Here is a 115,343-nt window from a genome sequence, read left to right on the forward strand (position 1 = left end):
AAATAACACCTGTTGCAACGTGGTTGCTTACTATTTTCTCATTCCTCAGATTGTGGGCTGTGAAAATGTGGTCATCTGCCATCATTATGATATCAGCACCCTGAGAAACTGCTTCATAGTAACCTGTGACATCAGGGTGTTCTGTTATGAAACCTTCAAAGCCGAAATACCGGACTATGAACAGGAGTGACGATGTGAAATTGCTGATAATACCATTGCCGGCAGTTATAGGAATGATCGCAACTTTTTCAGTACCGGGCTGTGTGCTGTAAAGTGCCTCGCATATACCTTTGATATCAAGACCAGTAACCCTTTTTGCGATCTCATCGTTCTCTTCAAGTTGCATTGAAAGATTCTCAAGGTCTTCCGGTGTTAAAAGTGCCATTTTCATTCCTCCTGTTCTCTGTTCATGAAATGACCGATGATCATTTCCATTCCATTCTGTCTTATCTTTTCAGTCTCTTCTCTGTCAGTTCCGTAACTTATGAGGGTGAAAACACTGTTCTTGTTCTCTCCTCTGGACTCGAATATTTCAAGTCCTTCTGAATTATGGAACTGCACGTATTCGTCTCCCTGTGAGAGCACATGCTCACCAACAGGTTTCAATTCTCCATTTTCAAGTAAAAGGTGCTCGTAAATGCAGTAGTTAGTCTCAGGAACCATGTCAGATTCCTGAACTTCTCCCAGAAACGCCTGCATGAGCATCTCAACAAGGTTGACCCCGGTAGAGTGATAAACGGCTGTGGGCGTCTGGCTCGGGAACCTTGCATCTATTTCCAGTACCTTAAGTCCCCTGGGGCTGTCTATTGCTTCAACGTCCATTATTCCCCGGAGATCGAGGTTCTTAGCAAGTTCATATGTGATCTTCCTGAACTCAGGATAATTATCAATAGGAGTAACCATGTGGCAGTCGTAGGTGCCATCGATATGAATCTTCGTTTCCTTTACAACTGCAAAGTTAGTTCCATCACCTATCACTTCAAGAGAAATAACATCACCCTCAACATATTCCTCAATGAGCATTGAAGGGTCAAGTCCTTCAAGATTCTTGTCATCATATATTATAGATGTCCCGATACTGCTGCTCTCACACGGAGGCTTCACAAAATATGGCGGGCTGGTGGGCTTGTCCGCAGGAGTCGGAATATTGATTGACTTGAAATAGTCCTTGGAACGCTTCTTGTCCATGCTGATGTGATAGGCATCAAAATCAAAGAGTACAGGACAAGCAAGCTCGTCCTTTATGCTCCTGAGAAATTCTATTGTTTCAAGGTTCTCGTTCACAGGGATTATAGCATCCACATTTTCTGAGAGTTGGATGAGCTTTTCAGGTTCTCTGACAACATCAAAGCAGTGAAAAATGTCAACAACCCTGCGTATGAGAGGCTTTTCCCTGCGGTCCACAAGCACTACATTCATGCCTGCCTTGTGTGCAAGGTAAGTGACCTCAAAACCCTGGAGCTTGCCACCAATTATACATATTGTTGTCATAGTGCAGCCACCGGGATTCTTACAGGAGTTACCTGCTGCTTTTCGATGATCCTGTTAAACTCATCCTGGCTTGCAGGTTCCATGCCCATGGACCTCAGGCGCTTGATGACGCTCTTTGAGTCCCTGTCCCTTTCCTCAAGTTCCCTGTCATAGTTGACAACGCCTTCAAGTGAGGAATCTGCGGATATGATGGATGTTACAACATTTGCACCTGCATTCAGGCGGTGGACCATGCCATCGATTCCTTCAAGGTCAAGGGATGCTGGTATGAGTTTATCAGGGAACATCAGTCTGAGTACTGAGATTATCTTCAGTTCGGAAAGGCTGGACTGCTGTGACACAAGTTCAAGAGGAGTTCCTTCCTGTGGAACAAAGGTCATGACACGGACCATGTCAGGCTGCCCCTTTTGCATTCCGCGAAGTGAGATTATGGTTGATTCAATATCATTTCCAACGCCGGTGAGGATTCCATCTTCAACGCAGTAACCTTTGGTTCTGGCAAATTCCCTGGCATGATTCCTTTCATCAAATGATTGTCCGACCCTCAGTTTCCGGTAGAGTTCTTCATCGTGTGTTTCCTGGTAAAGTGCAAGGAAATCGGCTCCACTTTCATGCAGCCTGCTGAGAGTCCTGTCATCCATGACTCCGGGAGAGATCATAATTGGAAGTCCTGTTTCTTCCTTTACTGCCCTTACGACATCAACGAACTTTTCAGGATTATTGTGGAAATAAGGATCCTCTCCCATGGTAAGATCTACCATGTGAATCTTCTCGTTCCTGATGGCTCTTGCTATGCTGCGTATCTCCTCAAGATCAAGGCGATAGCGCTGTATGTTGTTACACTTATTGTAATAGCAGAAGGCACAATTGTTCTTGCAGTGGGTTGAGAAGTAAACGAAGCTGTAGAGGAAGACCTTGTTCCCGAAATAATGATCTCTCACTTTTCTTGCAACGTATTGCAGCTTCTCTATGTCTTCTTCTTCTGTCAGGGAAAGGAGCTCTCTGAGGTTGTCGTCGGTGAGCTTCTTTCCGTTTATTATATTTTCAGCGATAATGTCAAGATCCCAGTAATTAATGTCCTTTATCATGGTTCCACCTCACAGGTTGATGCTTATTCCGTTGTAGTATGATTCTGATCTGGCTGCACGTTTGATGTTCTTGAAATCATGTTTTACTTTAAGCAGCCTTTCAAGACCAAAACCGGCTCCGATCCAGGGTTTGTCTACTCCCCAGTCCATGTCCATTGGGACCGGGCCTACGACGGCGGATGAGAGTTCCATATTCTTGTGCATCACATCGATGGTGTCACCATAGACCATGCAGCTGTCTGCAACGATCTCGAATTCAATTCCCAGGAAATCCAGGAGTTCCTTTATCAGGTACTCAAGCTCGTCCCTTGTGCAGTTGGATCCCATCTGGCAGAAATTGAGCATTGTGAATTCTTCAAGGTGGCTGTTTCCGTCAGATTCCTTACGGTAGCAGGGGCCAATCTCAAAAATCCTGACAGGATCAGGAAGCACATTATCGAACTTTCTCAGGTGGTTGTAGAGTCCGGGAGCAAGCATTGGTCGCAGGCACATGTTGTCTCCAACCCTGAATATCTGCTCTGAGAGCTTCTTGTCCTCACCAACTCCCATCCTTTCCATGTATTCGAATGGAATGAGAATTGGAGATTTTACTTCGAGGAAGCCCATATCCACGAAAAACTCTGTTATTGTTCTCTCAAGTTTTCCAAGCAGATTTTCACGGCTGTCTTCGTACATCTCCCTGATATCCTTCTTACGCTGGAGGGTCAGGGTGGATTCAAGTTCTGCAAAGGACCTTTTTTCCTTTGAGAATGATATCATTTCTCCGGGACCTAAAAGTGAGAGTATCCTGTTCTTTTGCAGAGGTGTGAACTCAGTTTTCTTTGACTTAGGTTGTGGTTGGGAAGATGTTTTCTTAGCCTTGGAATTATTACCAGGATTTGAAGGGCTGGAATCTCTTCTACTTGATTCGGGAAGTGATTTAGGGTTATTAGCACTAGTAGAATTAGTTCCAGCCTTTGGTTGATTATGAATGTTAGAAGGAGATACTTTTGCGATCCTGGCAACCTCTGCAACATCTAGATCAGTTTTATGATTCGTATTTTCAGGTTTCAGTCTGAAAGAGTGAACAATTTTTATCTCGTTTTCATCTTTTCTTGAGATATTCTTTGAGAATTCATTAATTCTGTCTTCTGACAGGCGACAGCGCTTGCAGGGTTTGTGGAACTTGTGAGTTCTAAGGGCTCTTGCAGAACTGCTGTTTCTGGAATTGCGTACAGTAATAATATCTCCACAATCCATTTCTATTCTAATGTACTTCTGTGATGTTTCGCACTTCTTCACTCCGTGAAGGCGTCCATTGCGTGACACCCATAATCCGCTTTTACCAATAAGTGTATCAAGTGGCTTTCTTTCCATGCTACCAGCTCCTGGAGTCTAAGCTTTTTTCCAATCAATTCCTAAAATCCCAGATATTCGAGTATCCAATTGTGGTTTTTGTTGGTGAGATGCATTGATTCACTTCCTTTAGGATCGCGTATTTGCTATTATCAATAATTTAAAAAGGAGTTAGGTTCGTAGAATTTCAAACTCTCTTGCCTAGGGCAAAGGAGTTGTGGAGGTGAAATTCTACAGGTGTTGTTTGCTTCATCAAGATGGATGTAGACCCTTTACATCAAAGGGAAGAAATCTTTTTTGCTGATTTCTGACTTAGCAATATTGAAGGAGGTATACCATTCGAACCTAACATTGTGTAGATATAATTCTCCAGGCAAAAATTTCACTACCCATATGAAGGATTCAACCTGGAGGAATTACCATTAATACGTGTGGTTTTTTGCCATCTCTATCATTGCCTGCAAGTTTTCAGTTGGGGTCTTGCTGACAGTACCACATCCTGGTGCAAGGAGACCTATTCCTGCATCAAGAATCTTCTTTGACTCTTCCTTGATAGCCTCAGGTGTCTTATTCCAAAGCATATTTACAGGATCAAGGTTTCCTACAATGACAGCCTTCTCAACTTTTGAAACTGCAGCAGCAGCATCAACATTTTGGTCAACACTAATAGCATCGACACCACATGTTTCCATGAGTGAAAGTCCCTTGGTGGTATCACCGCATACATGCAACACTACTGGAACGTCCATTTCATGCATTGCATCAACAATTCTTCTGTGGAATGGGACCACGAACTTCTCGTAAAATTCTGCACCTATCAACTGGTAACTTGCTGTAGGGTCAATGATGACCATTGTGTCAGCACCATTTTCGACCATCTTCTGTGCATATGCAACATTGAAATCTGTAACAAAGTCCATAAGAGCAAGGCCAAATTTCTCATTTGTCATGATAGCCATGAACCAATCATCACCATTGATATGCTGTGCAAGTGAGAATGGACCAATCATACTGCCCATGATAGGTAGATCACTGGCGTATTTATCCGCAAGCAGTTTTATTGCATCACACACTACGTTTATTCTGCCTTCGCTCATGTCGTAGTCTTTGAGTTTTTCGATGTCTTCAATGGTTTTTACTACATGTCCAACAACGGATGGCTGCTGTTCTTTTGTACCTTCTTTTATCTCACAGCCAAAAAACTCAGCTTCGGCAGTGATGTCAAAAGGTACACGTACAGCCTCAAATCCAACTACGGTGTGACCTGCTTCGGCTAGTGCAGCCATTTTTTCTGCATCACTGTTAGCCTCTGGCCAGAAAGCACCACAAGCTTCCATCTGCTCTACAGTGCCTGTTTGAGTTACACAAATAGCAGGCATCCGGTCTACAGGTTGACCTGTTAATGCACGAGCCAATCTTTCTTTAGGATTATATTCTGTCATGTATGATTTTCCTTTATTTTAATCGTAACTATTTTATGCAAATAGCAGCCCAGTAAGCTACAATTTATCGAAGTATCTAATAGTATAAAGGAAAAAGGATAATCACAATGAATAGAGAATATGCTTGTTTACATCTTAAAAGCAGGTACATATTACTTACATGATTATATGTCATCCATACGGTTGCAGACGATTCATCCTTTTACAGTAGGTCAATGCTAACTAAAAATCTAAATTTTTGTTGTTGTCTGATGAATGGCTTCGATACCTTCGCCATCAAAAAGTTCGAATTTAAATCTATTTGACATTTTTTTTACCTCCACAATTACAAAAATACATAGTTAACACTATACGGAAAATCAATGGTATAGTGCCACGTAATTGTACGAAACGCATTCTTGTAAGCTACTAATTAAACGAGATACCTAATGGTATATAGGAAAAAGGATTGTTAAAAAAACAGAAGATGACTTTGTTAATGAATATATTCATGATTTAGACTATATACGTAATTTCATGTTGTAACTTCTACTACATCAGATTCATGCTTTTACATATGGTCTGTGCTGCTTAGAATAAATATAATACAAAAGTTACTGACTTTGTGTTGAAAAATATGCTAAGTTGCTTTGGAATATGAATCAGAAATCTAGTTATAGTAAAATGAAAGGAAGTTAATAATGTAAAGACATGATTTAAGATTTAATAAAAGTAGCGAATATGAAAATTTGATTAAAACATCAAACCAAAATTGACAAGTTATGTATCTTTCCTGATAACCATCTTTCCAGTTTTAGATACTTATATCAAATATGGGGTGTTTTTACACCCCACAAAAAATCTAGTACTTTTGCTTTTAATTATTGTCTCTATATTTTTAATCGTGCTTCAGTTCATTAAGAGCAGGTTTGCAGTCACGAGTACACTCTAAAAGAGAATCTCCACTTTCCCAATACATTACAAAGGTACCAAGAACTGCAATCATCGCACCAAGAACAAGCCACCATGCAATTGGCGCTCCCATAAAGACATAAAGGCTCACCATGGCAAATGGAACATAGAGAGTTGAGACACTCAATCCACGACCTACTCCTATCAGAGGAAAGGACTTGTACAGTGCAATATAGCATAGTCCCAGTGACAAACCGGTAATTACAATCCAAATAAGGAAAGATGGACTGGATAATGTTGCTACTATGACCGTGGCCATTGTATCTATTCCAAAGACAAGCATTGAGATCGGCCAGAGTACAAAGATCCATAGGAGTGCTTCGGAGATAAAACGAACAACTAAACCGGTATCTGCATCTGTAATATCAAGTGCACGAGCTGCAACAGCTCCTTCCATACCCCATCCAATAGCTGACATTACTCCACCTACATAACCTATCCAAATGCCATCAGGAGCTGCTGGATTCATTATTTCAGCTAGCATCTGGGATGGGTTCCATATGAATATACCTCCAATAATAATCATACAGATTCCAGCCCATGCTCTTCTGGTAATATTTTCACCATACCACAATTTAGCTACTATTGCGCCTACCACACTGCAAAGAAGAGCAGCCGATGCAGCGAATGCAGCACCGATATATCCTACTGCTATAGTTGAACCAAATATTGCGATAGGTCCACCAAAAGCAGCAGCAAGCGCATACCATTTTGACACCTTAAAGAATAAAATAGTTCTTGGGAGGTCCGCAAGTTTACTTTGTCCACCTACCCATACAAATGTTAATACTACTGAGAATGTTATGGCCGTACAAGCCGTCATTATGATAGTTGCTACAAGATAACCTGAAGCTCCTTCTGGAAATATCATCCAGTCTCCAAATGGTGGAACTATCCATAACATTGAGAGAGACACATATCCAAGACCCCAGAGAACGGCACAGGTAAATGCCCATATAAAGCCCCATCTTACACGGCTTTTATTCTCATTTCTCATAACTTTTTCTAAGTCATCAACCATACCAACCATAATTTCTATCTCCTTCGATTAATAACGGATGACTAATTTAATCATCCAGATTTACTCATATTTTTCTGGTAAAAGTCCGTCCTATGTAGAGTGCCAGCAGATCAAGTAACAAGACCAAAGCAAGATATACATAGTCTGCACCTGCAAATGCCCATACACCATCTATATGAAACATATTAAGCCCCCAGAAGTTCATTGACACGTGCCTGTCCAAAATCAGTCAGACTGTACCTGTACAAAACTTTTCCTTTTGCAAAACGTTTCCCATCATCATCAGCAACATCTACAATACTGAATATGCCACCACATGAGAGCTCTGCCATCCAGAAACGAGCCATCCATTTCCAGTAATCGCCGGATTTCCCATATTCTGCAAGAAGCTTTGTGATTAGTTCATAATCCCAGGCTTCCTTTTGTTCTGAAAGAATCTGAACAAGTCTTGATTTCATAGGTAATTTTGCCATGCTCTGCCTCCATGCCTACAAAAACAAATTATTAACACTACACGGAAATTGAGGGTATAATGCTACTTTATTCTACAAATCGCATTCTTGTAAGCTACTAATTTAACGAGATACCTAATAGTATATAGGAAAAAGGATTGCTAAAAATGATTTTGTTAATGCATATGGTAGACCATGTCTGTACTTGCAGTTTATTCCTTCAAATACAATTGATTCATGCTTTTACAAGTAATATCTGCTGTCAAAAAATAAATATGAATAACAAAAAGCTGTTTTTATTATGAAAATTGGTTAAAACATTTATAGCAGGTTTTCTTGAAGCTTTAATAATATTTAAGCAATGCTGTGATGCTATGAAATTAAAGGAATATTTTCAAAATTATGATTTCAAAAATCAGAGTAAATATTTCAAAAAATAAGGAATTTCAACTTGAAAAGTAAAATTTCTGCTGTTTTTCAGTATATGTACACTTTACCATTCACATCTCTGTATAAAGTTCCTTAGTTTGGATCTTGATTACAATTTAACTTCCAAATATAAGCAGCTCTGCCCAGTATCAGGAATATTATAATCTTATTTGTTAAAAGTGGAGTGTGTTTTGTCAGACTCCACGATAACTCTCGTCCTTAATCGCAAATCAAGTATATTTCCTGCGAATCTATTTTTGCATTTGAATTATCATAAATAATAGAGGATGAGCCAACTTCATCCTCCAACTCCATTCATATTTTTCTGGTAAAAGTCCGTCCTATGTAGAGTGCCAGCAGATCAAGTAACAAGACCAAAGCAAGATACACATAGTCTGCACCTGCAAATGCCCATACACCATCTATATGAAACATTTTAAGCCCCCAGAAGTTCATTGACACGTGCCTGTCCAAAATCAGTCAGACTGTACCTGTACAAAACTTTTCCTTTTGCAAAACGTTTCCCATCATCAGCAGCAACATCCACAATACTGAATATGCCACCACATGAGAGCTCTGCCATCCAGAAACGAGCCATCCATTTCCAGTAATCACCGGATTTACCATATTCTGCAAGAAGCTTTGTGATTAGTTCATAATCCCATGCTTCCTTTTGTTCGGATAGAATCTGTACAAGTCTTGATTTCATAGGTAATTTTGTCATTTTGTTGTCACCTCTTAGAGTACATTTCAATCTGAACGGGTAGATTCCAGTAGTGAATCACCGCTGTCCCAATACATGACAAAAATCCCTGCAACTGCAATAACAGCACCAAGAATAACCCACCATGCAGTTGGAATTCCCATAAACACATACAGAGCAATTATTGCAAAGAGTACATAAAGTGTAGAAACACTCATTCCACGACCGACACCTATCAGTGGATAACTCTTCCACATGAATACATATGAGAAATTACCTGAAAGAACTGCAAGTGATGTCCATATAAGGAACGAAGGGCTCGCAAGAGCAGCACTCAGAGCGGTATATACAGCACCAGGTCCTATAAGAAGAATATAAACAGGCCAGATAATTACCAACCAGATTCCAAGTTCTGCTAAGAACCGTGTCTGTAGACCTGTGTCAGAATCAGTCAGATCGATAACACGCCCTGCTATAGCACCTTCAATACCCCATCCGATAAATGATGCAATTGCACCGAGATATCCCAGCCAAAGACCATCGGGAGCAGCAGGGTTTGTTATTTCTGCAATCGTTTGTGGTGGGTTTAATATAAAGACACCACCGACAACCATGATAGCAATGCCTGTCCATGCTCTTTTAGTAATATTCTCGCCATACCAGAACTTAGCTGCAAAAGCACCTATTACTGAACTGAGAAGTGCAGCTGATGCTGCAAATGCTGCTCCAATATATCCAATTGCCAGAGTTGTACCATAGATTGCAATCGGGCCACCAAGGACTGCTGCAAAAGCATACCATTTAGATATCTTAAATGCAGAAGCTGTTCTTGGGAAATCTGCAAATTTTCCCGTTCCACCCAGATAAAAGATACTCAAAATAATAACTGTAAGGGCTATCTGGAATGTAAGAATTGTAGCTGTTGCTACCAGCATACCCATTGCACCTTCAGGGAATGCGGACATGTCACCGAAAGGAGGAACGATCCACTGCATTGTGAATGCTACATATGCAATTCCCCATAATACTGAACAGAGGAATGCAATGATGAAACCCCATGTGATTCTATTTTTATTTTCTTTTTTGATAATTGCTTCCAAATTTGAATCCATTCTTTCACCTACCTTAAATATTATTCAAATGTGATCTTCAGGAAGTGTATGCATTCAGACCTAAGGAGGTAGGTGTGTTAGGGAAGTGTGGTAAAGAAGTAACACACCTCCTTAGATCACATCATTAATTTTCTACTCAAAAAATACTGCCTATGCTTACCTCATCAAGTCTACACAAGGAATCTTGATGTCAAGCAGCTCAGCGATCTTTGCCTTTGCCTTCAGACCTTTGGGTTGACCAGGAACAGCATTGATAGTTCCAATACCCAATTCTTCTCTGATCTCTTTCATTGCATATTCATCAGAGAGCGTGTATACGTCAGTTCCCAGCTTCTTGGCAACATATTCCTTTGCTTCGTTCAGTCTCATCTTCTTGGAGATCTGCATTCTCAATACAAGATCACCAGCAGTTCTTATTCCGTGCATGCCAACAGACATTTCATTGCTTATGAGGAACCCAACGGGATCCCCAAGTCCGCACTAAAAACCATCGACACGGCCAACTTCTACTAGAGCCTTTGCTGCTCTTGAAACCGCATCAATAGGAGGAATCTCCGCCATAGGTGCTCCACATACACCCATACCAAGGTTGGGATGTATAGGAAGATTTGACTGTTTACCACATTCTTTCATAACTGCTGCCGCTTTTGCAACGTTCCATGCTACAGATTTCTTGGTGTTGGTGTTGACTACAGGACCGTAGACGGATGCCCCGGATTCTTCAACAACTTTTGCCTGATCATGTGGCATCATTCCGGCAAGTCTCTTACCATTATATTCTACCTCTCCATGCATACCCATGACGAAATGGTTTGACATGTTGATAAGGACAGGAAGACCAAGTTCTTTTGTAATCTTTTCAGTAGCTTCAAGTACTGCTTGGAATTCTGCATCTCCAGCGGCGGCGGCAGTATCAAGGTTTATACAGTCTGCACCGATACTGGTTACCATCTCAGAGATGTACATTGCATCTTTTACAATAGATGGAACAATAGCTTCGTAGGTCTCCTGGCCTTCCTTGATCTTACCGGCAGCCATGAGGTCTCCACAGTTATCGAAAGGACCATCAGGTTTGAAGTAAGCTCCCATGTTTGGCATGGTGGTGTATATTATAGGAGCAATTGTGTTCATAGCAAGAGCTTCAATATCCTGCCTTACCTGCATAATAGAAACACTTGTACCTTTGAGATTTCCACCTCTGAAAGCATTCTGAACACAGTCTGAACCACATACTCTCTCAGCGATCATTTGTGCAGTGACAGTATCAGTAGGAACTCCCACACCACCATATTCACTGTAGTTCATGAAGATAGTATCAGGTGCTACATCTGTACTCATGACGACAAGATCTTCTGGATTTACGCTGACAAACCTTTCAGGTGTGGTAAAAATATCCACAAGATGATCAAGTTCATCATCCGTAAGACTTGGGACTTTACCTTTAGTTGCAGCGTTGTTGTTACCGTCCTCAATCTCAGCTTTTATTTCTTCACGTGTCATTTCAACACGTCTTCCATCACCCATACGGGTGTGAATCTTTGACATTAAAATCCTCCTTCTGACTTTAGTTGGTTAGTGCTTCACGGACTTTCTGAACAGCGTCACTGGCATTTGATGCATAAACATCAGCACCAATCTTCTCTCTCCAGTGTTCGGTACAAGGTGCCCCACCGACCATGGTCTTTACCCTGTCACGGATACCAGCTTCTTTAAGCATATTTTCGATGTCAGCCTGGAATGCCATTGTACCTGTCATCAATGCAGAAGATGCAACTACATCTGCATCAACTTCCTTGGCTTTCTCAATGAATGAGGTAAGAGGAGCGTCTCTACCCAGATCAAAGACTTCATAACCATTTGCCTGAAGAAGCACTTTTACGATATTCTTTCCAATATCGTGTACATCTCCCTCTACTGTACCAAGAACAATTTTTCCATTACTTGCAGCTTTTTCTCCTGCAGGGATATGCTCTTGCACCTTTGCCACAAGCTTAGTCATCAAAGCTGCTGCCATCATTACCTGTGGAAGGAAAATTTCACCATCTTCAAAACGGTTTCCAACCTCCAACATTCCTGCGGACAGACCCTTCTCAATGATTTCAACAGGATTTACACCATCTGCTATTGCCTGTCCTATTAAACCAGCACCTGTGTCTTCATCATTCTCGACGACACATTCAGCTAATTTTTCAAACACATCTTCATTTGACATTTTTTAACCTCCATACTTACAGAATTACATAGCTACCACTATTCGATAAACTAAGACACTACAAAATTACTGAAAATTTGCAGTCGTTGCAAATCGCATTCTATAAGCTTGTAATTAAACGAATTAGCTTATTGTATATAGGAAAATGGACTATGCTCTTGTCAATAACCTACGGATATCGACTTCAGATAGTAATAGTTTCATACTTTCCCCCGAATACATGGAATACATACTTTTGCATGTGGTTCGTGCCTTATACATCAAGCGAATTTATAACTGAAATAATGAAGAGAAAAGAAGAGAAAAAATGTTCTCTTGAAAAAAGTCCACTAAGTATATTGATATGTGGATTGAAAATATATTAACAAATATGCTCACTCCGTCTTATACATGAATTATGATAAGTTCAATTTGGACCATAATGTTTATATAACTATTTTCTGCAATATTAATATTTCTGTAACTAAAACGTTTCTTTTTCAATTTGAGCTATTATTTCAATTGATAAATCTGAGATAACAATATACAGCAGTTACTCCAGAAAATCTGATACAAAAACAATGGAAATTATATAATAGAAACACTTATATAGTACATACATGTGCACTATTAAATGTAGAACACTCTGAAAGTATAATGAAAATTAGAATGTCAATTCACTACATAACAAAAGGATTATTCGATTAAAATGCAATCTTCGGAAATCAACTATATATGGCTCTCAGAAAAGAGATTGAATCTATTACATTATTTGCAAGATGGATCGAAAGACATCGACCAAATTAAGTCACATTTTAATATCAACTCCAGATTGATAGTCCCGGAGATAAAGAAACTAATTAAAGCTGGCATAATAATTGAAGCCGACGGTTTGTACAAATTATCTGGTATAGGGGAATTAAATCTTGAAAACCTGCAATCTTTTATTGACACTGCCGAATTAATTGAAATTGATCCTGATTATTGGGAAAATAATGATCTGACCCAAATTCCTGAAAAATTATATCGCAGGATTGGTGAACTTAAAAACAGTGAATTACATGTTTATGACCTTGATGACATCTTTGATTGCCCTGATCCACTCAGGAAAACCATTTCAACTGCAAAAGAATTCCTCATATACATGCCTTTTTTACCACCGACATTACCAAGCAATTTTTTAGAGCCAATAAAAAATGGAAAAAAAGTATGTATGATATTAACGAGATCAATCCTGGAAAAAATGGAAAAGGAATTTCCTCATGAATATGAATTACATTTGAACTCACCAAATTGCCAGTTATTCGTTTGCGAAGATGGCATTCTGAGACCAATGATAGTGGCACAAGATAACTTTTTGTTGCTGGGATTTTTTAAAAATGATGGGATATATGGTAATAAAGAATTGATGAGTAATGATAAAAAAGCCATAGAATGGGGTCAAGAACTATGCCGATGTTACATGAACATTGCAGAGCCTGTTACTAAAAATTAAAATAATGGAATAAAAAAATGAGATCATCCATCATTGATACTATAATGTTATCCGAAAAAAGAAGAGATCTTATGCTTTATCTATCCAAAGGTTCAAAAACCCGTGAGGAAATTGTTGAAGCTCTTGAAGCAAACTGGAACTTATTGAAGCAACCTGTGAAAGAGCTAAAAGATGCTGGATTGATTTTTCAAAAAGATAATGATTATCGATTATCAAATAACGGGCAGCTGATGATAACTTCTCTAATGCCTCTATTGAAAATGGTGAATACTTTTTCGTCTGAAAGTGATTACTGGGTTACCCGGAATTTACAGGCCGTACCTCATCATCTGGCAAAAAGGATGGGCGAGCTTGAATATTCGAGTGTTCTTACCCTTTCACTTGATTCCATGTTTGAACCTCTTAAGCATTTTCTTGAAAATACTGCCGTGAAAAGACGTTTAAAAATTGTTATTTCATTGTTTGATCCGGAAGCTCCCAGAATCCTCAAAGATTTTGCCGAGAAAAATATTGAGATATTGCTGATTTTTGAAAAACACACTTATGAGAAGATGAACGAGAGTTTCGGAGATGAACTTAAAAGTCTAAATTATTATGAAAATGTTTATTTTTTCATGATAGAAGAAGAAATAAATCCTCCCGAAATTGTTCTCGGTGATGAAGAGATGACAATTATTTTCTTCAATTTAAATGGAAAATACGATTATAGGGAATTACTAAGTTCTGATAACGCCTCTTTAGATTGGGGAAACGAACTTTTTGATTATTACAAAGGAATCTCAAAACCTTTAGTTGAGAAATAGCTTATTTAAAATGATACTAGTTAGGCTTTGTAGAACTCCTCATTTTGACAAACAGAGAACATCATTTCAACCAGATTTCTGTTATGATACAATTCTCTGTTAAATTCACATTCCATTTTTCTACGTTACTCTCATTTGATCTTTTTCCTCTTTCTTTGTCTCAAAGTTATTTCATTTTATTATCAACAGAGATACATGTTTTCATGAAAGATCTTTGTTTCATTTCATCCATTAATCCTACGATTTCAACCATACCCGATAATCTTCATCAAGATAGTCTTTCAGCAAAATAATTATCAAGAGCTGATGTTGGATATATTTTCGAGAATATTTACAGCTATATATCTATTATGAATTCGAATCTGCTACTACAAAGAATAGCCTTTTATATCTAAATGTTTGATATGAAAATAGTCAGTAGATAATCTGGCACATTTCAATAAAATTAAGATCAGAAACATTCGGTATATACCGGTAATTCTCTGATAAACATTGTGGATAAACCCATTGTTTATGTTGTTAATTTGAAAGATTCTTTATTCTCATTTTTTAGGAGATCATAATATCATTTGTGCTTCTTTTCAAAAAGAATCTCCTATAATAGTTTAATACGATTGTATATAAGTATCATCCTAATTATTGTAATCTATTAGAAAAACATATATAATTCAATACTATACTGAACCTGTTACTTTTGAATAGGAGTACTAACATGAGTGGAAGCAAAAAAATTCCAGTAACTTTTTTAATCGCACTAATTATGGTTTCAGCCTTTGTTTCAGGATGTGTGGATGATGATACAGCGTCCCAAAGCATTCAGGCACAGGAAGAAGCCATAACGGAATCAAAAACAATTACTGTAACAGATTCAGTAGGGAGAACGGTTGATGTGCCAAAAAATCCTGAGGCTGTAATTTGTTCAGGCGGTGGTGCACTTAGATACCTTACATACCTTGAAGCACAGGGCAAGATTGTCGCAGTTGACAGCATGGAATACAAAGTATCTGTGGGCAAAGCATACGCTGTTGCAAACAACTATTTTGAGGACTATCCAACCTTTGGTAAATACGGAGGCGAGAACCTTGAAGCTATTCTGACCCTTGACCCACAACCGGAAGTCATTTTCCAGATATATGCAGCAGACGGATACGACCCTGATGAATTACAGGATAAAACAGGTATTCCTGTGGTTGCACTCGCAGAGGGGGACATGGTAGAAGAAAGAGAAGACATGTACCAGGTACTTCGCATAATGGGTGAGGTAATGGATAAAGAGGAAAGAGCTGAAGAGGTAATATCTTTTATGGATGCAGGGATAGCAGACCTCAATGAACGTACAGTAGATGTGCCCGATGAAGAGAAGATATCATGTTATGCCGGTGGTGTAGGTAGTTCCGGTTCATACGATTTCCTGAATACCGACTCACATCATCCTTCACTCTATTTCATCAACGCAAAGAACGTAGCATATAATCCTGACAATATGAGCGTGGAGAAAGTCTCAAAAGAAAGCATACTTGTATGGGACCCTGAAATCATATTTTTAGAACTGCGACCCAGCATGTTCTATGGAGAGAATTACGCCCCTTACCAGCTTGAACATGATGAAACCTACCACCAGCTTTCAGCATTCCAGAATGGAAATGTTTACGGAGTGCTGCCTTACAAGTTCTACTCACACAACCCTGATACTGCACTTGTAGATGCATACTTTGCAGGAACTATTCTCTTCCCGGAACAGTTTGAGGATGTTACAGTAGAGGATAAAGCTGCAGAGATCTATGGTTTCCTTGTATGTGAAGGTGATGAGAATAAAGGAAAGTCAGTTTATGAAACAATGTTGACTATTTCCGAGACTCCTGCATACGTAAGCATGGAATTTGAGTAAACTTGATCTTGGTGAGAAAATGAACTATGTGCAAGGGGACATAGCCAGTCAATACAAAGAGCACACCGGCAGGAAAGCAACCTGCATAATAGCAGGGATTGCGCTTGTCATGGCAATTGCAGTAATTTCAATAGCAACGGGAACTGTAGCTATTCCAGTTACAGATGTAGTAAGGACGCTTACAGGTTATACGGTTTCAACCACCTTTGACAGTATAGTCTGGAACATACGCCTTCCTCAAATACTCACAGCTATTGTAGCAGGTGCCGGATTGGCTATTACCGGAGTGGTTATGCAATCTATTTTACGTAATCCTCTTGGTTCCCCTTTCACATTAGGTATTTCAAACGCTTCCGCCTTTGGAGCAGCATTTTCTATTATGCTCCTGGGCACAGGAAGCACCAGCAGTAGTGATATAATCATAAATAACCCCTACATAACAACTATCGCTGCATTCTCATCTGCGATGCTTGTTACTTTTGTCATCCTCATGTTTGCAAAATTAAGAGGAAATACCTCTGAAACAATGATACTCGTAGGAGTGGCAATGGGCTCTCTTTTTTCAGCAGGAACAATGTTCCTTCAGTACTTTGCGGATGAAACTCAGCTATCATCTATAGTGTTCTGGGCCTTTGGGGACACAGCAAGAGCAAGCTGGAGTGAACTTGGACTTATTTCTGCTGTTGTTATTGTAGCAAGCATATATTTTGCATTGAACCGCTGGAAATACAATGCCATCGATGCAGGCGATGATACTGCAAAAGGCCTTGGAGTGGACGTGGATAAAGTAAGAATCAGGGGGATGATGTGTGCTTCCCTTGTAACAGCCACAACCGTGGCATTCCTTGGAGTCATCGGTTTTGTGGGACTAATTTGTCCTCACATGGCACGGCGGCTTATTGGTGACGACCACAGATTTCTTTTAACAGGCAGTATCGTAGCTGGCTCACTACTACTGCTTAGCGCTGACACCATAGCCAGAGTCATAATACAGCCATATCAGCTTCCGGTTGCTGTTCTTACATCTTTTTTGGGAGCACCTGCATTTATTTATCTTATACTGAAAGGAAAACGAATTAGGTGAAAATTTAAGCAAAAAACTTGCTTATTTGCAAAAGTAACTTTCCTATAACTTATTCAAGCAATCTGCTAATGGAAATTGAAGCAAGGATTACAAGAACGAAAGTGATTACAGACAGAAATGCTATGTCATCAGGAATATTTGAATAATCTCCGGTCAGAAGCAGGGCTCTAAGTGCATCAACCACATAGGTTAAAGGATTAAGTTTAGACACAGACTGAAGCCATGGTGGCATCAGGGTTATGGGATAGATTGCATTGCTACCAAAAAACAATGGCATAGTTATCATCTGGCCTATTCCCATCATCTTTTCCCTTGTTTTCAGCAATGATGCAAGGCACATGGAGAAACTTGAAAAACACATTGCAAGTAGGATAATCACTACAAAAACACCCACCATATTCAAAAGATTGTGTCGCAGGTTTACCCCCATAAATACTGCCAGTGTAAAGACCATAATTGCCTGAAACACTCCTCTTACACCTGCCGCCAGAGCTTTCCCAACTACTATTGAAGATCGGGGAGAGGGAGTTGAAAGTAATTTGGCCAATAATCCTACATCCCGTTCCCATACAAGGGTTATTCCATAGAATATCGCAATGAAGAGGACAGACTGTGCAAGCACTCCCGGAGTTAGGAATTGGATATAATCATAACCCGGAATTGACAGATCACGGACTCTGTTGAAAACTTCTCCAAAGAGAACAAGCCATAATGCAGGTTGAACACCTCTGGTCCACAGTTCAGTTGAATCATGACGTATCTTCCTTATTTCCATTTCAACTATTGCAAGTGCACTATATGCAAAATTATAGATGTCATTTGTGCAGGTCATCTTCCACGCCTCACAAAACTCCTGCGTACAGAGTGATTATCCTTCATGGAACCCTGGGGATGAAGGCTTGATCTTGCATATTTCATAAAAACATCGTCCAGTGTTTGTTTATTAACAGTTACAGAACTGACAAGGGTTCCATTACCCTCAAAATGCCTGATTATCTTAGGAATAGCAGTTTCAGAATTGTCTGTAGATATCAATATACGATTATCATCATCGCTACCTATTATCAATCCCAGATCATGCGGAAGTGATACATTCTGGCCACTTTCCATTAAGTTAAGGGATATAATATCTCCTCCGATTGATTTCTTTAACAGGAAAGGTGTATCTATTACTGCTATTTTCCCGGAGTTCATTATAGCTATCCTGTGACAGAGTTCGTCAGCTTCGAGCATATCATGGGTTGTAATAACTACAGTCATTCCGAATTCTTCATTCAGCCTTTTAATGTATTTCCAGACCTGTCTTTTAGAGGAAGGATCCAGTCCTATGCTTGGTTCATCAAGAAAAAGTACTTTAGGTCTGTTTACCAGGGCCTGAGCAATCTCAAGTCTTCTCATCATCCCGCCGGAATAGTGTTTTACGAGATCCTGGCTTCTGTCAGAAAGACCCATGTACTCAAGAGCATTGTTTATTCTTTTTTCACGCTCATTCTTATTTACGTAGAATAATTTAGCAAATATGAGAAGGTTCTCATAACCTGTAAGGTCACCATCTGCAGACACTGCCTGTGGAACATATCCAAACATCTGCCTGGCTTTTTTTGGGAACTTTACAACATCTACTCCAAATGATTTGATAGAACCGGTACTTGGCTTTCCTAAAGTTGTTATTGCTTTGAGAGTTGTAGTTTTACCAGCACCATTTGGCCCCAGAAGGCCAAAGATTTCACCATCATCAATAGAAAAAGTGATATTATCAACCGCATGAATATCCGGTGGATATAATTTGCTTAGTTCTTTGACTTCTATAGCTTTCATAATACCTCGTTGAAAATATCCCGCTGTTTTTGGAATATTTATTAGACTGCGTAATTTTTCATTTCATATACAACACATATGTAACAGGAAAACCTTTCGCACTCTTATAATTTATATATATAAATCTTTTCATTAAGCTGTTTTATGTTAGCAAATAGAAATACATTTATACAAGCTATGCTAACGATATTTCGTTTCAAATTTCGGAGAATAATTATGAATAAAAATAGAACATTGCTTTTTGCTTTAATATTGGTAGTTATTTCATCCTTTGTGTCGGGCTGTACAGATAGTTCCTCTACTTCACAAAGTATTCAGACATATGAAGAACAGGAATTAGCAACTATAGAAGTTAGAGATATGGCTGGAAGAACTGTTGAAGTACCAGAGAACGTTGAAAGGGTAGTTGCTATTGGTGCCGGTACACTCAGGCAAATAGCATATCTTGGAGCCATGGATATGGTAGTCGGAGTTGAATCCAGTTCTGAAGTAACATAATAAGTTCCTCCCGTTACCTTAAGATCATCTTTACTACTAATTCCGTTTTCAGACGAAACTATTTCTAAAGAGCCGACACCATTGAAAACCAAATCATCCTTTGAAAATATGACTGCATCGAGATTTGTCTCGCCGTCACTAACAAAAGACCCTGATGTTTCCATATAATTTACGGTATCCGTAGTAGTAATGAACACTTTGTCTGCTGACTTGACGTAAATGACTGGCATATCTTCATTAACGATATTTACACCACCTAAGACAATCTGGACTTTGCTTTCATCTTCTACATCTACATATATAGTAACTTCAGTAGCATCTCCGCTTATTACATAAACACCTTCTTCAGATATTGTAATATCAGTGTCTGACTTCGCTTCTATATATGTTGCATCTTCTAAATCTGCTTCTTGTTCTAAATCCCTGTCAGTAAATTCTGAACTTGCTACATATATGGAACTATCATCATTACTTTCTTCGGTAATTGTAGAGACAGTACTTCCTTCACCACTTAAATTGTTATTACTTTCTCCTGTAATTGTGGAGACAATACTTCCTTCTGCACTTAAAAAAATAAGTAATAAGGCTAGTAAGGCTCCTACAATCAAAATGTACTTTTTCATTTTCTTTACCTCATACTATTTTACAGGTCTCTCACAATTTCATAGGTCTGTGGTGTTGTAACCGGTTACCAGGAATACTTTCTGGTTTCCGTTCAGATTTTTTATGGATTGGATAAACTCATGCCTGTTGATTTTTTTCTTGGGTATTACGCTATAGACGAGTTCAGTCACTGTTCCTGAACGGACTGAATCTATCCCTATCAGGTCTGCTGATTGTGTGTATTTGACGAATACCTTGTCAAACAGTTCTTCGAAATCAACATCTCTGTCAAGCTGTATTTTCAATATCTGGCTCATTGCAGGTCTTGCAAACCAGTCAAATTCATACATTATGAAGATAAGACTTCCGATTACTCCGGTTGCGATGATTGCCAGCATGTAGAATCTTGTACCCATTGCCATACCTATCGCCATAGCGAAGAATATGAAACCAATGTCACGGATTTCTTTCACTGCATTTCTGAAACGTATGATGGACAGTGCACCGACAAGTGAGAACGCACGTGCGATGTTTGAGCCCACAATGAGCATGATTACGTCTACTATCAGTCCCATCATGATGAGAGTGTGGACGTAACTCTGGGTGTAAGATGTTCCTTTATGCGTTCGTTTGTACAGCCATCCGATGCCTGCCAGTAATATGAAACCTAAGACCAGGCCCACAAAAACGTCGGTGGCCGTGAAGGTTCCACTCAGGTCTTCAAAATCGAATAGACTTTCAATATCTATTGTCATTTTAGTAAACCTCTATTCTTTGGGGGAATTCGCTTGCTACATCCAGTCCTGTGCAGTACTTGCTGATTCTGATGAGTCTGTAATTGTTCTGGGCGATCAGTTCTGTAAGCCAGTAAGGAACTCTCTCATTGACTTTTATCTCAAGTATCACCCGGTCCGGGGATACTATATATCTTCCAAGTTGCTTGGAGGCCAGGTCCAGGTCATTGACTCTGTATCTTATGTTCGAGTCAAAAGTCACCCTCAGGCCGTTGTCAAATTCAGCTCCCGTGTACGCATGTCTGAAATAACTTGTTATGAGTGTTGGCTGGAGATTTCTTTCCTCGATCATTCCGAGGACCTCTTCCATGACAGGTCTGTCCCTTTCATCATACTCATCAGGAAGACGATGTTCGTCACAGAGTGCCATAGCATCCCTGTAAGGTATCGCAATCCTGCGTTTCTGTATTGTTTTGTCGTAACGCTGTTTGATCTCGACGAATACTATGGAATCTTCTGTTATGCTCTCTTCAGTTTCGTATATGCGAACCCTGAGTTTTTTTCTAAATTTCAGTCCGTCAATCTTTTCCCAATAACATTGAAGATCCGGGCTGTCATAGTACAGACTTGAGATTACGTAGTCTCCTGAATTCCAGGCATACTGGTCAGGAAACATATACGCCTCGAGCTGCTGTTTGAATTCGCGTGTTTGCTCCATTGTTAGCAGATACTTCAATTCAAACCGATTGAACTTTCGTATTGGTTCCATTGCAATCCTCCTTGTGATTTTGACCGTCTTCAATAATCTCCTGATTTTTTCAAGATGATTTTTTGTGGTAGACGATATGAATTTGTGATTGTAAGAAAGATCACATGTTATCTGGTGTACGATATGTATGGTGGTACATTGTTGTTTGGTGATGATGGTGGTTGGTGTTACGCTAACATGCGATCTTACAATTCGAGAATTCTCAAATGCAAATATAAAGATACTTATAATAAAAAAGATGGAATAAAGCTTTAATTTATGATTAAAAGAGAATAAAGGTTTGAAATATGAATAAAGCTATAATGGCTGATATTTAGTTGATTAAATGTGTTATAAAGTTTTATTTTACATTATAACCCCAGAAATTAAATTTTGTAGTCTGTTTAAAAACCATAATTAATTATGATACATTATAGATAATTCCGTATGGACTGCAATATTCAGATTAAATTTAAAGTAGTTTTGACAGAGTCAAATATATCATATTTTGATATCGACAATGATTTATTCCAGCATTCAGAATCTTAATTATGGGCTCAGAAGACAGCTATTTTAGGGAATGCATTAACTGTGGGTATCAGCGTGGTTTCCATGTATATTTTAAGGAAATAAAAGATGGTAAAGCAAGACTTGGACTGATATGCCCAAGTTGCGGGCAGAGTTATGATATCGGGTGGCTTACAGCCGACATTGGTGAGTTTGAGCCGAAAAAAGAAAAAGTATATGAAGACCATTAGGTCTTTTTCATATTCTCCATTTCTCTCTTTATCTTAGATGCATTCTCACTGTGTTTTTTATTAAGTTTTTCAAACTCTTCCTGACTGAGTTTATTATTTTTCCTGTCCTTCTTTATTTGTGAAAGTACAGTCATTTCTGCATCATAGAGGTCTTGCAGTTCATTAATGTCCTTTGAATTTTGTGGGGCATATTTTCTTGTATAATAAAATGCGGCTGGTGCTACAATTATAATCACGATCAGAATTGGTATTGTCAGATTAGTATCTGAGGCTGCAGTGTTTTGTACAGGTTCCTTTTCTTCCCGAAAAATTGTAAATTCATTGAATTCCGGTGTGCTCCAGGTGTATGTACTATAATTCGCTTCCATTACAGTATCATCTGCTATGAGCAAAACTCCATTCTCAGAACTAAGACTGATACCTGTGTTTTCATCATGGTATACTGTAAGAATGAGCCTGGATATTGGCTGCTCAAGTTCTCCATTTTTGTAAATGACCTTCCGGAGAACTTCATCTCCGGTATCAGGTAATACATATCTTATGCCGTAAAGGAGTGGCATTTCGCTGGAAGCTTCATTATCATCTGAATAAAAATACAGGTAATTATCATCCCTTGTAAAATTAACAGGTACAGCAGAACTAGTACTACTCATATCCACAACCTGGAATTGCATAATTTCAGCATTTTCAGGTAGCCAGAGTTTTATTTCAGTTTGATTAAAATCCTCATCTTCAATTGAATCTATAAGATACACCATTGATTCACTAACGACAATGTATCCGGTGTTCAGAAGACTTACTTCTATCAGGTGACTGTATTCGGAAACATTTCCCTGTTCAGTCATCATAGATTCAGTAGCTAATGTCTCATTACCAGAAGTAAGTGCAATGGCAGATGTGGTCATTGACATTATGAAAAGTACCAGTGCAAGACAAACTAAGAATGATGGTTTGACTTTACCTGGAAATGACCTGATATAAAAGAAATAGGAAGATGAGTTTTGTTTCATAGTATCTCCTGAGTAATTGAATAAGGAATAATAAAAATCATTATATTTCTCTATTCCTGTCATTATCATCTGATTCTTTGCAACAATATTGCCGGCAGTTGTCACTTGCATATAAATGTTATGTTGTAATAATTACTTCATTTATTTTATAATTTCAATGCTACGGCTATTACCAATAATTCTTCATAAATAATAATTCACATTAAAAAACATTATATATAGGAACTTAAATGTAAGGTGTCATGGATTCGTTTACAGCAATTACTATAGCGGTTTTTTTGCCATTTATTTTGGCCGGTATATTGCCTGCCGTTGAAAAACTTCTAAAGGAAAAAGTAGGATGGTACGCTTCCGCCACTGCATTGCTGAGTTTACTGTTGATTGCTCAGGTTGCACCGGAAATTATACACGGGGAGACTATTCAGGGAACTATCGAATGGCTTCCTTCAATGGGAGTTAATCTCTCTTTCTATGCCGATGGTCTGAGTGTCATGTTCGGTTTCATCGTATCTGGCATTGGTGTTATTATCATGTCATACTCCAATGGGTACATGTCAAAGAAAGAAGATCTTCCAAGATATTATCAGCAGCTCCTTTTCTTCATGGGATCAATGCTCGGTATGGTGTTCTCTGCTAATACTATTCAACTTTTCATATTCTGGGAACTTACCAGCATAACTTCATTCATGCTTATCGGTTACTGGCGTAACAGGCCAATGTCTGTGTACGGAGCAACCAAATCAATGCTTATCACCGCTTCAGGCGGTTTATTCATGCTTGCAGGATTCTTGGTGTTACACGCTATCACCGGAACATTTGACATTCCCACAATATTACATAATGAATCCATAAGGGAAGCCCTGCAAAGTCATAATTTTTTCATTTATGCACTTATTCTCATATTCATCGGTGCTGCTTCAAAGTCAGCACAGGGTCCGTTTTACATATGGCTCCCAAATGCAATGGAAGCACCAACTCCGGTCAGTGCATTCCTGCACTCAGCCACAATGGTAAAGGCCGGTATTTATCTCGTAGCAAGGATACACCCGATGTTCTCAGGTACGGAAGCCTGGTTCATCCTGGTAAGTGGTGTAGGAATATTCACAATGCTTCTTGCAGGTTTCCTTGCATTCAGGCAGACTGACATCAAAGGAATTCTGGCATATTCAACAATCAGTCAGCTTGCTTATCTTATGACAATGTACGGCTACACAACACACGAGGAACCAGGAATTGGTGTGGCTGCTGCAACATTCCATCTTCTCAACCACGCAACATTCAAGGCATGTCTTTTCCTTGTAGCAGGTATAGTAGCACATGAAACGGCGACAAGGGATATTACGAAAATGGGTGGTTTGCGTAAGGAAATGCCAATAACATTCATAGTGGCGACAATCGGAGCATTATCCATGGCGGGTATTCCACCTCTTAACGGTTTCCTGAGTAAGGAAATGTTCTACGAGGCATCCGTTGAAATGGGTCATCTCCTTGGCGGACCATACACAGTACTCATCCCGGCACTTGCGGTACTTGGTGGTGTATTCACATTCGCTTATTCAATCAAACTTATAGATGGCATTTTCCTTGGTAAAAGACCAGCAAAGGGACTGCCTGAACACATACATGATCCTTCAATGATAATGCTTGCACCGGCTATTTTCCTTGCAGGTCTTATTATACTGTTCGGACTCGTACCTTCAATTCCGATACACAATTTCATTGAGCCTACAGTTTCAGGAATTACTCTTGAGGAAGCTCACCTTCATGTTAAGCTCTGGCATGGCTTCACAACATCACTGATGATGACCATAGCAACATTCATTCTGGGTATCCTTATCTACACTCAGTATGACAGGATCGCAGAATGGCAGAACAGGTTCAATGCAAGGTTCCCATGGGTAAGTGTCAATTATTACTATGATGGTGCAGTGAACAATGCAAAAAGTGTTACATCCAAATTCTCAAACAGGATGCAGCCTGGTCCGATAAAGACCTATGTTCTGGCACTTCTGCTTTTGACACTTGCAATGTTTGCAATTCCTGCAATTATGCTTGCAACAAGTCTTGTACCGCAGAACCTTAATTTCGATGTCCCGCTTTACGAAGCTCTGATATTCCTGTTCATGATAGTTGCAGCTCTTGGAGCAGCATTACTTCCAAGATACATACCTGCCATAATATCGCTTTCAGGTCTTGGCTATCTGGTTGCTTTATTGTTCATATACCTGCAGGCACCTGACCTGGCTCTAACACAGGTTCTTGTAGAAACCCTTTCAACTATTATCTTCCTGCTGGCAATTGTAAAGATTCCGCAGAAATTCAAGGAACATATCCCTTCGACAACACTTGCACGGGATCTTGTAATATCTGTGGCTGTATCAGCAATGATCTTCATTATGCTGATTAACGCAACACAAGGAATAGTTGCACCATTTGAGTCTCTCTCCTATTATTTCATAGAGAAGAGTCTTACACTTGCAGGCGGTCACAACATTGTGAACGTTATTATCGTGGACTTCAGAGGATACGATACTCTTGGTGAAATCTCTGTGCTCTGTCTTGCAGCACTTGGTGTTTATAATCTTATACACAGCAGGGGTGAGGACGAATGACAACCCTGATTACAAAAACAATAACAAAGATATGCTTACCTTTGGTTATCCTCTTCTCGATATCCCTCTTACTTGCGGGACACAACAATCCAGGGGGAGGATTCATTGGCGGTGTCATGTTCGCTTCAGTTATTGCACTGACTTACGTGGCATTCGGTCTTAAATACATAAAATCATTCTTTAACCCGGACTGGGGTAACTGGTTTGGATTTGGCTTATTGCTGGCTGCACTTACAGCTTTCTCAGCAATTGCCTTTTCACACAACTTCTTCAGGAGTGCTGTGGAATTTGTCCACCTGCCATTCTTCGGAGAAATCGAACTGGTATCAGCCGGTCTTTTTGATATAGGAGTTTATTTCGTGGTAATCGGTGGATTGCTTTCCATCTTCAAAAACGTAGGTGATGACGAATGAACAATACATTGCTCTCTCTTACAATAGCAATTCTGTTCGGTATCGGTACTTTCCTTATACTGCGCCGTGATATTGTAAGGGTTATTATCGGACTTGGTGTTCTATCACATGCAGTTAACCTTCTGATAGTTTCAGCAGGAGTTTTCTCCGGAACAAAAGTGCCAATAATTACAGATGATGGTGGACATGGTGCAACAGAAGCAACAGGAACTATCTTTACAGATTCTCTTTCACAGGGAATACTTGCGCCTATTATAGAAGCAGGTCATCACGTAGATTATGTTGACCCTCTGGTGCAGGCTCTTGTACTCACAGCCATTGTTATCAGTCTGGCTACAACAGCATTCATCCTGATCCTTGCATACCGCATTTACGAGGAATATGGAACAACTGACATTAAGGAACTTAGGAGGCTCTGGGGATGAACCTGTCAACTCATATTCCTATCATACTGATAGCTACTCCTATTCTTGTAGCTGCTCTTATGATACTTCTCAGAAAGCAGCCTGGCATACAGAAAGCAATAAGTGTTGCTGTTTCATTTGCAATGCTGATTCTTAGTGTAATTCTGCTTTCTCAGGTATGGTCTGGTGGAATTCAGGCCTATGAAGTAGGAGAATGGGGAAAATACGGAATCATACTGGTAGCTGACCTTCTAAGTTCAGGAATGGTCGTGCTCACATCATTCGTATCATTCCTTGCGCTGATATACTCACTTGATTACATTGAGAAAAAGTCACTGAGTGCATCATATTATCCGCTTTTCAGTTTGCTTGTGGCAGGACTGAACGGTTCATTTCTTACAGGTGATATCTTTAACCTTTTCGTATTCTTTGAGATACTACTACTCTCATCATGCGGACTTGTAATAGCAAATGAGCAGGGTGGCGTGACAAAGAGTTCCGATAAAATGGAAGCTACTTTCAAGTACCTCGTGCTCAATATGGTAAGTTCGATTGTGATGCTCATTGCAGTATCTTCACTTTACGCAACAACGGGAACACTGAACATGGCTGATATTTCAGTCAAACTCAGTGCAATGAGTGCGGCAGGAACGCTTCCATGGCATGTTTTTGCCATTGCTCTGATGTTTGTTGTGGTTTTTGGTAATAAAGCTGCAATATTCCCGCTTCACTACTGGCTTCCGGATGTGCACCCTACAGCACCATCACCAATAAGCGCAATGCTTAGTGGTGTGCTTATCAAGGTGGGAGCATACGGAATGCTCAGGGTATTCTTCCTTATATTCATTGATACTCTTGATATTTTCAAGCCTGTCATCATGTATCTTGCGCTGGCAACCATTGTTGTCGGAGCAATTTCAGCAGTGGCACAGACAGATGTAAAACGCCTGCTTGCATACTCAAGTGTAAGCCAGATAGGATATGTTTTCCTTGGTATCAGTTTTGGAAGCATTTACGGAATAACGGCAGCACTTGTCTATCTTGTAAACCATGCAATAGCAAAGTCAATGTTGTTCCTTACCTCAGGCGGAATTATTCATCACGCAGGAACCAGAGATATGAGAAAAATGGGCGGCATGGTCGATAGTGCACCGCTAATGTCACTTATGTTCCTGGTAGGGGCAATGTCAATTGCAGGAATGCCACCACTTGGAGGTTTCATTGCCAAGCTCAGTCTTTTTGATGCAGGTATTGGTGAACAGTACTATTTTGCAATAGGAATTGCACTTTTCTTTGCAATATTCACTCTCTTCTATATGTTCAGGGCAATGTTACTAATGTTCTGGGGAGAGAAAAGAGATGTTGAAAAGTATGGGGAATATTCTCATCACGGAACATCATTTCTGATGGCACTTCCAATAGTTGTGTTAGCACTGACTGTCGTAGCATTCGGAGTGTATGCAGAACCATTGATAGCACTTGCAAACGCAACAGCCCATCAGATACTTGATCCGCAACCGTATATTGATGCTGTAATGACGAGGGTGGTAAGATGAAAAGATATATTGCTTACTCAGCTATACTTGCTCTTGTATGGTGTTTTGTCCACGGTACTGTAAGTGTTAACAACTTCATACTGGGACTTATTATTGCGCCATTCATTATCAGGCCGTTCAAGGTCTTGTTCCCATTTGATCAGGAATTCTCTTTCGGTAACGCAATAAAAAAGATACCTGCCCAGATAAAGTTCCTTTATGTGCTTATGGTGGAGATCATAAAGGCGAATATCATGGTTGCAAAGATAGTACTTCAGCCAAAGATTAATATTAAACCGGGTATCATCGCAGTACCAATTGATTCAAAGACAGACATTGGTATCACTGCCATTGCAAATACCATTACTCTTACACCTGGTACACTGACCATCGATGTATCAGAGGATAAATCCATCCTTTATGTACATGCTATAGATGCAACTGATCCGGAAGGGGTAGCCCAGTCCATAAGAGAGGACCTGGAAAAATATACAATGGAGGCATTCGAATGAACCTGCTTGAATATTCACTAATCTTCATGGTAATATCCTTCATACCCTGTCTTTACAGGGTTATCAAAGGACCAACCATTCCTGACAGGGTGGTAGCCCTGGACGCAATGACAACTGTTATTGTTGTCATGCTTGGTATCTACTCATATGTAAAGGAGTCCGTTTTCTTCATGGATGTTGCACTTGTACTTGCTGTAATATCCTTTGTAGGAACGGTCACGATTGCAAAATATCTCGATGAAGGGGTGGTATTTTGAGTACTTTATCCATGGCTCTGGAACTGGTGAGTAATATAGTCCTTATAATAGGACTTTTCTTCGTATTCCTTGCAATGCTCGGGCTTGCACGTCTTCCTGATGTTTATAATAGGTTGCATACAACTACGAAGATTGGAACGCTTGGTGCTTTTGGCGTAATGTTAAGTATATTGCTTAAAGTAGGCTTTTCACCAATGGGTGTTAAGGCGATAACAGTAGCACTTTTCATTCTGGTAACCTCTCCGGTTGCAGCTCACATGATAAGTCGTGCAGCTCACAGGCACGGTGTTGGTCTGTGCAAGGAATCAGTTATTGATGAGTATGGAAAGGCTTGCGAGGCAGCCTGCCCGCCTCCAGAAGAAGACTAGTTATATTAATGAACAGGTAACGAAAGATTAAATGAAAGAGCTGGTGCATCAGTTTTGCACCAGCACATCTTTTTTATTTCTAAATCCATTTTAGAGGATTATTTATATGATAATTCCTTAGCTATCAACTTTTACCAGATACTTTCAGGTTGAATTTTAAAATCATTAACAACAAGGATTATATTGGTTTCAAAGCCTCAACACTAAAGTTCAATCTGTATATACTAAATATTTCATACTAATTAATATTTAACAGTGTGAATCTAACTCCCTGTTTTATCTGTGAGCGGGTTGGGGAGTGGGGGTTAGTGTGGGAGTGGGGTTAAAAACAGACCCGCTCACAGCGCGAGTAAACGAAATAATACTATATAAGTATTCCCTCTAATGTTGGATACAGAATTAATTAATGCCTAAAAGGGATAATCAACATATAACAGTGGCATAAATGTCTTTCTTATTTTATCGATATTTTCGTGCAAATGAACAATAAAGCTTATGAGTATTCTGGTTCATTAGAGTTCATTTTGTTCTTAATGATTATCCCTAACTTATTAAAAACCATGGCGATTGCTATAATATGATGAAAGATACAAAGGTCTTCTACGTAAGTGAAAAGCTTGAACCCGAAGCTCTTGATGAAGCAGCGAAAATACTTTCACATGGTGGAACTGTTGCTTTTCCAACAGAGACTGTATATGGGCTTGGAGCTAATGCTCTGGACGAAAAAGCTGTGATGCAGATATTTGAAGCTAAAGGCAGACCTGCTGATAACCCGCTTATAGTTCACATTGCTTCCAGGGAAGACTGTAAATCTCTTGTTCTTGAAATCCCGGAAAAAGCATCATTGCTGATGGATAGCTTCTGGCCTGGTCCTCTTACTATTATAATGCAAAGGAAAAAGATAGTTCCCGATGTGACTACTGGTGGACTTGATACAGTTGCAATAAGGGTTCCTGAAAACAAAATTGCAATTGAGCTTATCAAAAGATCAGGCAAACCACTGGCTGCTCCAAGTGCAAATCTGTCCGGAAAACCAAGCCCTACGTCGGCAGAGCATGTTATTGCAGACCTTTCAGGCAGAATAGATGCTGTTGTTGATGGAGGCGATGTGATAATAGGTCTTGAATCAACTGTTGTTGACGTAACTTCTGAGGTACCTGCAATCCTCAGGCCGGGGAAGATAAGTAAAGAAGAGGTTGAAAACTGTATAGGGAATGTGAATATTGCATATGATGACAAGGTCCATCCTGAAAGTGAAACCGTTCGTTCCCCGGGGATGAAATATACTCATTATTCTCCTAAAGCCGGGGTAATTTTGGTAGAAGGCGAAAATGATGCAGTTGTCAGAAAGATAAAAGAACTTGTTGAAGATCTAAGCATGAGGGATGCAAAAACCGGACTGATGCTAACAGAAGAATCCGGGAAGCATTTTTCTGAAACAGAATCATTCTCAATTGGTGGAAAGGATAAACCAGAACAGGCTGCAAAAAATCTATTTTACGGCTTACGTTTTCTTGATCTTAAAAATGTCGATATTATTATAGTAGATGGTTCATTTGATTCCAGAGGAATTGGTGCAGCCGTGTTTAATAGAGTTCGTAAGGCAGCAGATATGATAATCAAGGTCAAGTGATAGCATGAATCAGGAAAAGAAGAGTTATATGAAAAACAGGCAGAGAAATATTGCAATTCTTAAAAGAAACCGGAGCTTGCTAAAAGTAACCATAGTTATACTTGCCGCAGGTCTCTCTTTAAGTTATCTTGACAGGACGAACATAGGAGAACCTCTTATCTGGCTTGGTGTTATTATATTTGTGTACGCATTTTTTACAGGAATGATAGCCAGACTACAGTTAAAATCAGAAAAATAAATCTTTATTATGTGTATTTTTTACTAATATCTGGTACTAAACATTCTTCCTCATTTTAGTTTCTTTAAACTTTATTAGATTTGAAAACTATGAAAGAAATGGTGGTCGAAAATTTGTCTCCGTCATCCCCAACTTTTTAGGGGACATAATCCTTAGTACCACTATACTATCAGGTACCACCAACAAGCAAGCAAAGAGAAGAAGAGATAAAGGAGAGGTTTATGAATTTGACCTGCTCCTTTCATCTCGGATATATTTCAGTAGATATATTTCTTTAAAACTTTATAATTTTATAATTTCATTCTTTTCTCTAATCCTATTATTATGTTTCACAAGTAATGTGTTAGCAATGTGTTATATTTATGCACATTTATCATGTTTGTTTGTTCAGTGATGTATGATATTTATCTTCTTTAAGTTGTGATAAATCTAGTATTTAGTATGGTATTTACTTATGTAGTATTTGTCATAAATGGACTAATATCATACAATTCACAAATTTGTCAATGTTAATAATGAGGCAAATAGAATTTTTTTGCTATTTTTTCTTCCATTTGCAGGACTCTTTTTCTGTATTTTTGGTAACTTTGTTCTTTAACAATAGTACTTAACAAAACTACCAATAATACTTCTGAATTTTTTCTTCTTATGAGTATATATCATTAAATCTCATAGTATTTCATGGGGTTGTCAATGGGTTATTGTCCAGGGCAACTTAATCTGGTGCCTTAAACAAACCTCGTTTAGACGTAGTCTCGTTTAAATGTGGGAATTGTTAGTGGTACCCTCTTAATATCTATATAAGAAGGAGGATAGGAAAATATGGAGTTTAAAAGCCAGCAGAGGCTCTTAGCTATTGCTCTAGTCATCCTGACTAGTATGGCAATGGTTCAGACTGCTTTTGCTGCAGATGTAAATACAATCAGGCTCTATGGTGAAGACGGAATGGCAACTCCAAACTTCCCATACGAAACGCCTGAAGGACCATTCGATCCACTAAGTCCTGAAGCACCTTACAAGGACTTCATGACATTCAACCCGGCACTTTTCGAGGATGGAATTGTGGTTAACCATGCAAATGCCTACGAAAAAGTGTTCGCAAGACAATATTTCGTTCCAAACTATGAGGAACCAACAGGTTTCGTCTGGCTTGACGAAGGTGACTATGTCAGAACTTCAAATGACATTGTAACCGAATATACCTATATGATGGTCAGTAAAGTTGACTACCAGCCAATAGAAGGAACCGCAATGGATCCACAGACCGATTCATACTGGACCAAGTTCTGGTTCCCAATTGCTGACAATGATGATGCTCAGATAGGTCTTGACGGTATGGATGCTGACGGAGACGGTACAGATGACATGGTACACCTTGAAGTAGCAGGAGACCTCAATCAGGATGGATATAAGGATGCAATGATCGCCACAGATTCAATGCAGCTTAAGGTCGGTGATGAACTACAGTTCCTTGATCACAAAGTCTTAGTTAAGGACGTAGCTATCAGCGGTCTCAATTCAAATCCACTTATAACCCTTACTCTTGATGTATACTACACTGGTAATGATGAACCTCAGCTCATTGAGAAGAATTATCAGGCAAGCATTGTTCCTGGTGACTATCTGGTCGCAAGCAGACACACAGTTGCTGACGCAACACCTAACAGTGACTACTCATGGTTCCTCAGAGCAGATGCAGTAAGCATGAACTACGCATATGTAACAGTAGGACGTGTACTCTATCAGGGAGAGAGCTTCTTTGTAGACGGCGCAGAATATGACGTTGCAGCTATTTTCGGCAGTGAATGCTATGGTGACTATGAATATGACAATACTGTAAAATACATCACTATCAGAAATCCTGTTCCTGAAGACTATGATGTAGACCTTGGTGACCTCTCTGTAATTAAGGAAAGCGTAAGTGCAAATGAAATGATTCCACTTCTGCCACCTTTCAACAGGGAACACATAATGATCGATGATATCGATCTTCCAGCACCACAGTACACAGGCATCATTGATCACACATACACATGCTATTATGATGATGGCACAAATGCTGGTGACCGAAAGCTGACAGCTGATGCTCTTGAGATCTACTTCGTTGATGAAGATACTGAAGCAAGGTTTGATACAAACCTCTTTGAGATTCTTGATGAAGGCCAGACTGAAGAGTGGCAGTGGCTTGACATTATGACAATGCCAGATCAGTACAAGGAATTTGTCTATCCGGCTCTTCCTGATGTAAGCGGCAGCTATGCAGACTTCATCTTTACAAGCTCATTTGAGGCACCATACACAAGATTCTGCTATGAGAATTACGGATGCCTTTCAATGGAGGAACTTGACAAGAGAATGATGTTCGAATATGATCAGGAAACTGGAATCGAAGACATCTATGTCAATGAGATAGATGCAGACACCAACGGTGTCAGACTCTATGGCGGTTCTGCAGATGTAGCTGATATGATGGATGCAACATTCCCATACTCAGAAGACAATCCTGAAGGACCATTTGATCCACTCAACGATGAGGCTCCGGACATGGACTTTGTCACAATGAACCCTGCAGTATACACTCACTCTGCATCAGTTGAAGGAGTTCTGGTAAAGAATGTAGATTCTACTGAAAAGGTATTCATCAGACAGTGGTTCGATCCAGATTATCATGAACCTGCTGGTGATGTATGGCTTGATGAATCATATGATTACCAGAGAGTAACTGATGATGTAGTTGTTGAGTACACTTACATGCTTACAGACCTGGCTTACGAGCCAACTGAAGGTACAGCTCTTGATCCACTCGATGCAGAATGTCCACTTGATCATGTTGCAAGCGGTTCACACTGGACTAAATTCTGGTTCCCAATTGCTGACAATGACGATTCACAGATCGGTCTTGACGGCATGGATATCGATGGTGATGGAGACGATGAAATGGTTGATCTGAGAGCAGTCACCGATTTCAACGATGATGGACGTACTGACATTGCAATCGCTTCAGCAGATTCAATCCAGCTCCAGACAGGCGTACAGAATGCAGCAGGTGTCAACTCCGAAATACAGTTCCTTGACCACAAGGTTGTCGTAAAGGATGTTGCCCTTTCAGGTCTAAATTCCAACCCATTGATCACATTGACAATGGACATTTACTACACTGGTAATGATGAGCCACAGCTCATTGAGCAGAACTACCAGGCAAGCATTGTCCCAGGCGGAGCAATTTGTGCTGGCAGGCACGTTGCTATTGTCAACCATCCGGGAATCTTTGAATACCCATGGTTCCTGACTGCAGATTCAGTAAGTGAGGACTATGTGTATGTGACAGTTGGACGTGTACTTTACACTGGTGAATCATTCTTTGTTGACGGTGCAGAATATGATGTTGCTATGATTTATGGTAGCACCTTTGAAGAGGGAGACGACGAATGTTGTACTAACTCCACACTTGTGAACACTTTCAAGTATATCACAATAAGGAACCCACTTCCAGAAGAGTATGAAGTTGACCTTGGTGACCTTTCAATTATTAAGGAACCTGTCCAGCCAATGGAAACTCTCCCACTGCTGCCACCATTCAATGGTGACTTCAAGATGATCGATGACATTGATCTTGAACCATTCAACGTGAATGATTACACATGCTACTATGATGACGATACCAATATAGGATCCCGTGTATCTCCAGTCCAGCCAGCACTTGACATCTATTACACAAGTGCACCAGAGACTGAAGAGAGATTCCACAGCAACCTCTTTGAGATACTCTGTGAATGCAGTGTCGATTACACAGTACCAGCAGAGAGCGCCGTCAGTCTTGTAAATGGCTGCGATGAATCATGGAAGTGGCTGCACATCCGCACAATGCCAGATGAATACAAGGAATTCGTCTATCCGGATGTATGGAACTACAATGGAATTGGAGACTATCTGGTAACCAGTTCATTCACTGCTCCAAACTCTGATCTCTGTGAGGAAGAATTCGATGAAGAATACCGCAGTGCAGATGTCCAGAGGCTCATGTTCTACCACGACCCATCAAACGGTGTTGGTCTTTACATGAACCAGGCAGAAGGTGCAGTATTCTCTGGCGAGAATGGTATGAAGGGTGACTACAATGAAGATGGTCATGTGACTATCATTGACTTTGCAATGTTCGCTCAGGCATACAACAATGCTGAGAATTATGATGAGGTTTTCGACTTCAATAACGATGGCGAGATTAACATCATTGACTTTGCACAGTTCGCACAGGCATATGAATTCGACTAACCCGAGGTGAAATCATGACAAATGAAAAGATGAAGGGCTTTGTAGTTTCTGCTACTTCCCTTTTGATATTCTTAGCATGTTTCATGGTAGGCATTGGTCTTGCAGCAGCAGCTCCCTCTTTGTCTGTTGATCCAGCACTTACAGACGATCTATCTCCATCAGACACCTTTGCGGTTGAAGTGGTTGTAGACTCCGCTGGTTCTCCAGTTGAAGCACTGGAATTCGATCTGGACTATGATACAAGTGTTCTTACTATGACAGGAGCTACATACTCAGGTCTTATGGGCACCGATGGTTCAGATGTCCTTTTAGTAGGGGATTTGGCAACAGATGATGGAAGCTTGTCCTTTGTAGCAGCAGCTACATCAAGTACTCCTTCAGCACTGGCAGGTACTGTCCTTACTGTCAACTTTGAAGTAAAGGCTGGTGCGGCTGATGGACTCTATGATCTGGACCTTTCTGACATCTCATTAGTAAGTGGTGGCTCTGCTCTTGGTGGAGTGGCTGAAAATGACGGAGAGGCACAGATAGGTGAGGTAGTTGTTGAGGATGAACCATCAATAGAAGTAGTTGCTGATGCAGGTACTTTTGCTGAAGGTGAGACATTCCAGGCAACTGTAATGATAAACTCACAGTCCTACACTGTCTCTGCAGTAGAATTTAATCTTGCATATGATAGCAGTACTCTAAGTCTTACAGGAGCCAGTTACTCCGGTCTCATGGGTGCTGAAAGTTCAGATGTCATCCTCATCAAGGATATGACAGATGATGGTGAGATTTCTTTCTCAGCAGCAGATAAAACTCCGGCAACACAGTCAGGTGCTCTATTGACTCTTGACTTTGTAGTTAAAACAGGAGCTACAGATGGAACTTATGCACTTGACCTTATGGACTCTACTATGGTAGATGGCTCAACAGCTATTGATGATCTGACAGAAGTAGACGGTTCAGTCGAGGTAAAGATCGTACCTGCAATTCCACCAATAGCTGACATCACATCACACACATCCGGTGAAACACTTTCACAGGTAGAGATTATCTCAGTTGAAGATGACTCTGGTGACGATGATGTTGTAAGTGCTACATTTGAGATCTTTGCAGATCTTGATGGTGACTGCAACGCTGATGATGTCGGTGAAGACTGGAGTGTACTTGGAGTAGATACTGACGGAACAGATGGATGGAGTGTTGTATTCGATTCAACTACCGTTCCTGATGGGACCTACCTCATAAAGGCTACAATCGATGATGGTCAGGACACATCATTTGAGATCATATGTGTCACTGTCTACAACCCGGCAGGAATTCTCTTGAAGCCAGGATGGAATTTCATTTCAGTACCTGAAGCACTTGAGAACCCAGCTGTTGCTGACGTACTTACTGACTTTGACAGCACTGTGATTGATGCAGTATTCTACGATGACCTTTCAAGTGGAGTAAACACAATGGTAATTCCAACTGAGTTTGAACCACTTAAGGGATACTGGATCCACAATGCTATGGATGAAGATGTCATAATTCTTGAGACATATATCCAGAAGTCAACAACAGTTCCAGCAACACCGGCAACACTTCAGCTCTATCCAGGATGGAATGCTATTGGACACACCGCTCTTGAAGCACAGTCTGCAGATATTGCTCTCATGGCAATTGGCGATGACTGTCTCAAGGTAATGGGTCCATGGGTACCTTCTGCAAACAACTATGCATACATAGGTTTGAACATTGAGGACGGTTCATCATTGACCGGAAACTTTGTGACGATCTATGATTTCCAGATGGATGCATACGAAGGATTCTATGTCCTGGTACAGGAGGAGTGTCTGCTCGGTTAACGAGACAAACAAAGGAGACAATTCAATGTGAGATACAATTTGTATCTCACTTTTTATTTCTTAGGTGGTAACATGAATAAAATTCGGATCTTTGCTTTAACAACTAAAATCATTCTAATTTGCATATTATTAGCAGGTGTGGCCTCGGCCAATCCGCCTATTGTCCTTGAGGGAACTGTTACTATTGATGGTAATCCTGCTCCTGCAGGAACAGTTATCAAGGCAATGTGTGGTGAAGAAGTGGTAGGTACTACCACAGTTGATAATGCAGGCTATTACAGTGATACAAGGGATAATAAGTTGGGAATTTCCTCTGTATTAGAAGAATGTAGTAGTGTGACATTGTATGTGAACAATATAAAAACAGAAGATGTGGATATTTCCAGTATGAATGCTGGTGACATAGTCACTGTCAATCTTCAGGCAACAACAAGTACAAGCAGCAGTTCTTCAGAATCCACAAAGACTACCTCTGGTGGTGGTGGTTTTTCATCAGCTTCTGTAGAGGAAGAAACTCCTGTTGGGGAGGTCGCTGAAGAAATTCCTGAGGAAGAAGCTATGAGTAGTGTTGAGGATACCCTTGCCGAAGAAGAAGTTGCTGAAGAGGAAGAATCTGTTCCGGTGGAAGAAACAGAAGCACAAAGCGCTGATTTCCCTACAGTTGTTGGTATAGGTTCAATGCTTGTAGTTGCAGGGATATTGATTCGCAAAAAAAATGAATAACTTAACTGAAAAATAGTCTGGAAAGCCGGTAACAAATATCGGCTAATCCATTATTTAATACCTTAAAAAAGTTCACCTCAAAAACAAGGGCAAATACTAATGATAATATAATGATATTTTTGTAGTGGATGTGGTTATTATAAGAAGGAGCAGAACGGCCATAAGTGTTGAGATCTTACGGGCTGCGCTAGAGGGGGCAAAAAAAACACATATAGTATACCGTGCAAATCTGAATTTCGAAGTTGTGAACAGGTATCTTTCCCTTTTACAGGAGAATGGTCTCATAGAGCAGAAAGGCAATATGTATGTCACAACGGATAAAGGTAAGGAATTTCAGGAAATTGCTAAGGAACTGGGCTTGTAAACTTATTTCATTACAGGTCTTTGTAGGTAACTATCAAAAGTATATCTCTGGCTGGGTATCGAATTATTTCATAATTTCAGGGTGTTATTATCCCAAATTTCAATAGGTTTTTAACCGATAACCCGTATAATAAAGCAGGATTCCCGTGAAAGCTGCTTTCATGGGTATATTGTCACAAAAAAGGAGGCCATATTATGCTGGAGATCAATAATCTAACAGTTGAAATCGGCGGCCGAAGGATATTAAAAGGCGTTGACCTTAATGTTGAAGCCGGTTACACTAACGTTCTTTTCGGGCCAAACGGAGCAGGCAAATCCGCTCTACTCATGACACTGATGGGATTCAGTGGCTATAATGTTGTAGAAGGAGAAATAATCTTCAAAGGAGAGGATATCACCCATATGTCGGTCTATGAAAGAGCGCAGATGGGTATGGGTATCATGACCCAGAGACCTCCTAATATGAGTGGAGTTAAACTTTATGATCTTTTGAATGTCATTTCCAAGGATATGAAAGATACCGAAGAGCTCGCCGAAACCATTGATATGGTTCGTTTCTATGAAAGAGATGTTAATGTAGGTTTCTCAGGTGGAGAGATTAAAAGATCTGAGCTTCTTCAGCTTTCTGCACAAAATCCTGATTTCGTATTACTTGATGAACCGGAGTCAGGTGTAGATCTCGTAAGTATCGAACAGCTTGGAAAAACCATCAATAATCTTCTTCAGAAAGATTGCAAATGTGCTGGTGACAGGTGCAAACACGGAAAATCCGCACTTGTGATTACACACACCGGTCAGGTACTTGATTATATTGAACCTGACAGAGGTTACATACTGTGCAATGGAACAGTTATGTGCTCAGGAAACCCACGTGAAATGCTCACTGAAATAAAAGAACAGGGATATGAGGAGTGTATAAAATGCAAGCTGATGAAGATATGAGAAAGAAGGCAGAAGCAGCCCTCAAGAAAAATGCAGCATACGGTGAGGATTTTGACCTTAATGACTATGGGCTTGCATCAGATAAGGAAGAAAGTGCTGATGACCTCGAAGAGCTGAGTGAAGAGGATCAGAGAACTCTTCTTAATGTAGGATTCACACCTTCAGAGGATAATAGATCAGGTAGTTTCCTGATGCTTAACAATGCTGTAACGCATTCATCTCTCCGTGACGATGATGTTGTCGAGCTAATGTCATTGCGTGATGCAATGAAGGTTCATGATTGGGTAAAAGACTACTCATGGAAGCTTGTAGAACCTGATAAGGACAAGTATACCGCAATGAGTTATCTTCAGGATGCAAACGGATACTTCATTAGGGCCCCTGCAGGCAAGAAATCAAAAATGCCTGTGCAGACATGTCTTCTCATCGGTTCCAAACAGGTATCTCAGACAGTTCACAATATTGTTATTGTTGAAGAGGGAGCAGAACTTGATGTTATTACAGGATGTTCCACAAAGCATGGAATTGAGAAAGGTCTTCATCTTGGAATCTCTGAAATGTATGTGAAAAAGGGAGCTACCCTTAATTTCACAATGATACATAACTGGGGTGAAGAGATAGGTGTCAGGCCAAGGACTGTTGTTCACGTTGAAGAAGGCGGGTCATATATCAGTAATTATGTAACCTTGAAGCCTGTAAAATCAGTACAGTCATATCCTACGGTAATTCTTGAAGGCAAGGGTGCTTTTGCAAGGCTGAATACTATTGCTGTTGCACATCCGGGTTCGGAACTTGACCTTGGAAGCAAAGTAATATTCAATGCGGAGGATACAAAAGCTGAGCTTATTTCAAGGACAATTACCACAGGTGGTGCTGCTATTGCCCGTGGTGAGATGATAGGTAATGCAAATAATGCAAAAGGTCATCTTGAATGTCACGGACTTGTTCTTGGTGGAGGAATGCAGAGGGCTATTCCTATACTTGAGGCAAATGTTGAGGATATTGAACTGTCACACGAGGCTGCTGTGGGAAGAATTGCGCGGGAGCAGATAGAATATCTGATGGCAAGAGGTCTTACCGAAGAAGATGCAGTGGGTATGATCGTCAGAGGTTTCCTTGATGTTGGTATCCAGGGTATTCCGGATGAGCTTAAGGCTGATATTGATGCCACTATTGCAAAGATCGGAGAAAATGCAATCTGATCTTTCCTATTTTTATTTATACTTTGAATAAGGTTTATTTAATCCAGTTAATCAATTATTTGAGGAGAATGAATGAATCAAAAATACGGAGCAATTTTTTTAGCTGCTATAATGGTTATGTCCATTTTTTCATACTTCGTTGCAAGCTTTATAGGAGATTCCAACGATGTTGAAGATACAGTTACAGATGTGCAGGATGCACCAGGCTTTGAAGTTATCGATGGAACACATTTTAGTGCAGATTTGAATTCAATTTCAGACGGACTGGCAATAACTCCGGAGGGAGTAACGAATATAGCTTATGTGGATTATGCGAGAGTGTATAACACCCCTCTTCAGGTCTTTGCTCCTAATATCACTGATCTGTATTCAGTTTATAATACTTTGATAGTCAAGCGATATTCAGCTTCTAACAGTGATGATTTTGCTTTTGAGGCACATGTGTTGAATCCAGAAACGGTTGGTTTCGAGTACATGGTAGCTGATTCATATAACGGATATGAGATACTTTCCAGAGGTGGAGATCTTTATAATGTTATTGGAACTCCAACTCTCCTGGGCTCAGCAAGCAGTCTTACAAAAGTGATAGATGTTTCATCAGGTACAGCCAATGTTTCCACTGAATACTCAGAAATCATGTCTTATGTGGATTCGGGTGCGGAATACCAGATGCTGAGTTCTGAAGATTTGATAGCTGATCAGCACTATGTTGAGTTCAGGAATATGGGAGATGGAAATTATTCCAAGACTGAGGTTTTCCTGAATCCTCTTGATACTACGCTTGATAAAATAACATCGCTTGAAGATAATAGTACTGAAAGAAACCTTATGTATGATGTGGAAATTGTCGATGAAGGAAGGATAGCAAAGGTAGTTGTTACAGCCAATACTTCTAACTTCTATAGTCTTGCAATGGAACAGTATTATTGATATTATTATAGTAAAATTGGTCAGTAAAGATATGCTATTATCTTTTCTGATCTGACTTCCTTTTTTGTTTTCCTGCCACAAGGTTTATACCTGAACAGGTTATTTTATGACTCCAATTGCGCATTCTATAAAAACAATAGTTTAAGAATGCAGTAATTCACAGCCATTACTTTGGCATATAACTTTGTGTCAGTTTACTTATTGATTAACATTGTTACAATCGTAATTGGCCAATTAGTCGCATTGGCGGCACACAATGAATAATGAAAAACCATGAGTATACAGCATGGTTTCGAAGGAGAAAATAATATGGCAGCAAAATTTGACGTTCCAGAAGAACTCGCTAACAAGGCGCTCGAGAGTGTAGAACTTGCAAGAGATACAGGCAAATTAAAGAAAGGAATAAATGAAGTGACAAAAGCTATTGAGAGAGGCATTACAAAGCTCGCAGTAATTGCTGAGGATGTCGATCCTGCTGAAGTCATTGCACATATTGCACCTCTCTGTGAAGAGAAGAACACTGCATACATTTATGTAAAAGAGCAGAAAGAGCTCGGTGCAGCCTGTGGAATCGGTGTCGCTTGCTCTGCAGTCGCTATTGTAGATGCTGGCAAGGGTAGCGAAACAGTTGAAGATGTCGCACAGAAAGTAAGTGCACTTAAATAAACCTGATACGTGAGGTATCGTTATGGCAGACGAAGATACAGGCTATGCGGCTGAAGTCATCGATGTAATCGGAAACACCGGTATGCATGGTGAAGCCAGCCAGATCCAGTGTCGCGTACTCGAAGGACGTGACAAGGGCCGTATAATCACCCGTAATTGCGTTGGTCCTGTAAGAATCGGTGACATTCTGATGTTGATCGAAACTTCCAGAGAAGCCAAGAAACTGACTACCAGATGAGGTGACTGATATGGAACAGAGAAAATGTTCATTTTGCGGTGAACTTCTTGAACCAGGTACAGGTAAGCTCTTTGTGAAAAAGGATGGCTCATCATATTATTTCTGCACATCCAAATGCGAAAGCAATTTTGAACTTGGAAGATTACCAAGACGTACCGTCTGGACCGAACAGGGCAGAATATACTTGAAGAAAGCATAATCGGGTGTTCTAAATGGAACAGACATATATTATGATCAAACCGGACGCAGTACAGCGCGGACTTATGGGCGAGATCATTTCAAGAATTGAGAAACGTGGTCTTAAGATCGCAGCTATGAGACTTGGTGTCATGAGTGAGGAAAGTGCAAAGGAGCACTACAAGGAACATGTTGAAAGACCTTTCTTTGCTTCACTTATAGAATACGTAACATCGGGGCCATCCGTCTCATTGGTTGTTGAAGGTAAGAATGCTATTGCAATCATGCGTGCAGTAAATGGTGCAACAAACCCTGTAGAAGCACTTCCTGGTACAATCAGGGGAGACTTTGCAGTAGAGACCGGCAGAAATGTCGTTCATGCATCGGATTCAACAGAATCCGCACAGCGTGAGATAGCTATCCATTTCAAGGATTCAGAGATAGTTAATTATACCAAGATCGATGAGGTCTGTCTCTACGAGTAAAAAGGTTAGAGCCAGGGTGTTTGCTTGTTGCAAATATCCTGAAAATTCTTTCCTTTAAATTCATTTCCAACTATCCGGATAATCTTTGAAGGGGTTTGCACATGGCTGTAAATGAAAATCTACGTACACCAATCGTTTCTGTAATGGGACATGTCGACCACGGCAAAACCAGCTTACTTGACAGGATTAGAGGTAGCGCTGTTGCTGATGGTGAAGCAGGTGCTATTACCCAGCATATAGGTGCAACTGAGGTTCCCATAGATAATATTGTAAACAAGTGTGGGGATCCTTCACTAAAAGACAAGTTCATAGTACCGGGTCTTCTTTTTATTGATACTCCCGGGCATCATGCATTCACATCTCTTCGAAGCAGAGGTGGTGCTCTTGCAGATCTTGCTATTGTCATTGTTGATGTCAATGAAGGTTTCATGCCACAGACAATAGAGAGTCTCCATATCCTCAAGAGATTCAAGACTCCTTTTGTGGTTGTTGCTAATAAAATAGACAGGATCCATGGCTGGGAAGCTAACAAGAATCTTCCTTTCCTTGCTACATATAACAAACAGAGTGAACGTGTAAAGTCTGATCTTGATAACAAGCTTTATGAGCTTATAGGAGAACTTTACAATATTGGTTTTAACTCTGAAAGGTATGACAGGGTGAATGATTTCCAGCGTAATATCGGTGTCATTCCAATAAGTGCAGCAACAGGCGAAGGCATTGCTGATGTACTTATGATTCTTCTCGGACTTGCACAGAGATTCCTTGAGGGCAACCTGCACTATGATGCAACAGCTCCGGGAACAGGTACAGTCCTTGAAGTAAAGGAAGAAAAAGGTCTTGGAACTACACTTGACATAATTCTTTATGATGGAACCATCAAAAAAGGTGACACTATTGTTGTGGGAAGTCTTGGAGACCCTATCCAGACAAAGATAAGGGCATTGCTTAAACCACGCCCTCTTTCAGAGATCAAGGCTGAGGAAAAATTCCAGCAGGTTTCTGAAGTCACGGCAGCAGTTGGTGTCAAGATATCCGCTCCTAACCTTGAAGGTGCTCTTGCAGGCTCTCCTGTGAGGGTTGTAAGTACGGATACCATTGATGCAATCACAGAAGAGATTAAGAGCGAGATCGCAGATGTCCAGATAGATACAGATACAATAGGAATCACTATCAAGGCGGATACCATTGGTTCACTTGAAGCACTTGTTAACGAGCTGAAGAAAGAAGACATTCCAATAAGAAAAGCAAACGTAGGCGATGTCAGTAACAGGGATATTGTCGAAGTAACTGCAATTGAGGATCCGTTCTTCTCAGTAATCGTAGGTTTCAATGTGAAAATCCTTCCTGATGCAAAGGAAAAGCTTCAGTCAACAGATGTAAAACTTTTCTTAAACGATGTAATATATCGTTTGATAGATGACTACAAAGACTGGGTTAAGAAGCAGAAGGAACTGGCTGAGAAAGAGATATCCGATACTATCACAAAACCCGGAAGATTCCAGATTATGCCTGACTGTACATTCCGCCAGAGCAAGCCTGCAGTTGTAGGTGTTAAGATTATTGCCGGCGTAGTAAAAACTGGTGTGGACATTACCAATGCAGACGGAGAAGTTGTTGGTAAGGTAAAAGGCCTTCAGATGCGCGGAGAAAATATTTCCGAAGCTAAAATTGGTATGGAAGTTGCAATGGGTATTGAAGGACCTACAGTTGGAAGGCAGATTAAGGAAGAGGATACACTCTTTGTAAATGTCCCTGAAAGACATGCAAAGAAAATGGAACATGAAATTTACGACTCAATGACGGCAGATGAATTAGAAGCACTTGATGCATTCCTTGCAATAAAAAGAAGGGGTAATCCTTTCTGGGCAAAGTAAAAGATGGGATGCACAATTCATTTAGAAAGATCATAACAAACACAGGAAAAATAAAACCATAAGGAGGAAAAAATATGGCAGATTTTAAAGTAGTGGTTGCAGACCCTAAGACAAAGTCATACCAGTTTGATGTCACAGGCGCTGAAGCCAATAAATTCGTTGGAAAATCAATCGGAGAAACAGTTGAGGGATCACTTGTCGGTCTTCCGGGATATACATTGAAAATAACAGGTGGAAGCGACAAAAGTGGAATGGTTATGAGACCAGACCTTCCTGGACCAAAAAGACAGAAGGTTCTTGTTGCAAACGGAACAGGATACTCTCCTGTATCAAAGGGTGTACGCCGCAGAAAGATGATGCGCGGAAAAGAAGTTGCACCGGACATTGTCCAGATCAACACAGTCGTTGCAGAATATGGCAGTGACACAATAGAAAAGATTCTCGGCGGCGATGAAGAGCCAGCAGACGAAGTTGAAGCAGCAACAGAAGAGTGAGCTTTTCACTCTTTATTTATCTTTTTTATAAACAGACTTTACATTTCTTTCTTATACTACTTTGTGTACCCCAAGATCAAAGGGTTCCTGACGGCAGATTATTTCATTAACTTCAAATGAGAAATTAAGATTTCCAAAATCAATTTTTCCAGGATTTATCGGTTTTACTACAAGAGATGTAAAACCAGATGAATGAGCTTGTATTTCTCCTATGCAGGCATTTGGATCATGACACTCTATAAATGATGAGAAACAGCTATTGAAGCATACATTATGCAGAATATCATCTGATTTATTGTCAACATATATACCAATGGAATTGCCAACTTCGCTATACAATGATTCCGGTATTTTGATCCTGACATTAACCTCGGGGGTCTGGATATAGTATTTTCCAAATGACACTGGTTCTACTTTGCAGTTGTTTCCCCCGATCTTAAAAAAAACTTCATATTTTCCAAAGTCAACTTCTCCACCTTTTGCAGGAGTTATGCGGTATTCAGTATTGAAAACCGATCCTGGTGAGAGGTTTTTTGTTTCGGAAAAAGCACTATCATAGTTAATGTGTTCAGGGAATGAACACTTGACATGCAATTCCCCAAGTTCGATATTTGATTTGTTAATAAGATTGAATGTAATTTTGCTATCGTGCCCAAATCTGAATTTGTTTCCAATATCAACATTTAGTGGAAGATAACTGTGGTTAATTTTTATGTTCTCGTAAAAGTATGGTGGTTTCTGGTGTTTGTGTCCATCGACCTCAAAGTATAGGTCATAATATCCCATGGAAAGATTACCTGCTACCAGAGGGACAAATGAAATATTTGCACAGATTGATGATCCGGGTTCAAGTGAGCCAAGGCAGAGGACTGGTTTACTGCAAAGAACTGTTGCCGGAAAAACAGTTCTCATCCAGATATTCTCGATTTTCTTGTCAGTAGGATTATTTACCCTGAGGTAAAGTGGGTTTTTAAATCCCAGTTCAACAGAATCTGCAAACTTATAGTCAACAGTAACAGAATCCACTACCTGCATTTCCCTGATTCTTCGTCTTTCAATGCCTATTTTTTTTTCATAAATCCAGAAGGCATAGATAGGCAGGTATAGAATGATAATATACATTGGTGCACTGGCAAGATATATCGGATCAGGTCTGCTGGTAACTGAAAGTATGCGGGTCACTGTTAAGAATGTAGTAAACATGACCCAGAGGAATACGTAAAACTGAAAAAATATTCCAGTTCTTCCACCTGCTTCATTTTGAAGTGTATAGGTGAGGGATCTTGTAATATCATTAAGAGGTCCCAGCTTCAGTTGAACCACCTTTCTACCTTGATGCCAATTATCTTGTAAATTGTTACTTATAAATATATTAGTGAGTCAATAGCTCTTATACGTTTTGCATTCACTTCTTAAAGTAAGATTAATGATGAGTTCATCATTTACCGTCAGTTATATATTTGATAATTAGGAAATAGCATTCCTATTCAACTAGGATTCGTAGCTGCTGATAGTTATATACTGAATTAATTCACAATGTCCTGATGAGGAGGCTAATGATGAGACTGGAACTTATGGAGAAGAGATCAAGATTTGATGATTTTGAAAAGGAGTATCGTGACTCCAAAGCATACCTTCGCAGGGCTAAACTATTTCTGGAACAGGGACAGGATCACACTGTAGTTTTCAATGTAGCTTCACTGGCTCTTGAACGTTATCTTGTGGCACTCTGTTACCTTTATGATATGGAACCCTACAACCACAATTATACATGTCTGATGGATACTGTTGAGATGTTAATGAAAGTACCGGAAGAACTCAATGAAGAGATAAGGTCAATGGATAAGATATTCGATATCTGTTCTCTTGATGATTATTTCCACGGTGATCCGGAGGTTTCCGATATGGAGCGCATTCTGGTAATGTGTGAAGAAGTGGAAGGACTTTTTGACCAGAAAAAAATAGAATCATTCAGAGAATCTTTGTTGACTGATTCTGAATAATCTTGTTTAAAAGATTATTTATTATTATTATTATTATTATTATTATTATCTATTTTTGAAAATTATTTAACTTTATTTTATTTTTTAGTATTACTATAGTTGGAACTATAGGCCATAATTCTTAAATATAAATCTTCCATCCAAAACATGTAAAATTTTAATTTTATATAAAAATTATAATTATGTTGTTGGCATATCTGAAATGCCAGTAATTTTAATTATGGGTGGATGAATGAAAATGAGATTTAAAATACTATTTGTATTACTTTTAGTAAGCACAGTACTTTTTAATTCAGGTTGTATAGGTGAGGATTTCACTGCTGATCAGATAGCTGAGAAAATGCAGGAAAAGCAGGCAGGCATTGAGGATATGTCTGCTACAGTTCATATGACAATGACAAATGAAGCTGGAACTCAGGAGATGGAGTATGAGACACTCCAGAAGATGCCTGATAAGACTAAAAGTGTTGTTGTCTATCCAGAAGAGATGGCAGGTCAGGTAACAGTCTCCGATGGAGAGAAAATGTGGATATATTACCCAGACGCTAACAAGGTTACAATTATGACAATGCCGGAAGTTTTTGATGACCTTGAGATGGATTACTCATTAATTATTGGGGATATTTTAAACGAAACCGATGTCTCACTTGTAGGTACTGAAAATGTTGATGGCAGAGACACTTTTATATTAATGCTGGTCCCAAAAGATGAAGAAGACAGCCTGTATGCATCAGATATGAAAGTCTGGGTAGATGATGAAACATGGACTCCATTAAAAATAGAAATGGGTACAGAAGATACCTATCAGATTACTGTAGAATACAGAAATTTTGAAATAAATACTGGCATATCTGATGATGAATTCGAATTCGAGATACCTGAAGGTGCAGAGGTCACAGAGATTGATAATTTTGATGACATGCTTCCTGTTTCAATGACACTTGAAGAGGCACAGAATTTATCGGACTATGAAATTACCACTCCTTCTTATTTACCTGTAGGTTACGAATTAAATAACGTAATGTTTAGTAATACTTCTATTTCAGCAGACATTGATGAATCAGTTACGCTGATGTATTCTTATGATGACAATGGTATCATAATAACTGAAATATTCTATAGTGGAGAAATAGATCAGAATTCAATAATTCTGGAAAGTGAAACAGTCTCTGTCAATGGGGAGGAAGCTGATCTCTATTCCATGTATGATAATTCTTTAATGCTTCAATGGAAACACGATAATGCTATGCTTACTCTCAGTGCTTCTCTTGACCGGAATGAAATTATTCAGATAGCTGAATCGATGGAATAATAAAAACTGTAATTTTAACGGATGTATGTAGTTCTTCCGGACTACATATTTTCTCGTTTTTACTCAACTGGTTTTTGTCCTCTTTAGAACGACAGTGTACTTAATAGTACTTCGTAGTCATCTACAAAACCCTGCATTTTCTTTTCAGTATTTCTGTACAATTCTTTGTATAAAAGCAATAACCTTTGTAATTGTATTCTGTACAGCAGCATCGGAATATGCCGCCTTTGGCGGATGGTTGCATTGTTCTTTGTTTTCCAATTATTTGTCAGGCTTAACATATTCAGATAATATGAGTGGCTGAAGCCTTGAAAGTAAGATGAACCCATGATCCCGGGTAAAGACCCATATCATCATAGGCTCTTTTTGTAAGCACAACTCTTAAAGGAATTCCTGTGTCAATCACAAGATTGACAGTTGACTTCATTCTGGTAATTTCAGTCAGAACACCACTGAATGAATTCTGGGCACTTGAATCAATAGGGTCTTTTGACAGCAGGATATCCTCCGGTCTGATAGAAACACTCACATCACCTGATTTGAGTGTGCTTGAAATAATGGTTAGTCCATTAACCCCTATCTCTGCCAGTTCATCCCTGATAACTGATGTTCCGTGGAAAATGTTCTCAACACCTACAAAATCAGCAACAAAAGCCGAATTCGGCTTTCTGAAAACTTCATCTGGCGTACCTATCTGATGAATTTTACCGTCATGCATGATGGCTATTCTGTCGGCAAGGGCGAAGGCCTCTTCAAAACTATGAGTCACATGGATGGTAGTTGTTTTCTTTAACTGGTGTATCCGCAGGAGTTCCTGCCTCAGACGAGCCTTTGTTCCTGAATCAAGAGCAGACAGAGGTTCATCTAACAGAAGAAGATCAGGTTCCGTTATAATTGCCCGTGCTATTGCCGTTCTTTGCTTTTCCCCGCCGCTCAATGTTGAAGGATGACGGTCAAGCAGGTATGCTATTCCAAGAAGCTCTGCTATTCTTTCAACCTTTTCCTCAATTTCAGATTTATCAAAACCCTTGTACTGAAGTCCGAATCCTATATTTCCCCTGATATCCATATTGGGAAACAGCATGAAATCCTGATAGACCATACTTATATTCCTGTCTTTTGGAAGAAGACAGGTTACATCATAATTGTTGATCAATATAGAACCCAGATCCGGATAATATATACCTGCAATCGATTCCAGAAGTATTGTCTTACCGGATCCTGTGGGACCAAGTATGCAGAAATATTCCCCTTCTTTTACACAAAGGTTTATGCTTTCAAGTTCAAACTCGCCAAGTTTAATTGAAAGATCACTTACTTCTATCATATTAACCGTTCAGCAAACCTAATTAACTATAATGCCTAGTAGAGCTTTGCCAATCCTCCCTTGCGTTCGAATAGATAGAGAGTTACCCCTGAAATTAGTATCAATATGGTTGCAGCAGCAATTGCAAGGTCAAGTTCACCTGAAGACATGTTCAGGTAAAGAGCTATTGGAAGCGTCTCAGTCTTCATTCTGGTAGCTCCTGCAAGCATTAGCACCGCACCGAATTCCCCCATTCCTCTTGACCATGTTATGACCGAACCTGCGATCATTCCATTCTTTGAAAGAGGAAGTGTTGTCCTGATAAAAGCCTGGAAAGGCGTGCAACCAAGTGTCTGTGCCACATGTTCGTATCTTGGATTAATACCTTCAAAAGTTGAACGCATTATCCTGAGCATCAGGGAAATATTCACTGCAAACTGCGCCATGATTATCCCGGGAACTGTGAATACGAACTTAAGTCCCACATCCGCCAGAAAGCTCCCAACACTGGTTGTACCGAATATAAGCAGCAAGCCAAGTCCTGCAACAATTGGAGGTAGTGCCATTGGCAGATCGAGAACCGTATTGATAATAGCCTTTCCACGGAAATGATATCTTGCAAGTGAATATGAAACCGGAACTGCTATCAGTATGCACATTAAAGTTGAAATTGCAGATGTCAGCAAGCTGAGACGAATTGCAAATTGAATTTCCAGGGAAATTATATTTGTGATAAGACTTACCGGATCTGTGTGAGTGATTATCTGAAATATCAGAGTGGAAACGAAAAGAGTAAGCAGGAGCATGAGAATAAGATTTGCATGCTTAAATCCGGTTCTTTGCATTAATGCACCTGCTTCGTTTTTATTGTTTTTAATTTTATTTTTTAGATTTATCTCAAATTTGTTCATCAGATTCAGTTAGCATCCAAATAGGCATACTTTTCATCTGGATAAAGTGTGAATCCATATTCTTCAAAAATACTGTGACCTTCATCTGAAACCACAAAGTCTACAAATTCAGCAGCAATTTCCAGATTCTCAGATGTTGTCAGGGTTGCTATTGGAACTATCTTTATGATGTTATCGTCCTCTGCAATTTCTATTACATTTACAGCATCATTATTCCTGACAAGGTCTTCCCATACTATTGAAGCATCTGCCTGGCCAAGTGTGATGTATGTTACAAGTTCATTGACTGTTGCCCCTCTTGCAACAACGTTATCTTCAGTCTGGTTATAGATACCTTTCTTTGTCAACATCTTATCACATAATACACCGATGGCTGCTGCTTGTGGATCTCCAAGCACAACACTGACATCATCATTTGCGAGATCATCAAGACTATCGATGTTTGCAGGGTTATCCAGCGGAGTGATAATTACAGGGACATGATATGCAACATTGCTGGAGTTGTCAACAAATCCTTTTTCGGCTGCTACTTCAAAGTAATAGGTTGCACCTGGCATGTAAACATCACCTTCACCTGTAAGTTCAATCTGAGTCAGAAGTGTGTTGGACCCGGCATAATTGTACTGTACAGGAACATCATATTCTTCTTCGAATAAAACTCCAATTTCATCCATTGGCTTACGCATTCCGGCACCACAGTACACCAGAAGTGGTTCTTCACTTACCTGTTCACCTAAATTACCTGAGTCTGAAACTGATTCATCCTGATCGCTTACGGAATCACTTGTTGAATCAACACAACCCAGAAACAGGATACAGGAAATCAATAATAAGAAAACTATAATGTGTTTTTTATTTACCATCCAATCCTCTCCTTAAAATCAATCTTGAATGTATGTTATGCCCTTTCGAGCACAACATCATTCCAAGTAGCAATGTTCGGAGTGTTATGTTTGACATAACATAACGACACTTCCTTGGCATGTTTACTATAAATAACTTCCTACTAAGGGAGCCTGTAGAAATCCTATTTATATGAGTGATACAGAAATTTCTCTTTTTCATTTCCACAAAAACAACCGGCAATCTAAAAGCAAAGTAACCATCCGCCAAAGGCGGCATATTCCGATGCTGCTGTACAGAATACGATTGAAATATCTCAGTTATTAAAAATTGTTGAGTCCAAAACGAGTAGCAGTATCTCCTACGGGGCAGTAGAAATAGAGTTAAAAAGAAGTAATGGAAGTTACTTAGAGTAACTTCTTTCCGGCATCAGGGCCGCTCTTACATTCAAAGACGTCTGTGATCTTCATCTTGACAAGGAATTTAGCAGGGAAACGGTCGCTCTTTGCTTTTACCATCTTGCGCATTTCATCATATTCCTCTCCACGGTCAATGATCTTTACGTCTCCTTTGACCTGGAAGCAACCATTGATCTCCGGTCCCCATACATATATTGCACATTTTGGATTTGCCCTGAGGTTCTCCATTGTCTTGAGGAAGAAGTTGTCCACGATCCAGATTGTCTCTAAATCTTCCTGAAGGAAGCACATTCCAATAGGAATTACGTTTGGAACACCGTCTTTTGATGCGGTTGCCAGTGGGAAGATCTTCATCTTTTCAAACTCTGTTTTCATCTCATCTGTTAATTTAACCATCGATATTACCTCTACGTTTCAAAATAAAAAGTACAGTAATTGTACTCTTTAATCAAGCTTAAGCTTTTTCATCAAGTATCACTTGAAAAATAAACAAAGAATAATAAGACCTGCTTCATTAAATCTTAAAATACCCAATTCTTGTGAATGGATTTTCATGATTTGATTTTCTAGAGATTATTATAATTCATCTTACATTTTCAGAAAAGAATCCTTGTGGAATTACTCGGTGAGTATTACCTTATTGGTATTTCCATAAGGTCTTCTTACCAGAAGTGACTTTCGTTCCAGTTTCTGCAATAACCTGCTCACCTTTACTTTCGAAAGACCAGACTCAAGCACAAGTTCACTTTGCAGTATCTCTTTTTTCTCACAGACTATTAAATATAGTTCTTTCTCGTCACCCTGGAGTACATCTGTAATAACTTTCTTTTTATGCTCTGTTTCGTTGAATGGTAATGCATTTACCTGATCTTCATTTAAATCCAGCTTTTGCGATGGCTCTATTTTTTTGTGGACACCATCATTGCTAAAAAGTCTCCCCTTTTCCTCTTCTTCGTAGGCAGTCTGGTATTTTATTTCATTCCTTGCTTCAATTAGCACTGGATTTGATGACTCCTGGATTTGTTCAAGGCGTGAAGTGAGCATAGTAAGGCTATGGGCTCCAATTGAGGCTAGCACAATCATTATGAGCACTTTATTCATCGTGAACATCGTTGGGATAATGACGGCAAAAGGCTTTTCATCACTCAGAGAAACAGAAAGACTGGTAGTTCCCTGGGAAAAAAGAACCAATGAAAGAGAGAACAATGATACGGCAAGAATTATTGCATATACCAGTTCCTTTCTGTCCATTGTTATTCTCCAGATGAGTTAATTGTGACGAAGGCTACACTGTTTTTTCCATTTGATGCATTATAGGCATCACAAACAATGATGGTAGTTACGTTTTCATCAGGATTTAATATGTCAGATTGGCTGTTATTTAACAAGTCTCTATAATACGAAACTGTATCATTGTCTCCGTTTAGTAATTTGTCCAGTTCATCATAGGATATGGTTATTGAATTGTATACTGGGGAAAACTCGATATTAGATATCACTGCGCCGCTATCAAGATTGTAAAATGAATAAACAGAATCCAGATCGAAGTCAACCTCGTTCTCATCTATGGATTGCTTGAATTTGTTAATCGCATCGTAATCAACCAATGTTACTTCGTAGTCAGAATATATAACACTACCAGGGTATTCCTGATCAATCTCAAGCAATATATTTTCCACTTCACTGGTAATCATATATTGGGGAATGACCATTCCGGCAGAACTTATTTTTATATTGACAGTTGTAGCACTCTCTGCAGGAATGTTCTTGCTACCAGCATAACCAAGTGCAATAGCAATTATGCAGAGTGTCAGCACAAGAATTATCACACTAAATTTATATTGTTTCATATTTTTCCCGTTAATATAAATTTTTAATCATGTGTTGTTTATATTTATCATTTTTGTATATGGGTAAGTTTGTGAAAATAAGAAATGAGTACATTTTTATACATATGTACTCAGACACAGAGTAATTCATTATCCCATTTTTTGATGGGAATATGTGATTTTTTAATAACCCAAAAGCTCCCATTGATTATGTTTTAACCTATCTTATATCCTGTCTCATAAAAGCCATATATGTTGCCACAAGTGAAACTATCAGCCATACAAGCATTGCAATAATATTGCTTATCTTGCCCATCAGGATCTCATACATGCTGGCTTCGCTTTGTGAGGAAACAGATGAAAGCATAATATTGCTCATATCATTTCCAACAATGGCGCTAGTTATCTGTTCATAGTTCTGGGTCGGCGATATGAAAGATTCTATCATATTCTGAATTTTCCATCTTCTTTGAAATCTATCGTACATGCTTTCTCCTTGATCTCCATTTGCAGATACAAAGTCATCACCAACAGTAGTAACAACAACAGTATCCATGGCATTTACTGCATAGTATGTTGTTTCCTCCACTGGAACCACTGCATCCGCAACTGCACCTGAAAAAGAAGTAATTATCATTGTACTTATTATCCAGAACATGAATGTGTTGAGCATTGAGCTTGCTCCGTTTTTAGAGATGGTGGAAAAAAAGATGCTTATTCCCAGGAATGTGACCAGATACATAATTGAAATTACCATGAATACTGTAATGGCAACAAGATCGGAACCCGTTAAATTCATTCCCATAACCAGTGCCACGGCAACTGACAATATTGATGTGATTACGAGTGTTAACACCAGTACTCCAATCTTTCCAAGAAGTTTACCATTGATTACATCTTCTCTGTACAGGGGATATGACAGTAGAAGCTTCAGGTTTCCCCTTTCTCTTTCTCCTGAAATGGTATTATATCCAAGGATTATAGCCAGTATTGAACCTATTATTCCTATATGTGTCACCATTTGCTGAAATAGTATTGATGTCAGTTCAGGCTCTGGGAAGTATGTAAAAATGTTTTCTTCTTCCGCTCCCTGATTTTCAGCCTGCATTTTTTGATAATTCTCGAGTTGCTCGCTGAAATTATTAACACCGGTAACTGAGGAAGCAAGCATTAAAACCAGGAATATCCCGAATATGGTGAGGAAGGTTCTGCTTTTCATGCTGTCAAAGAATTCTTTTTTTGCAATTACTGCTACTTTGCTGTTTTTCATTTAAACCACCTGATAATACTTATCAAAGACATCATAGATATCTTCAGTTTCATAACCCAGAGTGAGAATTGGAATCTGGTTTTTATAAAGTTCAGAACCAATTGTATCTCTGATATCATAATCGGAACTGATTCTGAATATGTTATTCTCCTGGACAAATGACAGATCTTTCATTGAATTAAGAAGGCTTGCAGTTTTGTCGGCATCTTTTGTTTCAAGTCTGATGACATTATGATTTTCCTGTTTAGAGAGATTCTCAAGAGTATCATATGCCACCAACTGTCCTTGTTTCATTATAGCAACTTTTAAGCAGAGATCTTTGATCTCTGATAATACATGAGAAGAAACAACTATTGCAATCCCTTTTTGATTCAATTTTCTCAGGAGTGCATTCATTTCTGCCTGGGCTTTAGGGTCCAGGCCTGACGTGGGTTCATCAAGAAAAATGATTTTAGGATCTTTAACTAGCATTTGTGCAAATCCTATCTTTTGTGTCATTCCTTTTGAGAATTCACCTACTTTCTTATCTGCCCATTTGCTCATGCCAACAAGTTCAAGAAGCTCGGAGACTCTGGATTTATCAACATCCGCAAGTTCACAATAATACTCAAGGTTTTGTCTTGCTGTCAGATTTTCATAATAAGTTGTGTTGTCCGGAAGAAAACTGATGTTCTTTTTTAGCAGCATCATGTTTTTTTCGATATCCTGGCCAAGAATTTTTATACTTCCAGATGTCTGAAGTGTTAATCCCGCAAGCATTACAAGAAGCGTTGTTTTACCTGCTCCGTTATGTCCAAGGAGCCCTATCATATCACCTTCATAGATATCTAGAGATATGTTATCCACTGCCGTCAGGTCCTCATATTTTTTGGTAACGTTTGTTATTTCAAGTATTTTCTTCATATTATCTTCTTCCATATTTTCTATATACAATAGATAAACATAATACAACTGAAATGATAATTCCAATTCCTACCCATGCTGAATTTGATTGTGGTTTCACATTTACACGCAATTTTGTGTCTACAGTTTCCACTCCGTCAGTTGCTCCTTTTATGTCCACAAAGTAATCCCCGTTCTCCGCAGAGGCTGGAATTCGTACGGTTAAGTCTACAGTCTCGTACTCTTTTGATTTCAGAAAATCTATCTTTTTTTCAGTGACTTCGACATCCCAGTTCTCCGCCGGAGATTTTATTTCAAGTTTAATTTCTTTCAAGTCTGTATCACCGGTATTTGTAACTCTTATAGGTATGGTTAGTTCAGATCCGGCTTTACCTGAAACATAGAGTTTTGAGAGTTGAACAGCAAGACTTTTTTCAGACTTGTTTGTGTTTTCCTCCACGGTAAAAGGAATACTGAGAAGTGAGGATGACCTTCCGGAAGCATTTATTGTGAAATTGTAATCTCCGGGAGTGCAATATTTGTCAATCTTTAATTCCAGAGTAATATCTTTTATCTCTCCGGAATTAAGTTTTATTTTGTTTACTCTGAAGCCATCATCAATGAATTTATGAGCGTAAAAATCAGATTCGGAAGCCTTGAGGGATATTATTTCGTCTATGAGCTCACTGTTGTTAATTTTTATAGGAATACTAATAGTCTCATCCTGATAAAGAAGTATAAATTCCGGAACAGTTGTTGATATATTTATTTCAGAGAAAACGTCTCTTTTTGAACATATTTTTAATTTGAGCTTACTATATTCATAGGATTCGATATTGATTACAATAGTATCTCTGTCAAGTAAAATGCTCTTGTTTTTTAGCTCCTTTATCTTTTCATTTCCGGTAAAAGACTTTATCAGGTAATACTTTTCAGAACCATGTTTATCAATCCTTTTTTCTGATATTGATATTTGTTCAATGAAGGCTGTATTTGTGCTATTAGAAAAAAACTGGTTGTAACTGATAGTATAATTGTCCAGTTCTATTTCATCATTTGCCGGAAGATCCAGGATTTCTTCAATCCATCCTTCCTTCTCAAAATCGTTCATATCTGCAATTTTGACAGATTCAGCTGTAGCTAAAAAAGAAAATGTAGTGAATACAAATGTAAAGGTTAATAAAAAGATCAAAGATCTTTTTGTGCTTCCTATCCTTGGTACTTCTTTTTCGTTTTTATGATATCCAGCATTCATATTTGACCTCAATGAATATTTCCTGCAAATCGGAAATATGACAATAGAAGGCTGAAACGGTATTTTGATTTACTCTGAAACAGGTTTCAGAAACATGAAACATTGCATGTAACCAGTGATACGGTATTTAAAGCGCCAATTATGATGTGAATTGACTGTGCGGATGGTTGTATACAAAAATAGCAGAATTGGACTTTTTAGCTGAACTGGATTTCTAGCAGTTTCCGGGGTAAGATAATCCAGCTACAGTCAAAGTTATTAAAATATAAAATCAAAACAGCTTATCCAAGAAATACTGGTGAACCCTCAGATCCTCAGTAAGTTCAGGATGGAATGCCAGTGCCAGAACATTTCCCTGTTCAGCAGCTACGATCATATCATCGATTTTAGCAAGGACTTTTACATCATCTCCTGCTTCAACGATTCCCGGTGCTCTGATGAACACTGCGTTGTATGATGTGTCGAGGAATGGGAGTTCAAGTCCGATCTCAAAGGAATCACGCTGTCTTCCGAAGGCATTTCGGTTGACTGTGGTGTCCATGAGTCCTAAAAGGTGCTGGTGGGTTTTGGCTACCTGCTCGTCTCCGGCAGTTGCCAGAAGAATAAGACCGGCACAGGTTCCCATGATTGGTTTGCCTGCTGCGTTCATCTCTCTAATCTCATCGGCGATGCCTTCACGCATGAGCAGCTTTCCAAGGGTTGTGCTTTCTCCGCCTGGAAGTACAAGTGCATCACATTCAGGGACGATTCCCTTGTGTTTGATAGTAACAACTTCTCCATTCTCTCCACGCTGCCTGAGGGCATTTTCAAGAGCCTCAACGTGTTCGGAAACATCTCCCTGAATAGCAATAACACCTATTTTCATATGATCACGTTTTAGTTAGTATGTAAGGTTAGTATTGTAAATAAAATAAATCACAACAATAATAATAATCAGAATAAATAAGAATTGGGGATGGGGTTACCATCCACGGGTCTGAAGGATATCTCCTTCAGGAATAGAATCAACACTGATTCCTTTCATTCCTGCGCCAATGCCCTTGGATACTTCTGCAAGTACTGCTGGCTTGTCGTAGTTGTTTACAGCTTCAACGATTGCCTTTGCCATCTTCTCAGGATTCTCAGACTTAAAGATTCCTGAACCGACAAAAACACCGTCAGCACCCATGCGCATCATAAGAGCTGCATCTGCAGGTGTTGCAACACCGCCAGCTGCAAAGTTTACAACAGGAATACGCTGCATCTCTGCAGTTTCAAGAACAAGCTCAATAGGTGCTTCGATATGACGGGCAACTGCTATGAGTTCTTCCTTTGTCTTACCTTTAAGTGAGCGTACTTCACCCATGATCTGTTTCATGTGTTTGACAGCCTCGCTGACATCTCCGGTTCCTGCTTCGCCCTTTGTACGGATCATTGCAGCACCTTCGTTAATTCTGCGGAGTGCTTCGCCAAGGTTTCTTGCACCACATACGAAAGGAACTGTGAATTCTGTCTTGTCAATGTGGTATTTGTTATCTGCAGGTGTGAGTACTTCAGACTCATCAACCATGTCAACACCAAGCTCCTGAAGGATCTCAGCTTCAACAAAGTGACCGATACGTGCCTTTCCCATAACAGGGATTGTAACAGCATCAATTATGTCTGCTACTATCTGTGGATCTGCCATCCTTGCAACTCCACCCTCTTTCCTGATGTCTGCAGGAACAGCCTGAAGTGCCATAACTGCAACAGCACCGGCCTCTTCTGCGATCTTTGCCTGATCAGCGTTTACAACATCCATAATGACGCCGCCTTTCTGCATCTTTGCAAAGCCGCGCTTAATAAGCTCGGTACCGTGTCTTAATTTCTCAAGTTCCATAATATCATCCTGAATTAGTTATAATATAGTTATAGTTCAGTTCTTGATTTAATGCCTACCTATTCAGCCTACTAGATATAGTTAATGCTTAAAAGCATTTACATCTACTCTTCATCAGGTCTGATTCTTGCTACTCCTACGACTTTGTCGCTGGCACGCACGTTCATGATCTTAACACCCTGGGTGTTCCTGCCCTGGATACGTACATCCTTCACAGGTATTCTAATGATTATGCCTTCTGAGCTTGTTAGTATGACATCGTCATCTTCATGAACTGCCTTTACATTGATGACAGGTCCGTTACGCAGACTTGTAACAATGGTTATCACACCTCGTCCACCCCTGTGCATGGCCCTGTATTCATCGAATTCTGTTCTCTTTCCAAAACCATTCTCGGTTATTGTGAGAAGTGCGGTATCATCGTCCACAACATCAAGACTTACTACCATATCGCCTTCTTCAAGGTTCATTCCACGGACACCCTTGGCGGATCTGCCCATGACACGTACCTCTTCTTCAGGGAATCTGATAGCTTTTCCATGTTGTGATACCATCATCATTTCTCTGGAACCATCTGTAAGTGCAACGTTGACAAGTTCATCACCTTCAACAAGACTTATGGCAATAATTCCCTTCTTACGTGGGTTGCTGAAATCAGAAAGCTGGCTCTTTTTCACAGTACCTGTACGGGTTGCCATGAACAGGAATTCGTCTTCCTTGAACTCGTTTACCGTTATCATCGCTGTTACAAGTTCACCTTCTCCAAGTTCAAGCAAATTCACAATGGCTTTTCCACGGGACTGCCTGCTGCCTTCAGGAATCTCGTAGACTTTACGCCAGTGTACACGACCCTGGTTTGTGAAGAACATGATATAATCGTGGGTAGATGCAACAAAGATATCCACAACGAAATCCTCATCCTTGGTATCCATTCCAATGACACCTTTTCCGCCCCTGTGCTGCTTGGAATATGTGTCAACAGGAAGCCTCTTGATGTAGCCGCTGTTTGTGATAGTTACAACCATCTCAGCTTCAGGAATAAGGTCCTCGGTTTCAAGTTCCTCTACAGAAGATTTAATTGCAGTTCTGCGCTCGTCACCGAAACGCTCTCTCAGGTCAGTAAGTTCGTCCCTGATAATTACATATTTTCTTTCATCACTTTCAATAATTGCCTTATACTCAGCAATCTGCTTGAGAAGTTCGTCATATTCATCATCGATCTTTTGCCTTTCAAGACCGGTGAGCTTCTGCAAACGCATATCAAGGATAGCCTTTGCCTGTATTTCATCAAGACCGAACTTTGAAATGAGTCCTTCCTTTGCTTCATCAACATTGGCGGAAGATCGGATAAGAGAAATAACTTCATCCAGATGGTCAAGGGCAATCTTGAGACCTTTGAGTATATGAGCCCTGTCCTCTGCTTTTTTCAACATGAACTGGGTACGCTTAAGGATAACGTCAATACGGTGATCAAGATAAATGCGAAGTATCTGTTTCAGGTTAAGTTCTCTTGGAATATCATCCACAAGTGCGAGGTTAATAATACCAAAAGTTGTCTGCATCTGGGTGTGCTTGTACAACTGGTTAAGCACTACATTTGCATTTGTTCCACGTGTCAGTTCCACTACAACCCTGATACCTTCACGGTCTGATTCATCACGCAGGTCGGAAACACCAGTAACTTTCTTGTCCCTGACAAGGCTTGCAATGTCCTCAATGAGTTTTGCTTTGTTAACCTGATATGGAAGTTCGGAGACAACTATTCGGTACTTGTCTTTTTTCATTTCCTCGATCTCAGCAACAGCCCTGACCTGAACTCTTCCACGTCCGGTCTCATAAGCTGATTTGATACCTTGTTTACCCTGTATGACACCGCCAGTCGGGAAGTCCGGTCCCTTGATTGCTGTCATAAGTTCAGGTATTGTTACCTCAGGGTTCTCGATCATCATCATGGTTGCATTGATAACCTCTGTAAGATTATGTGGTGCCATGTTAGTTGCCATTCCAACTGCAATACCTGTTGACCCGTTAATAAGCAGGTTTGGAAGTTTTGCAGGAAGCACAACCGGCTCTTCAAGTGAACCGTCATAATTGGGACGTGTTGCAATAGTCTCCTTATCGATATCCAGGAGCATCTCATCACATATCTTGTCCATGCGGACCTCAGTGTAACGCATAGCAGCAGCGGAATCACCATCTATTGAACCGAAGTTACCCTGTCCGTCTATGAACGGATATCTCAGTGAGAAATCCTGAACCATCCTGACAAGGGAATCATAAACAGCGGAATCACCATGTGGGTGGTACTTACCAAGAACGTCTCCCACTACACGGGCTGACTTCTTGTAAGCCTTGTCATAGGTAATTCCTGCCTCTTTCATGGCATAGAGAATTCTTCGGTGAACTGGTTTGAGACCGTCCTTTGCATCCGGCAGAGCACGGCTTACAATTACACTCATGGCATAATCCATGAATGAGTTCTTCATCTCGTCTTCAATAAGAACGGGAACTATCTTCTCGCCTGTATCAGTTGGCTGGATATCAAAGGTAAGTTCCTGCTGAGGATTTTTCTCCCCATCGTCCTGAATATTATTATCATCAATATTATCTGCCATTTTTCTTCACCTCAGACATCCAGGTTCGCAACGTCCTTTGCATGCGTTGTAATGAAGTGTTTACGTGGCGCTACGTCATCACCCATAAGGATGGTGAACATTTCATCAGCAGCAACAGCATCTTCCATGGTGACCTGAAGCAGTGTTCTTGTCTCAGGGTTCATTGTTGTTTCCCAGAGCTGTTCAGGATTCATTTCACCAAGACCCTTGTAACGCTGTATACCAACGCCCTTGTCACCAATCTCTTCCAGTTTTGCTGCAAGTTCACGGTCAGAATAAACATAATACTCTGCCTTGCCCTTCTTTATCTTGTAAAGAGGAGGCTGTGCAATGTACACATAACCGGCATCTATCATGGGTTTCATGTACCTGTAGAATAATGTAAGTATGAGAGTCCTGATGTGAGCTCCGTCAACATCAGCATCAGTCATGATGATTACTTTGTGGTAACGTGCTTTTTCGATGTCGTAGTCATCACCAATTCCGGTACCCATTGCAGTTATGAATGCAAGAATCTCGTTATTCTTGAGGATTTTTGCTAAACGTGCTTTTTCAACGTTGAGAATCTTACCCCTGAGTGGCAGGATAGCCTGATTCTTACGATCTCTTCCCTGCTTTGCAGAACCGCCTGCAGAGTCTCCCTCTACAAGATAGAGTTCACTTACGGATGGATCCTTCTCGGAACAATCTGCCAGTTTTCCCGGAAGTGTGCTGACATCAAGGGCACTCTTTCTGCGTGTGAGTTCCCTAGCCTTCTTTGCTGCTTCCCTTGCACGTTGTGCATCCAGAGCTTTCTGGAGGATGGCAGTGGCAACTTTAGGGTTCTCTTCCATGTATTCGGAAAGTCCTTCTGAAACCATGGATTCCACAATTCCCTTAACTTCGCTGTTACCAAGTTTAGTCTTGGTCTGCCCTTCGAATTGTGGTTCTGTAATCTTGACACTGATAATCGCTGTCAGACCTTCACGAATATCGTCGCCTGAAAGTTTTGCATCTCCTTTTGTAAGGTTGTTCTTTTTTATGTAATCATTAGCAACCCTTGTGAGTGCTGCTTTAAATCCAACAAGGTGCGTGCCACCTTCGTGGGTGTTGATGTTGTTGACAAATGAGAAAACAGATTCGGCATAACTATCTGTGTACTGCATTGAAATTTCAACAACAGTATCGTCCTTTGTTCTTTCAAAGTATATCGGTGGTTCGTGAAGTGAGTTCTTATTATGGTTCAGGTGTTCCACGAAAGAAATGATTCCGCCTTCGTACTCGAATTTTTCTTCGACCCTTTCTTCCTCACGGTCATCAGATATGCTTATTTTTATTCCCCTGTTGAGGAATGCAAGTTCACGAAGCCTTGTTGCAAGAGTTTCATACACGAATTTTGTAGTTTCAAATATCCTTGAATCCGGCATGAAGGTTATTTTTGTACCTGTTGTGGAAGTTTCTCCAATCTCCAGAAGTTCATCCGTAGGAGTTCCACGCTCATAGCGCTGGTAGTAAATTTTCCCGTCACGTTGAACCTCAGCTTCCATCCACTCGGAAAGTGCGTTCACGACTGAAACACCGACTCCGTGCAGACCACCTGAAACTTTGTAGGTGTCCTTGTTAAATTTACCACCTGCGTGGAGGATGGTCATTACAACTTCAAGTGCGGATTTATTGTATTTCGGATGCATTCCAACCGGAATACCTCGTCCGTTATCCAGGACTGTGATGGTCCCGTCATGGTTTATTGATACGTCTATCTGTGTACAATATCCGGCCAGTGCTTCATCGATACTATTGTCCACCACTTCGTAGACCAGATGGTGAAGTCCCCTGCCATCGATACTTCCGATGTACATGCTCGGACGTTTGCGAACAGCTTCCAGTCCTTCAAGTACCTGAATATTGCTTGCATCATAAGCTTGTTTTTCACTCATTTAAATAACAGCTCCGTGAAAAAAATTCATAATCCTGATTAACAATGTTAATTGGTTCGTGTCTATAACGTACACTAGTTCGTCCCTCAGAATACAGTCAAAGAAATATTAATTTTTAATCTCTCGTTTCTTATTTTTACTTAAAATGTCCGGCTTCTAATATGCATTCATGCTTATTAAATGTTTATATAAAATTGATTAAAAAAGTAAAGATAGAAACTGAAAAATCAGTTTCTTGCTGTCATGTAGATGTTACCGAAAGGAATCAGTGTTGCAGCCAGATATACAAGACCACCGATTATGGGGATAGCACTGACAAGTAGCAGCACCAGAAGCCCAAATGCCATTTCATTCATTGTCCTTGAACTTTTGCCCATTTTATCCAGCAGGTAACGCCCTATCCATATTGAAGCTATTATCCTTGAAACGTATAGCATTACTACAAGAGTGATCAGCATTATAAGTCCCAGTGGAATTCCGATAATAGTAACAAAGAGCAGGAATGCAATTATGAATGCCAGTATCAATACCAGCAATCCGGTTAAAAATGCCTTTCCCGGAGATTCGGAAGTTTTAGCAGCGATATTTTTCATGTACTCAGGCCATATTGCAAGTCCTATAAGACCTATCAGAACCAGTCCTAGATACGAAATTAGTCCGCTTAACAGGGATGAGACAATTCCTCCATTGTCACGGTATTCCATCTTTGTATACTGAACATTGTTCCCGACTGTTCCTTCTTCTATCTTAGTTTCGGATTTGCTTTTGTATTCAAGATTACCATCTATGGATGCTTCAGATGATATTGATATTTTCTCAGCATTCAGGTCTGCATCTCCTCCAATATTACCTTGAAGATCGATCTCTTCTGCAGAAGCTTCGATATTACCATCGATGTCTCCGAGAATAGTAACTTTTCCTGAAGCGGCTGAGAGGTCTCCCCCAATGTATCCTCCATCGGCAAGAGTTGTCTTTCCGGTAGCTGAGAGTACATCATCCTGAACATCTCCATAGATTGTGAGTGTTCCTGATGCAACTCTTACATCATCGCCTACAGTACCGCTGATAGTCACATCTCCTGCAGCAACGATGAGGTCTTGTTCAATAGTTCCTTTCACTTCAACCGTACCACCGGCAGCAACAACATCACCATTGACGGTTCCTTCGATGATGATATTTCCACCGGCAACGATTATGTCGTCATCAATTACATCATCAATAACAATTGTGTCTCCACCTTCAATTGTGGTATATGCTGCCGCAGTGTGGCAGAAAAGCATAAAAGTAACAGCCAGCAGCATAATTTTACATAAAGCTTGTAAGCTCATTTTCATTATGTAGACTCCCCCTCATATTTCAATTTAATAAGTATGCTGAATATTGTTTTTCATTGATTAAATGCTTATTCGGCTGTGTGGGGTTAGGGTGTGATTTCTTTTGATGAGGTAGATGTAACTCCGAGTTTTGGCAAACTAACTCCTGAGAATGCACGCCAAATAGGAATTAAGCATAGGAGTGGCGGCTTATTTGAAGAATTAAGCAAATGAAGGAGAGTTGAAGTTTAAACGTATAGATATTTATCATGGCAATAAAAACGTAAAAGCAGAGAAAGATAATAATTTTATGGAAGACAACTTTAATTTTTAAGTCTTTGATACTCACTAACTTTCAACCAAATATAATCTACTTCTTCCTTAGAAATACTATAATGTTTTGCAACATCCTGCGTAATTTTATATTCATCAACAATTTGATTGGTTTTGTTCATATCCACTTTGCTCCACTCAGCATTACAAAGATCTTCAAAATAATTGTATATCTCAAATTCTATGTCTGTAGGTTTTTCTAATTTTTTGTCTTTTAGCTTATAACTTCTAATCATATCATCAATATCGTTTTTTGATGATATTGACATTAAATTGTAATTATTCATGTTCGTAGCTACCTGCAGTTTTTTGATATTAATATTACAAAACAAAATTAAACGTAATTTAATTAGTAAGTTAAGTTTCCTAGTTCTTTTTATTCCAAGCTTTAATCTCATGAAAATTAATTCATATTGTGTAATAACTTTTAAAAAATATAGGTATGGTACAGATACAATTGAATAAATCACAGGAAACAAAAAACTTTTGATATAGCTTACATTCACAATTGAGTCCATTTCAGATAGCAACATATAGAAAGAATAAGACAAAAGGAATAAACCAACAAGTGATAAAATGATATTTGTGGGCTTTTCAAAAACTTTTCCTTTTTCATAATATTGTGCATATGTATTGAATACTACTACAATTACTATAAATGGCAGTAAAAATAACTCAATTATTAGTGGAAAAACGAATGAATTGATAATAAACTCAACAATGACTATTAGTTTTAGATTTTCTATAAGTAATTTTTTCCAGAAACCGTTGTCTATCTTATTCGTTATTACAAATGCGCCAAGTGGCAATCCTGAAAAAATAAACCATATTATCGTGTCTTTAAGGTATGTAACCTCCCAGAAATTGAAATTGTATAATATAATAATTATTGAGACTATGAATACCAAATATGAAAGAAAGTATAGTAGTAATTTAGTTTTCAAGGCATTTTTTATAATTAGATGGATATGTTGCCTTAAATTTTTTTGGGATACTAAATATGCAAAAAATAAAGTAAACCAAATTATTGTTGCAATTTCCCTATTTGATAAAATAGAATACATGTTAATAAGGAACTCCTGAACAAGTTTCAATTGTAACATAGAGGACAGTTCTATATACCTTTTTTGAAATATTTTATTTCATTACTTAAATCCATAAAATATAATAGCGTACAAAAAATTAAACTTACCTATTATCCCCATTCTTTCTCAAAACCCGCATGATTCGGACTAATATCCAGAACCTCCCCATCCAATTCCTGCACCACCCTGTCCAGTAAATCATCGATCTCCGCCACTTCTTCCTCACCGATCATGGAAGAATAGATGTTCTTGATACTCATAAGGCTGGCAGCCGACAGAGCCAGGGAAATGGATAGCACGTCAAGAGTTACTTCTTCACGGTAATCAAAATCACCCATTGCTCTTTTTATTCCGGGGTGAGCTGCATTGGAGATGAGTATATAAAAATCATCAACTTGTTTCTTCTTTTCACCGGTGTACAATAGTTCACGTATTCTTGATGGTCTGAGCCAGTGATGTTTGTTTTTTAACTCTTTTTCTTCCGTCTCCGTGAGCGTGCCCAACTGCTGTTTATAGAAAATGTACGCTTCCCTGTCTGTCAGGTGAAGCAGGTAGATCTGGGTAATTCCCTCAAAAACAGTTCTCAGATTAAGATAAGCAGGATTATTCAGACCGATGCATGCTAACTTGTAGGCTGCAAGCAAATTATGGTTATTTCGCTCAAACAGCACAGGTATAATAGTTCTTGGACCTTCGAGTCTTTTGCCTGTTCTTTTGAACTCAGCAAGGAATCCGGCATTAAGGACTTTTGTCAGGTAAAACAACAGTTCAATTGAGTCCTGGAAGATATCCAGTTTGGAAGCATGTTCTTTGAAGATGATATCTTTCCTGTAGTTCAGGATAGATTCAATGTCGTTATAATCACGCCTTGCTTTGCCGGGATGCATATTGATTCTCTCTTCTTTGGTTGGATTTGCCACATATATAATAAGAATTAGCTAAGAGTTCTTTTATGTCTTGTTAGTAAAAAAGGTTAACACATGGGCAGTACTGTTTAGTGTAGCAATGAATACAACCGAACTCCTTCTTTCTCTACAAAAAGACAGCCTAAGCATCAGCAATGCAGACATAAGTCTTGCACGAGCCTATGCAATGGAAGCTGTAGAACACGTTCCAGAGCCTTACAAAACTATCTATTCAGCCGATTATTTTGTATTTCTCTATGAGAGCTTCCTGGAAATCCGAAAATGCAGGCCAGATGAAATTATAATTCAGGAAATCGACCCAGAAGAATACGAAAAAGCTCTTAGCAGCATAAAAGAGAAAAACGATACTGATGACAGAAAAAAAGATGCTATGAATCGGTTTATTAGCATCGTTCACATCTACCTTACTTTCATAGTCAGAAAACCACTACACCCTGTGGGAATGGTATTTCCCGGTGGTCTGAAGATAACTGAGGATGGAACTTTTTATTATTGTCCGGTCAAGGACAAACAAACTGAAACCGGGATCTCATTTTGTGAGTTCTGTATCTGTAAGGACAGTGAAGAACAGTAAAGAATAGAAATAACAAATAGAATAAGTTGAATGAACCCGAAGGGTCCGGCGAAGCCGGCGTTTTACCATAAAAATATACAAAATAATGTGCAAATATCTTGCACCTTCTTCCTGAACTTCTGCATATTTATCTATTAGTAATTGTCTTTGGAATAATTTTCTGTGCATAAGCATCGGAATGTGCCGCCTTCGGCGGATTGTTACTTTGTTTTTTGATTAAGAATCGCTTTTGTCACTAAAACGAAAAATCAAAATGAAAAATAGGAGGTAGAGCCTGAAGAATCAGGAAAGATATTCAGGCTTTAAGCTTTAAATGACAGTGCTTTGGTTGGACATGCTGTTATGCATCTTCCGCACTTGATACAGTCAGGTTTTGGACCATTTGTATGGACATCGAGCTGCATCGGGCAGACCTTTTCGCACTTGTTACAGTTGATGCACTTTGATTCATCTGTCTGGAGCTGGTACTTTTTACCACCGATGAGGTTCTGGACGGTTCCCATTGGGCAGAATGTACACCATGTTCGGGGGCTGAATGTTGTTCCTGCGACCAGTGCGATTGAAGTTGTAACCAGGCACATGATGACAAAAACCATGCCTATCTGGTTAATAAGTCCGTGGGTGTTAAGGAGTCTGTAACCCATAAATCCCATCATAAGCATGAAGATGGGTATTCTGACCCAGTAGCTTCTGAGTATTTTAGGTATTTTCTTTCCCTGTGTTATTTTCCCGACCCAGAAATCATTGAAACTTCCTCTGGGGCAGAGGTTTCCGCAGAACCATCTTCCGCGGGAGATACTTGTAATAAGCAGCGTTGCAAATACAAGCAGCAGGAAGTATCCAAGAAGCGGGAACCACAGTCCTGCAATTGACACGATAATAACCAGAATTCCAAGATATGGAGTAATTTTCAGCACGTTTTCATCCTCTCTTTTCTCTTATAATTTTAATAATTACGATAATTGTAATTTTTCTAAGTATTTTGACGTTTTTTATTAGCACAATTTTCAGGGGGTGGTATTACTAATTCTACTGGTCTACTGATTCTCATCAGCCCATGACTGCAATTCACTATCCACTCTCTTAACCCAGCTGTTGACGATTTCCATGATAAGTTCATGAATGTCCTTCTTGCTGCGTATCTTGTATACAAAGAAGTATCCTCCACCGTCCATGTTGTTCTGGGAACGGATGAGAATTTTTCTTTCGTAGAGTTTCTTCACACTTCTCTGGACAGTTGAAAGATTAAGTTCAAGCTCTTCAGCAATTTTTTCTGTAGTAAGCCAGTCCTGCCCGTATTGCAGGAAATACTTCAATATCTGTAGTTCGGCTTTTGTCAGGTTCAATCCACATTTTATTACAGCTTCAATCTCAAACTCTTTACAGGCAAAGTCAACCATTTGATACCTCCATTTATCAACAGTACTGCATTAAAGTTGCAGTTATATATAAAGAGTTTCAAGAACTGAAAAAAAAGGCTAAAAAACAGAAGTACTACAAAAATAGTTGAAATGGATGCTCACTGACACCCGCCTATCATCCGGTTGATTTCATCACTTCCAATGATGCCGATAATCCGGTTATTATCATCAACAACAGGGAGTGCAGAGATGAAATTCTGTTCCATTTTCTTTGCAGCACTTTCAATATCCTCGTTTCCTTTTGCCGTGATCACATCCCTTACCATGATTTTGTCAAGGGAATTACATTTCAGGGCAACAGCTTTTGAAATATCCCATGAAGTTATTATTCCGGTAAGTTTGTTTTCATCATCAACAACCGGCAGATGTGTAATCCCACTTTCAAACATTACCTGTGCCGTTTCCTCAATACTAAGTCCATTCCTGATGGTTTTTATCTCTCTTTTCATTATGTCGGAAACAAGCGTATGGGAAAGAAAGTTGCCGATAATGTAACCTAATTGCCCGGATTCCAGCAGGAAAGCATCGTGTCCGTAATTGGACTCAATTTCCCTGTAAGTCACATCAATGTCATTTGCACTCAATGCGGACACAACTTCTTTTGACTGGTAAGGCGGGTAGAGCCAGTCAGAGCTTACCGCTACAACCAGAAACTTTGCTCTTGCATTCTTCATTCCCTCTATCAGGGAGCCATTCACTGCAAGATCAAAATAGTCCAGTGCTTTTGTAATGTATAGATAGGAATTTGCATCAAATCTTTTTGTGAAAGACTGCCCCTGATAATGAAGGTAGCTCTCCACCTGGAAATCAAAACCAAGATTGTAATCCAGATCCTTTTTATCCTGAAGCCGTCTTCCAAATTTATGGTGCATGGAATCATCACTAAGATAGGTAATATGTCCAATCATTCTGGCCAGTGCAAGCCCGTGAATAGGTGCATTACCGGAGTAATAATCTCCATTGTTCCAGTCCGGGTCAGAGAGTATTGCCATTCTTCCAACCTCGCTGAATGCTATTTGCTGAGGTGATGATCTGGCTGTACTTGCAATGACAATAGCCTTACTTAAACTGTCAGGATATGTCACAGACCATTGCAGCACCTGAGTTCCTCCCATTGAACCGCCGATAACCGCAAAGAGTTTCTTAATTCCAAGGTGGTCAATAAGCTCCTTCTGAACTTTTACCATGTCCTTTATGGTTATAAAAGGGAAAGAAGTCCCGTATTCTTTCCCTGTTTCAGGGTTTATGCAGGAAGGTCCGGTTGACCCTTTGCATCCGCCAAGTACATTGGAACAGATTACAAAATACCTGTTAGTATCAATGGTCTTTCCGGGACCAATAAGCACATCCCACCATCCGGTTTTGCTTTCACCACTATGGAGTCCTGCTGCATGCGCATCGCCTGTGAGTGCATGGCAGATAAGAATTGCATTGCTTTTTTCCGGGTTTAGTTTTCCATAAGTTTCATAAGCTACATTGACATTCTTCAGCTTCTTACCACTATCAAGCACCAGTTCACCCGGCAGGTTGAAGATCTCAGTCTCCACTATCCCGACAGATTCTTTCTTCATAGTTCCTGTGACCTCTTCAGTGCCTGGTCGATATCAGTTATCAGATCTTCCACATCCTCAAGTCCGACTGACATGCGGATAAAATCCTCAGTAACTCCTGTGGACTTTCTTTCTTCAGTGGTCAACTGCTGATGTGTTGTAGATGCAGGATGAATAACAAGTGTCTTCGCATCACCAATGTTTGCAAGATGTGAGAGCAGTTCAACGCTGTCAATGAATTTCTTTCCTGCTTCAAGCCCGCCTTTGATTCCAAACCCAAGAATTGCGCCATATTTTCCTTTCAGGTACTTTGTTGCAAGTTCATGACTTGGATGGTCTTCAAGTCCCGGATAGTTCACCCAATCAACAGCAGGGTGCTTATTCAGGAACTCTGCAATTTTGAGTGCATTACTGCTATGTCTTTCAACTCTCAGTGGAAGTGTTTCCAGTCCCTGAAGTAACAGGAATGAATTAAAAGGACTAAGTGCCGGTCCGAGATCACGCAGCAGGTGAACTCTCATCTTGGTTATGAATGCAACGTTTCCAAGTTCTGGAACATCACCGAATGCTTCCCAGTAGTTAAGTCCGTGATAACCGGGGTCCGGTTCTGTAAGTCCGGGGAACTTTCCATTATCCCAGTTGAAATTTCCGGAATCAACAATCACTCCCCCGATGGTTGTTCCATGTCCTCCGAGGAATTTGGTTGCAGAAAGTACCACAATATCAGCACCAAGGTCAATTGGTTTTACAATTCCGATTCCCACTGTATTGTCAACTATGAGTGGTATTCCTGCTTCATGTGCTATCTTTGAAATTTCCTCGAGGTTTGGTATATCAAGTTTAGGATTTCCAATTATCTCTGTGTATATTGCCTTCGTTTTTTCAGTAATTGCATTTCTGAATTCTTCAGGTTTTGTTGAATCTACAAAGGCAACTTTTCTTGCAAGATTCTTGAAGGTGTTATTGAATAACTGATAAGTTCCACCGTAGAGGTTATTGGCTGCAACAATCTCATCTCCGGGACCGGTTACACCAAGTGTTGCAAGAGTGATGGCGGACATCCCAGAGGAAACTGCAAGTGCACCAGTGCCACCTTCAATGGCAGCAACTCTCTTCTCAAGCACATCGGTGGTTGGGTTCATGAGCCTGGTATAAATGTTACCGGATTCTTTCAGTCCGAAAAGATTGGCTGCATGTTCTGCGTCCCTGAATGTGTATGATGCTGTCTGGTAAATTGGTACCGCACGCGACCCGGTTGCAGGGTCAGGTTCCTGGCCGGCATGTAAAGCCAGTGTATTTGGTCCGTAGTTTCTTTTGTCCATTTTATTTCCTCTGGATTTTATGTGCTTTATTTTGCACTATTTCATGATGGGTGCATTGTTATATATAATTTTGCATAATTCACTTTGTGAATATTACTATTAGTTATTATTTAGTGTTATGTTACACGATTGAACATTTATATTTATGTGCTCTTAAATTTATATTTTATTGGCAGCAGATTAAATTCAGAAGTTTTCAGGATGGGAATCAACTGAAAATCATCAAAAAAAGAAGATGAAGAGTATATAAGCTCTGAATTACCTGTCAGGCCAGATATGCAAAAGAAAACTAAAAACTAATTTATCCCAGCAATTGTGCCAGGAAATTTTCATCATCGCTTTCAGGATACTTAAGCACCTTTGCATCAGGGTTAAGCTTTCCGATAAGCTCTTTGACAGCATCGGAATGTTCATCAGTATCCAACCACACTTTACCAATGCAAACAATCTCTGCACCTGCTGTTTGTTTTCTGACATACTCCGTAAGCTGGTCGTCTGCTGTTTCAAATTCAGGTGAATCAACAAGTACAACAGAGGGTAGAATCTTCATGTCGGTAAGTTCCATTCTTTCAAGATCTGCTTTCAGTTTGTGAGGAAGCACAGTTTCCTCTGCTTCAATGAAAACGGAATCAGGATTAAACTCTTCCTGTATTGTCAGGAGATTACTTCGAATATCTGTGTCAAGGGAGCATGGAATGCACACACTGTTTACTTCCCTTGTCTTAATTCCAAGTTCTGTGAGTGTCTTCTCATCATAATCCACTTCACCTGTTTCCTGAACTATGACTCCGATTTTCTCCCCCTTCAAGTTAAGATATTTTGCAAGCTTCAGAATGAGGGTGGTTTTACCACTGCCTGTAGCTCCGCCTATAATACTGACTTTCATAAGATAAACTCCACAAATATATTGAAAAGAAACATCCTTGAAGCTTACGGTTTAGGTGATTGGGACTGTTGCTGGTACTTTGGCCTGCAAATCCCTCTTTTCATAGGGGTTTTATATTCAGATTTCTCTTTCCTGACAGGATATACGGGAATCTTAAAAATGAACTTGCTACCCTTGCCGGCTTCACTTTCAACACGGATGCATCCGTTATGCATTTTCAGGTACTCTCTTACAAGTACAAGCCCAAGTCCGGCTCCTCCATATCTTCTTGTGGTGGAACCATCCACCTGCACAAATGCATCAAATATTCTTTCTCTGTCTTCTTCTGCAATCCCAATTCCAGTGTCCTGAACTGAAACTTCTATCTCTTCATCTTTCCTGTTCATAACAACAATAATATTCCCGCTTTGGGGTGTGAATTTGAGTGCATTTTCTATTAGGTTGTAGAGTATTTCCCTGAACTTGTCAACATCGGCAGTTATAGTGCCAATATTTCTATCGGTACTCATGCTTGCTCTTATGTTCTTTTTCTTAGCAAGCATCTCTGTGGATTCCATAACATTTTCAGCAACCAAAACCGGATCGAAGTTTGAAAAATTAAGAGTTATACCATCAGATTCTATTTTTGAAAGGTCCAGTACGTGGTTGATAAGGCTCAAAAGCCTGTGACCTTCGTTGTTCATAAGACGAAGGTATTTTTCCTGTTCAGCGCTGACCTGTCCAAGGCTTCCAGTCAGAAGTACATCTGAAAATCCAATGATTGAGTTAAGCGGTGTCCTGAGTTCATGGTTCATGTTTGCCAGCAGTTCATTTTTGCAGCGGTTAGCTTCCTCGGCTGCTATTCTTGCAAGCAACATTTGCTCTTCAGTCTTCTTCCTTTCTGTAATATCAACAAGGGTTCCGATTGCCCAATGCTTTTTACTTTTCAGATTAAAGGTATTTCCCTTTACCAGCACCCAGATCCAATCACTGGATTTACCTGTCATTCGTATCTCAAAACTAAAGGGCTTTCTTTTATTTACACAATTAATGATTTCGGGAATTACCTGCTTCCTGTCATCAGGATGCATCATGTTACTCCATACGTCTATTGACATGGGAAACTCATTGTCTTCATAACCCAGCATAGTGTATGCTTTTGGATTGAAATAGAAATCATTCTGGTCAAGATCCCAAACCCAGAATCCATGTTCTGAAACCCTTAGTGCAAGTTCAAGTCTCTCTTCGCTTTCTTTCAGGGCGTTTTCGGCTTCCACTCTTTTAGTAACGTCTCTTGTTGTTCCCTGTAAGCAAACAGGTGCTCCGTTTTCATCGAAAATTAGTTTACCGATTATTTCTACGGGTACTGAATGACCTTCTTTATTAAGCACGTCAACCTGGAAACGAATGCCCTCAGAAATTGGGGCTTTTTGCATACCGATACCGATATATTCTTTCATTTTATTGAAATTCTCTTCATCACAATGGTCTTTTAAATTTGATCCGATCCACTCTTCCGGAAGATATCCGAGTATATTGTAAACGGCATGGTTTCCATATGTAAAATTCAGGTTCATATCCATGGACCAGATACAATCAAGTGTATTCTCGGCAAGCAGCCGGTACATCTGTTCACTGGTTTCAAGTGCATCTTCAGCTTTCTTTTTCTCAGTATAATCTACAAGTGAACTCATGTAAGAAACTATCTTTCCATCACTGTCCCTTATTCTTGATGCAGATAACCATACAGGAAACTCAGAGCCGTCTTTTCTAATTGCCTTGAACTCGGATTTAAAAGCATGTTCTTTTAGTTCATTCAGTATTCGTTCACCATCTTCATCTGACGCCAGAAAATCTTTTATTTTCTTACCGATAACCTCTTCTTTGTCGGCATACCCCCACATACTGCACGCTGCACTATTTGCATATGTAAGGTTTCCATTCAGGTCAACAAGTACAATTCCATCAATGTCGGATTCAATTGCCTGGTCTTTTATCCTGAGCTCATTTTCAGCTTCCACTTCTTTGGTGATGTCATATGTGTAACCCACCATTCCAATAGGATTCCCTGCGCCGTCTTTTACCACCCATAGTGAGAGAGACCCAATGAAAAGTTCTCCTCCTTTTCGCAATAACCTGACTTGTATCTGGTTGTATCCTTTTGCAAGCAAAGGTTCTATAACATAATTTTGCAGTACATCAAAGTCATTTTTATGATAGAGAATAGATACATTCCTGCCCAGAGCTTCTTCGGATGTATAACCGAATATTCTTTCGGCTCCTTTGTTCCAGCTTGTTATTATCCCTTCCAGATTCGTAGAAATAACAGAAAACGGGGATTGCTGCACTATTTCTGACATGGATTTCAGGGCATCAAGGGCTATTTTCTTTTCAACCAGTGCATTTTTAACATCAATAGCTTCCCTGATGGCAAATGGTAACCTGCTGATGCGTTCCTTGAGAATATAATCTGTGGCACCGGCTTTCATGGCTTCAACAGCTATTTCCTCGTTCATGGAACCTGTAAGGATGATAAAAGGTATGTTGATGTTGTATGTAAGTGCCAGTTCAAGTGCCCGCATACCATCAAATTCAGGCAGCATGTAGTCTGATATGATTATGTCAGGTTTGAATTCATACAGGCCTTTTAAAAATTCATCTTCTTTTTCAGCCAGAAAATATTCAAACCTAAGACCACTGCTTTTTATTTTTCTTTTGGCAAGTTCCAGGTCTTCGGGTACGTCTTCTACAAACAGAATTTTTAAATTCTGATTATCAGTCATCTGATCCCCTTGTCAATAAGTACATCATGACAATCATGTTCATTTTTCATTCGTGTACGCATCATGGCAATTGTTACGCATGTATATGCGAAGTACATATTAATAAAGTTACAGGTTTGATAATAAAAAATAACTATTAATCTAAAAAGAAAAAAGGGAAGTTAACAGGAATTCAGTCTTCATGCCTGATTTCTTTTTCCTGTTGTTTCATTTCCTTTATTTCTTTCATCCTTCTAATGATTACTTCACCAAGGAATAATATGAGGGCTGCAATCAGGAAATAGTATTTCTGGCTTACACTTTCCTTTACCAGTTTTTCAGAATTCTCCTGCGCTTTCTCAAATATACCTGATCTTGCCTCGGTTACCGAACCATATATGGTCCCACCATTTGCTATTATAAGACTTGGCATATCTTCATTTACTCCCATATTCCTGTATTCAAGGGCGTAGTTCACTGCCACCGGATAGCCTGAAAGATAGTGCATTCCTATTGAATCCGGTTCGATAACAGCTTCATAGACATTAGTTCCGGTAAGTGACAGGTCAAGTGTTTCATCATCAAGCTTCAGTGTTGGAATACCTTCATCATACATTGTAAGTTCAATTGTGGTAGGAGTACCATACCATGTGTCATCTGCTTCAACAACAGCTCCACTTTCCTCAATTGGATTTCCAATTACCCAGTTAACAGTTGACGAAATAAGTTTGGAGTTGTTGCCAGAGTAAAGCTCAGTTGCCCACATATTGTCACCGCCAAGTCCATCATCAGTGGTTATTGCGGCTACTCTCCCAAGTCCGTATCTCCATGTGGTAAGTATTGGTTTACCTGTACTTGTTATGATAAGCCTGTCAGCTCCGGCTTTTGGTGTAACGTCATTGTAACCAGTGACACTGCCTTCAATATCAATGTTCTTTGTGATGAAATGCTTGGAGTTAAGTTCTATCAGGGGGAAATCACCCGAATCAGTTTCTTCCTCAAAGTCCGGTTCATCCTCATCAGCGGTTCCAAAATCAATGTCTACTGTGTAGGTATCTTCTTCTGTATGGTAATAACCAGTATCCTGTCCTATTGCGGATATGAATAATTCAGCGTAATAATCACCGTTACTATCCTTCTGATATTTTTGAGTTGAATATACATGAACAAATATGAAATCTACTCCATTATCATGCATTCTAGATGAGATTTCCACACTATCACTATATATTTCTGGATCATATCCAAGTCCACCATCAGAAATAATAATCACAAGAGATTGTCCTCCCTTTTGATTAAGTTCATCCTCGGCAAATGAAAGTGCTTCCTCTAAATGTGACTTATCTGTAAGTTGGGCTTCTAAGGTTGAAATTGTATCAACTAATTCCTCTCTATCATTTTCATTTGATAGTGTGACAAATCCATCTGATATTTCATTTACAGTATCTGTAAATGCTACTACTGATAAATCGGAATCACGGAGATCCTCGTTGTTAACTATGCTATTTGCCATTGACAATACTTCGTCAATCCTTCTTGTGTTTAAACTCGATTTGGAGTCATTGACTGCTATGTTTTCTCCTCCTCCAAAACTACCTGATAGATCGAGAACAAGCACAATACTTCTTCCGCCAGTCCAGTCAGTTGGCTCAGAGCGAATAGGAAGTATTTCTTCAAAGGATGAATTGAGATAGTCGCCGAAGTTATAGGAACTGTCACCGCCAACAACAACAATTCCTTTTCCATCGTTGAGGAAACTTTTCAGTTCTTCTACTTCGCTCTCACTGAAAGTGTTTGCATGAGTATTATCGACAACTATTGCCTTGCGACTGTCAATGTTTGCAAGTTCTCCCGTTCTTGAAACATCGTAGAGATTAAGCAATATATCTGCAAGCGGGGAATTAACATCAAGTCCAATTGTCCTTATCTTTGGTTTTGGGATCGCATAGATCGCTTTGTAGAATTCATTATTTATTGGGTCATAATCAAAGCTTGAGGGTATAATTTCAGCTCTCAGGGTGTGTGCTCCCAGAGTTCTGAATGTGACCTGTGTAATTGGTATTGTTTTTGTACGTTCTTTCTGGGTAATGGTACGACTGCTTATTAGTGTGTCATCGCTGTATAGTTCATAAGTGTACCTGATTTCCTGTTCCAGTGCCTGTGTGACAATGATGTTGAACTGGTTCTCGTTGTTACGTACAACGGTCTTGTCACCTTCAATTTCAACACTGATGTCGTTGTACTCCACTTCCGGCTGTACATAGTATACAGTGGTTCCCATTTCCTGTGCAAATTGCAGTGCTGTTTCCACATCTTCTCCCGTATTGCTGTTACCGTCAGAAACCAGCACAATCTGGTTATCTCCTGTGGAATATTGCACAATGGCATCACCAAGTGCAGTGCTGTCTCCGGTAAGACGTACAAGTGATGTCGGTGTTTTTGCAGTAAGAGCTTCATAAAGTTCAGTTGCTGATTCGTTTGAGAATATCTCCATACTATCTGTTTCATCGGAGATTATCACAATATTCGGATTGTCGTCTGAAGTGACACTTGCGACTAATATGAAAGGTGATGCCAGGGCAGTAATAAGCAAAATGGCAACAATGATACGTGATATAATAAGTCCTTTTTTAGTTCCCTTTTTCAGAAGATAAAGTCCTGCAATAAGAACTGGCAATATAAGCCAGAATATTCCCGGATTTTCAAAACTTACCATCAGAGCTCACCTCTCTTTCTTATTACAAGAAGCTCCAGTATAACTAATGCAAAAACAATGATTATCATATAAGTATCAAGGTAATTCTTTGCTGTATACGAGCTTTCACGTACAATTCCAGGTTCATCGTCAGCCTGTGAGCGTTCAATAACATCATCGCCTTCAAGCGTTGTGTCAGATTCCTTATCAGTGTATAAGTTTACAGCAATCTCTTTTCCGGCTACCTGGTAAACACCCACTTCGTCATAAAGTACACGGCTTACAGTATCCGTAGTGCTTGGAGTTTGAATTTCCTGTTCCTTTGCCAGCGCTGAAACAGTTCCTGTCTTGAGATTATAGTCCTGTACACTTCCGGTTCCTCCAAGCCATCCGGCAAGCTTTGACCAGAATACAGGATATTCAGGCAGGTTGTGGAAGTTATTCCATGCATCTTCGCCTGCAATGTCATTTATTCCAAGATAAACTGAAGTTCCGTCACCAACAGGTCCGTATACCAGCATGGGTACGTCATCTTCAGTGGCAACAAGGGTTGTTGATTCAATCCTTTCCGTAACATTAAGGTATTTGTACATTGCCACTTCGTCATACTTTATGTCTTCACTGAGTCTTGTATCCTGGACAACTTCCAGGGTCACTCCGTTATCTGTGTCTTCCACGGATTCAGGCATTATGGGAAGAAGCTCTACAAGTTCTGTCTTTGCATTTTCAGATGACAATGCTTCACTTGCAATGAATACGACTTTTCCTCCTGCGTTGAGATAAGTGCTTAGAAGTGGTATCTCATTGCTTGCAAGTGCTCTTTCTTTATTCGCAATCACAATGATGCTGTAATCTGAAAGGTCATCAGGCACGCCTTCAAGTTCTTTAACAGTAATCGTTGGTATAAGTGAAAGTGCTATTTTTGAGGGCAGGTCATCTACATCTGTCACAAAGAGCAGTTGCCTGTCTGAAATTTTAGGAATAGAAATATAAGCAGTATTATCTGCCGCCAGGCTGTCATCATCAAGAATTCTTACTTCCGTTATGCCGGTTCCAAGGTTTGTAAGGCGAAGCTGCTTTGTTGACCTTGCAGGTATTGCAAGGGAGGTTGAACTTGTCTTTCCACTGTCAAGATTCTCGATTTCAACATCAACAGTCTGCCTGCTGTTCTGGTAGTTCTTGATAACTCCGTTATAATTGTACTTACCATCTTCAACTTCAATTGTTCCCTGGATAATTCCAATGTTGTCGGCATCCCTGCCGACAAGGAGGAACTGCACATTAAGTCCGTAGGACTCAGCAAGTTTCATGGAATTTACCGGGTCATCACCGTTCCAGCTTGCAAAATCAGAAACAACAACAATGTTTCCTCCCTGGTCTGAAAGTATTCTCATGGCTGCTGAAATGGCACTTGACATGTCAGCAACAGTTGCCTGTGCCTTCATTGATTCAAGTGCATCATAGGTTGCCTGGGCATTAGCTTCTTCAATAATTGTTACCGGTGTGCTTTCTGCAAGAATGACTGTGTTTGTTTTACTGACATAATCCTCTGCTTTTGATATCGCATCACTGAACCTGTTGTCTGTCTGCATACTTGCAGAACCGTCAATGATAAGCACCGTATGATCTCCGCTAAGTGCTTCCTGGCTTTCAAAGTAAGGAGAAGCAGCTGCAAGTGCAAGGAGTATTAGCACAAATAGCTGGATAAAGAATAGCGGGTCCTTTACAAGTTTGGAAATGGACGTGTAGAATCGTTTTTTCTCTTCCTTTATATCCATAAGGAACATCAGGGAAGGAATCTGTACCTGAAGTGGCTTCGGCCTTAGAAGGTACAATATTATAAGTGGAATAACACTCGCAAGAGCAGCCAGTGCCACTGGATTATCAAAAGGCATTACCATTTCCTCCGGCTGATTGTGTGGAAGAAAGCATCGAAAATGGGAATGTCAGTGGTGAAAGTGTAGAATTCCGCACCAACCCTGCTGCATGTATCACCGATGTGGTTGATGTGGTCTGTGAGCTTTTTCTGGTATTCGCTCTTTAAATCCTCGCTGATATATGTGTCAAGCTTAACACCGGATTCAAGGTCAATAAGCCTGCTGTGCCCGTGAATTTCAAGAGAACTTTCTGTCCTGTCAAGCACCTGTACAAGTATAAGGTCATGATCGGAAAAGCGGTAGATTGCGGATTCTATATCTTTAGGATCCTGCATGAAATCGGAGATAAGGATAACAAGTGATCGGGAGTGTATGGCTTTTCCGTACTGTATAGTACATTCATTGATGTCTGTTTTACCACCAATTGGAACCGTTTCAAGTCTCTCGATGGTTTTGAGCAGATATTTTCTTCCTCTTCTGGGTTTTGAGAACTCGACATTCTCTGCAAAGGTGGATATGGCAAACTTATCATTGTCCTTGGTTACAAGATAGGCAAAGCCAGCGGCAAGCATTGTAGCATATTCGAATTTGCTGAGGTCAGCTCCACCCGTATAGTCCATACTCTTGCTGCAGTCCAGCAGAATATGGGTTGTCAGGGATTTATCTTCCTCGAACTGCCTGATATAGAGTTTCTCAGACCTCGCATATGCTTTCCAGTCAATGGACTTTATTTCATCTCCCCGGTTATACTCACGGTAGCCGATGGTGTCCAGTCCTCTTCCACTATGGATGGAACGTCTGCTACCAGCATATGCAGTTGATATTCTTTTCCTTACCATGAAGGTAAAGCGGTCAAGCTGCCTGAAGAACTCAACATCAATATTATGTCTCTTGTCGCTCATTGCAAGTGCCCTTGTAAGTTAACGGCAAACAGCCTTACTTTATCTTCTCAAGTATGCTCTTGATAACCTGGTCAGTGGTCACGCCTCTTCTTTCAGCTTCGAAAGTGAGCACGACCCTGTGTCTGAGTACAGGATACGCCATGGCATCGATATCCTCGGCACTGACGTAATTACGTCCTTTGATAAGTGCCCTTGCCTTCGCTGCCAGGATAATACCAATGGATGCCCTTGGGGATGCACCGTATTCAATAAACTCACTGCTGATACGTGTTGACATGACAATTTTGATAGCCCTGTTCCTTATGTCATCTGCAACCGGAACGTCCCTTGTGAGTTTCTGAAGGTCAAGCAGTGTGTTCTTGTTAACAACCTTGTTGACACTTGGAGAAATTGATTTTGTATAGCGGTTTACTATCTCTATCTCATCTTCGTAGCTTGGATAATCTACAAGGATCTTAAGCAGGAACCTGTCAAGCTGGGCTTCTGGAAGCGGGAAAGTTCCTTCCATTTCTATGGGGTTCTGGGTTGCCAGTATGAAAAAAGGCTGTTCAAGGATGTACGTGTCATTTCCAACAGTTATCTGCTTTTCCTGCATGGCTTCAAGTAAAGATGACTGTGTCTTGGGTGAAGCACGGTTTATTTCATCAGCAAGCACGATGTTTGCAAAAATAGGTCCGTATTCGAACTTAAATTCCTTGTGTCCGTCATTTTCTTCAATTATCTGGGTTCCTGTGATATCCGCAGGCATAAGGTCAGGTGTACACTGTATCCTGCTGAAGTTCAGGTCCATTGATTTTGATATGGTGGAAATTGTAAGAGTTTTTCCAAGACCCGGATTACTTTCCACAAGTGCATGCCCGTTACAAAGTATTGCGATTACTATCTGTTCTACCGTTTCTGCCTGGCCTACAACTACCTTTCCAATTTCATTGAAAAGGGTCACGAACATATCACCAGCCATTTTATATGTTTGTGACAGGTCCCTTGAGTTTATCTCACTAGCCATTGTTATCTCCTTTATCTTTGTCCTGTGAATTAAGTTGTATTAATAGAATTTTGTAAATTGTAAAATTATGTTCGTTTTAAATTTTACTATAAATGATAAATATTTAATCTGCCTCTGCCAGAGCTTCAAAGTATTCCCTGATGATAGTCTCGTAGCCATCAGGCAGTTCCTCATCATATGTCTGGGATGAAATTATACTTCTCTCGTAAGGTGATGACTGGTCAAAGTCAGTGTCCGATTCCTCTGATTCGTTTCCTTCTACAAAGCCGACACCGGATCCTGCAGGTAATGTTAGGTCAACTTCTTTCCCATCTTCAATGATTATTGCAGTGTCTCCTGTGAGATTCTCTGTAAGTGAATTACTGTCTTCATCACTTCCTTCGTCATCGAAAACAAAAATATCGTCTCCGGATGATGTATCGTCACCGTTACCTATTCCAGGAATGCTGTCTACTACATCCCCAAGCTCACTCTGATCAAAAAGATTGGTGCGTACATCATGGTCTACTACATATACCGTTGTTGTACTGGAAACCAGGATAAGCACAACTCCAATTACCAGTTTACCTTTTATGAGAAGGGCTGATGAAGCAATAACTGCAATCTTTGATGATACCGAACTTAGAAGGTCTGCAACAATGAGGTTTCCCTCGTTGGCATTATCATATGCGGTTCTCAGTTTTTCATGCAGTTCCGGGTTCTTTTTCTCAATAAGTGGAATTGCTTTTGTCTTATCATCCCTACGATGACGAATCACTGTTATAATTAGTGAAAAGAAAGCTGCTACAAAAGATAATGCAAGAGTCTCAAATGCAATACTGATTCCCAGAATATCATAAGAAGTTCCTGCACGGACTTCAAAACTACTGAGATACGGGAAAACCTGATCCATGCGGAAATAGAATAACAATAAATACAGAATTATTGCAGTTCCGAAAAAATCCAGAATTTTGTATAACCTGCGATATTTTTTGAGTGCAGCTTCCTGTTTTTTAACAAAACTCCTGACGTCCGTATCCATAATTGCACCGCTTTTTTCTGTAAGGTAAATTTTAGTTTTCTGTATATATCAGTTGGATTTACAACCGGAATCTAATTCCGGGTAAGAACCAAGCATTTTTAGCATCCCTACGCTCGACTCTATGTTATATATTGCATCTTTTATAATATCATCGCTTATTTTTCCCTCGAAGTCAATGTAGAAAACATAGTCTCCCAGTACTTTCTTTGATGGTCTTGACTCTATCCTTGTGAGATTGATATTATGTCCTGCAAATTCTCCCAGTATGGAATAAAGCGCACCCGGACGGTCGCGGTCAAGATAAACTATTATTGATGTTTTGTAAGGAATATCCGAATCCACAAGTCTCAGGGATTTGACTAAATCTTCTGCGGTCTCAGATCTTGCAATAACAACAAAACGTGTATGGTTGTGTTTCCTGTCCTGAATATCAGGCATCAGAATATCCAGTTTATATACATCTGCTGTTTCCGGGGAGGCTATTGCAGCCATTTCCTCAAATTCCGTAGCAAGTTTTGCAGCATGGGACGTGCTTCCTGTGGTTCTCAGCTCTGCAAGCGGGAATGTCTTTTTCACAAAGTTGCGGCACTGTCCAAGAGCCTGCGGATGTGAAAGTATAACTTTGATATCTTCTTTTCTGCCATTTGAAAGAAGACAGTGTTCTATCGTAACAATGGCCTCACCGATGATGGTTACATCCTTTTCAAGAAGCAGGTCAAGGGTAACACCAACTGATCCTTCAATTGAATTTTCAAGTGGCACTACACCAATGTCACATTCTTCATTTTCCAGCAGGGAAAAAACATCCTGAATATCCGAGCAATGCTCAAGATTATTATCTTCTCCCGGTACGTTTTCTGCAATCCACTGCTTTGCAGCTTTTTCTGAATATGAGCCTTTAAGCCCGAGTACTCCAATTCTCATTCTGTTCCTCAATGACCCTAATCTAAGAAAATCTTTTCATCATTCTTGTTCAAGGGCTTTAAATATTTTCTTCTCAAGGTCTTCATGCCTGTTGTCCAGAAGAGTTATGTCCTTCTCAGCAGTAACAAGCTTTTCTATATATTCATCATCTTTGTCATCTGGCATGGATGTTATATCCGGAAGGTCTTTAAGATCCTGTATTTCAGGGTTGATGTCTTCTTCAATTTTAGCAAGCATGCCGATCTGTTCTTTTAACTCTGCCCTTTTATCCTCATCAGGGATTTCTTTTATCTTATCTTCCATATCCTTTCTGCGGGCAGGCAGCTTATCTGCTATAGTATAAATCCTGTCAAGCATCTGGGCCATTATAGCTTTGTCAAAGATGATATCTTCAGTATGGATCTCAGGTTCTTTCTCCCTCGTGATTTTTCCTGTATCTTCTTTTGGCGGCATGCACACGTAGTCTTCACTGAACACTCTCTGGTTCATGTATGTGGGGGAAACTATCTCTATGTCAGAGTTATGCAGCTTATCAATTACATTCTTCTTAAAATCCGATCTTGCAGTGATTATCCTGTCAATATCCTTCAGAAGACCCCCGACTTTGTAGCTTATTGAGAAGTCGCCCAGTTTCTCTACATGCACAAAAGGATTTTCAAGTCCTGTAGTTTCAGCAGCCTGAAGAAGACTTTTTTCAATATCCTTTCTGGGTATATTGTATCCCAGTGAAACACCTGTAGTAATAATAGTACCTGATGACCTTATGGTTTTCAGGGGTTTTGATACAAGTGTCAGGTTAGGGATTGTAATCAGATCACGGTCAATAGACTGGACCTGAGTATGCAGGAAGTAAATCTCTGTAACCCTGCCAAAGGTTCCGTCGGTTTTGATGAAATCTCCTACCCTGAACGGATTAATCAGGCGGAGCATAATACCTGCCATTGCATTTGCCACAAAAGTCGTGGAAGAGAAAGTGATTATGGCACCGATGACAATACTCACAAAAGTCAGGACAAGGTTCTTGTCTTCAACGTTAATTGGCAATGTGAATATCGTGAGCAAAAGTCCGATTGCCAGTATTATTATGTATATAATCTGCTGAATTATCCTTTCCCTGGAAAAGAGGTTCTTTTTGTGGAACAAATAATTAAAGATGAGTATTAGCGAGAGGGTTACCAGTAATGATATTATTCCCGGGATTAATTGATTTATGTCCACGTTTCCCCTCTTTTATTCTCTTTGATCTTAGTTCAGCAAACTCTCTTTGTTTTGCCCAGTGTTGATAATTTTGATAATCGCCTTAATCATCATCAATTCATCCTATATATAATGTAGATTGTATAATGTAAATTTCCCCGGTGTCGCCAGTTAATACATTTCTTTATCGGTTTTTTCATCCCATTCTTTGAGAAGTTCGAGACATTCTTTCCTGTCAATGTTGATGATTTCCAGCGGACTCTTGTCGGCATCTCCTCTGATAAATTTGTAGAAAAGGCTGTCATCAAATCCTATTGCTGCAACATCTTCTTTGTTAGTTCCAAAATACACTTTTGTTATTCGTGCCCAGTAGATTGCTGCAAGACACATGGGACATGGCTGTGAACTTGTATAAATCTCACAGTCAGAAAGGTCAAATTTGTCCAAGACCTCGGATGCCTGACGAATTGCCAGGACTTCAGCATGAGCTGTGGGGTCATTGGTAACTAATACCCTGTTGTGTGCTCTGGATATTATTTTTCCGTCCTTGACTATAATTGCCCCGAAAGGTCCTCCATGATTGTGTTCCATTCCCTCCCTTGCTTCATCTATTGCAATCTGCATGAATTTTTCCATGAAACAGTATGACTATTTATTGGTTTTAAATGAAGTGGTAGATTCAACCGGTAAATTCGATGTTTTGAGATTTTTTTGTGAATTATATTTAAAATAAAACTTTATAAGGCATTTATTATGTCAGAAAATAAGTATTATAGCTTCATCATCATTTCAAAACTTTATTTTCTTTTAATCTGAAATTAAAGCTTTATTTCGTCTTTTCTATGGTAAGTATGTTTATATTTGCATTTGAGAATCTGGGAATTGTAAGATCGCATGTTAATGTACCAACCACCAACCACCATCATCACCAACCACCAACAATGTACCACCTCGTACACCACCAATAACATGTGATCTTTCTACCAATCACAAAATCACAATTTCATATCGTATACCACCAAACAACACTGAATAACAAATCTGAAAAACAATATCTGAAAAATCAGAAAAAGAGAACAAGAACAAAAACAGAGGAATATCAGAATTATAAGGAGGATTGGATAAATGAAAAGAAATACTCTTAATTATATAGTGGATATGCCACTATTATTACAGTCAGTCGTAGTAAGCGTAACAGGAGTTGTCCTGATGTATGGAAGCCATGGAACCAGTTTCCTTGGATTTGACAGCAGGGAACTCCTTCATATGCATGAACAGATAGGGATACTGATGGTTGCATTCTCAGTAATACATCTGGTATTACACTGGAAATGGATGGCTTGCACAACAAAGAACTTGCTGACCGGTAAGAGCAGCCTTTCTGCAAAGTGTGAAACCGCACAACCAGTTCCGGTTGAAGACTAATTTATTAATTACAGGTATCTGGGATTTTCCCACTTATCTATAATTTATTTCTATTTTTCTGCTCTCCATAGTTCCCATAATTACTATAATTCCTGTATATTTCAGATATACCTGACCTTTTTTTCCGGCTTATCGTAAAGCTATTTATTCCTTCGCGTATTTCCCTGTTATATTATACTAAAGGTGAAATGATGCAGCTAAAAGTTCAACCTATTGATATTAAGGTCGGCAAATACAAGGTAGTACTCAATACCATTGATGCCAAGGAGATGGGAGTAAATGAAGGTGACAGGGTAAGAATCAGGGATCACAGAGTCCTGACAGCTATTGTTGATTTCACAGAGGATATGATAGCTCCCGGAATGATAGGGCTGTATCATGAAGTTCATGAACAACTTCAGAAAGAGTGGACAGAAACAGTTGAAGTCGAACCAGCAGAAAAACCAAAATCCGCACGCATAATCAGAAAGGTTATGGATGGCCAGAGGCTGGAAAGAGATGAGATTTACGAGCTAGTCAAGGATATTGTTGAAGAGAACCTGAATGATATTGAACTGGCTGCTTTCCTTACTGCTACCTACATTAAAGATATGAGTGAGGATGAGACCGAATGGCTTACCAGGGCAATGATTGATACGGGTGAACGCATAGAGTTTGCCACAACTCCTATCATGGACAAACACTCCATTGGTGGAGTTCCCGGAAACAAAATCTCTCTTTTGATTGTTCCTATTGTTGCAGCTAATGGCTTGCTTATCCCTAAAACAAGTTCCCGTGCAATTACAGGTGCAGGCGGAACAGCAGATCTAATGGAAATTCTGGCTCCCGTAGAATTCACAGCCCAGCAGATCAAGGAAATGACCGAGAAAGTCGGTGGTGTAATCGTATGGGGCGGTGCAACTAATATTGCACCTGCTGATGACAAACTTATCAGGATCGAGTATCCGCTTTCAATTGACCCGCACTGCCAGCTTCTGGCTTCAATAATGGCTAAAAAAGGTGCAGTCGGAGCACAGAAAGTTGTTATGGATATTCCTACCGGAGCAGGTACTAAGATTCCTGATGTGAAAACCGGAAGGAAACTTGCAAGGGACCTTATCAACCTTGGAGACCGTCTTGGTATGGATGTTGATTGTGCGCTGACATATGGAGCTTCTCCTGTTGGAAGAACAGTTGGTCCTGCTCTTGAGGTTATTGAAGCATTGCAGGTTCTTGAAACAATGGAAGGTCCTAACAGTCTTATTGAAAAGAGTGCAGTTCTTGCAGGTATGCTCCTTGAGATGGGAGGTGTTGCTGCAAAAGGACAGGGCCATGACCTTGCAATAGAAACCCTGAAAAACGGCAAAGCATTTGCAAAACTGAAAGAGATTATTGAGATACAGGGCGGAGACCCCAGTGTAACTTACAGGGATATCAAAGTAGGCCAGTATACCGCGGAATTGAAGGCTCCTACAAATGGATATGTACTTGAGTTCCATAACAAGCGCATTGTTCAGATTGCAAGGCTTGCAGGCGCCCCAAATGATAAGGGTGCAGGTGTAAGGATTCACAAGAAGCGTGGTGAGGCAGTTGAAGCTGGTCAGCCAGTACTTACAATCTATGCTGAAAAAGAAGACAAGCTGGCAGATGCAATTAAAAATGCAAGGGAAGACCTTCCGATTGTTGTAGAAGGTATGCTTCTTGAGAAAGTTGCTGATGTAACAGAACTCTGAAAACGATCAACATGCCTGAAAAAATAGTAATATTAAGACTTGGCCACCGTCCGCAGCGTGACAAGAGGATAACCACTCATGTTGGCCTGACAGCACGTGCCTTCGGTGCCAAAGGTATGCTTTTGGCATCGGATGATAAAAAGCTTTCAGAAAACATTGCCGATGTTTCCAACCGTTTTGGCGGTGATTTCTATGTTAATAATGATGTGAGCTGGAAAGCTGAGATCAAAAAATGGAAAGAAGACGGCGGCAAGGTTTGTCACCTGTCAATGTATGGGATTAACCTCCCGGATGCGGTTCCTGAGATAAAGGACTGTGAAAAGCTTATGATAGTTGTTGGTGCTGAAAAAGTCCCGTTTGAAATCTATGAAATGGCCGACTGGAATGTTGCAGTTGGAAACCAGCCTCATTCAGAAGTTGCCGCAGTAGCCGTTACCCTTGATCGCATAGCGGGAACCGATCCACTGAGGGCAGAATTTGAAGGCGGGGAATTGACAATAGTTCCTGAGAAATGTGGTAAAAAAGTAATTGACAGGAGAGAATAACGATTTCTCTTCAATCTCTTTTTACAGAAGGACCTTTGTAAATCCTTCTTCTTTCATAATTACCGTATCCCCGGTGTTTCGGATCTTCTCTTCTCTTTACATGCTGCTCGAAGAGTTCATCCAGTTCATCTTCATCAATTTCATCAGTATTTCTGTCTTTTTCTTCAGACATATTATCACAGAGATTAAATCGTCTTTATCAGCGGGTCATGCTCTATAAATTCCACATCAATTCCAAGTCTTTCTGCAAGCAACGGGCAGAGATCCTGCATTCCTGGGTTTTCGGTGGCGTAGTGTGTTGCATCCACAAGCAGCATGTCACTATAAGAACGCATTATGTCATGCTTTAATTCAGATGACACATAGGCATCGGCACCAAAACTTCTTGCAGTTTCAATGTACTCAGAGCGGAAGCCACTTCCTCCAAATACCATTACTTTTTTTATCTCATTAATGTTTCCTGCAAACATTACATGGGTTCCAAGGCTTTTGGAAACATGGTTGACAAAAGTATCCACAGAACATGGAGCAATGCTGCCTATGCGGCCGATGGGGATCTCCTGTATATCAGAAAGTCCAAGCCTCTTTGCCAGTGCATCGTTGATTCCGCCTTTAGCCTTATCGTAATTTGTATGCATTGAGTACATTGAAATCCCGTTATCAAGTGCAATTTTCAGGCTGTCTGCCAGTTTTTTATTGATGCAGTTCACTGCATGGAATATCAATGTGTGGTGTGTGACAAGTAAATCAGCCCCTATCATGGCTGCCCTGTTAAGTACATATTCTGTAGGATCAAGTGCAACAGCTATCTTTTTAATGTCGTTCTGCATGTCAAGGTTCAGACCTATCCTGCCGACATCAAAGTCTTCCGCCAGTTCAGGAGGGGCGATATCCTCCAGTACACTGATAACATCTTTTAGTTGCATAGAAAAAGAATAAATTCAAACTGATTTTAAGCTGTCGGAAAAAGCTTTGCAAATTTTGCACAATACTATAAGTTCACTATTATTTTTTGTATGTGTATACAATCGAAGCATTCAAATAGATGCACAGTATAATTATAAATAAATCTTATATATAGACTAACTAGTGGTTATTCGAGGATAGTTCATGAGGATAAAGACAGGCATAGAAGGTTTTGATGATCTGGTGCAGGGCGGTCTGCTCTCTGATCGTGTGTATCTGGTGAGTGGTCCACCAGGCAGTGGAAAAACAACTTTTTGCGTGCAATATCTGGCGCACGGTGCGGCTCTTGGCGAAACCGGACTTTATGTGACCTTACTTGAAAGTCCGCAGAACATTATCGATGATATGTCCAACTACTCCATGAATGTGCTCACCCTTATCAAGATGAAAAAGCTGCTCTTTGCAGATCTTGGTCCGAGGATGGAATATGGTTTCATGGATGAGATGAGTGAGTACATAACTCCTGACTATGAAGTTTCAACATCAGCAGGCGAGCATGAGGCTCCTTCACCTGCAATGGTATTCAGGGAAATCGCAGCCTATGTATCAGAGTATGATGTAAAAAGACTGGTCATAGATTCCGTTTCTGCAATCAGGTTCACCACAAGGGATCTCTCCTTGCAGGAAAAGGAAATGAGCCGTTTTATAAGGAATCTTAAGAAACTCGGCTGCACGACCATACTCATATCCGAGATGACCGATCCAAGTGCTTACTCTACTGAGCAGTTCGCTGCACATGGTGTAATATTCATGCACAATTTCCTTTATGATAAAACAATGACCCGTGCAATGCAAATTATCAAAATGCGTGGTACAAAGCATGATTGTAACATGCGTGCGGTTAATTTCGGTGATAAGGGTCTTGCTATAAGTGGCCTTCTTGAATGATGGTGTATCCAAATGGTAAGATTTTTCTCCAAAAAGGAAGAAAAAACCCAGCTTACTGATGCTGAGGTTGCTGAACTTACAAAAAGTGCCTATGATCTGGGCTATGAAGTAGGTTACCACAAGCATTCAGAACTGGGATGGGTTAGTGAACGCTATTCCATGCTGGAAGATCTTGCCAAAACAGCCGGATTTGCCACACTGGTAAAGGAACGTTACACCACGGGCAAATCAGAAGGCATCAAAGCCAAAGAAAGAGACATGCATGCAGGTCTCTCTAAAAAAGAGGCTGAAAAAGAGCGTCAAGATTCGAAAGTAGTATATGATATAAGTATATCTAGTAATACTAATGGTCGTATAGATTCCGGGTATGGAAGTTCCGTGGTAACTGATAAATCTATTGCAGGAATGATACTACGGCCTTCGCTTATGAATATGCCTGACTCTACTTCAAGAACCAAGGTCATTGACAGGCCTTCTCAGCTCAGGGGTTTTAAGCCCTTATATCCAAAAATATAGTACTAAAAACGATAGGTCCGGGATTTCTATGATTCGTAAAATGTTTTTTTGTCTGTTTTGTCTGACGTTTATTGCTTTATTGAGTTTACCTGCAATGGCATATACGCTTGATGACATTGAATGGAGCGATAGCGCTGCAAAGAGTGGCACTCTGAAATGGGGTGGAACTCTTACTCTGGACGATTACACAATAAAAGTTGAAGACTTTAATGAGGACGAGTACGTAAGTATAGGCATATACCGTGACGGTATTCTTGAAAAGAAATCCCCTGCACGTGCTGGAGAAGGCTTTGAATACAGGGACAGTGAAAATGGTGATGACCTTCGTATTCTCGTTAAGAAAGTAACTCTAAATCTCGATGAATGGACAGGCAATATGGATAATCCAACTGCTGCAATCGAAGTTTATGATCGAGGTATTCCTGAGATGGGTATAGTTATTGACACCGAATCTGATGAATATGATCCACGTACTGTAACATACCGTTCAATTATTGCAACTATTGATATAGACAATGAAGGTGACGCTGAAGCTGAGGATCTTACAGTAGAGATTGATACCGATGGTATGGAACTTATTGATGGTAAGACATCATATCACTTTACTTCAATAGCAGAAGATGAAGTGCTTGACCAGATAGAGATTGAACTTGAGATTCCTGAATACTGGGATGAGACTGATGTTGACATTACAGTAACTACAAAGTCAGAAGACATAAATGGTGAGATTCATGAAGATTCAGAAACAGAGACAATTACCATTCTGCCTGTTGTAGAACTTCTCGTCACAAAAACTGTAACTGAAGAAATATATATCGATGAAACTGCTCATGTTTCCGTGAGTATATGGAACAATGGAATATACACCCTGAGTTCTGTGACACTAAACAATCCGCAGACAGGCGATCTCGAAGTCCAGGATAATGTCGAGACAGAAGTAAAACTGTCTTTAACTTCTAAAGAAACTGCAGGGAAAATACTGGAGTATACCTTAAAACCAACCAAGACCGGTACTTTTACTATCCCTGCTGCAACGGCTACTTTTACTGATCCGAATGGAAAAACTCACACTTTTAAATCAGATACTCCCAAATTAAAAATTGACGGACCTGATATAGTTATTACTAAAACAGTAAGTCCTGAATCAGTAAGTTCCGGTGATGAGGTTACAGTTAAGGTTACCGTGAAAAACCAGGGAACAAAGGATGCCAGTGTAACTACAACCGAAACAATGCCAGAGAACGCAACTTATGTTAGTGGCGATCTTAGTTTCCATGATGTTGCAACACATGGAAAAAGCTATACTTATTCTTATATAGTAAAAGTTGAAGGAACAGAGGATATTAAAGTTCCTGAGACAACTGCAACATTCATTGATTTTGAAGAGTACAAAGGTGAAAGGGTTTCAAATATGCCTGTTATAACAGTTGTTGACCCTTCAGAAGAAGTAACAACTGAAAGTTCGTCCTCGTCTTCATCATCAAGCTCATCAAGTGCTTCACAAAGTATTTCAGATGACAATACTGATGATTATATTTACGATGAAGAGGATGACAGGGTTGAACCGGGATTTGAAGCAAGCTTTATGATACTTGCAATGTTTGCAGTTTATTTCGTATCAAAACGCAAAGACAGGTAATGACTTTATGAGACAGCAAATCTTCCTTTTCATAGGACTGACTGTGCTGTTATCACACCTCTGTATTGTTGCAAGTGCACAGTCAGAAGATGTTGAATGGCTGGATGCGGAGGAGTACACTCTTTATTGGGGCGATGAGGTCAACCACAGCGGCTATCTTATAAAAGCTGAGGATTTCTCGCCTGCAAAACCTATTGATGTCGAAACTGATTATGTGATGCTTACCATCAACAGTGTCTATGGAGATTCATGGGGAGCAATTTTAAGTAATAATACAGTTGGTCTTACAAATAATAGTGTTTTTGACGACAGATTAAATATCACTGCAATTGAAATAATTACAGGCAATGATATACCGGCACCGTACACTGTTTTAAGCGTTGCTGTCTCTAATTCAACCGGATCAATTCCAAAAATAGTTAAAAAAATTGATGCAACATTTGAATTTGATGAGAAGTTCAGTGATGAAATATACATGGGAGAAAGAGCTTATTATATCCTTGATATCACGCATATGGAGCCGGAACCGGTTGATTCAGTCACTATAAAAGCAGTGTTGCCCGATGGTCTTGTATTCGATCCCGATTCAGACGGTGTTTGGAATTACTCTTTTAACTCATATGGTACAAAGACGCTTCAATATTCTGTAAAAGCATTAAAACCGGGTACTTATGAGATTAACGGGACTTTAATAAATGCAGAGTTAAACGAAAGAGTATATTCCAAAGAAATGAATTCTTCCACTCTTGTGGTCCACGGTCCTGACATAAAAGTTAGTAAGACGCTTGATGCATATAGTGTCAATTTGAATGAAAATGTAAATATGACTGTTGATGTGGTTAACGAAGGTGACAGGGCAGCTTATATAAGTCTTACAGACCAGCTTCCGGTCGGGGGTAAAATAATTTCTGGCGTAATGGGTGGAAGTCTTGTATTACATCCGGACAGTACATTTTCAGTAGAATATACGGTGCAAATGGGTAAAGGAGGAGAAATTATCATTCCTTCAGCTGTTGTCAAATTTGTAGATTCAAGTGAATATTCAGGGACATCATATTCTAAAAAAATCCTCCTTGAGGTTATTGATCCTGATGTCGTTGTGGCAACAAGTGCCGGTAGTGGGGATATTGAGGACGATGTAGATTATACTGAGGAAACGGTTGTAACTGATGAAAGTTCCAATCAGACTCAGGAATCTCTCGAGCCAGAGGAGGATCATGGTAAACTGCAATTCCTGTATGATATCCTGGACAAAATTACGGAATTTTTGAGCAATACCAAAGACAAAATACTATGATGTCATTTTCTGGCATGAGAATATTTCTATAAGTTACTCTATATTTGTTTAAGAGGGTAGTTTACATGACAAAATCCAGACAGCATGGAAACAAATCCACCCTTATCCTGACACATGGGGATTCGGATGGAGTATGTTCCGGTGCTATTGCAAAAAGTGCATATCCTGAAGGTGATGTTTATTTCACATCTCCTGTCGGTGTCCTAGATGACCTGAACCTTGCAGACGGTTATGAAAACGTTGTAATTTGCGATATTGCTGTTGATGAAAGGCATTGCACTGAGTTGTTTAAAAAGCTTCATGAGGTTGCATCAGTTTCTAATCTTACGTACATAGATCATCATCCTTTACCGGAAAAATGCATAAGTGCAGACTGGCTTCATCATGATCTTACTGTTTGTGCCTCGGAACTTACATATAAGGTTCTTCAGAAAAGGCTTAGCAGGGATATGCGCAGGGTGGCTATTTATGGTGCTATCGGGGATTATTATGATAACAGTCCTTCTGTGAAAGAGTGGCTGCGTGATTGGGACAAAAGAAGCCTGTTTTTCCAGGCCGGCACACTTATTCAGGCACTCATCTATTCAGGAAGGAACTATGATTTTAAGAGGAAGCTGGTTCTGCCGCTGTCCCATGATAAGATACCTACAGCTATACCGGGTGTATTAAAGTATGCAAAAGAAGGTGCTGACCTTGAGGAACAGCTCCGCATTCATGTGAAACATGAAGTTAAAACTCTCCAGAACCTGGCTTATGTGGTCGACCCCAATGGTTATATGTCAAAATCCGCTATATATGCTGCTTCCTACGGACAGCGGGATGTGGGCATATCTGCCGAATTCCGCCATAAGAGGAATGTTTATGATATGAGTCTGCGTTCAAGAAATTCAGAATCCGTGGACCTGAATCGTTTACTTCGCAGAATAGCACCCTCATTCGGAGGAAGTGGCGGTGGACATGCATCTGCTGCAGGTGCACGAATTCCTAAGGAATCATTTGATGCTTTCCTTCGCGAGTTCGATAAGGCTATAGGTGTGCAGAAGAGCAGAGCTGCAAAATTATAATGGTACTTAAAAACGGTTGTGTAAACGGCAGTAATGGCGGTATAAATGGCAAAGAAGACTGATGAGATTGAGGGCATAAATTTCGAGATTATTTTTTCAGGGAGATCCAATGTCGGTAAGTCTTCTATTATGAGGGAGCTTACAGGAAAGAATGTAAAAGTAGGCAAGCGTCCTGGTGTGACACTGAAACCCACTCATGTTAGATATTCTGATTTGCTTCTGACTGATCTGCCTGGGTTTGGTTTTATGAGCGGTGTTAAGGACCGCAAGCAGGATATTGTGAAAGACCAGATAGTGCGTTATATCGAAAAAAACACAGACCGTATTAATGTTGCTGTGCTTGTCATTGATGGCGCTTCATTTTTAGAAATAGTAAAACGCTGGGAGGAGCGTAACGAGCTCCCAATTGACATCGAGATGTTTGAGCTTTTCCGGGAGCTGGGTTTTGATATAATCCTGGCTGTAAATAAGGTTGACAAGATTAAAAACAACGAGTTAGATGCGACACTGGACCAGATATGCGATAAACTCAACATGCGGCCTCCATGGAGGCAGTGGCTTGACACCGTTGCTCCGATAAGTGCAAAAAAAGGTGATATTAAAACTTTGAAATCACTTATCAGGCAGAGGTTGCATAATGAAAAGAGGGATGACCTGTTCAAGTATTTCTGACCAGAAAACAAAATAAGTATCTTCCAAAGGCTTCGGTAATCATCAAGCTATCATATACGGGATAAGTTATTTTCAAACATTACTCAGGTAATATTCTTTATTCATCTGACCCTGAAAGTGGCACCGATATCATTAGCTATCTTTTCACATTTATCGATGTCAATTCCGTCCTGACCAACAACGGTCATGCGGGTTTTGATTCCTGCTTTTACCGCTTCTTTTGCAAAATCAAGAACTGCCCTGTATGACCCTTCATATTCCGGCTTGCAAATTTTGTTGTATATGTCTTCGGACTCTGCGTTTAGGCTAACTGAAACAGCACCAAGGCCAGCTGCTTTTAACTCCGCTATAATATTCCTGCCGGGATTCATGAGTGCCGCATGGCCATTTGTGTCAAGCCTGACATGCATTCCTTTTTTGTTTAGCCATTCTGTTATATGGAGAACAGTATCAAAACGACAGGTTGGTTCGCCAAAACCTGTGAATACAACTTCTTTGAAATTGTCAAGGTCATGTTTTTTAAGGTCTGATATTATTTCCTGTTCAGTTGGTTCCCTGGACAGGCGGAGATTGTAACCATAAACCCCGTCACATCCTTCCCTGATGCAGAATGTACATTTTGCACTGCACTGGTTGGTTATGTTAAGATAGAGGTTTCCAAATGCTTCATAGCTGATAGTGCCTTCAAACATAGGAATTGTATTCTCTTTGTTTTCATCTTTCAACTAGTAACCTCCACTATTTTTTCCAGACCAGTTTCCATCTGTGATTATTTTGTAGTTGACAGGCGGGATTTTCTTCAGGAAATACATGAGAGCCGAGAGCCCGTTTTCAAGCACAATTTCTTCCCTAAAGTACCACTCACCTTCATAGATATCCAGCTTTTCCAGTGTATTTTTGCTTATCTCGTACACTTCGCCCTTAATAGTTGACACTGGCATTTGAGATATATTTTCGGGTTTGAGAACTCCCGGGAATGCTCCAAAGTCAAGCATCACGTAACTTTCAGTTGTCTGTGTTGTACACAAAAAACGTGAGCTATCAAGGAGCTCATGATTTGGGTCACCTTTTTTGAGAGTACCGTAAACAAAGATATTCATTAACTGAGTCCCACATTCAGTTTCATTAATGTCTTCTGGACAGGGTCAGGCAATTGACCGCACTGTATGGCTTTCATCTGTTCAGGTGTTATCATTTTAATGGCTGTGGTCATAAGCCTGTCAGAGAGCATGAGTTTGTCCATAAGTTTGCGTACATAGACTGCGGTTTTTATTTCAAGTCCCATCTGCTGTCTCCATCTTGTGTCATATTCCTGAAGCCTGCATTTGCCATTGAGGAATTCTGCGGCAGTCTCACCTGCAAGTTTTCCACCGACCATTGCAGTGGATATTCCTCCTCCGTTGGTTGCGATAATATGACCTGCGGCATCGCCAGCTATCAGTGTGTTGTGTGATGCAGTTACTTTCGGTGCTCCGCCTACGGGAACCAGTCCTGCAACAACTGAAGTTATGGATGCATCTTCAAGTTTTTTGCTTGCTATTGGGTGCTTGTACATGAAGCGTTCAAGATAATCCCTTGCACAGAGGTGTTCTTCAAAAAGAGCTTCCCTGATTCCTACACCTATGTTTGCGGTATCTCCTCCCTGTGAGATTATCCATGCATATCCGCCAGGAACGAAATCCTTGCCGAAATACATCTCAACGGCTTCTTTGTCAATGTCAACTCCACTGAGCTCATACTCAAAAGCAGTTCCTGTTCCCATGGGGTCAGGGTCACGGATCATGTTGGAAGCTTTTCCAACTATGGAATTTGGTCCGTCTGCACCGATTATGACTTTGCCTTCTACTTCAAATTCACCGAAAGCACCGTCCATGAAGAGTCTGGTTTCGTCCACTTCGGTTACATTTGTCCCAACAAGTAGTTCGGCTCCTGCTTTTGCAGCCTCTTTTGCAAGGTGTTTGTCAAAACGTCTCCTGTCAATTGCATCAGCGTCAACATCGAAACCTTTTGACAGGCCGTTTGGTGCTATGAAACGCTGGTATGAAGCAGTTGCATGTATGCAGTTTGATGGTATTTCTTCTAAGGTTACCGGGAGTTCTGCATTTGGAACCAGTTCCTGCAGAACGGGATAATGCGGAAGGAAACCCCCGCATTGCAGAGGTACTCCTATATCTTTTTTCTTTTCAACAAGGAGTACAGACATGTCGTTTTCTGCAGCGTACATTGCTGCGGTGGAACCGGCCGGACCAGCTCCGACCACAATAATATCATAGGAATCTTCAGGCGTCATGGTTGTTTTAAGGATTTGTGAATTGTTTTCTGCAGTTTGCACAAGTTTGCGGACCAAAAAGTGTATTTTATCCGTAACTTCTTTTATCCTTGACTCAATATGCTTATCAAAAACCACATTCTATTAGATATATCTAACTATTACTGGTAATTAGATGATTATTTATCAATATGTAAGAAAGCATAGAGTCATCTTTTATTTAGTATAAGTTAAATCAGGTTTCTTGAATGGTGAAAGATATGGTACGCGAACACAGGAACAATGTATGGGTAGTACGCACAGGTTATTGCGGTGTGCAGGAAAAGTCCTGCATAGAGAGGGATTTTATTTCTTTTGACCTGAACCTGCATATCATGGATCTGTTCGGTGATGAATTAATGGATATCAAGCACCGGTCACCAAACTACAAGAAATATATGCATTTTGGAGACAAATACCGGGAATTTGACCAGAAATTCAGGAAAGAGTTTGAGGATGCTATTAAGAATGTTGACTACTCAACAGAAAGACCTGAAATGATCAAAAAAATGAAGCGTCTAAATACTAAGCTCCAGAAGTTTGATGATGAGGTCAAACAGTTCGATGCTACAATGCATGAGTTCGATGAATTTGAGCGTGTGGAGCAGATGAAGAAGGCTTTGCTTGCAAGGCTGAGCACTCCTCCAGTTGATTTGCTTGAGGTGTGGGCTAAGGATGTGCTGCATTTTGTTAATGATATCAGAATTTATGACCTGATTGCTATCCCTCTGATGTGCGAGAAGCAGGTAGCTATTGGCAGGGTACGTGATAATTACAAGTATCGTGAGGGCAAGGGTGTACTGAGCCACAGCAGAAAGGTTGACTGGCACGATACCAGGGTTCCTTTTGAGAATATGTTCCACGGTTTTGAAGAATTATTGGAGCTTCCTTCTTCAATTACTCTTCTTGATGATCCTGAAAGGGAGTTTGTTCTTGGTATTGTGGTGGATGATACTTTTTGATTATACCTTGCATTTCCTTTTTATATACTTTTTAGCTGCTCCTTTGTTTTGCTGGCAAAAGATTCTTAAAGGCCTATGAGTATAGCGTGCAGGTAATTCAATTCATGGATTTTATCTATAAATCTGACTATTAATCAAATAATTTATATTGAGTTGATCAATTTGGCAATTGAGAAAGGCGATTTCATAAAGATAAACTACACTGGTAAGTTCAATGAAGGACAGATCTTTGACACTACCGATGAACAGCTTGCAAAAGACAATGGTATCTACAACCCACGCGGTGTTTACGGCGGCGATGTTGTAATCGTTGGCTCCGGCCACACAATCAAAGGTCTTGATGAGGACTTTATTGGTAAGGAAGTAGGATACTCCGGTTCAATCACTATTGCTCCAGAGATGGCATTCGGTCCACACAACCCTGCTCTTGTTGAGACTGTTTCAGTTACAAAGATTAAGGAACAGCTCGGTGACCAGAGACCATACTCTGGAATGCCTATCGAGCTTAACGGCAAACGTGGTGTAATCTCACAGGTTATTGGCCGCAGAGTACGTGTAGACATGAACCATGCTCTTGCAGGTAAGGATGTTGAGTACGAATACACAATCGAAGAGAAGATCGAGGACAAGGTTGCTAAGGCACAGGGTCTGCTTTCACTCTACACAGGCATGCCGGAGATTGAGGTTGAGGTTACAGATGACCTTATCAGAATCTACACTCCAATCGAGCTTGGTTTCAACCAGAGATGGATTGTATCCAAAATGACCATCGCAAGTGAGCTCATTGACAAGCTTGGCATTGAAAGCCTTGAATTTGTCGAGAGACACCCATACGTCCCTGAGGCAGTTGAGGAAGCTCCTGAGGCAACCGAAGCTCCTGCAGAGGACGAAGAAGCTGAAATTGAAGAGGAATAATCTTCCTCTTAACTTCTTACTTTATATAACAATTAAAATTCACCTTAAATTAATCGCTGACAATTACTGTCAATATCGATTTCCTATCAAAACCCTTATATCTTAGGTCGCTATTAAGATACCATCCGACATGCTGAGGTAGCCAAGTGGACTACGGCGCCGGTCTTGAAAACCGGTAGTGCTAACGCGCTGCGAGAGTTCGAATCTCTCCCTCAGCGTCGACATACTTTTTTTGAAGTTCTAATATTTTGAATATTTCTTTGATGTTAATCTATGAATTAATATTAATAACATTAAAACAAAATATAGATGATATTGCATAGATTAACTAATTTGATAATATGATACAAAGCGAAAGTGATAGGTTACACAAGCTAATCGATAGTAATCCGTTGAAGTTACAATCTGTAAGGGAGTTACATAATATCGTAGATGAATTTTTGTCTCAGGATATTAATGGTATTTCACTTCTTAGAAAAAATGTTCTTGAACTGGATTTTCAAAAAAGAAGGATTTTATCTTATTGCTATATTTCAGTGCTTGATAGAGATAGAGTTAACATAATATTGGATGACTTGGAACGAGTTTATTTTAACAAATTGGATAAATCAGTTGATTATTCTAAGTCAAAACCTAGTTTATGGGAGAAATGCATTGGAGCATTTAAAGCTCCACTAAATCTTGGTTATTTCAAAAAATAGACTATCACGTTGTGTGTTTTTAATTATTTCTATTTCACTTTACATATCTTTCTGATCAGGATTCTTCCATCTACTGTTGTTCTGAGAGTATATCATCATAATGATACTCACTATATATTCAACTATAGATATATTAATATAGTAGAAAATAATACTATGAATTGTGGCAAGAACTGCCAGACGGCAAATGTCACAAAAAAACCATGCGGTGGTACGTTATGGGAATCATCCATATTTGGTGGTACGATATGGAAATTATCTGGAATCTCTCCGGCAGAAAAACGTAAGGAATTGGATTGCATGGAAATGCTGAAAGATGTTCTCCCTCTCTGTCTGACATCAGCATTTCCTTCCTCCTCCGGAAAAGTAAAGGAGTATGAGTGGTAAGGGAGTGGGGGTAAAGCTCTCTTTAACATTCATTCTGAATTTAGACAATGGGGTTATTGTCAATTTTTCATTTTAATCAATTATATCGAAGCTTGTAGAAAATACGGAATAACAGAATACAACTAAGGAAGGTATGGAACGTCAACGTCCCGAATTGACGTCCCATATCGTACACTAAATTCCAAGTCGTTTTAACCCCAAACTTCAGCTCCTCTTCGATAACATCTTACTTATTTGTAAGCTAATGGAACTATATAGTTAAAATTAGTCCTTGTAATCCAGGTAGAAACATCTACTCAGTTAAGTTCTGACAGGAACAGTTGGTTGTATGGATATCACACAGCAATTCCTGTTAAATGCATCCGTATTGATGGAGATTCCAATTACACTGGTACTTCTCTCAAGTATGTTGAACTACAGGGCAAACAGGATTGCAAATTCAAAAATACAATTTCAGATTATGGTAAAAATAATGACATGTAGGATAGTCATTTTTTGGGGTTATTATGTACAAGATCCTACAGGCCGCAAAGACAACCGGAATTTTAATCCCGTAGTGGTACATGATAGCGTTTTTCTACTAATAGTTTCACACTATATTTACTATAGCATTATGTAATGTACAGTTCCATCGTTATTCTATATAGTCATCTCAAAAATCATCTCTTCCTGTGCTATTGGTCTACTAACTATCTTTTGTCTTACCATTCATTATACTGCCATTGCTGAACAGCTAATAATAAATGTTATATATTGTACAATCAATAATAATTGCAAGTGAATCTGAAGCATTATGTATCAGAATTCATTTGGGTGTTGGTAGGCATAATAAGATCCTGTTTTTTCAAGGCAATTAACTGTATAGCAATTTTAGGTTTAATGTTATCTTTGTTGATCAAAAAATGAGACAATTATCGGTGCAAACATGTATTTTAACATTTATTCAATTCCATTGTATGTATCATGTTTAATTGTCTGTGTGCTTCTTTACTACATAATCAAAGATTACAAGTCAACTCCGGGTTCAAAATACATTGGCATGCTCCTGAGCTCAATTGCCTTTTACTCATTCTTTTATGCATTTGAAATTTCTTCGGACACTCTGCCAACTCTACTATTCTTCTATAAACTGGAATACTTAGGGGTAGCTTTCATACCACTGTTTTTCCTATTATTCATTATAGATTATAGTGGCAGAAAAAACTGGTTTCCAAAAAAATTGTTAGTATTTTTCGTATCAATATCAACTACAACTCTCCTGCTCGTCCTGACAACAGAATACCATACCCTGTATCACAAAGTCGATTATATACAATATGGCGGTCTGTTCCCTGTTCTTGGATATCAACCCGGAATATGGTACTGGGTACATTTTACCTATGCCAATTTTTGTATCATTCTGGGTTTAAGTATGCTTTTCAGTGTTCTTCAGGGCACTCTTCCTGTTTTTCGTAAGCAGATAATGATAGTTATAGTCGGTTCATTAATGCCGTTTGCAACTTTACTTATTCATCTGAGTGGTATGTCGCCATGGGGTATAGATCCAGCCCCTTTTTCCCTGACATTAAGCGCCATTATAATTTTCATAGGGTTTACACGTTACAAATTATTTAACCTGACACCTCTTGCACGAGGTCTTCTTTTTGAACATCTGCCTGATAGTGTTGTGGTTTTTGATAAAGAGCAGAGGATCGTAGACTATAACAATTCTGCAATGCAAAAAAGTAATATTGGACTAAAAGATGTAGGGATGCGTGTTTCAGAGTTATCTGAGCCCTGGTGCGGGATTCTGAATAGAAAACCGGATTCAAGTACCACAAGTATTATTGAAATCAATGAGACTATAAACGAGAAACTTTTCTGGTTAAATATCACTTTTCTTCCCATCCATGACAAAAGAGGAAATACAATGGGTCAGATGGTTATTATAAGTGACATAACACAACGTAAAATTGCAGAAGAGGAACTTCGGGCAGCAACTGAAAAAGCCAATTATCTGGCTGAAAAGGCAGAATCGGCAAGTATCGCAAAAAGTGCATTTCTGGCAAACATGAGTCATGAATTGCGTACACCTCTAAATTCAATAATCGGTTTTTCAGATATTCTCCTTGAGAACACATTTGGTCCTTTAAACCCTAAACAGACAAGGTATGTTGCTAATGTTTCTCGTAGTGGAAAACATCTGCTCTCTGTTATAAATGATATTCTTGATATTTCTAAGATAGAAGCCGGAAAAATGGAATTAACTATTGAAGCTATCTCAATAATGGATGTTATTGATGAAGTGGTAGGTTCCTGTTATTCTCTTGCTTCAAAAAAGAACATTGATCTCGTAAAGAATGTGGAGTCAAAATTGCAGAACATCAAAGTCGATAAGGTTAAACTGGAACAGATACTGTTCAACCTTGTCAGCAATGCTATAAAATTCTCAGATGAAGGTGGTGTCGTGAATCTTAATGTAAAGTCTGGAACATCAAAAGTTACTTTTGAGGTAACTGACAAAGGTCCGGGTATTTCCAATGAAGATCAGAAGAAACTCTTCACAGTCTTTGGTCAACTGGATAATGCTCACAACAGGAAATACGAAGGAACAGGCCTTGGCCTTGCTATTGTGAAGAGGCTTGTGGAAATGCACAATGGAACCGTCTGGGTTGAAAGTGAACCTGGAAAAGGTTCTACTTTTGGTTTTGACCTCCCTGTTGAATAGAATGTAACCAGATTCCGAACTGGAAATCTGTCAAGTATAATATCAATGATAATAGTAATAATAGTGATAATACTAATAATAATTATAATCTGGTTAATAATGATAAAATTCAGTAATTGAATATATTATTTAAATACAGTATGAATCATATACCTGCTATTAACTTAAAAATGAAGACCTAAGGCCTTAACTTTGTTGACGCTTGATACCTAAAGATTCTTGATGCCTAAAAGATGAATGAATCGCTATTTCAGCTCAGGCGAAAATAGCAATAGATTCAAACCTTACGGTTCCTTTTTGTGTCCAGTAACCACAGTTTTCACAATACTGGATATTTTCATTTTCATTCAGTTTTGAATTACATTCAGGGCATGTTTCTAGCTTGTTCGGTTTTCCCATCATTTTTTATTCCCCTTTTTTAGCGAGTAGGCTTTACTAAGCCTTCATTCTATTTATAGGCAGTATCTAGGATATTATGTATTATACAATTAGATTATAAAGACTATATAGATTACATATCCTTTCTTTAAATACTCAATAATAGTTAAATCTCACAGGTGCACAGAAAAAAAGTGATGAAGAAGCTTTTTTCTTAGAAATCAAAATGGAAATGTATATATAGATCCATTTTGTAAAATTACTCATAAGCACTAATATACAATAATAGGGATTCATAATGATGAATAATGTAAGATTCATCTTTTGAATATTGTTTGTTGGTGCCTGGTATAGCAAAGGAACAGCTTTGAGTTCAGGTATGGTGCGGTTCCTGGAAAAAACAATGGTACTAAAGAAAGAATAAGCGGAGGGGCACTCATGCGTTTGCTGATAGCACTATTCATTTATACACTACTTAATATTAAATCCCTTTTTGGTAACAAAAAGACACACGCATAAACGTATATACAGCAGGGTGCATTTGTTGATATCATGGATGTTATTCCTGATTTAATATTTTAAAGGCATTACTGCTTGTATATTTATATTTTAAAATTATAGTTGAACTATTTCTGTGCATTTAGGTAAGTTTCATTATACTTTATTTTTATACTTCTTTTTGTAGTTGTTAAAACGAAAGTTTATAACTTTCTTGTTTTTTTATTAATTTTGCTATTATTTGTATAATTTTTTTATTTATGCACTAAATGTTCACAATGTTCATATTAGGGAATAGAATTTGAAATTATGGACATGTTTCTTTTATATATCGACATAATTACACTGTATATACAGCACAAGTACCATTTCTTAGATTAATACATTCATAAAAAAGGACTATAACATGAGCGAGGAACTTTTCTATCAGAATCAACTCCAGAATCTTGAAGACATTAAGGCTTCCTACTTCAGCCAACTCGATGATGTTGAGAAAAAGCGTGCTGAAATAGCTTTGAAAAAAGAACAAATAAAGTCTGATGAAGCTCATATTATTGAAGAATATCACAGGATACGTGATGCAAAAAAGCTCATCACAACAGAGTTTGAAAACCTTGCTAATAAAAGTGAAATTCTCAAACAGGCAAAGAAGGAATATGAAAAGAAACATGTTTCTTTTCTAAAGCTGGAAGCAGAACTTTCCACCCGTATGGATAAATACGATATTAATAAGGAATCACTCCAGCAAAGAAATTGTGAACAATACAGGTTCTTGCGTGCCCAGTATGAGGAAGAGCTGGCTCTTAAGAAGCAACAGAAAAGGCTTGAAAGGACCAGAATGAGGCTTGATTCCAGGGCAAAAGAAATTGCTGCAATAAAAAAAGAGATTGCTTCCGGAGAAATGGATATTGAAGTTGAAACAGAAAAAGTAGAACGCAGGCGGGAATATGTCCGGCACCTTCGTGAGCTTTTGTCTGTGCAGGAAGAGGAGTTTTCATCCCGTGAAGAGGAACTTGTCCATCTGAAGCAAAAGACAGAAGAAGAAATTAACAAGCAGGTGACTATTCACAGGCAGCAGCTTGATATCATTAAAAAGGATGCTAGAATAGAGCAGCAGATGGCATATATCAAGATCCTTGAAGATGATCTCTATGACGTTAAAGCCAGACTTGAAAAAGCAAATGAAAAATTAAATAGCATGAAAATATTTTCAAGTATATTTGAGCAGAATCAAGAGCTTCTTGCTAACTGATTTGTGATTCGTTTCTAATACTAATCTTTTTGCGAATGTATTTCTGTATCTCACTTTTAACAAATCAGAACAATTCATAAAAACTTAAATAATATTTGATTAATTCCAATCATAAGGCACGGTGGCATGTTTATGTCATGTCTTTAGCGGGAACTCGCATACCAACCAATACTTACTGAGGGGTGCACGTGCCTTTTTGCCGTTCTATGCCTGTGGGTTATCTTAAAGTAAAAATTAATTACTTAAAATTATATAACAAAGTATATATAGAATTTATATTATTTATGTTTGAGGCGCAATGATTTGCTTACTCGACTTTTAACTTACTAACCCACTCCCACACTAGCATCAGCAGATTAAACACGCGCCTCAATTTTTATATCCTGCTTTAAACCTGAAAATCTGTTGTGAAACAAATTAATTATTATGAAGTTTATTGATTTACAGTTACTAAAATGGTTTTATTTTAATTAAGGTCTTCAATTGTAAATACAAATGTACTGCCTTCACCTTCATTACTCTCAAGCCAGATACTACCATTATGCATCTCTACAAACTGTTTAACAAGTGCCAGTCCAAGACCGGTTCCGCCATATTCCCTTTTGTTTGAAGAATCTACCTGTGTGAAAGGACTGAAAATGCTTTCATGCATATCTTCCGGAATTCCAATTCCAGTGTCAGAAACTGATATTTTTATCTCACTGTCTTCCTTTATTGCTGTTACTGAAACTTTACCATTATCAGGGGTGAATTTAATGGCATTGCTAAGCAGGTTTAGCAGTATCTGTTTAAGTTTCATTTTGTCAGCAGATATTTCCTGACTTTCAATATGATTGGTTATTTCAAGATCTATATTCTTCTTTAACGCCATTGGGGATATAGATTCCCTGATATCCCCTAAAAGATCTGAAATGCTGAATACTTCACGGTTCAGCTCCATTTTTCCTGCTTCCACCTTTGACAGGTCAAGAACATCATTAATAAGATCTAAAAGGTGTCTTCCACCGTTATTTATATGCTTAACATGTCTTTTTTGCTTATAATTAAGTTCTCCGAATATCTCATCATTCAATACATCTGAAAAACCAATAATTGCTGTAAGTGGTGTTCTTAGTTCATGGCTCATATTGGCAAGGAATTCGGATTTCATCCTGTTGTTCTCTTCAGCAAGCATTTTTGCTTCAATGAGTGAGAACTCGGCATCTTTTCTTTCAGTAATATCATTGGCAAACATAATAAAACGGCCGTTAGATAGTCTGACTGAATCAATTCTCATCCAGACACCATTACCATTTTTTTGCAGAATCTTTAACTCTACACTGGAGAAACCTTTCGATTTCAACTCATGATAACCCTGAATACCTTTATACTGTGATTCAGGAGCTACACGTGAATAAACATTCATTTTCAGCAGTTCTTCTTCTGAAAATCCCGTTAAGATACAGGCAGTTTCATTCACTTCTTCAAAGGTATCGTTTTTCTCATTAACGATGAATATTCCATATGGTGCATTCTCTATATATGTGCGGAATTTCCTCTCACTTTCCAGAACCGCATTCTCGGCATTCTTTCTCTCAGTGATATCCCTTGCAAACAGGATAGATCTGGTATCTGACAGTTTTACCGCATCAACCCTCATCCAGAAATTAGTTCCTATCCTGCGGTTGATGAGTAATTCTTCACTGACAAAACCTGTTGTAATTAGTTTGTGGTATCCCTTCACAGCTTCATCTCTGGACTGAGGAGCTACTCTGCTAAACATGTCCATCCCGATGAGTTCATCCACACGGTAGCCAGTCATAATGCATATGGTTTCGTTCACTTCTACAAACTTCTGATTCTCATCCACGATCAAAATTCCGTAAGGAGCATTCTCTATGTATGTACGGAACTTCTTTTCACTTTCCAGGAGTGCATCTTCAGCCTCTTTCTTTTCAGTGATATCATGGTAGTTGAATAATATTCCCTGAATAATAGGATCATCCAGAAGGTTTCTTCCGGTAAATTCTATCCAATTATATGTACCATCTTTACATTGGTATCTTATCTTTGAGGAAAAAGTATCTCTTTTATTGTCTAAGATATTCAGGAAAAAGTCTTTTGTATTTTCCTGTTCATCAGGGTGAATTTTGTCAAATAGGTCAGTATCAATAAGCTCCTCAGGTTTCCAGCCAAACCATTTTTCAACGTTGGCACTTTTGTATCTGATTATTCCGTTCCGGTCTGCAATTGCAATAACATCTGAAATGTTTTCTATCATAGCAGCCTGTTTCTGCTCACTCTCACGAAGTAGTTCTTCTGATAGTTTCTGTTCAGTTATATCTTTAATTTCTGCAACTCTGAAGTATTGTCCTTTGTAAGGAATTATTTTACCCTGTATCCTTGCAGGATAAGTAGTACCATCTTTTCTTAACATGGTAATTTCGTAAGGCTCTTCATATCCTGAATTTATGTTCTTCCTTACAGTTTCTCTGCAATCTTCCGCAATTAAGGTATAATTGCTCATTCCAATGAGTTCATCATGCGAATAACCGGTTATATCTGAAAATCCCTGATTAACATCTACAATGAATCCTTTATCATGTATTACAATACCACCAAAAGAGGCATTATGTAGTGCTTTGAATCTTTCTTCACTATCTATTAGTTCTCTTTCAGAGTCTCTACGTAAAATAGCTTCACCAATACCATCGGCAACAACCCTAAGCAGATTCACATCGTCTTTATGCCACCTGCGCTCTTCAACGCAGTCATCAAAGCCTATAAATCCCCAGAGTTTTTCTCCTGAGAAAATCGGTATTATCAATATAGCAAGGATTCCCTGATCTTTAAGAATAGATTTTTCAGGTTCTTCGAGTTCTTCAACAATATGTGAGTAATTTTGACCTGATACTATTATTTCCAGAAGTGTCGGAGCGCCTTCTGAATATGGAAGATGTTGCAGCTCAGGGTTATCTATCTGGGCTTCAATACCCTCTGAAACTTCTTCATATACCTGGGACATGCACAGACCCAGTTCTGTATCTTCTTCATTTCTGAATATGTAGGTTCTGCTATTGCTTACAGTATGATGGATTTTTTTCAGTATACGTGGCATAATTTCATCAATATCTCCAGGTTCCTGAAGCAGTCGCATACATTCGATTGTTGTCAGTTCATAATCCAGTCTTTTTTTGAGCAGAGATTCTGTTTCAAGTAAATTAATTCTTGACTTATTGAAATCTTTTATTTTAGGATTCAGGTACAAAAAAATCAAGAAACCTGTTGCAATGACAAAGAACATTCCTTTATAGGTCTGGAATTGCATATACATGTCAGGATCTGTTACTATCCAGCTAAGTACAGTATCCGAGCCCAGTATCCATAAAGTGGCCATAAATATGTAGAAAAGTGCAACTTTTAGTGCCAGGTATTTGTTCGATTTAAAATTTGCCATCATACTCATTTATTCGTATTCCTGATATCAGCATTTTTAATTTTCTTATTATGAGATTTTTTCAAATCATAGTTCTTACTTAATATATATGTATTAAATATATATTATTCACTGCTAACATTCTGTATATTTTGTACAGGTGCGGTGAAATAAAATTTTGAATCAACAGCTTTAAACATTTAAAATCAATACGCATTTGAGATATGGTTCTGATAAATGAGTTTATGATATCCGGAATACTTCTGGGATTTGCATCCGGTATATCGCCGGGTCCGCTGTTGGCCATGACTATTTCTGAATCACTTAAGCATGGTTCACATGCAGGAATTAAGGTTGCAGTGTCCCCGTTTATAACAGATATTCTTATAGTTTCCATAATCCTGCTTTTCCTTCTGAAATTTGAGAATTACGATCCCGTTATTGCATTAATCAGTCTGGCAGGTTCCCTTTATCTGATTTCCCTTGGAATTTCATCCTTAAAAACAAAGAGTGTTAATCTTAAGCTTGATACACAAAAACCTGATTCTTTAAAGAAAGGAATTATTGCCAATTTCCTCAGTCCTCATCCATACCTTTTCTGGATTGCAATAGGCGGGCCAATACTTTTCAAAGCCCAGGAAGCAAGTACTTTTTCAGCTATATTTTTCATTGCAGGATTTTATGCTTTGCTTGTCGGGTCTAAAATCGTTATTGCAATGATGGTGGGAAAATCAAGAGGATTTTTGAAAAGCAAGTATTATCTATATACAATTCGCTCATTGGGAATTGTTTATATGGTCTTCGCATTCTATTTCCTGAAACAAGGATTGGAGTTGCTGAATTAGTATTAATGTTTATATAAATATGCTCGATATTAAATATTTTTAAGTAACTTATGAATAATTTTCTATTATGGCTTATTTGAAATTAACTATTGTATTACTAATATGCCTGATATTCTCAGGCATTGGTTGCATAGACAGTACGGTTTCTGATTCTACTACGGAGGAAGAAACCATCACAGAAACAAATGCAAACTCTTCAGAAGAGTATGACATTGCTGATAATCTGACCACGGATACGATGACTGAAGAAAAGACAAATGCCAATTCCGCAGAAGAATTTGATATTGCCACTGCAAACAATGCCTTTGCCTTTGATATGTATGACAAAATCAAAAATGATGCTAATACCATATTTTCCCCTTATAGCATCTTCACTGCTATGGCTATCTGTTATGATGGTTCTGCAGGTTCTACGCAGAAACAACTTTCAGATGTGTTCTACTATCCTCTCGATAAACAGGTTCTTGAGAACAGTTCTCAGAACATGATAGTCACTATCAATTCAGAAAATGACCAGTATATTCTGAACACTGCCAATGCTCTCTGGGTTCAGGAAGATTACACATTAAAGAGTCAGTATGTCAACAATGCCGAAACTTACTATGGTGGCAAAGTTCAGTCCCTGGATTTTATAGATGAAACTGATAATTCAAGGCTTATTATTAATGAATGGATAGAAAATAAGACCAATAATAAGATTGTTGATCTTCTGGCAGAAGGAAGCCTGAGTCCTGATACAAGGCTTGTGATTACAAATGCCGTTTATTTCAATGGTAAATGGATGACAGAATTTGAAGAGGCTGGTACCAGAAAAAGATCATTTACACTTTCCAGTTTATCGGTAAAAGAAGTTGATACCATGTATGTAGCTGGAAAGTTCAACTATTTTGGAGACGAAAGGGCCAGTATACTTGAATTACCTTACAAAGGGAATGATCTCAGTATGTATGTGGTCCTTCCGGCTGAAAACAATATTGATGAATTTGAAAGCAATTTCACTCTTGATAACTACGATGAGTTAAAAGATAGTATGAATAAGGATTATGTTCTGGATTTGTGGATGCCCAAATATAATTTTGAGACAAAGGCACAGCTTAATGAACCTCTGCAGGATATGGGAGTTGTCGACGCTTTCCAGTCTGATGTGGCAGATTTCTCTGGGATGTCCGACATGAGTCTGTCGATATCAGATGTAGTACATCAGGCATATATAGGTGTTAATGAGAAAGGAACTGAAGCTGCTGCTGCAACAATAGTAGAGGTGGAAGAAGAAGCACTGGAAACTGATATTCAGCTTAAGATAAATCATCCGTTCCTCTTCTTCATTGAAGACAGTAGAACCGGATGTATTCTTTTTATGGGTAAGGTTGAGGATCCTTCAAATTCCTGATATGAATTAAAAAGAATACATGGAGGGAAATTCCTCCTGTACTATTTTTTAAATTTGCAATATATATGAACTTGTAAGTTTAAGTAAATCCTCATCTGTGAAGGTTTAGCCGTTCAGTCAACAGCTAAGGCTGGTTAACATTAACCAACTAAGTGCCGTAACGTGCTAATGCTTTGAAATTGAAGTAACTTTTAAGTTGATTTTATGGAATAAACATTTTTGTTCGTGCCAAATAATTAAAAAATCCTGTTAAAAATCCTTATTTAAATATTATCTTTTTCAAAAATTAAAATTTCCATCTCTATATTTAGCAATAAGTTAACGCCGTTATCAAAACATATATATGGTTCATTATATAATTATTTCTATATATCATATGTGAGGGAGTTTCTATGACAGAATGCGAATTACTTTCAAAATGTGGTTTCTTCAACAAATACCAGAATGCTAAACAGGCAGCATGCAGTGGTTTCATTGCCATGTATTGCAAAGGACCAAAAATGGATGTATGCAAAAGAAAGGCTTACAGGGCAGAACACGGTGTTGCACCGCCGGATGACATGATGCCAACCGGTTCTATGATCATAGAATAATGTCGTTTTCCTGTATTCACAGGAAACCTATTTCTTTAGTGTTATTTTTTTGTTGTATTTCTATCTCCAATAAACATATTTATATATTAGTCTCTATCAATTAAAAATTAGGTATTTTATATTATTGACTTATTCTGAGGGGGTTTTAAAATAGGAAACTTACTGGAAGATTTTTTTGAATTGAAAAAACATGGTACTGATGTAAAGACAGAAATTATGGCCGGAGTTGTAACTTTCATGACACTGGCCTACATTATTGTAGTAAATCCTGCAATTCTGGAAGCTGCTGGAATACCATTTGGTCCTTCAATGGTTGCAACAATTCTGTCTGCGATATTTGGAACACTGATAATGGGTATCTATGCCAAAAAACCACTGGCAATTGCGCCTTATATGGGTGAGAATGCTTTTGTTGCCTACACAGTTGTAGGTGTGTTAGGATACTCATGGCAGACAGCCCTTGGAGCTGTATTCATAAGTGGTGTGCTTTTTACGGTTCTGACACTTTCAGGCCTGCGGGGGAAAATGATAGATGCTGTCCCTGACAATCTCAAATACAGTTTTGCTGTTGGTATTGGTCTTTTTATTACTTTTATCGGACTTGTTAATGCACAAATAGTGGCGCTTGGAGTCGAAGGAGCTCCTCTGCATGTGGGGGCTCTCAACACAATACCTGTTGCTCTTGCACTTTTCGGCTTTCTCCTGATAAGTGTGCTAATGATAAAGAACGTTAAAGGTTCCATTCTCATTGGCATCCTTGTAACGGCAATATTTGGATTCATTCTGGGTGTTGCACAGGCACCTGAACAGGTGATCAGTATGCCACCAAGCATCGCACCAATACTCCTTCAGCTTGATATTACAGGTGCACTCACCTGGGGCTTTTTTGCTGTGATACTTACCATGTTCACAATGGACCTCATGGATACAATGGGAACTCTGGTCGGTGTTTCAATGAAAGCAGGTTTCATGGATGAGCAGGGAAATCTTCACGACCTCGACAAACCATTTCTGGCAGACTCCCTTGCAACAGTCTTTGCTGCTCTTGCAGGTACAACAACTACAGGAACTTACATTGAATCTGCTGCCGGTATTGAAGAAGGTGGTCGAACAGGTTTAACTGCAGTTGTTGTTGCTATACTTTTTGCCATGGGACTTTTCTTTTCTCCGTTGTTCTCAGCTATACCTTCCGCGGCAACTGCACCTGCATTGATAGTCGTAGGTCTTATGATGATGAGTGCAATTAAAAAAATAGATATGGAAGACCTCACAGAGATGATACCTGCAATGGCAGTAATAGTTCTTATGAGTTTTACCTACAATCTAGGAGTGGGTCTTTGTGCAGGTTTTGTTCTGTTCCCGTTGCTCAAACTCATAAGTGGAAAAGGCAGTGAAGTTAAACCGATTGCATGGGGACTTTTTATCCTGTGTTCAATGTTCTTTATCTTCTACCCTTATTGAGGAATCAAAGTGCATAAAATCTGCACGTTTTATTTTCTTCCTTTTTCATTTTCTTTCAGGATATTACAACACCATATTTTGCAAATACTTTTGCAAACGCAAGCCTGAGCTTTTCAGCATCTTCCTTCAACAGTGTGGAATTTCCGGTTGATGCAGATTCTCCAAGAACTTCTATTGCAGTATCTACAGTTGCCAGTGACTGGTTGTAATTATCATCTGCGCTTGGTGGTTTTTCTGCATTTTTAACATCCTGCCATTCACTTTTAAGAGTTGGAATATATGAGCTAACTGTTTCTGTATCATTTACATTTGCAGCGTCAATTGCTTCCTCCATGTTCATATGGAATCTAGTAAGATAATCTCCCATATGCAGAACGTTGTTTCTTTCATGCAGACTGAAGAAAAGATCCCTCATAGGTTCAAGTCCCTCATGGGAAGCTTCTATATCTCCCTCTTCAAGCATCTCCTGTGAATGCTTTGCTATCAGCACTGACCTTTTGATCTCTATTTCCCAATTCCTGTCTTCAGAATACATTTCAGGAGGATTTTCTCCGTATGTATCATATACATAGCTCAACTTGTTCACCAGTTCATTAATGGAGGATTGTGATGCGTTTACGTTCTTCTGGCTGGTTGATATAAGCGCATTAACGTAAGCTGTGTTAGCTTCTTCCATTATTTGTTCAAATTCAGTTTCATTCACAACTACAACAGGATCTTCAGTTTCTTTTGTCTCATCCGTATCTTCAACACAACCGGATATCAGAGCAAGTGATATTGCAAGA

General features: G+C 39.4%; 105 protein-coding genes, 1 tRNA gene and 2 pseudogenes (2 of these 108 cut by a window edge). 51 read left to right on the forward strand and 57 right to left on the reverse strand.

The genetic code is table 11. The features are described 5' to 3' along the window. From pylD to V7O61_RS05980, 11 genes and pseudogenes are all read right to left on the reverse strand, one after another. On the reverse strand, positions 1–385 hold the start of the coding sequence (gene pylD, locus V7O61_RS05930; RefSeq protein WP_407282437.1) for a 3-methylornithyl-N6-L-lysine dehydrogenase PylD. 401 nt of this gene lie to the left of the window's left edge; only the first 385 of its 786 coding nucleotides appear in the window; its start codon is at positions 383–385; its stop codon lies off the left edge, out of view. Positions 386–387: 2 nt separating this feature from the next. Continuing rightward, on the reverse strand, positions 388–1,491 hold the full coding sequence (gene pylC / locus V7O61_RS05935; protein WP_407282436.1) for a 3-methylornithine--L-lysine ligase PylC: 1,104 nt from the start codon (positions 1,489–1,491) through the stop codon (positions 388–390). Continuing rightward, positions 1,488–2,579 (reverse strand): methylornithine synthase PylB, encoded by a 1,092-nt coding sequence (gene pylB / locus V7O61_RS05940; protein WP_407282435.1) that lies wholly within the window; start codon positions 2,577–2,579, stop codon positions 1,488–1,490. The genes pylC and pylB overlap by 4 nt, the downstream gene beginning before the upstream one ends. Before the next feature lie 9 nt (positions 2,580–2,588). After that, positions 2,589–3,935 carry a pyrrolysine--tRNA(Pyl) ligase gene (pylS, locus tag V7O61_RS05945; RefSeq protein WP_407282434.1) on the reverse strand — a complete coding sequence of 449 codons (1,347 nt, stop codon included), beginning with the start codon at positions 3,933–3,935 and terminating at the stop codon, positions 2,589–2,591. A 401-nt stretch (positions 3,936–4,336) separates the two neighbouring features. Further along, a complete protein-coding gene (gene mtbA, locus V7O61_RS05950) occupies positions 4,337–5,356 on the reverse strand; it encodes a methylcobamide:CoM methyltransferase MtbA (protein ID WP_091711075.1) in 1,020 nt (339 codons plus the stop codon). A gap of 877 nt (positions 5,357–6,233) precedes the next feature. Next, positions 6,234–7,337 (reverse strand): hypothetical protein, encoded by a 1,104-nt coding sequence (locus V7O61_RS05955; RefSeq protein ID WP_091711076.1) that lies wholly within the window; start codon positions 7,335–7,337, stop codon positions 6,234–6,236. A 176-nt stretch (positions 7,338–7,513) separates the two neighbouring features. Continuing rightward, on the reverse strand, positions 7,514–7,801 hold the full coding sequence (locus tag V7O61_RS05960; RefSeq protein WP_407282433.1) for a hypothetical protein: 288 nt from the start codon (positions 7,799–7,801) through the stop codon (positions 7,514–7,516). 844 nt (positions 7,802–8,645) lie between these two features. Further along, the gene (locus tag V7O61_RS05965) at positions 8,646–8,933 is read right to left on the reverse strand and encodes a hypothetical protein (protein WP_091711078.1); all 288 of its coding nucleotides are present in this window, start codon (positions 8,931–8,933) and stop codon (positions 8,646–8,648) included. A gap of 26 nt (positions 8,934–8,959) precedes the next feature. After that, positions 8,960–10,024 (reverse strand): DMT family transporter, encoded by a 1,065-nt coding sequence (locus V7O61_RS05970; protein ID WP_091711079.1) that lies wholly within the window; start codon positions 10,022–10,024, stop codon positions 8,960–8,962. A gap of 156 nt (positions 10,025–10,180) precedes the next feature. Continuing rightward, positions 10,181–11,569, reverse strand: a pseudogene (gene mtbB, locus V7O61_RS05975) ([dimethylamine--corrinoid protein] Co-methyltransferase). A 19-nt stretch (positions 11,570–11,588) separates the two neighbouring features. Continuing rightward, positions 11,589–12,236: a methyltransferase cognate corrinoid protein gene (locus V7O61_RS05980; RefSeq protein WP_407282432.1), complete on the reverse strand. Its 648-nt coding sequence runs from the start codon at positions 12,234–12,236 to the stop codon at positions 11,589–11,591. A gap of 811 nt (positions 12,237–13,047) precedes the next feature. On the opposite strand from V7O61_RS05980, the gene V7O61_RS05985 reads away from it, so the two are divergent. Next, positions 13,048–13,710 (forward strand): helix-turn-helix transcriptional regulator, encoded by a 663-nt coding sequence (locus tag V7O61_RS05985; protein ID WP_407282431.1) that lies wholly within the window; start codon positions 13,048–13,050, stop codon positions 13,708–13,710. 44 nt (positions 13,711–13,754) lie between these two features. Next, positions 13,755–14,513: a helix-turn-helix transcriptional regulator gene (locus V7O61_RS05990; protein ID WP_407282430.1), complete on the forward strand. Its 759-nt coding sequence runs from the start codon at positions 13,755–13,757 to the stop codon at positions 14,511–14,513. Between the two features lie 199 nt (positions 14,514–14,712). Here V7O61_RS05990 and V7O61_RS05995 read toward each other — a convergent pair. Continuing rightward, positions 14,713–14,858, reverse strand: a pseudogene (locus tag V7O61_RS05995) (IS5/IS1182 family transposase); the annotation flags it as partial. A 367-nt stretch (positions 14,859–15,225) separates the two neighbouring features. Between V7O61_RS05995 and V7O61_RS06000 the strand changes: the two are divergent. Both V7O61_RS06000 and V7O61_RS06005 read left to right on the forward strand, forming a co-directional pair. After that, positions 15,226–16,401 (forward strand): ABC transporter substrate-binding protein, encoded by a 1,176-nt coding sequence (locus V7O61_RS06000; protein ID WP_407282429.1) that lies wholly within the window; start codon positions 15,226–15,228, stop codon positions 16,399–16,401. A gap of 19 nt (positions 16,402–16,420) precedes the next feature. Continuing rightward, positions 16,421–17,485: an iron ABC transporter permease gene (locus tag V7O61_RS06005; protein WP_023843973.1), complete on the forward strand. Its 1,065-nt coding sequence runs from the start codon at positions 16,421–16,423 to the stop codon at positions 17,483–17,485. Positions 17,486–17,534: 49 nt separating this feature from the next. Here the strand turns inward: V7O61_RS06005 and V7O61_RS06010 are convergent, their stop codons facing one another. From V7O61_RS06010 to V7O61_RS06030, 5 genes are all read right to left on the reverse strand, one after another. Beyond that, positions 17,535–18,317 carry an ABC transporter permease gene (locus tag V7O61_RS06010; RefSeq protein ID WP_407282428.1) on the reverse strand — a complete coding sequence of 261 codons (783 nt, stop codon included), beginning with the start codon at positions 18,315–18,317 and terminating at the stop codon, positions 17,535–17,537. Further along, a complete protein-coding gene (locus V7O61_RS06015) occupies positions 18,314–19,303 on the reverse strand; it encodes an ATP-binding cassette domain-containing protein (protein ID WP_407282427.1) in 990 nt (329 codons plus the stop codon). The genes V7O61_RS06010 and V7O61_RS06015 overlap by 4 nt, the downstream gene beginning before the upstream one ends. Before the next feature lie 314 nt (positions 19,304–19,617). Beyond that, the gene (locus V7O61_RS06020) at positions 19,618–20,409 is read right to left on the reverse strand and encodes a carbohydrate-binding domain-containing protein (RefSeq protein WP_407282426.1); all 792 of its coding nucleotides are present in this window, start codon (positions 20,407–20,409) and stop codon (positions 19,618–19,620) included. A 54-nt stretch (positions 20,410–20,463) separates the two neighbouring features. Then, positions 20,464–21,159 (reverse strand): DUF4956 domain-containing protein, encoded by a 696-nt coding sequence (locus V7O61_RS06025; RefSeq protein WP_023846284.1) that lies wholly within the window; start codon positions 21,157–21,159, stop codon positions 20,464–20,466. 1 nt (position 21,160) lies between these two features. Next, a complete protein-coding gene (locus V7O61_RS06030) occupies positions 21,161–21,907 on the reverse strand; it encodes a polyphosphate polymerase domain-containing protein (RefSeq protein WP_407282425.1) in 747 nt (248 codons plus the stop codon). A 530-nt stretch (positions 21,908–22,437) separates the two neighbouring features. Here V7O61_RS06030 and V7O61_RS06035 point away from each other — a divergent pair. Further along, a complete protein-coding gene (locus V7O61_RS06035) occupies positions 22,438–22,644 on the forward strand; it encodes a hypothetical protein (protein ID WP_023846286.1) in 207 nt (68 codons plus the stop codon). Here V7O61_RS06035 and V7O61_RS06040 read toward each other — a convergent pair. Beyond that, complete coding sequence (locus V7O61_RS06040) at positions 22,641–23,765, reverse strand: hypothetical protein (RefSeq protein ID WP_023846287.1); 1,125 nt, start codon at positions 23,763–23,765, stop codon at positions 22,641–22,643. The two genes, V7O61_RS06035 and V7O61_RS06040, sit on opposite strands and share 4 nt — an antisense overlap. 131 nt (positions 23,766–23,896) lie before the next feature. Here V7O61_RS06040 and mbhE point away from each other — a divergent pair, with 131 nt between their 5' ends. The 22 genes from mbhE to V7O61_RS06150 all read left to right on the forward strand — a co-directional run bounded on the left by mbhE (position 23,897) and on the right by V7O61_RS06150 (position 45,830). Further along, positions 23,897–26,266 carry a hydrogen gas-evolving membrane-bound hydrogenase subunit E gene (gene mbhE, locus V7O61_RS06045; protein WP_407282424.1) on the forward strand — a complete coding sequence of 790 codons (2,370 nt, stop codon included), beginning with the start codon at positions 23,897–23,899 and terminating at the stop codon, positions 26,264–26,266. Continuing rightward, on the forward strand, positions 26,263–26,679 hold the full coding sequence (locus tag V7O61_RS06050) for a monovalent cation/H+ antiporter subunit B (protein ID WP_023846289.1): 417 nt from the start codon (positions 26,263–26,265) through the stop codon (positions 26,677–26,679). The genes mbhE and V7O61_RS06050 overlap by 4 nt, the downstream gene beginning before the upstream one ends. After that, entirely contained in the window at positions 26,676–27,104 is a 429-nt protein-coding gene (locus V7O61_RS06055) for an NADH-quinone oxidoreductase subunit K (protein WP_023846290.1), read from the forward strand. The genes V7O61_RS06050 and V7O61_RS06055 overlap by 4 nt, the downstream gene beginning before the upstream one ends. After that, positions 27,101–28,639 carry an NADH-quinone oxidoreductase subunit M gene (locus V7O61_RS06060; RefSeq protein WP_023846291.1) on the forward strand — a complete coding sequence of 513 codons (1,539 nt, stop codon included), beginning with the start codon at positions 27,101–27,103 and terminating at the stop codon, positions 28,637–28,639. Before V7O61_RS06055 ends, V7O61_RS06060 begins: the two co-directional genes overlap by 4 nt. Further along, positions 28,636–29,130 carry a Na+/H+ antiporter subunit E gene (locus tag V7O61_RS06065; protein ID WP_407282423.1) on the forward strand — a complete coding sequence of 165 codons (495 nt, stop codon included), beginning with the start codon at positions 28,636–28,638 and terminating at the stop codon, positions 29,128–29,130. Before V7O61_RS06060 ends, V7O61_RS06065 begins: the two co-directional genes overlap by 4 nt. After that, a complete protein-coding gene (locus tag V7O61_RS06070) occupies positions 29,127–29,387 on the forward strand; it encodes a cation:proton antiporter (RefSeq protein WP_023846293.1) in 261 nt (86 codons plus the stop codon). The genes V7O61_RS06065 and V7O61_RS06070 overlap by 4 nt, the downstream gene beginning before the upstream one ends. A gap of 11 nt (positions 29,388–29,398) precedes the next feature. Continuing rightward, complete coding sequence (mnhG, locus tag V7O61_RS06075) at positions 29,399–29,755, forward strand: monovalent cation/H(+) antiporter subunit G (RefSeq protein ID WP_407283417.1); 357 nt, start codon at positions 29,399–29,401, stop codon at positions 29,753–29,755. A gap of 577 nt (positions 29,756–30,332) precedes the next feature. Next, entirely contained in the window at positions 30,333–31,388 is a 1,056-nt protein-coding gene (locus V7O61_RS06080; protein WP_407282422.1) for an L-threonylcarbamoyladenylate synthase, read from the forward strand. 4 nt (positions 31,389–31,392) lie between these two features. Beyond that, on the forward strand, positions 31,393–31,626 hold the full coding sequence (locus tag V7O61_RS06085; RefSeq protein WP_023846296.1) for a hypothetical protein: 234 nt from the start codon (positions 31,393–31,395) through the stop codon (positions 31,624–31,626). An 822-nt stretch (positions 31,627–32,448) separates the two neighbouring features. Continuing rightward, positions 32,449–35,898 carry a dockerin type I domain-containing protein gene (locus tag V7O61_RS06090; protein WP_407282421.1) on the forward strand — a complete coding sequence of 1,150 codons (3,450 nt, stop codon included), beginning with the start codon at positions 32,449–32,451 and terminating at the stop codon, positions 35,896–35,898. 14 nt (positions 35,899–35,912) lie between these two features. Next, positions 35,913–37,733 carry a cohesin domain-containing protein gene (locus tag V7O61_RS06095; protein WP_407282420.1) on the forward strand — a complete coding sequence of 607 codons (1,821 nt, stop codon included), beginning with the start codon at positions 35,913–35,915 and terminating at the stop codon, positions 37,731–37,733. A 72-nt stretch (positions 37,734–37,805) separates the two neighbouring features. Beyond that, a complete protein-coding gene (locus tag V7O61_RS06100) occupies positions 37,806–38,456 on the forward strand; it encodes a hypothetical protein (RefSeq protein WP_407282419.1) in 651 nt (216 codons plus the stop codon). Positions 38,457–38,580: 124 nt separating this feature from the next. Next, entirely contained in the window at positions 38,581–38,820 is a 240-nt protein-coding gene (locus V7O61_RS06105) for a transcriptional regulator (protein WP_023846300.1), read from the forward strand. 194 nt (positions 38,821–39,014) lie between these two features. Beyond that, the gene (locus V7O61_RS06110) at positions 39,015–39,761 is read left to right on the forward strand and encodes an ABC transporter ATP-binding protein (protein ID WP_023846301.1); all 747 of its coding nucleotides are present in this window, start codon (positions 39,015–39,017) and stop codon (positions 39,759–39,761) included. Beyond that, positions 39,740–40,963, forward strand: a complete 1,224-nt coding sequence (locus tag V7O61_RS06115; RefSeq protein ID WP_023846302.1) for a SufD family Fe-S cluster assembly protein — start codon at positions 39,740–39,742, stop codon at positions 40,961–40,963. The genes V7O61_RS06110 and V7O61_RS06115 overlap by 22 nt, the downstream gene beginning before the upstream one ends. A 72-nt stretch (positions 40,964–41,035) precedes the next feature. Then, positions 41,036–41,893, forward strand: a complete 858-nt coding sequence (locus V7O61_RS06120; protein WP_288069359.1) for a hypothetical protein — start codon at positions 41,036–41,038, stop codon at positions 41,891–41,893. A gap of 309 nt (positions 41,894–42,202) precedes the next feature. Beyond that, on the forward strand, positions 42,203–42,559 hold the full coding sequence (gene rpl7ae, locus V7O61_RS06125) for a 50S ribosomal protein L7Ae (protein ID WP_023846304.1): 357 nt from the start codon (positions 42,203–42,205) through the stop codon (positions 42,557–42,559). A 22-nt stretch (positions 42,560–42,581) separates the two neighbouring features. Beyond that, positions 42,582–42,797 carry a 30S ribosomal protein S28e gene (locus V7O61_RS06130; RefSeq protein ID WP_023846305.1) on the forward strand — a complete coding sequence of 72 codons (216 nt, stop codon included), beginning with the start codon at positions 42,582–42,584 and terminating at the stop codon, positions 42,795–42,797. A gap of 10 nt (positions 42,798–42,807) precedes the next feature. Beyond that, positions 42,808–42,996: a 50S ribosomal protein L24e gene (locus V7O61_RS06135; RefSeq protein ID WP_023846306.1), complete on the forward strand. Its 189-nt coding sequence runs from the start codon at positions 42,808–42,810 to the stop codon at positions 42,994–42,996. Positions 42,997–43,009: 13 nt separating this feature from the next. Then, entirely contained in the window at positions 43,010–43,459 is a 450-nt protein-coding gene (ndk, locus tag V7O61_RS06140) for a nucleoside-diphosphate kinase (RefSeq protein ID WP_288070418.1), read from the forward strand. A 101-nt stretch (positions 43,460–43,560) separates the two neighbouring features. Continuing rightward, positions 43,561–45,336 (forward strand): translation initiation factor IF-2, encoded by a 1,776-nt coding sequence (infB, locus tag V7O61_RS06145; RefSeq protein WP_023846308.1) that lies wholly within the window; start codon positions 43,561–43,563, stop codon positions 45,334–45,336. Between the two features lie 74 nt (positions 45,337–45,410). Beyond that, positions 45,411–45,830, forward strand: a complete 420-nt coding sequence (locus V7O61_RS06150; protein WP_288070420.1) for a 30S ribosomal protein S6e — start codon at positions 45,411–45,413, stop codon at positions 45,828–45,830. A 51-nt stretch (positions 45,831–45,881) separates the two neighbouring features. On the opposite strand, the gene V7O61_RS06155 is transcribed toward V7O61_RS06150, so the two are convergent. Further along, a complete protein-coding gene (locus V7O61_RS06155) occupies positions 45,882–47,153 on the reverse strand; it encodes a hypothetical protein (RefSeq protein WP_407282418.1) in 1,272 nt (423 codons plus the stop codon). Between the two features lie 233 nt (positions 47,154–47,386). Here V7O61_RS06155 and V7O61_RS06160 point away from each other — a divergent pair, with 233 nt between their 5' ends. Together V7O61_RS06160 and V7O61_RS06165 are read left to right on the forward strand one after the other, a co-directional pair. Then, entirely contained in the window at positions 47,387–47,833 is a 447-nt protein-coding gene (locus V7O61_RS06160) for a HEPN domain-containing protein (protein WP_407282417.1), read from the forward strand. A gap of 232 nt (positions 47,834–48,065) precedes the next feature. Continuing rightward, entirely contained in the window at positions 48,066–49,145 is a 1,080-nt protein-coding gene (locus tag V7O61_RS06165; RefSeq protein ID WP_288070426.1) for an outer membrane lipoprotein-sorting protein, read from the forward strand. A 283-nt stretch (positions 49,146–49,428) separates the two neighbouring features. Here V7O61_RS06165 and V7O61_RS06170 read toward each other — a convergent pair whose 3' ends face one another. The 16 genes from V7O61_RS06170 to V7O61_RS06245 form a co-directional block, all read right to left on the reverse strand. Then, positions 49,429–50,472, reverse strand: a complete 1,044-nt coding sequence (locus V7O61_RS06170; RefSeq protein WP_288070428.1) for an ABC transporter ATP-binding protein — start codon at positions 50,470–50,472, stop codon at positions 49,429–49,431. 35 nt (positions 50,473–50,507) lie between these two features. Next, the gene (locus V7O61_RS06175) at positions 50,508–51,296 is read right to left on the reverse strand and encodes an ABC transporter permease (protein ID WP_048136281.1); all 789 of its coding nucleotides are present in this window, start codon (positions 51,294–51,296) and stop codon (positions 50,508–50,510) included. A 71-nt stretch (positions 51,297–51,367) separates the two neighbouring features. Then, on the reverse strand, positions 51,368–52,225 hold the full coding sequence (gene modA / locus V7O61_RS06180; protein ID WP_407282416.1) for a molybdate ABC transporter substrate-binding protein: 858 nt from the start codon (positions 52,223–52,225) through the stop codon (positions 51,368–51,370). 387 nt (positions 52,226–52,612) lie between these two features. Further along, positions 52,613–53,020, reverse strand: a complete 408-nt coding sequence (locus tag V7O61_RS06185) for a pyridoxamine 5'-phosphate oxidase family protein (RefSeq protein ID WP_023846316.1) — start codon at positions 53,018–53,020, stop codon at positions 52,613–52,615. A 222-nt stretch (positions 53,021–53,242) separates the two neighbouring features. Then, a complete protein-coding gene (locus V7O61_RS06190; RefSeq protein ID WP_407282415.1) occupies positions 53,243–53,875 on the reverse strand; it encodes a helix-turn-helix transcriptional regulator in 633 nt (210 codons plus the stop codon). A gap of 2 nt (positions 53,876–53,877) precedes the next feature. Then, on the reverse strand, positions 53,878–54,474 hold the full coding sequence (locus tag V7O61_RS06195; protein ID WP_407282414.1) for a hypothetical protein: 597 nt from the start codon (positions 54,472–54,474) through the stop codon (positions 53,878–53,880). Positions 54,475–54,673: 199 nt separating this feature from the next. Beyond that, a complete protein-coding gene (locus V7O61_RS06200; RefSeq protein WP_407282413.1) occupies positions 54,674–55,723 on the reverse strand; it encodes an ABC transporter permease in 1,050 nt (349 codons plus the stop codon). Then, on the reverse strand, positions 55,724–56,626 hold the full coding sequence (locus V7O61_RS06205) for an ABC transporter ATP-binding protein (protein WP_407282412.1): 903 nt from the start codon (positions 56,624–56,626) through the stop codon (positions 55,724–55,726). A 1-nt stretch (position 56,627) separates the two neighbouring features. Next, positions 56,628–57,860, reverse strand: a complete 1,233-nt coding sequence (locus tag V7O61_RS06210) for an NEW3 domain-containing protein (protein ID WP_407282411.1) — start codon at positions 57,858–57,860, stop codon at positions 56,628–56,630. Between the two features lie 271 nt (positions 57,861–58,131). Next, positions 58,132–58,725: a pyridoxal 5'-phosphate synthase glutaminase subunit PdxT gene (gene pdxT, locus V7O61_RS06215; RefSeq protein ID WP_407282410.1), complete on the reverse strand. Its 594-nt coding sequence runs from the start codon at positions 58,723–58,725 to the stop codon at positions 58,132–58,134. A 96-nt stretch (positions 58,726–58,821) separates the two neighbouring features. Then, positions 58,822–59,718: a pyridoxal 5'-phosphate synthase lyase subunit PdxS gene (gene pdxS, locus V7O61_RS06220; RefSeq protein WP_023846319.1), complete on the reverse strand. Its 897-nt coding sequence runs from the start codon at positions 59,716–59,718 to the stop codon at positions 58,822–58,824. A gap of 104 nt (positions 59,719–59,822) precedes the next feature. Then, positions 59,823–62,333, reverse strand: a complete 2,511-nt coding sequence (gene gyrA / locus V7O61_RS06225) for a DNA gyrase subunit A (protein ID WP_407282409.1) — start codon at positions 62,331–62,333, stop codon at positions 59,823–59,825. 11 nt (positions 62,334–62,344) lie between these two features. Then, positions 62,345–64,249 (reverse strand): DNA topoisomerase (ATP-hydrolyzing) subunit B, encoded by a 1,905-nt coding sequence (gene gyrB / locus V7O61_RS06230; protein WP_023846321.1) that lies wholly within the window; start codon positions 64,247–64,249, stop codon positions 62,345–62,347. Positions 64,250–64,476: 227 nt separating this feature from the next. Beyond that, positions 64,477–65,583 (reverse strand): hypothetical protein, encoded by a 1,107-nt coding sequence (locus V7O61_RS06235; protein WP_407282408.1) that lies wholly within the window; start codon positions 65,581–65,583, stop codon positions 64,477–64,479. A gap of 302 nt (positions 65,584–65,885) precedes the next feature. After that, on the reverse strand, positions 65,886–66,989 hold the full coding sequence (locus V7O61_RS06240) for a hypothetical protein (RefSeq protein WP_288070326.1): 1,104 nt from the start codon (positions 66,987–66,989) through the stop codon (positions 65,886–65,888). Positions 66,990–67,090: 101 nt separating this feature from the next. Next, on the reverse strand, positions 67,091–67,900 hold the full coding sequence (locus tag V7O61_RS06245) for a hypothetical protein (protein ID WP_407282407.1): 810 nt from the start codon (positions 67,898–67,900) through the stop codon (positions 67,091–67,093). An 85-nt stretch (positions 67,901–67,985) separates the two neighbouring features. Here V7O61_RS06245 and V7O61_RS06250 point away from each other — a divergent pair, with 85 nt between their 5' ends. Then, the gene (locus tag V7O61_RS06250) at positions 67,986–68,480 is read left to right on the forward strand and encodes a DUF2115 domain-containing protein (RefSeq protein WP_407282406.1); all 495 of its coding nucleotides are present in this window, start codon (positions 67,986–67,988) and stop codon (positions 68,478–68,480) included. Between the two features lie 302 nt (positions 68,481–68,782). Here the strand turns inward: V7O61_RS06250 and V7O61_RS06255 are convergent, their stop codons facing one another. The 14 genes from V7O61_RS06255 to V7O61_RS06320 form a co-directional block, all read right to left on the reverse strand. Further along, entirely contained in the window at positions 68,783–69,397 is a 615-nt protein-coding gene (locus tag V7O61_RS06255; RefSeq protein WP_407282405.1) for a 4Fe-4S binding protein, read from the reverse strand. A 120-nt stretch (positions 69,398–69,517) separates the two neighbouring features. Continuing rightward, positions 69,518–69,880 (reverse strand): HTH domain-containing protein, encoded by a 363-nt coding sequence (locus tag V7O61_RS06260; RefSeq protein WP_023846330.1) that lies wholly within the window; start codon positions 69,878–69,880, stop codon positions 69,518–69,520. A gap of 119 nt (positions 69,881–69,999) precedes the next feature. Further along, the gene (locus V7O61_RS06265) at positions 70,000–71,472 is read right to left on the reverse strand and encodes a homoserine O-acetyltransferase (RefSeq protein ID WP_407282404.1); all 1,473 of its coding nucleotides are present in this window, start codon (positions 71,470–71,472) and stop codon (positions 70,000–70,002) included. After that, positions 71,469–72,773 (reverse strand): O-acetylhomoserine aminocarboxypropyltransferase/cysteine synthase family protein, encoded by a 1,305-nt coding sequence (locus tag V7O61_RS06270; protein WP_407282403.1) that lies wholly within the window; start codon positions 72,771–72,773, stop codon positions 71,469–71,471. Before V7O61_RS06270 ends, V7O61_RS06265 begins: the two co-directional genes overlap by 4 nt. 301 nt (positions 72,774–73,074) lie before the next feature. Further along, positions 73,075–73,659 carry a GTP-binding protein gene (locus V7O61_RS06275; protein ID WP_407282402.1) on the reverse strand — a complete coding sequence of 195 codons (585 nt, stop codon included), beginning with the start codon at positions 73,657–73,659 and terminating at the stop codon, positions 73,075–73,077. 44 nt (positions 73,660–73,703) lie between these two features. Further along, positions 73,704–76,421: a PAS domain S-box protein gene (locus tag V7O61_RS06280; RefSeq protein ID WP_407282401.1), complete on the reverse strand. Its 2,718-nt coding sequence runs from the start codon at positions 76,419–76,421 to the stop codon at positions 73,704–73,706. Positions 76,422–76,593: 172 nt separating this feature from the next. Continuing rightward, the gene (locus V7O61_RS06285) at positions 76,594–79,116 is read right to left on the reverse strand and encodes a VWA domain-containing protein (RefSeq protein ID WP_407282400.1); all 2,523 of its coding nucleotides are present in this window, start codon (positions 79,114–79,116) and stop codon (positions 76,594–76,596) included. Next, entirely contained in the window at positions 79,116–80,990 is a 1,875-nt protein-coding gene (locus V7O61_RS06290; protein ID WP_407282399.1) for a BatA domain-containing protein, read from the reverse strand. Before V7O61_RS06290 ends, V7O61_RS06285 begins: the two co-directional genes overlap by 1 nt. Continuing rightward, positions 80,990–81,874 (reverse strand): DUF58 domain-containing protein, encoded by an 885-nt coding sequence (locus V7O61_RS06295; RefSeq protein WP_407282398.1) that lies wholly within the window; start codon positions 81,872–81,874, stop codon positions 80,990–80,992. The genes V7O61_RS06290 and V7O61_RS06295 overlap by 1 nt, the downstream gene beginning before the upstream one ends. Before the next feature lie 34 nt (positions 81,875–81,908). Next, positions 81,909–82,880 (reverse strand): MoxR family ATPase, encoded by a 972-nt coding sequence (locus V7O61_RS06300; RefSeq protein ID WP_288069368.1) that lies wholly within the window; start codon positions 82,878–82,880, stop codon positions 81,909–81,911. Between the two features lie 103 nt (positions 82,881–82,983). Further along, entirely contained in the window at positions 82,984–83,901 is a 918-nt protein-coding gene (locus V7O61_RS06305) for a hypothetical protein (protein WP_407282397.1), read from the reverse strand. A gap of 48 nt (positions 83,902–83,949) precedes the next feature. Further along, positions 83,950–84,825, reverse strand: coding sequence for a prephenate dehydratase (gene pheA / locus V7O61_RS06310; RefSeq protein WP_407282396.1), 876 nt, complete (start codon positions 84,823–84,825; stop codon positions 83,950–83,952). 39 nt (positions 84,826–84,864) lie between these two features. Beyond that, a complete protein-coding gene (locus tag V7O61_RS06315; RefSeq protein ID WP_407282395.1) occupies positions 84,865–86,043 on the reverse strand; it encodes a mechanosensitive ion channel domain-containing protein in 1,179 nt (392 codons plus the stop codon). Between the two features lie 150 nt (positions 86,044–86,193). Beyond that, positions 86,194–86,658, reverse strand: coding sequence for a nucleoside deaminase (locus V7O61_RS06320; RefSeq protein ID WP_288069375.1), 465 nt, complete (start codon positions 86,656–86,658; stop codon positions 86,194–86,196). A 489-nt stretch (positions 86,659–87,147) separates the two neighbouring features. On the opposite strand from V7O61_RS06320, the gene V7O61_RS06325 reads away from it, so the two are divergent. The 3 genes from V7O61_RS06325 to V7O61_RS06335 all read left to right on the forward strand — a co-directional run bounded on the left by V7O61_RS06325 (position 87,148) and on the right by V7O61_RS06335 (position 89,704). Beyond that, positions 87,148–87,447, forward strand: a complete 300-nt coding sequence (locus V7O61_RS06325; protein ID WP_407282394.1) for a DUF4405 domain-containing protein — start codon at positions 87,148–87,150, stop codon at positions 87,445–87,447. A 191-nt stretch (positions 87,448–87,638) separates the two neighbouring features. After that, a complete protein-coding gene (locus V7O61_RS06330) occupies positions 87,639–89,159 on the forward strand; it encodes an AMP phosphorylase (protein WP_023846344.1) in 1,521 nt (506 codons plus the stop codon). 11 nt (positions 89,160–89,170) lie between these two features. Then, a complete protein-coding gene (locus tag V7O61_RS06335; protein ID WP_407282393.1) occupies positions 89,171–89,704 on the forward strand; it encodes a tRNA (cytidine(56)-2'-O)-methyltransferase in 534 nt (177 codons plus the stop codon). Positions 89,705–89,714: 10 nt separating this feature from the next. On the opposite strand, the gene V7O61_RS06340 is transcribed toward V7O61_RS06335, so the two are convergent. Then, entirely contained in the window at positions 89,715–89,876 is a 162-nt protein-coding gene (locus V7O61_RS06340) for a hypothetical protein (RefSeq protein WP_023846346.1), read from the reverse strand. A gap of 13 nt (positions 89,877–89,889) precedes the next feature. Then, positions 89,890–90,630 (reverse strand): Nif3-like dinuclear metal center hexameric protein, encoded by a 741-nt coding sequence (locus tag V7O61_RS06345; RefSeq protein ID WP_407282392.1) that lies wholly within the window; start codon positions 90,628–90,630, stop codon positions 89,890–89,892. A 184-nt stretch (positions 90,631–90,814) separates the two neighbouring features. Between V7O61_RS06345 and V7O61_RS06350 the strand changes: the two genes are divergently transcribed. The 6 genes from V7O61_RS06350 (at position 90,815) to engB (ending at position 96,746) form a co-directional block, all read left to right on the forward strand. Next, positions 90,815–91,558 (forward strand): ATPase domain-containing protein, encoded by a 744-nt coding sequence (locus V7O61_RS06350; protein WP_023846348.1) that lies wholly within the window; start codon positions 90,815–90,817, stop codon positions 91,556–91,558. A gap of 12 nt (positions 91,559–91,570) precedes the next feature. Beyond that, positions 91,571–92,074 (forward strand): hypothetical protein, encoded by a 504-nt coding sequence (locus tag V7O61_RS06355; protein WP_407282391.1) that lies wholly within the window; start codon positions 91,571–91,573, stop codon positions 92,072–92,074. A gap of 94 nt (positions 92,075–92,168) precedes the next feature. After that, complete coding sequence (locus V7O61_RS06360; RefSeq protein WP_407282390.1) at positions 92,169–93,713, forward strand: BatD family protein; 1,545 nt, start codon at positions 92,169–92,171, stop codon at positions 93,711–93,713. 7 nt (positions 93,714–93,720) lie between these two features. Next, positions 93,721–95,010 carry a hypothetical protein gene (locus V7O61_RS06365; protein WP_407282389.1) on the forward strand — a complete coding sequence of 430 codons (1,290 nt, stop codon included), beginning with the start codon at positions 93,721–93,723 and terminating at the stop codon, positions 95,008–95,010. Positions 95,011–95,075: 65 nt separating this feature from the next. Further along, entirely contained in the window at positions 95,076–96,074 is a 999-nt protein-coding gene (locus tag V7O61_RS06370) for a DHHA1 domain-containing protein (protein WP_407282388.1), read from the forward strand. Between the two features lie 45 nt (positions 96,075–96,119). Beyond that, the gene (engB, locus tag V7O61_RS06375; RefSeq protein ID WP_407282387.1) at positions 96,120–96,746 is read left to right on the forward strand and encodes a GTP-binding protein EngB; all 627 of its coding nucleotides are present in this window, start codon (positions 96,120–96,122) and stop codon (positions 96,744–96,746) included. A gap of 101 nt (positions 96,747–96,847) precedes the next feature. Here engB and V7O61_RS06380 read toward each other — a convergent pair whose 3' ends face one another. From V7O61_RS06380 to V7O61_RS06390, 3 genes are read right to left on the reverse strand one after another with little or no spacing between them, the layout of a single operon-like run. Further along, positions 96,848–97,471 carry a TatD family nuclease-associated radical SAM protein gene (locus tag V7O61_RS06380; protein ID WP_407282386.1) on the reverse strand — a complete coding sequence of 208 codons (624 nt, stop codon included), beginning with the start codon at positions 97,469–97,471 and terminating at the stop codon, positions 96,848–96,850. Next, positions 97,472–97,846 (reverse strand): gamma-glutamylcyclotransferase, encoded by a 375-nt coding sequence (locus tag V7O61_RS06385; protein ID WP_407282385.1) that lies wholly within the window; start codon positions 97,844–97,846, stop codon positions 97,472–97,474. Beyond that, entirely contained in the window at positions 97,846–99,036 is a 1,191-nt protein-coding gene (locus V7O61_RS06390; RefSeq protein ID WP_407283416.1) for a geranylgeranyl reductase family protein, read from the reverse strand. The genes V7O61_RS06385 and V7O61_RS06390 overlap by 1 nt, the downstream gene beginning before the upstream one ends. 239 nt (positions 99,037–99,275) lie before the next feature. Between V7O61_RS06390 and V7O61_RS06395 the strand changes: the two genes are divergently transcribed. The 7 genes from V7O61_RS06395 to V7O61_RS06425 all read left to right on the forward strand — a co-directional run bounded on the left by V7O61_RS06395 (position 99,276) and on the right by V7O61_RS06425 (position 104,726). Then, a complete protein-coding gene (locus V7O61_RS06395; protein WP_407282384.1) occupies positions 99,276–100,016 on the forward strand; it encodes a hypothetical protein in 741 nt (246 codons plus the stop codon). 162 nt (positions 100,017–100,178) lie between these two features. Continuing rightward, complete coding sequence (locus tag V7O61_RS06400) at positions 100,179–100,931, forward strand: peptidylprolyl isomerase (RefSeq protein ID WP_407282383.1); 753 nt, start codon at positions 100,179–100,181, stop codon at positions 100,929–100,931. Between the two features lie 132 nt (positions 100,932–101,063). Then, positions 101,064–101,149: transfer RNA gene (locus V7O61_RS06405), tRNA-Ser, on the forward strand. A 123-nt stretch (positions 101,150–101,272) separates the two neighbouring features. Beyond that, positions 101,273–101,632, forward strand: coding sequence for a hypothetical protein (locus V7O61_RS06410; RefSeq protein ID WP_407282382.1), 360 nt, complete (start codon positions 101,273–101,275; stop codon positions 101,630–101,632). A gap of 156 nt (positions 101,633–101,788) precedes the next feature. Continuing rightward, complete coding sequence (locus V7O61_RS06415; protein ID WP_407282381.1) at positions 101,789–102,019, forward strand: hypothetical protein; 231 nt, start codon at positions 101,789–101,791, stop codon at positions 102,017–102,019. A 328-nt stretch (positions 102,020–102,347) separates the two neighbouring features. Beyond that, positions 102,348–102,638 (forward strand): hypothetical protein, encoded by a 291-nt coding sequence (locus V7O61_RS06420; protein ID WP_407282380.1) that lies wholly within the window; start codon positions 102,348–102,350, stop codon positions 102,636–102,638. Between the two features lie 306 nt (positions 102,639–102,944). Further along, positions 102,945–104,726, forward strand: coding sequence for a histidine kinase N-terminal 7TM domain-containing protein (locus V7O61_RS06425; protein WP_407282379.1), 1,782 nt, complete (start codon positions 102,945–102,947; stop codon positions 104,724–104,726). Positions 104,727–104,981: 255 nt separating this feature from the next. Here V7O61_RS06425 and V7O61_RS06430 read toward each other — a convergent pair whose 3' ends face one another. Beyond that, positions 104,982–105,128: a hypothetical protein gene (locus V7O61_RS06430; protein WP_023846361.1), complete on the reverse strand. Its 147-nt coding sequence runs from the start codon at positions 105,126–105,128 to the stop codon at positions 104,982–104,984. Between the two features lie 880 nt (positions 105,129–106,008). On the opposite strand from V7O61_RS06430, the gene V7O61_RS06435 reads away from it, so the two are divergent. Beyond that, positions 106,009–106,854 (forward strand): hypothetical protein, encoded by an 846-nt coding sequence (locus V7O61_RS06435; protein WP_407282378.1) that lies wholly within the window; start codon positions 106,009–106,011, stop codon positions 106,852–106,854. Between the two features lie 466 nt (positions 106,855–107,320). Here the strand turns inward: V7O61_RS06435 and V7O61_RS06440 are convergent, their stop codons facing one another. Next, entirely contained in the window at positions 107,321–110,299 is a 2,979-nt protein-coding gene (locus tag V7O61_RS06440; RefSeq protein WP_407282377.1) for a PAS domain S-box protein, read from the reverse strand. 194 nt (positions 110,300–110,493) lie between these two features. Here V7O61_RS06440 and V7O61_RS06445 point away from each other — a divergent pair, with 194 nt between their 5' ends. The 4 genes from V7O61_RS06445 to V7O61_RS06460 all read left to right on the forward strand — a co-directional run bounded on the left by V7O61_RS06445 (position 110,494) and on the right by V7O61_RS06460 (position 114,558). Continuing rightward, entirely contained in the window at positions 110,494–111,114 is a 621-nt protein-coding gene (locus tag V7O61_RS06445) for a LysE family translocator (RefSeq protein WP_288070066.1), read from the forward strand. A gap of 67 nt (positions 111,115–111,181) precedes the next feature. Then, entirely contained in the window at positions 111,182–112,504 is a 1,323-nt protein-coding gene (locus V7O61_RS06450; protein WP_407282376.1) for a serpin family protein, read from the forward strand. Between the two features lie 392 nt (positions 112,505–112,896). Beyond that, complete coding sequence (locus V7O61_RS06455; RefSeq protein ID WP_288070068.1) at positions 112,897–113,097, forward strand: hypothetical protein; 201 nt, start codon at positions 112,897–112,899, stop codon at positions 113,095–113,097. A 180-nt stretch (positions 113,098–113,277) separates the two neighbouring features. Then, complete coding sequence (locus tag V7O61_RS06460) at positions 113,278–114,558, forward strand: NCS2 family permease (protein WP_407282375.1); 1,281 nt, start codon at positions 113,278–113,280, stop codon at positions 114,556–114,558. 55 nt (positions 114,559–114,613) lie between these two features. Here V7O61_RS06460 and V7O61_RS06465 read toward each other — a convergent pair whose 3' ends face one another. Then, on the reverse strand, positions 114,614–115,343 hold the 3' portion of the coding sequence (locus tag V7O61_RS06465) for a hypothetical protein (protein ID WP_407282374.1). The gene runs 41 nt beyond the window's last position; the window shows 730 of its 771 coding nt (coding positions 42–771); its start codon lies beyond the right edge, outside the window; its stop codon occupies positions 114,614–114,616.

The organism is Methanolobus sp. WCC1, assembly GCF_045690315.1.
Classification (GTDB): Archaea; Halobacteriota; Methanosarcinia; order Methanosarcinales; family Methanosarcinaceae; genus Methanolobus; species Methanolobus tindarius.

Coding starts and splice junctions, on each gene's coding strand:
- pylC (WP_407282436.1), bottom strand. CDS start 1,491: ATGACAACAATATGTATAATTGGTGGCAAGCTCCAGGGTTTTGAGGTC.
- pylB (WP_407282435.1), bottom strand. CDS start 2,579: ATGATAAAGGACATTAATTACTGGGATCTTGACATTATCGCTGAAAAT.
- pylS (WP_407282434.1), bottom strand. CDS start 3,935: ATGGAAAGAAAGCCACTTGATACACTTATTGGTAAAAGCGGATTATGG.
- mtbA (WP_091711075.1), bottom strand. CDS start 5,356: ATGACAGAATATAATCCTAAAGAAAGATTGGCTCGTGCATTAACAGGT.
- V7O61_RS05955 (WP_091711076.1), bottom strand. CDS start 7,337: ATGGTTGGTATGGTTGATGACTTAGAAAAAGTTATGAGAAATGAGAAT.
- V7O61_RS05960 (WP_407282433.1), bottom strand. CDS start 7,801: ATGGCAAAATTACCTATGAAATCAAGACTTGTTCAGATTCTTTCAGAA.
- V7O61_RS05965 (WP_091711078.1), bottom strand. CDS start 8,933: ATGACAAAATTACCTATGAAATCAAGACTTGTACAGATTCTATCCGAA.
- V7O61_RS05970 (WP_091711079.1), bottom strand. CDS start 10,024: ATGGATTCAAATTTGGAAGCAATTATCAAAAAAGAAAATAAAAATAGA.
- V7O61_RS05980 (WP_407282432.1), bottom strand. CDS start 12,236: ATGTCAAATGAAGATGTGTTTGAAAAATTAGCTGAATGTGTCGTCGAG.
- V7O61_RS05990 (WP_407282430.1), top strand. CDS start 13,755: ATGTTATCCGAAAAAAGAAGAGATCTTATGCTTTATCTATCCAAAGGT.
- V7O61_RS06000 (WP_407282429.1), top strand. CDS start 15,226: ATGAGTGGAAGCAAAAAAATTCCAGTAACTTTTTTAATCGCACTAATT.
- V7O61_RS06005 (WP_023843973.1), top strand. CDS start 16,421: ATGAACTATGTGCAAGGGGACATAGCCAGTCAATACAAAGAGCACACC.
- V7O61_RS06010 (WP_407282428.1), bottom strand. CDS start 18,317: ATGACCTGCACAAATGACATCTATAATTTTGCATATAGTGCACTTGCA.
- V7O61_RS06015 (WP_407282427.1), bottom strand. CDS start 19,303: ATGAAAGCTATAGAAGTCAAAGAACTAAGCAAATTATATCCACCGGAT.
- V7O61_RS06025 (WP_023846284.1), bottom strand. CDS start 21,159: ATGACAATAGATATTGAAAGTCTATTCGATTTTGAAGACCTGAGTGGA.
- V7O61_RS06030 (WP_407282425.1), bottom strand. CDS start 21,907: ATGGAACCAATACGAAAGTTCAATCGGTTTGAATTGAAGTATCTGCTA.
- V7O61_RS06035 (WP_023846286.1), top strand. CDS start 22,438: ATGGGCTCAGAAGACAGCTATTTTAGGGAATGCATTAACTGTGGGTAT.
- V7O61_RS06040 (WP_023846287.1), bottom strand. CDS start 23,765: ATGCAAGTGACAACTGCCGGCAATATTGTTGCAAAGAATCAGATGATA.
- mbhE (WP_407282424.1), top strand. CDS start 23,897: ATGGATTCGTTTACAGCAATTACTATAGCGGTTTTTTTGCCATTTATT.
- V7O61_RS06050 (WP_023846289.1), top strand. CDS start 26,263: ATGACAACCCTGATTACAAAAACAATAACAAAGATATGCTTACCTTTG.
- V7O61_RS06055 (WP_023846290.1), top strand. CDS start 26,676: ATGAACAATACATTGCTCTCTCTTACAATAGCAATTCTGTTCGGTATC.
- V7O61_RS06060 (WP_023846291.1), top strand. CDS start 27,101: ATGAACCTGTCAACTCATATTCCTATCATACTGATAGCTACTCCTATT.
- V7O61_RS06065 (WP_407282423.1), top strand. CDS start 28,636: ATGAAAAGATATATTGCTTACTCAGCTATACTTGCTCTTGTATGGTGT.
- V7O61_RS06070 (WP_023846293.1), top strand. CDS start 29,127: ATGAACCTGCTTGAATATTCACTAATCTTCATGGTAATATCCTTCATA.
- mnhG (WP_407283417.1), top strand. CDS start 29,399: ATGGCTCTGGAACTGGTGAGTAATATAGTCCTTATAATAGGACTTTTC.
- V7O61_RS06080 (WP_407282422.1), top strand. CDS start 30,333: ATGATGAAAGATACAAAGGTCTTCTACGTAAGTGAAAAGCTTGAACCC.
- V7O61_RS06085 (WP_023846296.1), top strand. CDS start 31,393: ATGAATCAGGAAAAGAAGAGTTATATGAAAAACAGGCAGAGAAATATT.
- V7O61_RS06090 (WP_407282421.1), top strand. CDS start 32,449: ATGGAGTTTAAAAGCCAGCAGAGGCTCTTAGCTATTGCTCTAGTCATC.
- V7O61_RS06095 (WP_407282420.1), top strand. CDS start 35,913: ATGACAAATGAAAAGATGAAGGGCTTTGTAGTTTCTGCTACTTCCCTT.
- V7O61_RS06100 (WP_407282419.1), top strand. CDS start 37,806: ATGAATAAAATTCGGATCTTTGCTTTAACAACTAAAATCATTCTAATT.
- V7O61_RS06110 (WP_023846301.1), top strand. CDS start 39,015: ATGCTGGAGATCAATAATCTAACAGTTGAAATCGGCGGCCGAAGGATA.
- V7O61_RS06115 (WP_023846302.1), top strand. CDS start 39,740: ATGCAAGCTGATGAAGATATGAGAAAGAAGGCAGAAGCAGCCCTCAAG.
- V7O61_RS06120 (WP_288069359.1), top strand. CDS start 41,036: ATGAATCAAAAATACGGAGCAATTTTTTTAGCTGCTATAATGGTTATG.
- rpl7ae (WP_023846304.1), top strand. CDS start 42,203: ATGGCAGCAAAATTTGACGTTCCAGAAGAACTCGCTAACAAGGCGCTC.
- V7O61_RS06130 (WP_023846305.1), top strand. CDS start 42,582: ATGGCAGACGAAGATACAGGCTATGCGGCTGAAGTCATCGATGTAATC.
- V7O61_RS06135 (WP_023846306.1), top strand. CDS start 42,808: ATGGAACAGAGAAAATGTTCATTTTGCGGTGAACTTCTTGAACCAGGT.
- ndk (WP_288070418.1), top strand. CDS start 43,010: ATGGAACAGACATATATTATGATCAAACCGGACGCAGTACAGCGCGGA.
- infB (WP_023846308.1), top strand. CDS start 43,561: ATGGCTGTAAATGAAAATCTACGTACACCAATCGTTTCTGTAATGGGA.
- V7O61_RS06150 (WP_288070420.1), top strand. CDS start 45,411: ATGGCAGATTTTAAAGTAGTGGTTGCAGACCCTAAGACAAAGTCATAC.
- V7O61_RS06160 (WP_407282417.1), top strand. CDS start 47,387: ATGATGAGACTGGAACTTATGGAGAAGAGATCAAGATTTGATGATTTT.
- V7O61_RS06165 (WP_288070426.1), top strand. CDS start 48,066: ATGAAAATGAGATTTAAAATACTATTTGTATTACTTTTAGTAAGCACA.
- V7O61_RS06170 (WP_288070428.1), bottom strand. CDS start 50,472: ATGATAGAAGTAAGTGATCTTTCAATTAAACTTGGCGAGTTTGAACTT.
- V7O61_RS06175 (WP_048136281.1), bottom strand. CDS start 51,296: ATGCAAAGAACCGGATTTAAGCATGCAAATCTTATTCTCATGCTCCTG.
- modA (WP_407282416.1), bottom strand. CDS start 52,225: ATGGTAAATAAAAAACACATTATAGTTTTCTTATTATTGATTTCCTGT.
- V7O61_RS06185 (WP_023846316.1), bottom strand. CDS start 53,020: ATGGTTAAATTAACAGATGAGATGAAAACAGAGTTTGAAAAGATGAAG.
- V7O61_RS06190 (WP_407282415.1), bottom strand. CDS start 53,875: ATGGACAGAAAGGAACTGGTATATGCAATAATTCTTGCCGTATCATTG.
- V7O61_RS06195 (WP_407282414.1), bottom strand. CDS start 54,474: ATGAAACAATATAAATTTAGTGTGATAATTCTTGTGCTGACACTCTGC.
- V7O61_RS06200 (WP_407282413.1), bottom strand. CDS start 55,723: ATGAAAAACAGCAAAGTAGCAGTAATTGCAAAAAAAGAATTCTTTGAC.
- V7O61_RS06205 (WP_407282412.1), bottom strand. CDS start 56,626: ATGAAGAAAATACTTGAAATAACAAACGTTACCAAAAAATATGAGGAC.
- V7O61_RS06210 (WP_407282411.1), bottom strand. CDS start 57,860: ATGAATGCTGGATATCATAAAAACGAAAAAGAAGTACCAAGGATAGGA.
- pdxT (WP_407282410.1), bottom strand. CDS start 58,725: ATGAAAATAGGTGTTATTGCTATTCAGGGAGATGTTTCCGAACACGTT.
- pdxS (WP_023846319.1), bottom strand. CDS start 59,718: ATGGAACTTGAGAAATTAAGACACGGTACCGAGCTTATTAAGCGCGGC.
- gyrA (WP_407282409.1), bottom strand. CDS start 62,333: ATGGCAGATAATATTGATGATAATAATATTCAGGACGATGGGGAGAAA.
- gyrB (WP_023846321.1), bottom strand. CDS start 64,249: ATGAGTGAAAAACAAGCTTATGATGCAAGCAATATTCAGGTACTTGAA.
- V7O61_RS06235 (WP_407282408.1), bottom strand. CDS start 65,583: ATGAAAATGAGCTTACAAGCTTTATGTAAAATTATGCTGCTGGCTGTT.
- V7O61_RS06250 (WP_407282406.1), top strand. CDS start 67,986: ATGAATACAACCGAACTCCTTCTTTCTCTACAAAAAGACAGCCTAAGC.
- V7O61_RS06260 (WP_023846330.1), bottom strand. CDS start 69,880: ATGGTTGACTTTGCCTGTAAAGAGTTTGAGATTGAAGCTGTAATAAAA.
- V7O61_RS06265 (WP_407282404.1), bottom strand. CDS start 71,472: ATGAAGAAAGAATCTGTCGGGATAGTGGAGACTGAGATCTTCAACCTG.
- V7O61_RS06270 (WP_407282403.1), bottom strand. CDS start 72,773: ATGGACAAAAGAAACTACGGACCAAATACACTGGCTTTACATGCCGGC.
- V7O61_RS06275 (WP_407282402.1), bottom strand. CDS start 73,659: ATGAAAGTCAGTATTATAGGCGGAGCTACAGGCAGTGGTAAAACCACC.
- V7O61_RS06280 (WP_407282401.1), bottom strand. CDS start 76,421: ATGACTGATAATCAGAATTTAAAAATTCTGTTTGTAGAAGACGTACCC.
- V7O61_RS06285 (WP_407282400.1), bottom strand. CDS start 79,116: ATGGTAAGTTTTGAAAATCCGGGAATATTCTGGCTTATATTGCCAGTT.
- V7O61_RS06290 (WP_407282399.1), bottom strand. CDS start 80,990: ATGCCTTTTGATAATCCAGTGGCACTGGCTGCTCTTGCGAGTGTTATT.
- V7O61_RS06295 (WP_407282398.1), bottom strand. CDS start 81,874: ATGAGCGACAAGAGACATAATATTGATGTTGAGTTCTTCAGGCAGCTT.
- V7O61_RS06300 (WP_288069368.1), bottom strand. CDS start 82,880: ATGGCTAGTGAGATAAACTCAAGGGACCTGTCACAAACATATAAAATG.
- V7O61_RS06305 (WP_407282397.1), bottom strand. CDS start 83,901: ATGGATACGGACGTCAGGAGTTTTGTTAAAAAACAGGAAGCTGCACTC.
- pheA (WP_407282396.1), bottom strand. CDS start 84,825: ATGAGAATTGGAGTACTCGGGCTTAAAGGCTCATATTCAGAAAAAGCT.
- V7O61_RS06320 (WP_288069375.1), bottom strand. CDS start 86,658: ATGGAAAAATTCATGCAGATTGCAATAGATGAAGCAAGGGAGGGAATG.
- V7O61_RS06325 (WP_407282394.1), top strand. CDS start 87,148: ATGAAAAGAAATACTCTTAATTATATAGTGGATATGCCACTATTATTA.
- V7O61_RS06330 (WP_023846344.1), top strand. CDS start 87,639: ATGCAGCTAAAAGTTCAACCTATTGATATTAAGGTCGGCAAATACAAG.
- V7O61_RS06335 (WP_407282393.1), top strand. CDS start 89,171: ATGCCTGAAAAAATAGTAATATTAAGACTTGGCCACCGTCCGCAGCGT.
- V7O61_RS06340 (WP_023846346.1), bottom strand. CDS start 89,876: ATGTCTGAAGAAAAAGACAGAAATACTGATGAAATTGATGAAGATGAA.
- V7O61_RS06345 (WP_407282392.1), bottom strand. CDS start 90,630: ATGCAACTAAAAGATGTTATCAGTGTACTGGAGGATATCGCCCCTCCT.
- V7O61_RS06350 (WP_023846348.1), top strand. CDS start 90,815: ATGAGGATAAAGACAGGCATAGAAGGTTTTGATGATCTGGTGCAGGGC.
- V7O61_RS06355 (WP_407282391.1), top strand. CDS start 91,571: ATGGTAAGATTTTTCTCCAAAAAGGAAGAAAAAACCCAGCTTACTGAT.
- V7O61_RS06360 (WP_407282390.1), top strand. CDS start 92,169: ATGGCATATACGCTTGATGACATTGAATGGAGCGATAGCGCTGCAAAG.
- V7O61_RS06365 (WP_407282389.1), top strand. CDS start 93,721: ATGAGACAGCAAATCTTCCTTTTCATAGGACTGACTGTGCTGTTATCA.
- V7O61_RS06370 (WP_407282388.1), top strand. CDS start 95,076: ATGACAAAATCCAGACAGCATGGAAACAAATCCACCCTTATCCTGACA.
- engB (WP_407282387.1), top strand. CDS start 96,120: ATGGCAAAGAAGACTGATGAGATTGAGGGCATAAATTTCGAGATTATT.
- V7O61_RS06385 (WP_407282385.1), bottom strand. CDS start 97,846: ATGAATATCTTTGTTTACGGTACTCTCAAAAAAGGTGACCCAAATCAT.
- V7O61_RS06390 (WP_407283416.1), bottom strand. CDS start 99,036: ATGACGCCTGAAGATTCCTATGATATTATTGTGGTCGGAGCTGGTCCG.
- V7O61_RS06395 (WP_407282384.1), top strand. CDS start 99,276: ATGGTACGCGAACACAGGAACAATGTATGGGTAGTACGCACAGGTTAT.
- V7O61_RS06410 (WP_407282382.1), top strand. CDS start 101,273: ATGATACAAAGCGAAAGTGATAGGTTACACAAGCTAATCGATAGTAAT.
- V7O61_RS06415 (WP_407282381.1), top strand. CDS start 101,789: ATGAATTGTGGCAAGAACTGCCAGACGGCAAATGTCACAAAAAAACCA.
- V7O61_RS06420 (WP_407282380.1), top strand. CDS start 102,348: ATGGATATCACACAGCAATTCCTGTTAAATGCATCCGTATTGATGGAG.
- V7O61_RS06425 (WP_407282379.1), top strand. CDS start 102,945: ATGTATTTTAACATTTATTCAATTCCATTGTATGTATCATGTTTAATT.
- V7O61_RS06430 (WP_023846361.1), bottom strand. CDS start 105,128: ATGATGGGAAAACCGAACAAGCTAGAAACATGCCCTGAATGTAATTCA.
- V7O61_RS06435 (WP_407282378.1), top strand. CDS start 106,009: ATGAGCGAGGAACTTTTCTATCAGAATCAACTCCAGAATCTTGAAGAC.
- V7O61_RS06440 (WP_407282377.1), bottom strand. CDS start 110,299: ATGAGTATGATGGCAAATTTTAAATCGAACAAATACCTGGCACTAAAA.
- V7O61_RS06445 (WP_288070066.1), top strand. CDS start 110,494: ATGGTTCTGATAAATGAGTTTATGATATCCGGAATACTTCTGGGATTT.
- V7O61_RS06450 (WP_407282376.1), top strand. CDS start 111,182: ATGGCTTATTTGAAATTAACTATTGTATTACTAATATGCCTGATATTC.
- V7O61_RS06455 (WP_288070068.1), top strand. CDS start 112,897: ATGACAGAATGCGAATTACTTTCAAAATGTGGTTTCTTCAACAAATAC.